Genomic DNA, 96,458 nt, shown 5'->3' on the forward strand with positions numbered 1-96,458 from the left:
ACGTGACCATCCCGCAGATGGGCACCACCATGTTCCGTCCGAACTACACGCCGGTAACGTTCGGCGCCGTGGCCGGCCGTCACTGTGGGCACATCTTCGAGCCGGTGCGTTTCACTGCACTGCATCACTGGCACCTGAAAAACGGTGCCGAGTTCGAAGACGTCGGTCAGTGGAAACGCCCTTGGTACTTCCCGAAATCCGGCGAAGACATGCACGCCGCAGTCAAACGTGAATGCAAAGCCGTGCGCGACAGCGTTGGCCTGCTGGACGCTTCGACCCTGGGCAAAATCGACATTCAAGGCCCGGATGCACGTGAGTTCCTCAACCGCATCTACACCAACGCCTGGACCAAGCTCGACGTGGGCAAGGCTCGCTACGGCCTGATGTGCAAAGAAGACGGCATGGTGTTCGACGATGGCGTGACGGCATGCCTGGCCGACAACCATTTCGTGATGACCACCACCACCGGCGGCGCTGCACGCGTGCTGCAATGGCTGGAAATCTACCAGCAGACCGAATGGCCGGACCTGAAGGTGTACTTCACTTCCGTGACCGATCACTGGGCGACCATGACGTTGTCCGGGCCGAACAGTCGCAAGCTGCTCAGCGAAGTCACTGACATCGATTTGAGCAACGACGCGTTCCCGTTCATGACCTGGAAAGAAGGTCTGGTCGGTGGCGTGCCGGCGCGGGTGTTCCGGATTTCGTTTACCGGTGAGCTGTCGTACGAAGTCAACGTGCAAGCCGACTATGCGATGGGTGTACTGGAAAAAATCGTCGACGCCGGCAAGAAGTACAACCTGACGCCGTACGGCACCGAAACCATGCACGTGCTGCGGGCCGAGAAGGGCTTCATCATCGTCGGTCAGGACACCGACGGCTCGATGACGCCGGACGACTTGAACATGGGCTGGTGTGTCGGTCGCACCAAACCGTTCTCGTGGATCGGCTGGCGCGGGATGAATCGTGAAGACTGTGTGCGTGATCAGCGCAAACAACTGGTTGGCCTCAAGCCGATCGATCCGAACAAATGGCTGCCGGAAGGTGCGCAACTGGTGTTCAACACCAAGCAGGCGATCCCGATGACCATGGTCGGCCACGTGACCTCCAGCTACGCGCACAACTCCCTTGGCTATTCGTTTGCCATGGGCGTGGTCAAGGGCGGCCTGAACCGCATGGGTGAGCGTGTGTTTGCGCCGCTGGCGGACGGCAGCGTGATCGAGGCGGAAATCGTTTCTTCGGTGTTCTTCGATCCGAAAGGCGAACGCCAGAACGTGTAACACCACAGTCGATCGTTCCCACGCTCTGCGTGGGAATGCATCCCGGGACGCTCCGCGTCCCTGAAAAGAGGCGCTCCGCGTCCAAAGAGCGGACGCAGAGCGTCCATGGCGGCATTCCCACGCAGAGCGTGGGAACGATCAACATGCAAGAATTCAGGAAAGGTGCTTTATGACCGCAGCCAATGTTTACCAACAACGCCCAACCACTGGGGCCAAGGCCGAGTCGTCGCTGCATCACGCCGACCTCGCCAGCCTGGTGGGCAAAGGTCGCAAGAATGCCGGCGTGACCGTGCGTGAGAAAAAACTTCTCGGCCACCTGACTATCCGTGGCGATGGCCACGATGCCGCGTTCGCCGCTGGCGTGCACAAAGCGCTGGGCATCGAATTGCCGGGCGCGCTGACCGTCATCGTCAAAGGCGAAACCAGCCTGCAATGGATGGGGCCGGATGAGTGGCTGCTGATCGTGCCGACCGGCGAAGAGTTCGCCGCCGAGCAAAAACTGCGCGAAGCACTGGGCGACCTGCACATCCAGATCGTCAATGTCAGCGGTGGCCAGCAGATCCTCGAACTGAGCGGCCCGAACGTGCGCCAGGTTTTGATGAAATCCACCAGCTACGACGTGCACCCGAACAACTTCCCGGTGGGCAAGGCTGTCGGCACGGTGTTCGCCAAGTCGCAACTGGTGATCCGCCATACCGGCGAAGACACCTGGGAACTGCTGATCCGTCGCAGCTTCTCGGATTACTGGTGGTTGTGGTTGCAGGATGCTTCTGCCGAGTATGGCCTGAGCGTTCAGGCCTGACGCCGCGATCACGACTGCTTTTGTGGCGAGGGAGCTTGCTCCCGCTGCGAAGCAGTCGTGAATCCTGAGCCCGCGTTCCTGCTGAAGGATCGCGGTAGCTGATTTCGGGGTCGCTGCGCGACCCAGCGGGAGCAAGCTCCCTCGCCACAGGGTTCGCTCTGTTTACTGGTTTTTGTAGCAGGAGTCACCGCACTATGAGCCGCGCCCCAGATACATGGATTTTGACCGCCGACTGCCCCAGCGTGCTCGGCACGGTGGACGCGGTGACTCGCTTTCTGTTCGAGCAGGGCTGTTACGTCACCGAACACCATTCCTTCGATGATCGGCTCTCGGGCCGTTTCTTCATTCGCGTGGAATTCCGTCAGCCGGACGGCTTCGACGAACAGTCGTTCCGCGCCGGTTTGCAGGAGCGCGGTGAATCCTTTGGCATGACCTTTGAACTGACGCCGCCGCATTATCGGCCGAAAGTGGTGATCATGGTTTCCAAGGCCGATCACTGCCTTAACGATTTGCTCTACCGCCAGCGCATTGGCCAATTGTCGATGGACGTTGCCGCCGTGATCTCCAACCACCCGGACCTGAAACCGCTGGCCGACTGGCACCAGATTCCCTACTACCACTTCCCGCTCGACCCGAACGACAAACCGTCGCAAGAGCGTCAGGTGTGGCAGGTAATCGAAGAGTCCGGTGCGGAACTGGTGATTCTTGCGCGCTACATGCAGGTGCTGTCGCCGGAGCTGTGCCGCAAACTCGACGGCAAGGCGATCAATATTCACCACTCCCTGCTGCCGGGGTTCAAGGGCGCCAAGCCTTATCACCAGGCCTACAACAAGGGCGTGAAACTGGTCGGCGCCACGGCGCATTACATCAACAACGACCTGGACGAAGGACCGATCATTGCCCAGGGCGTGGAGGTGGTGGATCACAGTCATTACCCCGAAGACTTGATCGCCAAGGGGCGCGATATCGAAGGGCTGACCCTGGCGCGGGCCGTGGGTTATCACATTGAACGGCGGGTGTTTTTGAACGCGAACAGAACGGTCGTTCTTTAGATCGCTATCGCTGGCAAGCCAGCTCCCACAGGGTTTTGTGTCGCTCACAAATCTTGTGGCCGCCCCGGTCCACTGTGGCAGCTGGCTTGCCAGCGATGAGGCCATAACAGACAACACAAGACACACAGGCAACAACCCGAGCAATCAACGCGCCGCCGCTCCATGGCGACGCGACCGCTACATAAAAACAACAGCGAGGTGAAAGCATGTCTGGCAATCGTGGTGTGGTGTATCTCGGCGCTGGCAAGGTCGAAGTACAGAAAATCGACTATCCGAAAATGCAGGACCCGCGCGGCAGGAAGATTGAACATGCCGTCATCCTGCGCGTGGTTTCCACCAATATCTGTGGTTCCGACCAGCACATGGTGCGCGGCCGTACCACCGCACAAACCGGCCTGGTGCTGGGCCATGAGATCACCGGTGAAGTGATCGAGAAGGGCAGCGACGTCGAGAACCTGCAGATCGGCGACCTGGTTTCGGTACCGTTCAACGTGGCTTGCGGGCGCTGCCGTTCCTGCAAGGAAATGCACACCGGCGTGTGCCTGAGCGTCAATCCGGCACGTCCCGGTGGTGCCTACGGTTACGTCGACATGGGCGACTGGACCGGTGGCCAGGCTGAATACGCCATGGTGCCGTACGCCGACTTCAACCTGCTGAAACTGCCGGACCGCGACCGGGCCATGGAAAAAATCCGTGACCTGACCTGCCTCTCCGACATCCTGCCAACCGGTTACCACGGCGCAGTGACTGCTGGCGTTGGCCCGGGCAGCACCGTGTACATCGCTGGCGCAGGCCCGGTCGGCCTGGCCGCTGCCGCTTCGGCGCGCCTGCTGGGCGCGGCGGTGGTGATCGTCGGTGACGTCAACACCATCCGTCTGGCCCACGCCAAGGCCCAGGGTTTTGAAATCGCCGACCTGTCCCTCGACACCCCGCTGCACGAGCAAATCGCTGCGCTGCTGGGCGAACCGGAAGTGGATTGCGCCATCGACGCCGTCGGCTTCGAAGCCCGCGGCCACGGCCACGACGGCGTGAAACACGAAGCCCCGGCCACCGTACTCAACTCGCTGATGGGCGTGGTACGCGTAGCCGGCAAGATCGGTATTCCTGGCCTCTACGTGACTGAAGATCCGGGTGCCGTCGACGCCGCCGCGAAAATGGGCAGCTTGAGCATCCGCTTCGGCCTCGGCTGGGCCAAATCCCACAGCTTCCACACCGGTCAGACCCCGGTGATGAAGTACAACCGCCAACTGATGCAGGCCATCATGTGGGACCGCATCAACATTGCCGAAGTGGTGGGCGTGCAGGTAATCAGCCTGGATCAGGCACCGCAAGGCTATGGCGAGTTCGATGCGGGCGTGCCGAAGAAGTTTGTGATTGATCCGCATAAGATGTTTAGTGCGGCGTAAAATTTTTGAAGTGTGCGGAGGGCGACGTGATGTCGCCCTTTTTTATTTTATTGTTAGCTCAGTTGTCTCTTATTGATGCTCCCTGTTGTTTGGCCGATTCAGATAGTATTTTTTCCAGTTTTTTGTTGAGCTTTTCTTTTTGCTTCGTAAGGGAGTTTATTTCTTTATTTAAGCTTTTCTTTTGTTTTGCGGTTAAAGGGCGAGGGCTGATTTTATCGTTTTTATGTTTGAACCAAAGACCTTGTTCTTGTAAGTTGTTTTTTTGTTTCCATGCGTAGTAGTTTGCTGGCTGATCATACGCTGCCGAAATTTTAAGACCGACGTTTGTGATTCTTTCCCTGTATTGGGAGGCTTTGTCCGGATTTTTAAGTATGTCGAAATCTGACTTTATTCTGTCTGTGATATCGGCATCTGGAGAAGTTGTCCGGTTAGTGGAGGCTATGGGCGCGCTCAAACTGTCCCTTGATGTGCTTAAGCTTTGTGAAGACGTTCCAAGTAGCCTTTGGTCTTCACTTCGACTTGCCGCATTAGTATTTTTCCGGAGAATACTTCTACGAGGCATATGTCCAGTATCATCCCTTTCATTCACTGGATCCCCCAAACAATACCCATACGCATTCAACCCACCCTCCCCAAACGGACTCCAACTTTCCGGGCTGTTAAAACGCATCAACACCGGGTTAAACACCCGATAACCATTGCCCAGCAAATACCACCCCGTCACCGGATCCGGACGTTCGCCGTTGAAGCCGAGCAGGCTGAGCAAACCGTTCTCTTCCGGGCGATGACCATAGGGCGAGTACGCGAGAGGATTGAGACGAGCCGCGTCGAGTACGTTCAACACTGAGCGCTGTTCATCGGTGGCAAGCAATTGCGTGAGCCCACCACATTGCTGAGCCAGTACTTGATCGTCGTGCTGCATGATCGACCGTTGCAGCGTGCCTTGAATCTCGGTAGTCAAGCGATCTTTCTGGTAGAAACGCCGAGTCGTGGCTTGTACCGTCGGCGTGCAATCAACCAGTCGATCCAAGGTCGTAGTGGTAGCGGCAGAGCAGCGTCTCGCATTTGGGCAGCATGGGTGGGCTTACTGAATGAAGGTGCGATCCAGGATTTCACTGTGAAGTAACTGTTCAGGGCTGCCTACTAGCGGTTCTGATAGTGCCGTAGGTGTTTGTGACGAGCGGGCAGGAAATGCATGCCAGCCTTCGGAACATGCCCTCGCTTACCCGGTCAAACCGGCAACTTTGCGCTCGTTAACGGGCGTTATTTGTGACACACGAGGATGCCCGGATGAAGATTTCACGCGGTTTAGCATTGGCTTCGCTGTTGACCCTGGTCGCCAGCCCAGTCTTCGCACAGTTCAGCCTGGGCGATGCGGCCAGTGCGATTGCGGGCATGCAGGACGACAACGCAGCCGTCGAGGCCGCGCCGACGGCTGAAACAGCCGACCTGCTGGGTGCGCTCAGCCAATTGAATGTGACACCGGAGCAAGCCATCGGTGGCGCCGGGGCCATGCTGGGGCTGGCGAAGAATCAGTTGAGTTCAACCGACTATTCGGCGTTGGCCAAAAGTGTCCCGGGCCTTGATCAACTGTCCGGCCTCGGTGAACTGAGTGCTCTCGCCGGTTTACTAGGATCAAGCGGCAAGGCCGCGGGCCTGGACAACGCCCTGGGCAACATCAAGGACACCACCGACCTGAACAACGCCTTCAGCGCGCTGGGCATGGACACCGGCATGATCGGCGTGTTTGCCCCGGTGATCCTGCAGTACTTCGGTCAGCAGGGTGTCGGTGGTTCGCTGTTGCAAAGCCTGGGCGGGATCTGGGGCGCCGGTACCAGCAGTTGATTCAATGGCTTTCGGCGCGCAAGGCGTCGATGCGTTGGTCCTTCTCGGTCCAGAGCTGGTTGACCCAGTTCTGGACCGTTTCACGAAACCGCGGATCGTTTTCGTAATCGCCCTGCCACAGCGTCGGCTCGAGTTCGCGAGTCTTGATGTCGATGATGACCCTGGGCACGTTGCCGCTGATCAAATCCCAGAACCCGGGAATCGTTTGCTGTGGGTAAACCACCGTCACGTCGAGAATCGCATCCAGTTGTTCGCCCATCGCTGCCAGCACAAATGCCACGCCACCGGCCTTGGGTTTAAGCAGGTGGGTGAACGGCGATTGCTGCTGCGCACGTTTTTCGGCGGTAAACCGGGTGCCTTCCAGGTAGTTGACCACCGTCACTGGCTGGCGCTTGAACAGCTCGCAGGCCTGTCGGGTGATTTCCAGATCCTTGCCGGCAAGCTCCGGGTGCTTCGTCAGGAAGGCCTTGGTGTAGCGCTTCATGAAAGGGTAATCCAGCGCCCACCAGGCCAGGCCCAGAAATGGCACCCAGATAAGCTCTTTCTTGAGGAAGAATTTGAAGAACGGCGTGCGTCGGTTCAGCGTCTGGATCAGCGCCGGGATATCGACCCAGGATTGATGGTTGCTGATCACCAGATAAGACGTGTCGCGCCGCAGATCGTCGCCACCGCGAATGTCCCATTGAGTGGGAATGCACACGCGAAAGATCAGCTTGTCGATTTCCGACCAGGTCTCGGCGATCCACATCACCGACCAGGAAGCGTAATCGCGCAGACGACCGGGCAACACCAGTTTGAGCAGGGCAAACACCATCAAAGGCCCAATCAGGACCAGAGTGTTGAGCAGTAATAGCAAGGCAACGAAACAGCCGGTGAGCAGGCGGCGCATAGGCAACTCTTGAAAGCATTTGGGCGCGCCATGATAAGCAGCTTCGGGCGGCAGGCCAAATCGGTGGTGACGAATGTTTCACCATGGAGCCGCTAACCTCGGGGGAACGATCAGGTTAACCACGGTCTAAAATTGCGCTGCTCACTTCTCATGGAAGCCCACTACGTGAAATCTCTCCTTGCCCTGCTTTCCCTCATCGCCCTGCCGGCTCTGGCCGCCGAGCCGACCCTGTACGGGCGCTACGAATACATCGCCTTGCCGGAAATCGGCGGTGAAGTGCTCAAGGCCAAAATGGACACCGGCGCCCTGACCGCATCGCTGTCGGCCAAAGACATCGAAACCTTCACCCGCGACGGCGAAGACTGGGTGCGTTTCCGCCTCGCCACCAAAGATGCGAGCAACAAAGTCTACGAACATAAAGTCGCACGAATCAGCAAAATCAAAACCCGTTCCGAAGAGGACGAAGACGAAGACGTGGCTGCACCGACCAAGCGGCCGGTGGTTGACCTGGAGTTGTGCCTGGGTAACGTCAAACGCACGGTCGAGGTCAACCTGACTGACCGCAGCAGTTTTAATTACCCGTTGTTGATGGGTGCCAAAGCGTTGCGTGAGTTTGGGGCGGCGGTGAATCCGGCGAGACGGTTTACGGCGGACAAGCCGGATTGTTGATAAGAAGAGGGCTCAAGCACGGCAGAACTGCCAGGGTGTGATTTCGGCTGGTATCAAGCCTTCGGCGTTGTCGCATCATCAAAAGTCGCTGACTCACCTCGAAGTACCACGCGCCAGTTGTCAATTGGCTGTGCGCCAGTCCAGTCAGGATGGCGCACGTCTACGTAACTCTACGCATTCTGCTTAAGGAAAAAACTGTCCCGCTTCCTCGGCGTCTTGGTTCCCGTTTCCTTTCTAGAGTTATGAAAGTTTCCTTAATTCTGAATTGATTTCTGAAGGTTGGTTTATTTTAGATTCGGCGAAATAGTTTCTGTATTTTTGTAGTTTATAGGAATACATGACTTTTGAGTGTAAGTCACGTACAGCAATGTCTTTAGGAGTAGAGAGGGCATCGGTTCGAAATTCACCGCTCTCCTCATAAAAGCTTCTGACTACCTTGAACTTTTCGTTGGTGTCTGGTGTTTTCTGAGCGAAGCTTAATATTTGGTCTAATAATTTATTGTTGTCCGTTTCGACTGCTTTGGTGTATGTTTCGATTTCTTTAATGCTTTTTTTGTTCAGGTTCAACATGGTTTCTTCTTTGCCGACTTGATAGCCTAGCGTTTGCCCGTTGTAGCGCATCCCTTGTTTCTCATGCGTTATGTTGAAAACTACATCTTGATGTGTAGTCGGTGTTCTAAGTTTTTTTGGGATTCTGCCCAAAAAAGTATTTTTAAAACCTTTCCAAGCGCTCATGAATATATTTGAGTGCCCTGTGGGGTCTGCCCCAAGAACTGGCTCTCCATCGCAATATGCGTATGCATTGAGTCCTCCCCTCCCAAACGGACTCCAACTGTCCGGACTGTTAAACCGCATCAACACCGGATTGAACTGTCGATAGCCATTACCCAAATGATAATGCCCGGTCACCGAGTCTGGCCGTTCGCCGTTGAAACCGAGCAGGCTGAGCAAACCGTTTTCCGGCGGGCGATGGCCATAGGGTGAGTAGGCAATGGGATAAGGTCGGGTTGCATCGAGGGCGTTCAGCACTGAACGTTGCTGGTCGGTGGCGAGGAGGGTGGTGTCGATCTTGTCGGCGCGAACCTGGCGTTGAGCCAGCAACTGGTCGTCGTGCTGGAACAGGCTGGTCTGTACGCCGCCACCCACTTCGGTGGCCAAACGATTGTTGCAGTAAAAGCGCTGGATGTCGGTCTGAGTGCTCAAGCGATCAAGTGGGTCGTAGCGGTAGCGACTGAGGACGGTTTCGCGAGTTGTAGTAGGCATTGGCTGAGCTCCAGGCGAGGTCGGTAGCGTCGGCCTTTAGCTTCGGCGTTTTATCAATCTTTGCCTACTATCAGAACTGCTAGTGTTTCCTCGTCGCAGACTAAACCTTCGGCATCGTCGCAATCATCGAAGGCCGCTGACTCACCTCGAAATACCATGCGGCCAATTGCGGATTGGCCGTGCGCCAGTCCAGATCAGGATGGCGCACGTTGCCTAAAACATATTGCTATAGTAAATATGTCTGTTCCCGTTTCTACAAGGCATATTGCTACGGGCAAATATGTCTGCCCCGTTTCCCTTGACGATTTCCATTCAGGAAAGTAAAGCAGTCTTCGCTTTCGGTCTTTTTTATCGCTATCGAAATGGAAATAACTCATCGTAGGTCGGTGGCAAACCATTCCCAGCGGAGCGAACACGATTGTGTTCTTGGGTTAGCACGTCTCTATAGTTAGGGGGGGCTCCGTGTGTTTCAATCTGATTGTTCAGTATTCTAACTCTTGATATATACGTGTCTCGTTTCTGTGGTCCTATCTCGACTAGGTGGCTAAGGTCGTCAAAAAAGTCGCGATTGGATTTTAGTGATGTTTCCGCGTTGAAGTGGTCGTAGCTTTGATCATAACTATTGAAGCTTGGGGAAGGTGAAGTGTCAGAGTGGATATTAATATTTTTATTTATATCGGTAAGTGCGGTTTTTTCGGCTTTTTGTATTACGATGCTTACTGGGTTTTCGCCTTTTTGTTTTGCTATTTTATTGATTGTTTTTTCCCCTCCCAAGCTTTTTTTTGCTTCTTTTAATGCGATTTTAGTGTAGGGGTGGGGTCCTGAGCCTTTACCTCTCGCTATGAGACCTGAAATGATTTTTACTATTTCATGTCCTGAAGGATCAACGCTCGAGATCGGCTCTCCAGCACAATACGCATACGCATTCAATCCACCTTTGCCAAACGGACTCCAACTGTCCGGACTGTTAAACCGCATCAACACCGGGTTGAACTGTCTGTACCCATTACCCAAATGATAATGCCCGGTCACCGGGTCTGGCCGTTCGCCGTTGAAACCGAGCAGGCTGAGCAAACCGTTTTCCGGTGGGCGATGGCCGTAGGGTGAGTAGGCAATGGGATGAGGTCGGGTTGCATCGAGGGCGTTCAGTACTGAACGTTGCTGATCGGTGGCGAGGAGGGTGGTGTCGATCTTGTCGGCGCGAACCTGGCGTTGAGCCAGCAACTGGTCGTCGTGCTGGAACAGGCTGGTCTGTACGCCGCCACCCACTTCGGTGGCCAAACGATTGTTGCAGTAAAAGCGCTGGATGTCGGTCTGAGTGCTCAAGCGATCAAGTGGGTCGTAGCGGTAGCGACTGAGGACGGTTTCGCGAGTTGTAGTAGGCATTGGCTGAGCTCCAGGCGAGGTCGGTAGCGTCGGCCTTTAGCTTCGGAGTTTTATCAGTCTTTGCCTACTATCAGAACTGCTAGTGTTTCCTCGTCGCAGGCTAAACCTTCGGCATCGTCGCAATCATCGAAGGCCGCTGGCTCACCTCGAAATACCACGCGGCCAATTGCGGATTGGCCGTGCGCCAGTCCAGATCAGGATGGCGCAAGTCCACGTAACCCAAGGCACATGCCACACTGATTGCCGCCACGTCGAAATGGCTGGTCAGCTCGGCAATCGCGTCTTTTTCCAGCAGCGCCAGAGCACGGCGGATTTTGTCGCGCTGGCCGTCGAGGTAGGCGGCCCAGTGTTTTTCAGCGGGGCGCAGGGCGACTTCGTAGCGCACCAGCACGGCGGCATCCATGATCCCGTCGGCCAGCGACGCGAGGGTCAGGCGCCGCCAGCGGGCGGAACCTTCGCGAGGGATCAGCGGGTTGCCGACGTGCTGGTGGTCGAGGTAGTCGAGGATCACCCGGCTGTCATGGATGACGTTGCCGTCGGCCAAACGCAGGGCGGGGATTTTGCTCAAAGGGTTGTCGTCGATCAGCGCCAGATCCGGGTCGACCGGGGTGAGCACGCAGTTTTGCAGGGCCACTCGATTCTGTTGGCCGGTTTCGTGCAGCAGCACCATGACTTTGCGAACGAAGGGCGAAAGCGGATTGTGGTACAGGGTCATGCTCGGGGCGGACATGGCAGCGTCTCGATCGGGGGCGGTGACGGGCAGCATAGCGTGTTGAGCACATAGCTCAAACGTCATGACTCGAGCCGGGCGGGAGCCGGCTTGCTCGCGATGGCGATCTCCCGGACGCCATCGCCGGCAAGCCGTGCTCCAACGTTTCAGCGGTGTTGCAGCAAGCCCCGCAGACCGAGGACGGCAGGAATGCCGAGCCCCAGCCAGCTCAGCGAATCCCAGACGCCATCCCCCAGCAACGCGGCAAACAATCCCGCCGCGCTGAAAAGCGCAATGACCGTGGGCGTGGCAAATACCTTCCAGAAACTCGACTGCCGAGGCCTCATGCCGCGCTCTCCGCTTTTTCCAGCACAGGGTTGGCAGCCTTGCGCCGCACCACCCACAGGTAAACCCCACTGCCGAGAACAATGATGGTCAGCACATCCAGGGTCGCCCAGAGAATTTGCATCGGCATGCCGCCGTAGTCACCGAAGTGCAACGGCTGCGACATGCCCATGGCGTCCATGTACCACGGACGTTCAGCCACAGCGGTGACTTGCAAAGTGCTGGCGTCGATCAGTACCGGCGTCAGCAAGTGCGAGGTCAAATGCGTGCTGCCCTTCATGAACACGGCGTAATGGTGCTCACTGGAGAACCGTGTGCCGGGAAAGGCGATGAAGTCGGGTTGCATGCCTGGTGCAACTTCCCTGGCGATATCGAGCAATTGAGTGGCCGGTGCCAGTTGCGTCAGCGGTGGCGCGTCGCGGTACGGCGCGACCATCGCACTCAGGCTGTCGTTGCGCCACGCGGCGATCAGCAGGTCGGCACAGGCGCTGATCACGCCGGTTACTCCGACCACCAGTGCCCAGGTCAGCGTCACCACGCCGATCAGGTTGTGCAGATCAAGCCAGCGCAGGCGGGAGGATTTGTCGTGGCGCACGGTGGCGAATTTCAAGCGACGCATGAACGGCAGGTACAGCACGGTGCCCGAAACGATCGCGACAACGAACAGCAACCCCATGAACGCCAGCAACAATTTGCCCGGCAGGCCGGCAAACATGTCCACGTGCAGGCGCAACATGACCATCATGAAGCCGCCATTGGCCGATGGCATCTCCAGCGCTTCGCCGGTACGGGCATCTAGCATGAAGGTATGGGATGAGTTCGGCTCGGTGCCGGCGGTGGCAGCCATGATCGCGATGGCGGCATTGGGCTCGTCATCCTCGAAACCGAAATATTGCATGACCTCGCCGGGGCGATGCTTCTCGGCCGCCTGTACCAACTGCTGCAAATTCAGGTGGGGGGTGTCCTCCGGCATGACCTGCAACTCTGGGGCATCGCCCAGCAGATGGTCGATCTCGTGATGGAAGATCAAGGGCAGGCCGGTCAATGCCAGCATCAGCAGGAACACGGTGCAAATCAGGCTGGACCAGGTGTGGATAAAGGACCAGCGGCGGATTGTTTTGCTTTTCATTTCTTGGCCTTTGAAAAAACCGAAGCCGCCCATTAAGGACGGCCTGGTCATAGGGCATGTCAGATCAACGCTTTACCACTTGTAGGTGGCAGTGGCGACGACGCTGCGCTGGTCGCCGTAGTAGCAGTAGAAACTGTCGCAAGTCGAGATGTAGTCCTTGTCGAACAGGTTGGTCGCGTTCAGCGCCAGCGAGGCGCCTTTCAAGCTGTTGTCCAGACGGCCGAGGTCGTAGTGAACAGCTGCGTCGAACACGGTGTAGGCATCGGCCTTGCCCAGTTCGGTGTTGGCCTGATCGCCGTAGGTGTTGCCGGTGTAGCGAACGCCACCGCCCACGCCGAAACCATCGAGCACGCCGTTGTGCCAGGTGTAATCGGCCCACAGCGAAGCCTGCTGGTTTGGCATCAGTTGCAGGCGATTGCCTTTGAAATCACCTTTTTGCACTTCGGATTTTGCCAGGGTGTACGCGGCGATGACCTTGAGGTTCTCCGTCACATCGGAAACGGCTTCCAGCTCCAGTCCCTTGACCTTTACTTCACCGGTCTGGCTGGTGATCGAAACGTTGTCCGAGTTGGTGGTGGTGACGGACACGTTCTTCTGGGTCAGGTCGTAGATCGCGGCACTGAGCAACGTATCGCTGCCTGGCGGCTGGTACTTGATGCCCAGTTCCCATTGCTCGCCTTCGGTCGGTTTGAACGAATCGGTGGGCGAGGCCGTGGCATTGCTGGTCGGCTGGAACGACTCGGCGTACGACAGATACGGAACAAAACCGTTGTCGAACACGTAGCTGATCGCTGCGTTGCCGCTGAAGTTGGTGTCGCGCTCAGTATTGGTGGCATCGCCCTTGTTGAAGAACTTGGTGCCGGTGTGAACCCAGTCTTCACGACCGCCCAGTGTCAGGCGCCATTGGTCGAGGGCCATCTGGTCCTGGACGTACAGGCCGGTCTGGTAGGTTTTCTGGTCGTAGTCGTAGAACGCGCTGGAGCGTGGCGGACGGACGATTTCCACGCCACGCACAGGGTTGTTCACGTTGGTTGGCGGTGCGCTGCCGAAAATCGAGGTGTAGTTGGTGTTGCTGCGCTGGTGATCGAAACCAATCAACACGGTGTGACTGACATCGCCGGTGGCGAAGTCGGCCTGGAAGTTGTTGTCCACGGCGAACTGGCTGATGTCCTCGTCGACGCTGGTGGTCGAGCGACCGACGTTGCCTTCATTGTCGACCTGAGTGAACGGGTACGCGCCGACGGTGATGCCCTGGAAAGACAAGTCAGATTTTGTGTAGCGCAGGTTCTGACGGAATTGCCAGACATCGTTGAGGCGATGTTCGAAGGCGTAGCCCAGCGCGTAGTAGGTGCGGTCGTAGTATTCCCAATCCGGGTCGCCCAGGTTCTTGTGGTGGGAAACATCGCCGAACGGCATGTTGATTTTGGTGCCCTGGATCGGCAGGAATTGGCTGGTGATGCCGGTATCGTCCCGGGTGAATTGCGTGAGCAGGGTGAACCGGGTGTCTTCGTCGATGTTCCAGGTCAGGCTTGGCGCAATGTTGTAGCGCTTGTTGTCGACGTGGTCGATTTGGGTTCCGCTGTCGCGCACTACGCCGCTCAGACCGTAGAGGAATTGCCCTTCATCGTCGATCTTGCCGGTGCTGGCAAAATTGATCTGGCGATGATTGTCGCTGCCGTATTGCAGCTGGACTTCGCTGCTCGACTCAGCACTGGGACGGCGACTGACCATATCGAGCAGGCCGCCCGGCGGCGTCTGACCATAGATCGACGAGGCTGGGCCGCGCAGCAGGGCTAGGCGGTCGAGGTTCCAGGTTTCCTGTTTCGGGTTGGCATACACGCCTTTTGGCAGCGGCAGGCCATCGAGGAACTGGGTCGGTTCGAAACCGCGCACTCGCAACCAGTCGGCGCGGGTGTCGCTGCCATAGCTGCTGGCGGTGATGCCTGGCATGTAGCGCACGGCGTCGTCGAGACTCTGTACGTTACGGTCGTCCATCTGCTCACGGGTTGCCACGGAAATCGAACGCGGCACCTCGACCAGTGCGGTGTCGGTCTTGGTGCCGGCAGCCGTGCGCTTGGCCAGATAACCCTGCACCGGCCCCCACGCGTTTTCAGGATCAGCTTCGACGCCGATCACGCTGGTGGCCGGCAGCGACATCACACCTTCAGGCACCGCCACCAGTGTGTAGCTGCCGGTGGCGCTTTGTTCCAATTGCAAACCCGTGCCCCGCAGTGCTTCACGCAAAGCGCCGGCAGCATCGAATTGGCCGGTGACCGGAGCCGACGTCTTGCCCGCCGCCAGCGATGGGCTCAGCGACAGGGCGAGGCCCGCCTGGCTGGCGATCTGGTTCAGGGTGTTGGCCAATGGCGCGGCCGGCAGGTTGTAGGCGCGAACGCTGGACGCTTGTTCAGCGGCGACCAGTTGACTGCTGGCCAAAGGGGTGCAAAGGGCGATGGCGACCGCCAGCAAACTGGGGCGCAACAAGGTGTCTAGCGAACGGGACATACAGCGGCTCCTGAAAGGGAATACTTCTCAATTGCCTAGGTGCCGAACGAAAATCAAAAAGTGATAGGGCTGGATGAAAATAATTTCGATTCAATAATCACTGTAAGTCTGACGGCCTCTTCGCGGGCAAGCCTCGCTCCTACAGTTTTGTATTGTTCCCACATTCAATAAACGACTCGACCTGGTAGGAGCGAGGCTTGCCCGCGAAGGCCGTATGCCAGAAACAGCACCTCTCAGGGTTTGGCATCGGCCTTGGCCGCCACCGTCACCCACCATTGCGTGTGCTGTTCAATCTGCACTGGCAACGTCGGTAACAGCGCGTTCAGGGCCAGGTCCGTGTCATGCAGCGGGAAGCTGCCGGTGATCCGCAGGTCCGCTACTTGCGGCGTCACGCCCAAATACCCGCGGCGATAACGGCCGAGTTCATGCACCAGGTCTTCCAATCGCGCGTTATCCACCACCAGCATGCCGCGGGTCCAGGCATCTGCGCCGAGGTTGAGTGCAGCCACCGATCCCAAGCCATCATTACGAATCAGTACTTGCTGGCCTTCGCGCAAAATCTGTTCGTCAGCGCTCGATTGCGGATGAACGGCCACCGCCGACTGCAAGACGCTCAGGCGCGTGCCTGCTTCTTCGCGCTTGACCAGAAACCGTGTGCCCAATGCGCGCATGCTGCCTTCGCGGGTTTCGACGATAAACGGGCGGGCATCACCATGGCCGGTCTCAACGAGGATTTCCCCTTCCTGGAGTACCACCCGGCGCTGCTTCTCATCGAAGCGCACGTCCACGGCACTGTGGGTGTTGAGGTTGATCAGCGTGCCGTCGGCCAGGCGAAGGGTGCGCTGTTCACCGGTCGCGGTGCGTTGGTCGGCCAACCAGTAACCGACCGGCAGATACCGCTCACCGGCAAACAATGCCAGACCGATCACCGCTACGACGCTGGCCAGACCGCTGCCGAGCTTGCGTACCCGTCGGCGAATACCTTCGCGCGATTGCAGCAAGGCAGTGCGGGCCGGGCCGCTGGCGACGCTGAAGCGTTGGTCGAGCATGCCCAATTGGCGCCATGCACGCGCATGTTCTTCGTGGGCGGCGTGCCATTTGCTGAACGCTTCGCGCTCCACCGGATTACCGGAATCCAGCGACAACTGCCAGGCAATGGCGGCATCGAGCACCTGCGCCGACACTGGCTTGGAACTGAGCGGGTTCATGTCGGCTCACCGTACAGCGCGATGTAACACTGACGCAGGCCCTGGGTCAGGTACTGGCGCACACGCGGTACCGACACGCCGAGGCGTTCGGCGATTTGCGCGTGGCTCAAGCCATCGAGACGATTGTAGAGAAACGCCGCCCGAGCCTTGCTCGACAGCTTGCCGAGCAGGCGATCGATGTTTTTCAGGTCTTCAAGGATCATTTGCTGTTCTTCCACCGACGGTTGCTCGGCTTCGGGGATCAGCATCAGTTCGGTGAGGTAGGCCTGTTCCAGCGCGGCGCGGCGGAAATAGTCGAACAGCAGGCCCTTGGCAATCGCCACCAGAAACGCCCGCGGTTCGCGCGGCTCTTTGAGTTCCTCACGGCCGAGCAAACGCACGAAGGTGTCCTGACTCAGGTCTTCGGCTCGTTGCGGGCAAGCGACGTTGCGACGAAGCCAGGCCAATAGCCAACCGCGATGGTCGCGATATAACGCACCGACGAGCTCACTTTGAGGGCTTGGGACTGACGACACGCCGCATCACCGTTTGGGAAGTGTTAACTAACGAGAATTGTTCGCGATTGTGGCAGAGGCGAGAAGGGTGCGCAATTGGCGCTGGTCGGGTGGGATAAATGCTTGTTCGCTGTAAGACCGCGGCTTCGTTCATCGCGGGCAAGCCTCGGTCCTATAGAGATGGTGTCGTTCGTCAACGTCCTGAACGAAACATTTCTGTAGGAGCGAGGCTTGCCCGCGAAGGCGCCAGAGCAGACCAAAAAATCTAGAAAGACGGGGTTTGCTGCCGTCGTTTCCACTGATTCAACCGCTGCTGCAAATTCAACGGACTGTGAATCTGTTGCTGTCGCGCACGGCTGAACAGGATCAACGCCAGTTCCGCCGTGGCCAGCGCATCGGCGCTGGCGTTGTGACGTTCGAACACTTCGAGTTTGAACCAGTCGATCCACTCGTCCAGCCCGGCCTCGCGAATGTGCGCCTGCGGGCAGACCAGCGGGGCGATATCCGCAACATCCATAAACAGGTGCTGCAACTTGTAACCCAGATGTTCTTTCAGTGCGCGGCCGAGCATGTGCTGGTCGAATGGCGCGTGGAAAGCCAGCACCGGACTGTCGCCGACAAACTCCATGAAATCGAGCAGTGCGTGGGCCGGATCGCTGCCGGCAGCAATCGCGCTGGGGCCGATCCCATGAATCAGCACGCTGGGGCCGAGTTTGACTTCGGCGCATTGCAGGGTGCGCTCGAACTGCTGGCTGAAGTCGATCGCGCCGTCTTCGATCACCACCGCACCGATGGACAGCACGCGGTCCTTGTTCAGGTTCAGTCCGGTGGTTTCCAGGTCGAGCACCACCCAGCGTTGTTCGCGCAGGCTGCACTCGCTCAATTCTTTCACCGCCGGCAAACGTTGCAGGCGTTGTTGCAATTCTCCGGACAGGCTCGGGCCGCCCGGGCGCAACCATGAAAACAGACTCATCGCTGATCGCTCATAATTGGTACCGCAAGGCCAGACTGCTTTGCAGGCGTTGCGCCTGACGCAAGGACTCACGCAGGATCCGCCGGTCCAGATGATTCAGACTGTCCGGATCGACGCGGTTGGAGTAAGGCAGGTTCTCCCGGGTCTGTAGCTGATGTTGCTGCATGCGGGTTTGCTGAATGAAGTGATAGGCCTCTTCGTACGCCGCGCCGTCCAGGGGCTCGATGATCTCTTTGTCCACCAGTTGGCGAAAACGCTCCAGGGTGTTGTTGGTTTCGATGCCATGGGCCAGGGCAAGCAGTCGCGCCCCGTCGACGAAGGGCGTCAGGCCCTGAATCTTCAAGTCCAGTGTGGCTTTCTCGCCATTCTTTCGGGCCAGTACAAACTCGCGGAAACGCCCTACAGGCGGGCGATTGCGCAGCGCGTTTTCGGCCAGCATGCGCTGGAACAAGCGGTTGTCGGCGACCTGGTCGAGAATCCCGCGGCGCAACTGCTCACAACCTTGCTCGTTGCCCCAGACCACACGCAGATCGAAATAGATACTCGAACCCAGCAGGTTTTCCGGCGTGGCCTCGCGGATGAACGCGGCGAAGCGACGCGCCCACTCGACACGGGACAAGCACAGCTCGGGGTTACCGGCCATGATGTTGCCCTTGCACAGGGTGAAGCCGCACAACGCCAGGCTTTGGTTGATCTGATGGGCGATGGGCAGCAACTTGCCGCGGATTTCGGCAGCATGGGCTGCGTCGCGGGCTTCGAACAGAATGCCGTTGTCCTGATCGGTGTGCAGCGTTTGCTCGCGACGGCCTTCGCTGCCGAAACACAACCAACTGAACGCGACGCCCGGATCACCTTTCTCGGCGAGGGTCAGTTCAATCACCCGGCACACGGTGTGATCGTTGAGCAGGGTGATGATGTGGGTGATCTGGGTCGAGGACGCACCGTGGGCCAGCATGCGCTCGACCAATTGGCCGATCTCGCCGCGCATGGCCACCAGATTTTCCACCCGCGGAGCGTTGCGGATGGTCCGCGCCAGGTGCACCAGGTCGACCCGCTGCAGTGAAAACAGATCGCGCTCGGACACCACGCCACACAGGCGTTGGTCCTTGACCAGGCAGACATGGGCGATATGCCGCTCGGTCATGGCGATCGCGGCGTCGAACGCGCTGTGGTCCGGTGTGAGGTAAAACGGCGAGGGTGTCATGTGGCGTTCGATGGCTTCGGCAAAATCACAGGCAGCATTGGCCACCACGTGCCGCAGGTCGCGCAGGGTGAAAATCCCCAGCGGCGCTTGCTGTTCATCAACCACCACAATGCTGCCCACCTGCTGCTCGTGCATCAGGGTCACGGCCTCGCGCAGGGGCGTCGCCGGACTGCACATGACCGGATGGCGCATGGCCAATTCACCCAAACGGGTATTGAGCGAATACTGCGTGCCAAGGGTTTCCACGGCTTTCTGCTGGACCTGCTGATTGACCTGATCCAGCAGGCTGCTCACGCCGCGTAGGGCAAAGTCACGGAATGTGCCGGAAATGGCGAAGAGCTTGATAAATGCGAGTTTGTTCAGCTGTAGGCAAAAGGTGTCTTCGGCTGCCAGATGTTCAGTGCGCGTCGCACGCTCTCCCAGCAATGCCGCCAGGGGAAAACACTCGCCGGTGGTGATCTCGAAAGTGGTTTCGGTACCGCCCTTGGCCGAATGGGGGCGCTCGCCTACGACCCGGCCCTGTTTGACGATATAGAAATGTTCAACCGGGCCCTCGGCAGGCTTGATGATGCTTTCGCCGGGGGCATAAAAACGCAGCTGACATTGTTCAACCAGGTACGCCAGGTGGGCGTGTTCCATCTGGTTGAAAGGCGGGAATCGCTGAAGAAATTGCAGAGTGCCCTGGATGTTCTGCAACACCGCGGTTTTCCCTGCCTGTGTGAAGGCGTCCGCTTTACTCATAACCATTACCGCAGTCTTTTTTGGAGTTGTTGTTGTCGGATGACTCACCCATGGTCGACCCCTGCGAGCGGGGTGCCCATTGGACGTAAGTCTAGGTAGGACGTAAACGTGAGGCAGCGTCTGAAAAACCCTACCTAAATGTGAGAAAAACCTTACCTAACCCCTATTGGAAAATATTCCGACGAAGTGCACATTGAAGGTCTGCTTAGCGATGTCTCACCACTGTGCTAGGGAAATGAATTGAACATGTAGAGAACGCCATGTCCGACCACGATATTTTGAGTGACGCCGAGCGTGAAGCGCTGAGTGCAGTCATGCAGGAACCTGACTTGCCGCCGCAACGGGTGTTGATCGTCGATGACGATAAAGATGCCCGGGAGCTGCTGTCAGAGATCCTCGGGTTGGACGGGATTCGTTGCCTGACCGCGGCGAGCGGCGAAACAGCATTGAAAATGCTGGAAGAGAAACCCGCGATTGGTTTGATCATCACCGATTTGCGGATGGGCAATGTCGATGGCCTCGATCTGATCCGCCAGGTCCGTGAATCGGTACGGGCGGCGATGCCGATCATCATTGTGTCCGGTGATGCCGACGTGAAAGACGCCATCGCCGCCATGCATTTGAGCGTGGTGGATTTTTTGCTCAAGCCCATCGATACCGGCAAATTGCTGGGGCTGGTCAAGCATGAGTTGGGGATGGAGCCCTGACCGATGATGGGTTTGGCTTGTTCGATCGTCTTCGCGGGCAAGCCGCGCTTCGTGCAAGACCTGTAGGAGCGAGGCTTGTCCGTGAAGGCAGCGCCCGTGATGCCCAAAAAAAAGCCCTGATCGAGAGATCAGGGCTTTTCTTGTCCGGCGTAAACGTTCGTTACAGGCCGTTGGCAGCCTTGAACTCGCGACGACGACGGTGCAGGACCGGCTCGGTGTAGCCGTTCGGCTGCCTGGTGCCTTCGATCACCAACTCGACCGCCGCCTGGAAGGCGATGTTGCTGTCGAAGTCTGGTGCCAATGGACGGTACAGCGCATCACCAGCGTTCTGACGGTCAACCACCGGCGCCATGCGCTTGAGGCTTTCCATCACTTGCTCTTCGGTGACGATGCCGTGACGCAGCCAGTTGGCGATGTGCTGGCTCGAAATACGCAGCGTGGCACGGTCTTCCATCAGGCCGACATCGTTGATGTCCGGCACTTTCGAACAGCCAACGCCCTGGTCGATCCAGCGCACGACGTAACCGAGAATGCCCTGGCTGTTGTTGTCCAGTTCGTTCTTGATTTGCTCGGCGGTCCACTGCGGATTCACTGCCAGCGGGATGGTCAGAATGTCGTCCACCGACGCGTGAGCACGCTTGGCCAGTTCGGCCTGACGGGCGAACACGTCAACCTTGTGGTAGTGCAGCGCGTGCAGGGCAGCGGCAGTTGGCGACGGGACCCAGGCCGTGTTGGCGCCGGCCAGTGGGTGAGCGATTTTCTGTTCGAGCATCGCTGCCATCAGGTCAGGCATTGCCCACATGCCTTTACCGATCTGTGCGCGACCCTGCAGGCCGGTGCTCAAACCGATATCGACGTTGGAGTTCTCGTAGGCACCGATCCATTTTTCCGCCTTCATGTCGGCCTTGCGCACCATCGGGCCGGCTTCCATGGAGGTGTGGATTTCGTCGCCCGTGCGGTCGAGGAAACCGGTGTTGATGAACACCACGCGCTCGCTGGCAGCCTTGATGCAAGCCTTGAGGTTGACCGTGGTACGGCGTTCCTCGTCCATGATCCCGACCTTGAGGGTATTGCGCGCCAGGCCCAGCACGTCTTCGATGCGGCCGAACAGTTCGTTGGTGAACGCCGCTTCTTCAGGGCCGTGCATCTTCGGCTTCACAATGTAGATGGAGCCGGTGCGGGTGTTCTTGCGCGTGGTGTTGCCGTTCAGGTTGTGCATCGCTGCCAGGCAGGTCACCAGGCCATCGAGAATACCTTCCGGCACTTCATTGCCATCTTTGTCGAGGATCGCATCGATGGTCATCAGGTGACCCACGTTGCGCACGAACAACAACGAGCGACCGTGCAGGTTCACCGCGTTACCGTCGACACCGGTGTAGGTGCGGTCGGGGTTCATGGTGCGGGTAAACGTCTTGCCACCCTTGGCGACTTCTTCCGACAGGTCGCCTTTCATCAAGCCGAGCCAGTTGCGGTAGATCACCACTTTGTCATCGGCATCAACGGCGGCAACCGAGTCTTCGCAGTCCATGATGGTGGTCAGCGCGGCTTCCATCAGGATGTCTTTGACGCCGGCGGCATCGGTCTGGCCAACCGGAGTGCTGGCGTCGACCTGGATTTCGAAATGCAGGCCGTTGTTTTTCAGCAGGATCGCGGTCGGTGCCGAAGCATCGCCCTGGAAACCGATCAGTTGCGCATCGTTGCGCAGGCCACTGTTGCTGCCGCCCTTGAGCGCGACGACCAGTTTGCCGTCGACGATTTTATAGGCGGTGGAATCGACGTGGGAACCGGCTGCCAGTGGCGCCGCTTCGTCGAGGAAGGCGCGGGCGAAGGCGATGACCTTGTCGCCACGAACCTTGTTGTAGCCTTTGCCTTTTTCCGCACCGTCAGCTTCGCTGATGGCGTCGGTGCCGTAGAGCGCGTCGTACAGCGAACCCCAGCGGGCGTTCGAAGCATTGAGAGCGAAGCGGGCGTTCATCACCGGGACCACGAGTTGTGGACCGGCCATGCGGGCGATTTCTTCATCGACGTTTTGCGTCGTTGCCTGGAAATCGGCCGCTTCTGGCAGCAGATAACCGATGTCTTGCAGGAAGGCTTTGTAGGCCACGGCGTCGTGCGCCTGACCGGCGCGTTCCTGGTGCCAGGCGTCGATACGCGCCTGGAAATCATCGCGTTTGGCGAGTAGGGCTTTGTTCTTCGGTGCCAGGTCATGAATGACCTTGTCTGCACCGGCCCAGAACTTATCGGCGGTGAGGCCGGTACCGGGAATGGCTTCGTTGTTCACGAAGTCGAACAGGACTTTGGCGACCTGCAGGCCACCGACTTGAACGTGTTCAGTCATTGCTTGCCTCACTCTGCTCAGCTATTTCGCTTTTCAGCTCTTCAATTTAACAATGAAGCCTCTGGCCATTTAAACCACAAACCCTGCGACCAGTACATGCCATTTCTGACGGCTGGGTGGTGACCGATCAACGGCTTGAGGGCCTTGCTGACGGGGCTTTCAGGGATGTGGCTGCGGCTGTGGCAGACATCGATCCAACGTTATGTAGTGCGCGCTGCGGCATACTACATGATCAATTGCGCTTGTGAAAATTAGACTAATTACGTCGTTCTGCGACCCCATGACGCATTGCAGTCACGTCGGGGATCGGGATGTTCTCAAAAAACCATGAGATTGTTCCAGTTAAATATAAAAAGTTGTACACATAATCTTTGGTTTGCGGCTATGGAGCTATGTTTCCCGTGGCGAGGGAGCTTGCTCCCGCTGGCTTGCGAAGCAAGCCCAAACGTATTTACGACTGCTTCGCAGTCGAGCGGGAGCAAGCTCCCTCGCCACAGCCAAGCCGATTCCAGCCCCTTGCCTATACTTGGTTTTCTATAACAAGAGTCATGACCAGAGGGCTGCGCCATGGACCACCTCGTACTCACCGTTTTTGCACCGGACAAGCCAGGGCAGGTCGAGCGCATTGCCCAATGCATTGCCGAGCAGGGCGGCAACTGGCTGGAAAGCCGCATGTCGCGCATGGCCGGGCAATTCGCCGGGATTCTTCGGGTGGGCGTGCCGGCAGAAGCCTACGACGCATTAGTCGATGCCCTACAGGCATTGTCCGCTCAGGGCATTCGCGTGTTGATCGCCGAAAGCGGCATCGAACAGTCCTGCACCTGGAAGCCGATTGCCATGGAATTGGTGGGCAATGATCGCCCCGGTATCGTGCGAGACATCACCCGGTTGTTGAGCGAGCAGGGGGTGAACCTGGAAAGGTTGGTGACGGAAGTGCGTCCAGCGCCGATGAGCAGCGAGCCGTTGTTCCACGCCGAGGCGATTCTGGCGGTGCCATTGACCCTTTCTCTGGACGTGCTGCAATCACGCCTGGAAACCCTGGCGGATGATCTGATGGTGGAACTGGTGCTGCGCAGTGAACCGTGACCCGGTTATCCAAGTTTAACGTGCACCTGCCTGTGGATAACCTGTAGAGACAGCCCGCCAGGCCACGCCGGCCGGGGCTTTTCAGGATCTGATCAAAAAACCAGCAGTTTCAGTGACTTGCGCACAAACGGCGGGGATCACGCTGTGGATAACCTTGGGAAGGAACGATGCAGGCCACGGAATACGTGGCCTGTGGAGGTTTGTACGTTTTTTGATCAGGCGCGGCGACGCAAACTGAGCCACGCATCGACGCTGTAAACGGCCAGGCCTGCCCAGATAAACATGAAGGCCACCAAGGTGCTGGACGACAAGTGTTCGTCAAACAGCAGTACCGCCTGCAACAACACCAACGTCGGCGCCAGGTACTGGAGGAAGCCCAGTGTGGTGTAGGGCAAATGCCGCGCGGCGGCGTTGAAACACACCAGCGGTACCAGCGTCACCGGACCTGCCGCCACCAACCACCAGGCCTCGGAGGTCGTCCAGAATTCGGCCTGAGCACTGCTGGCGGTCGGATTGAGCAACAACCAGGCAATGGCGATCGGCACCAGCATCCAGGTTTCCACCACCAGCCCGGGCAGGGCCTTCACGGGTGCCTGCTTGCGAATCAGCCCGTAGAAACCGAAGGTCAGAGCCAACACCAGCGACACCCACGGCAGACTGCCGACTTGCCATACCTGTTGCGCTACGCCCACGGCCGCCAGCCCCACCGCAATCCATTGCATGCGGCGCAGCCGCTCGCCGAGGATCAGCATGCCCAGCAGCACGTTCACCAGCGGATTGATGTAGTAACCAAGGCTGGCTTCGAGCATGCGCCCGTTATTCACCGACCAGACATAGGTCAGCCAGTTGGCCGCGATCAATGTGCCGCTCAAGGCGAGGATCGTCAGTCGCTTCGGATTATCACGCAGCTCACGCCACCAGCCCGGGTGCTTCCAGACCATCAGCAGCAAGGCACCAAACAGCGCCGACCAGAGCACGCGGTGGATGATGATCTCCACGGCGGGAACGCTGGCGATGGCTTTGAAGTAAAGCGGGAAAAGTCCCCAGATGATGTAGGCACTCAGGCCCAATATGTACCCGCGACGCGGGTTGGCGGCTTGCATGCAGAGTCCTTGCTTAGGCAGCTAACAAAGAAGGGATTGTATAGATGTATAGAGGATTGTGTAGGAGCGAGGCTTGCCCGCGAAGAACGCTAACGTGGTATGCCTGATGTACCGCGTTTTCGTTCTTCGCGGGCAAGCCTCGCTCCTACAGGGGTTAGAACAACTTCAGGGGTTCTTCGTTGAGCGCCGCCAACTGCTCACGCAACGCCAACACCTGATCGCCCCAATAGCGTTCGCTGCCGAACCACGGAAAACTGCGCGGAAAGGCCGGGTCGTCCCAGCGGCGGGCAAGCCAGGCGCTGTAGTGCATCAGGCGCAGGGCACGCAAGGGTTCGATCAGCGCCAGCTCCCGCGGGTCGAAGTCGTGGAATTCGTTGTAGCCGTCCATCAATTCCGACAGTTGCCCCAGGCAATCCTGCCGATCACCCGCCAGCATCATCCAGATGTCCTGGACCGCCGGACCCATGCGACAGTCGTCGAGATCGACGATATGGAACATTTCGTCGCGGCACATCATGTTGCCGGGGTGACAGTCGCCGTGCATGCGGATGTTCTGGTGCGGTGTGTTGCTGTAGGCATCTTCCACACGCTTGAGCAGATCGCGGGCGACGGACTCGTAGGCCGGGAGCAAACTGCGCGGGATGAAATTGCCTTCGAGCAAGGTTGCCAGTGAGTCATGGCCGAAGTTCTTGACTGCCAGGGCTTCGCGATGCTCGAACGGCTTGGTCGAACCCACTGCATGCAAGCGCCCGAGCAGTTGCCCCAGGCGATACAACTGATCGAGGTTGCCCGGCTCCGGCGCACGACCACCGCGGCGAGGGAACAGGGTGAAGCGAAAGCCTTTGTGTTCGTGCAGCGTTTCACCGTTGTGGATCAGCGGCGCAACCACGGGTACATCAACCCCGGCAAGTTCGAAGGTGAACTGGTGTTCCTCCAGAATCGCTTCGTTGCTCCAGCGCTGCGGACGATAGAACTTGGCGATCAGCGGCTCGCAGTCTTCGATGCCGACTTGATAGACACGATTCTCGTAGCTGTTGAGCGCCAGGATGCGCGCGTCGCTGAGGAAGCCGATGCTCTCGACGGCATCGAGCACGAGGTCTGGGGTGAGGGTTTCAAACGGGTGGGCCATGCTGACTCCTGCGCGCAGCAGGCTGCTGCGTCCGGCCAGGCATGGTAGCGCAGACGGGGCTGCAAGGGGGATCGTTCCCACGCTCTGCGTGGGAATGCAGCCAGGGACGCTCTGCGTCCCAAAAGCCGAACGCGGAGCGTCCGTTGAGCCATTCCCACGCAGAGTGTAGGAACGATCAGTGGCGGACGATCCAAATCAGGCGCCGACAATCCCGCCATCTTCCCGGCTGATCGCTATCACCGAAGACCGCGGCTTGCCATTGGGCAAATGCTCGGGGAAGGTTGAACCGCCGTTTTCACCCGGATGCTGGATTCCGACAAACAGGGTTTTTTGATCGGGTGAGAAACTGATCCCCGTCACTTCACAGCCAATCGGTCCGACCATGAAACGACGAATTTCCCCGCTCACCGGATCGGCGCAGAGCATCTGGTTGTTGCCCATGCCGGCGAAATCTCCGGCGTTGCTGGCATCGCCATCGGTTTGAATCCACAACCGCCCGGCATCATCGAACGCCAGACCGTCGGGGCTGTTGAACATGTTCTGCTGGGTGATGTTCGACGAGCCACCCTTTGGTGTTCCCGCGTGTACTTGCGGGTTGCCGGCCACCACAAAAAGATCCCAGGCAAAGGTTTTCGAACCGTGATCATCACGATCGGTGCGCCAGCGCAGAATTTGCCCGTAGACGTTTTTCTCCCGCGGGTTTGGTCCGCCCACCGGTTGCCCGTCTTCACCGCGTTTGGCGTTGTTGGTCAGCGTGCAGTAGACCTGGCCATCCTTGGGACTGACCACGATCCATTCCGGGCGGTCCATGCGCGTGGCTTTCACGACGCTTGCCGCCAGACGCACATTGATCAACACCTCGGCTTGATCGGCAAAACCACTGTCGGCATCGATGCCGTTCTTGCCGTGGGTCAACTCGATCCATTCACCCTGGCCTTTGGGATGATCGGCATTGCCGTCACCGGCGTCGAACCGTGCCACGTACAAGGTGCCGTGATCGAGCAGGTCGCGGTTGGCCTTGGGATTCTGGAGGTTGATTTTGTCGCGGCTGACGAATTTGTAGATGAATTCGCCGCGCTCATCGTCGCCCATGTAAACCACCGCATGCCCGTCACGGGTTTGTGTGAGGGCGGCGTTTTCGTGTTTGAAGCGCCCCAGCGCGGTGCGCTTGACCGGGGTCGATTGCGGGTCGAACGGATCAATCTCGACCACCCAGCCATGTCGGTTGAGTTCGTTGGGATTTTTCGCCAGGTCGAAACGCGAATCGTGTTGATGCCAGTTGATCTCTTTGCTGGAGACCACCGCGCCATAGCGTTTCTGCGCGGCGTCGAATTTCTGTTCGGCATTGGTGCTGCCGAAGCAATCGGTGAAGTTCTCTTCGCAGGTCAGGTAAGTGCCCCACGGTGTCTGGCCGTTGGCGCAATTCTGGAACGTTCCGAGGACGGTTTTACCCTGCGGATCGGCACTGGTTTTCAGCAAGTCATGTCCGGCGGCAGGGCCGCTCAGCCTGATCGGTGAATTGCCATGGATGCGTCGGTTGTAACGCGAATCCTGAACGAATTGCCAGTGGCCGTCCTTGCGTTGCACTTCAATCACCGACACGCCTTCGCAAGCCAGGGCTTTGCGCACGTCTTGCGCCGATTGCGGCATGCCGCCCTGGGGGTAAAGGTAGCGATAGTTGGTGTATTCGTTGTTGATCGCCATCAGCGCGCGATGCTCGTCCCCGGGAAAGGCGAACAGGCTCATGCCGTCGTTGTTGTCGCCGAACTGGACTTCCTGCTGCTCGGCGCTGCCATTGCCGCTCGGATCGAATGCCGGACCGTTTTTGTGCAGGGGCTGGCCCCAACTGATCAACACCGAAGATTTGTAGCCTGGCGGCAGGCTGATGCTGTCGGCGGTGGCGGCGGGAATGCTCTCGAACCCCAGCAGCTTGCTGTTGCCGGCGCTGACACTGGCGGCCAGCACGCTGCGGCTCAACAAGTTACCACCGAGGAACATGGCGGCGCCGCACAAGGCACCCGCGCTGATGAATCCGCGACGGCTGAGGCCGACCATTTGTTCGAGGTCGGTGGGTTGGTTGTCTTCTAATAGGCTCACATCAGGCTCCCTGCGGTTTTTGCAGTCACCTTAGTGATCAGTGATGAAGGTTTTGTTGCAGCGCGTTTACAAAGGAGTGCCCAGCAGAACCCGGGACGGTGAAAACTCGACGCGCACGGGCTTGCCGCTGCCAAGTCCCTGGGACTGCAAATGCCCGGGTTCGGCCAAGGCACACAGGGTCAAGCCGTTGGGCAGGGAGATACGTACTTCGCTGGGGCCGTCGTCTGCATCCAGGATCTTGTCGATAATGCCGTTCAAGCAATTGTTGCCTGGCGTTTCGCCAGAGTCGATCGCCATCAGATCAAGCCAACCGGCCTTGATCAACGCGACGACTTCGGTACCGATTTGCAGCTCCAGTCGTTCGGTACTGTCGTGGGTGATTTGTGCTTCGATGACCAGGTGTTCAGCCATTGCCAGGCGAATCAGGTCGTTTCGCCCCTGAGGCTCGATTGCGGCGACCGTACCATGCAGTTGGTTGCGCGCACTGGTGCGCAACATCAGGCGACCGAGCAGGTCCAGGTCGCTGGCGTCTTCAGCGGCTTCCAGCACCTGAGCCTGTAACGCCTGCAATTTCTGATACAGGCGCAATACCCGCTCGCCCTCGCTGGACAGTTTGGCGCCGCCACCGCCCTTGCCACCGACACTGCGCTCCACCAACGGTTTTTGCGCGAGGTTGTTCAGCTCATCGATGGCATCCCAGGCTGCCTTGTAGCTCAGCCCCGCGCTTTTTGCGGCACGGGTGATCGAACCCTGTTCAGCGATGTGTTGCAGCAGGGCGATGCGCTGCGGACGGCGGACAATGTGCTGGGACAACAAACTGGGCAAGGACATGGCAGACGCTTTGGGTTGTGACGATGGAAAGGACGTTGGCTGCTAAGGACGTACGAGTCAAGTCAAGGAGCGTCCCCCGGTTTGGGCGTGCGGGCCAGGCAATAGACATCGACCCGTGCGGCACCGGCGTCCATCAGCAGACGAGCCAATGCTTGCGCAGTGGCGCCGGTTGTCAGCACATCGTCCACCAGCGCTAGGTGACGACCCTTCACCGACCCGCCGGGCGTCAGAACGAAAGCGTGGCGCAAGTTCATCTTGCGCGCCACCGCGTTCAAATTCTGTTGGGCACTGGTGTCTTGAGGCCTTGATAGCAGCTGCTCATCGGAAGGCAAGCCGAGGTGAACGCTCAACCAGCGAGCCAGCATTGCCGCCTGATTGAACCCGCGTTGGCGCAAGCGTTTGGGCGCCAGTGGCACCGGAACCAATGCATCGGGAACCGGCAGATCATCGGCGAAACGATGTTGCAGCGCCTGGGTGAGCAGTTCGGCGAGCAAGTGGCCAAACGGCCACTTGGCGCTGTGCTTGAAACGGGTAATCAGGCTGTCTACTGGAAAACTGTAGGTCCAGGGAGCAATGACCTTTTCGAAGGCCGGTGGCTGTTTCAGGCATTGGCCGCACGTCAGGCCGGCCGCGGGCAACGGCAGTGCGCAACTCAGGCAGTGATCGCCGAGCCAAGGTAACTCGGTTTCGCAGGCCATGCAGATGGGCGCGGCCCCATCGGCCAATTCATCACACAACAAACAAATTTGTTTATTTTTTAACCAGATGTAAACCTGTCTTTCGTAGCGTGGTTGACAGCGCATTGCTCTTCCTTAAATATGCCGAACATCCGTGTTACGCCTGTGGGTATTCCGTCCCCAGTCGCTTGCCCAGCATAAAACAAAGGAAACGCCCATGAGCGCCAGCACCACTGCAACCCTGCGTCATGACTGGACTTTGGCCGAAGTCAAAGCACTCTTCGTTCAACCCTTCAATGACCTGCTGTTCCAGGCGCAGACGGTGCACCGCGCGCATTTCGACGCCAATCGCGTCCAGGTGTCGACCCTGTTGTCGATCAAGACCGGTGCCTGCCCAGAAGATTGCAAATATTGTCCACAGTCTGGTCACTACAACACCGGCCTGGAAAAAGAAAAACTGATGGAAGTGCAGAAGGTCCTCGAAGAGGCCGCCCGCGCCAAAGCCATCGGCTCGACCCGCTTCTGCATGGGCGCCGCGTGGAAACATCCATCGGCCAAAGACATGCCTTACGTATTGAAAATGGTGGAAGGCGTGAAAGCGCTGGGTCTGGAAACCTGCATGACCCTGGGTCGCCTCGATCAGGAGCAGACCGAAGCGCTGGCCAAGGCCGGTCTGGATTACTACAACCACAACCTCGATACATCCCCCGAGTTCTACGGCAGCATCATCACCACCCGCACCTACAGCGAGCGCCTGCAAACCCTGGCCTACGTGCGTGATTCAGGGATGAAGATCTGCTCGGGCGGCATCCTCGGCATGGGCGAGTCCCTCGATGATCGCGCCAACCTGCTGATCCAGTTGGCCAACCTGCCGGAGCATCCGGAATCGGTGCCGATCAACATGCTGGTGAAAGTCGCCGGTACACCACTGGAAAACGCCGAGGACATCGACCCGTTCGACTTCATCCGTATGCTCGCGGTTGCGCGGATCCTGATGCCGCAATCCCACGTGCGCCTGTCCGCCGGCCGCGAAGCGATGAACGAGCAGATGCAGGCCCTGGCGTTCTTCGCCGGCGCCAACTCGATTTTCTACGGTGAAAAACTGCTGACCACCGCCAACCCGCAGGCCGACAAAGACATGCAGCTGTTCTCGCGTCTGGGCATCCTGCCGGAAGCCCGCGAAGAGCACGCTGACGAAGTGCATCAGGCGGCGATCGAACAGGCATTGGTGGAGCAGAAGAGCAGCGAGCAGTTCTATAACGCGGCGGTTTAAGCGCTTCGCAATTTTGATTGGCTGGAATGCTGAACCCTGTGGGAGCGGGCTTGCCCGCGATCGCGCAGTCACATTCAAAAAGGATGTCGACTGGAAGATCGCTATCGCGGGCAAGCCCGCTCCCACAGGGTCTGTGTTCACCCTAATATTGGTGCTTTGATTGTCCGAGGCCTGCATGTCTTTCGATCTCGCCGCACGCCTGGCTGCCCGTCGTGCCGAAAACCTCTATCGCCAGCGTCCGCTGCTCGAAAGCCCGCAAGGCCCGCAAGTGGTGGTCGATGGCCAGCCGCTGCTGGCGTTCTGTAACAACGATTACCTGGGTCTGGCCAATCACCCGCAAGTGATCGAAGCCTGGCGCGCCGGCGCCTTGAAATGGGGCGTCGGCGGCGGAGCATCGCACCTGGTCATCGGCCACAGTGGACCGCATCACGCGCTGGAAGAAGCACTCGCCGATCTGACCGGCCGCCCGCGCGCATTGCTGTTCACCACTGGTTACATGGCCAACCTTGGCGCGGTGACCGCGCTGGTGGGGCAGGGGGACACGGTGCTGGAAGACCGACTCAACCATGCTTCATTACTGGACGCGGGACTGTTGTCGGGCGCGCGGTTCAGCCGCTACTTGCATAACGATGCCGCGAGCCTGGCTACTCGGCTTGAGAAAGCCAGCGGCAATACCCTGGTGGTCACCGATGGCGTGTTCAGCATGGACGGCGACATCGCCGACCTGCCCGCGCTGGCCCGGCAAGCCAAGGCCAAGGGCGCATGGTTGATGGTCGATGATGCGCATGGTTTCGGTCCGCTAGGCGCCAATGGCGGCGGCATCGTCGAGCATTTCGGCCTGAGCATGGAAGAAGTGCCGGTACTGGTCGGCACCCTCGGCAAGGCATTCGGCACGGCGGGGGCATTTGTCGCCGGCAGTGAAGAGCTGATCGAAAGCCTGATTCAGTTTGCCCGCCCCTACATTTACACCACCAGCCAGCCGCCCGCACTGGCCTGCGCCACACTCAAAAGTCTTGAACTGTTGCGCAGCGAACATTGGCGCCGTGAGCATCTGCAAGCGCTGATCCGCCAGTTCCGTCAAGGCGCCGAGCAGATTGGCCTGCAGCTGATGGACAGTTTCACACCGATCCAGCCGATCATGATCGGCGACGCCGCCAGGGCGGTGCGTTTGTCGCAGATGTTGCGCGAGCGCGGGCTGATGGTGACCGCCATTCGTCCACCGACCGTGCCCGCCGGCAGCGCCCGTTTGCGTGTGACCCTGAGCGCCGCCCATAGCGAGTCGCAAGTGCAGCTATTGTTAGAAGGACTGGCCGATTGTTTCGAACAACTGGGACCGGAGCCAAGCCATGCGTGATCGACTGATTCTGCTGCCTGGCTGGGGCCTTGGCGTTTCGCCGCTGGAGCCGCTGGCGGCCGCCTTGCAAGGCCTGGATGAACATCTGCGGGTGGAAATCGAGCCACTGCCGGAGCTGGTATCCAGCGACCTTGAAGAATGGCTCGATGAACTCGACTCGATGTTGCCCCAGGATGCCTGGCTTGGCGGCTGGTCCCTGGGAGGCATGCTCGCCTCCGAATTGGCGGCGCGTCGTGGTGATCGTTGTTGTGGTCTGCTGACGCTGGCGAGCAACCCTTGTTTTGTCGCCCATGACCAATGGCCGAGCGCGATGCCCGGTGAAACCTTCGATGCGTTTCTGGCAGGTTGCAGGGCGGACCCGCGCACGACATTGAAACGCTTTTCGCTGCTTTGCGCCCAAGGTGCCGAAGACCCGCGCGGTTTGTCGCGGCTGCTGCTCGGCGGCGCGCCACATACGGCGGCCTCGGTGTTGCTGAGCGGTCTGGACGTGCTTGCGCAGCTCGATACCCGCCACGCCTTGCAGGCCTTTCGCGGCCCGCAGCTGCATCTGTTTGCTGGCCTTGATGGTCTGGTTCCCGCTGAGGCGGCAGGCGAGTTGTTCGCGTTAACCCCGGATATCGAAATCGGTCTGATTGAACAGGCCGGCCACGCGTTTCTTCTGGAAGACCCCCACGGTGTGGCGGGGGCGATCCAGGCCTTTTTGCATGAGTCCGGCGATGACTGATTTATCCCTTCCCAACCTGCCCGGCGGCTTGCCCGACAAACGCCAGGTTGCGGCTTCTTTTTCCCGCGCCGCGGCGAGCTACGACAGCGTGGCCGAGTTGCAGCGAGATGTCGGCAATCAATTGCTGGGCCGGTTACCGGCGTCGTTCACTGCGCAGCGATGGCTGGACCTTGGCTGTGGCACCGGGCATTTCAGTCGTGCATTGGGCGAACGCTTCCCGCTCGGTCACGGGGTGGCGCTGGACATCGCCGAGGGCATGCTCAATCACGCCCGGCCCTTGGGCGGTGCTGCGCATTTCATCGCGGGCGACGCCGAGCGCCTGCCATTGCGCGATGCCACTTGCGATCTGATCTTTTCCAGCCTGGCCGTGCAGTGGTGTGCGGACTTCACCTCGGTACTCAGCGAGGCTTACCGCGTACTGAAGCCGGGCGGTGTTTTCGCATTTGCTAGTCTGTGCGTGGGTACGTTGTACGAGTTACGCGACAGCTGGCGTCAGGTCGATGGCATGGTGCATGTCAACCGCTTCCGCGAATTCGCTGTTTATCAACAGCTGTGTGCGGCCAGCGGCTTGCAGCCGCTCACGCTGGAAACCCGAGCGCATGTATTGCATTACCCGGACGTGCGCAGCCTGACCCATGAACTCAAGGCCCTGGGCGCGCACAACCTCAACCCAGGGCGCCCTGGCGGTTTGACGGGACGGGCGCGGATACTGGGGCTGGTCGAGGCTTATGAGCAGTTTCGTCAGGCCGAGGGCCTGCCGGCGACTTATCAAGTGGTGTACGCCGTTTTGGAGAAACCCTTATGAGCGCAGCCTATTTCATCACCGGTACCGACACCGATGTCGGCAAAACCACGGTGGCCGCAGGTCTGTTGCATGCCGCTCGAACTGCCGGCCTGAGCACCGCAGCCGGTAAACCGGTGGCCTCCGGTTGTACCGTGACGCCCAAGGGGCTGCGTAACGCCGATGCGCTGGCATTGTTGGCAGAATGTTCGCTGCCGTTGACTTATCCCCAGGTCAATCCGGTGGCGCTGGAACCGGCCATTGCCCCGCACCTGGCCGCCCGCGAGGCGGGCATCGCGCTGACCGTGCAATCGCTGGCGACGCCGATGCGGCAGATTCTCGATATGCAGGCCGACTTCACCTTGATCGAAGGCGCCGGCGGCTGGCGCGTGCCATTGGCGGATCAGGACAACCTGTCGGATCTGGCGATGGCATTGGGTCTGCCCGTGATCCTGGTGGTCGGCGTGCGCCTGGGCTGCATCAACCATGCGCTGCTCACGGCCGAAGCGATTGCCCGGGACGGTTTGCAACTGGCGGGCTGGGTGGCCAACATCATCGACCCGAAGACTTCGCGCCTGGAGGAAAACCTCGCGACCCTGGCCGAGCGCATACCGGCGCCTTGCCTGGGACGGGTGCCCAAGCTCAAGCTGGTGACGGCCGAAGCCGTGGCGGAACATCTCCAACTGGACCTGCTGGACTAGAATTTGCCTATGACAAGGCACAGTGCCATTAGGGTTTTTGTCGGGCGTTTTCTGCGCAGGTCTGCTTCAATGTGTGTTGGTAATCCTTTGCAAGGACGAGTTCTCCCATGGAAATCTCAGGTAACAGCGCTTTTTATGCCGGTCTGAGCACTATTCAGACAGGGCAGAACCGTGTCGATCAAGCCGCGGGCCAGATCGCCAACAACACCATCGAACGTGCGGTCACCAGCCAGTCCTCGGATGCCCAGGTCGATCGCCTGCGTTCTGTCGACCGCAGTCAGCAATCGGACCTGGCCAGCAACATGGTCGAGATGTCTCAGGGCAAATTTCAGGTTGAACTGGGCGCCAAGGTCGCCAAGGCATCCGATGAAGTGCTTGGAACGTTGATCGATACGTTCGCCTGATCTCCTGCTGAATCAGCACTGCCAACGCCGCGATATTTCGCGGCGTTTTTCTGCGTAAGTCCTTCTCCCTAAACTAATCTTTCCTTCACTGCGTGCTGCTGTAGCGGCGGCGCTGCGCAGCCTGTATGCCGGCTATTTCCTTAACGGATGACGAACGGCAAAAGATCGACGCTTGACAAGATTTAGGCGTAAACGTATGTTTCAAACAACTGTTTGACCGTCACAACAAATCAACACGGTCGTTCATTCCCGGTTACATCAGCAGAGGTTTATCGCTATGCCTGACTACAAGGCCCCCTTGCGTGATATTCGCTTCGTTCGTGACGAACTGCTCGGCTACGAAGCGCACTATCAGAGCCTTCCGGCTTGCGCGGACGCAACTCCGGACATGGTTGACGCCATTCTCGAAGAAGGCGCCAAGTTTTGTGAGCAGGTACTGGCTCCGCTGAACCGTGTGGGTGATACCGAAGGCTGCACCTGGAGCGAGTCCGGCGTTAAGACCCCGACTGGCTTCAAAGAGGCCTACAAGCAATTTGTCGAAGGCGGCTGGCCAAGCCTGGCCCATGACGTAGAACACGGCGGCCAGGGCCTGCCGGAATCTCTGGGTCTGGCTGTCAGCGAAATGGTTGGCGAGGCCAACTGGTCGTGGGGCATGTACCCGGGCCTGTCGCACGGTGCGATGAACACCATCTCCGAGCACGGCACCCCAGAGCAACAAGATGCCTACCTGACCAAACTGGTTTCCGGCGAGTGGACCGGCACCATGTGCCTGACCGAACCGCACTGCGGCACCGACCTGGGCATGCTGCGCACCAAGGCCGAACCTCAGGCCGACGGTTCCTACAAAGTCTCCGGCACCAAGATCTTCATCTCGGCCGGCGAACACGACATGGCCGACAACATCGTCCACATCGTGCTGGCACGTCTGCCGGATGCACCGGCTGGCACCAAAGGCATCTCGCTGTTCATCGTGCCGAAATTCCTGCCGAACGCAGACGGTTCGATCGGTGCGCGTAACGCCGTGTCCTGTGGTTCCCTGGAACACAAGATGGGCATCCATGGCAACGCCACTTGCGTGATGAACTTCGACGCGGCCACCGGTTACCTGATCGGCCCGGCGAACAAAGGCCTGAACTGCATGTTCACCTTCATGAACACCGCACGCCTGGGCACTGCGCTGCAAGGTCTGGCACACGCCGAGATCGGCTTCCAGGGCGGTCTGAAATATGCTCGCGACCGTCTGCAAATGCGCTCGCTGACTGGCCCGAAAGCGCCGGACAAAGCCGCTGACCCGATCATCGTCCACCCAGACGTACGCCGCATGCTGTTGACCATGAAGGCGTTCGCCGAAGGCAACCGTGCGATGGTTTACTTCACGGCCAAACAGGTCGACATCGTCAAGTATGGCGTGGACGAAGAAGAGAAGAAGAAAGCCGACGCACTGCTGGCCTTCATGACTCCAATCGCCAAGGCCTTCATGACCGAAGTCGGTTTCGAGTCGGCCAACCACGGCGTGCAGATCTACGGCGGCCACGGTTTCATCGCTGAGTGGGGCATGGAGCAGAACGTTCGCGACAGCCGCATTTCGATGCTGTACGAAGGCACCACCGGTATCCAGGCCCTCGACCTGCTGGGTCGTAAAGTGCTGATGACCCAAGGCGAAGCCCTGAAAGGCTTCACCAAGATCGTCCACAAGTTCTGCCAGACCAACGAAGGCAACGAAGCGGTTCAAGAGTTCGTCGCTCCGCTGGCTGCACTGAACAAGGAATGGGGCGAGCTGACCATGAAGGTCGGTATGGCTGCCATGAAAGATCGCGAAGAAGTCGGCGCGGCCTCCGTGGACTACCTGATGTACTCCGGTTACGCCTGCCTGGCCTACTTCTGGGCCGACATGGCGCGCCTGGCTGCGGAAAAACTGGCTGCCGGCACTTCCGAAGAGGCGTTCTACACCGCCAAGCTGCAGACCGCGCGTTTCTACTTCCAGCGCATCCTGCCGCGTACCCGCACTCACGTTGCAACCATGCTCTCGGGTGCCAACAACCTGATGGACATGAAAGAAGAGAACTTCGACCTGGGCTACTAAGGCTTAAGGCAGTTCTGCAAAAACCGCTGCTCCTTCGGGATCAGCGGTTTTTTTTTGCATTGGCGTGCGCCCACGAGACTTCTCCTTGCATCACTGGTGATCGCGATGCCGCCAACTCCATTGAAAATACCTCAGTAAAACGCTCAGCAAATCGGGGTTTCTGCCGTTACAGTAGTGGGCACAATGCCATCTATTGATATGACGGGTCGGAGCTTTACCCTTGCCGCGTTCTTCCGCTGTACGTTTCAGTCATTTCCTACCGTCATTGCTGCTTTTGCTGGCGGGCCTTGCGGCTGCGTACGTCAAGGACCTGAACGTTTTCTTCACCTCACTGTTCAACGTACTGCCAACCCTGGTTCTGCTGCTGGGCGGTGCATATTGCGCGGTCTACCGACGCCAGCGTGAACTGTTTCTGATGGTCACGGTGTACATCGCCTATTTCCTGCTCGACACCCAGACTGATTACTACCGCGACAACGGCAAGGTGCGTGAAGACGCAGCCGTGGTTTTTCATCTGTGTTGTTTGTTGTTGCCGTTGCTGTTCGGCGTGTTTGCGGCGTGGCAAGAACGAACACATTTGTTTCAGGACATGGTCGCGCGTTTTGCCGTGTTGCTGGCGGTCGGCAGCGTGGCATTGGGGCTCGAGCAGAGTTACCCGCAGGCGCTGCTGATCTGGTTGTCGGAGATTCGCTGGCCGGCCTTGCACGGTGCGTGGATGAGCCTGATCCAGCTGTCCTATCCAGTGTTCATCGCATCGTTTGTGCTGCTGGCATACCAATACTGGCGCAACCCGAGGCCGCTTCACGCCGCACAGCTTGTGGGTTTGCTCGGATTATTCTGGATGTTGCCGAAAACCTTCATTCTGCCGTTTACCCTCAACATCATGTGCAGCCAGGTGATGCTGATGATCGCCGCTGCCGTTGCGCACGAAGCCTATCAAATGGCATTCCGCGATGAGCTGACCGGGTTGCCGGGGCGTCGTGCGTTGAATGAACGCATGCAGCGGTTGGGGCGCAACTATGTGTTGGCCATGAGCGACGTCGACCATTTCAAGAAATTCAACGATACCCACGGCCATGATGTCGGCGATCAGGTGCTGCGATTGGTCGCCAGCAAGCTGTCGAAAATCGGTGGCGGCGGTAAGGCGTATCGCTACGGTGGCGAGGAATTCGCCCTGGTGTTTGCAGGCAAAACCCTCGAAGAATGCATGCCGCACCTGGAAGTCATCCGCGAATCCATCGCCACCTACAACATTCACCTGCGCAATCAGGACAGCCGCCCGCAAGATGACAACCAGGGGCGCCAACGCCGTGCAGGATCCGGTGCGTCGAGCGTGTCGGTGACCGTCAGTATCGGAGTCGCCGAGCGGATCGACCAGCGCACCCCGGAAGAGGTGCTCAAATCAGCCGACCAGGCGCTGTACAGCGCCAAGGGCGCGGGGCGCAACTGCGTGATGGCGTTCGGGCAGAACCGTCGTGGCGCCGTGCGCATGGACGCCGCTACGGTTGAGTGATGATGGCGCATTCAGCGTCTGCACTGTGATTGTGGGGCGTGGTCGACGGCAGTAGGTTGGAGAAATCTGCTGACGGAGAAATGACCATGCCTGAGTACAAAGCTCCCCTGCGCGACATGCGCTTTTTGATCGACCATGTCTTCGATTTTCACGGCAGCTACGCCGCATTGGGGGCTACCGATGCCAGCCCGGACATGGTGAGTGCGATCCTGGAAGAGGGCGCGAAGTTTTGTGAAAACGTGCTCTCCCCGCTCAACCGTAGCGGCGACGAAGAAGGCTGCCATTTCGACAATGGCAAGGTCACCACGCCTGCGGGGTTCAAGCAGGCTTTCGCTCAATATGTCGAGGGTGGCTGGCATGGTCTGGCGGCGGATCCGGCTTACGGCGGCCAGGGTTTGCCCAGCTCTCTGGGGCTGGTCATCAGTGAAATGGTCGGTTCGAGCAACACCTCATGGGGCATGTACCCCGGCCTGACCCACGGTGCCATGTCGGCGATCCATGCTCACGGCACCGAAGAACAGAAACAGACTTACTTGAGCAAACTCACCGCCGGCCAATGGACCGGCACCATGTGCCTGACCGAAGCTCATTGCGGCACCGATCTGGGCATCATCAAGACACGCGCCGTACCTCAGGCCGACGGCAGCTACGCAATCTCCGGCAGCAAGATTTTCATCTCCGCCGGCGAGCACGACATGAGCGACAACATCATTCACCTGGTACTGGCGAAACTGCCGGATGCGCCGGCGGGGACCAAAGGCATTTCGCTGTTTATCGTGCCCAAGTTTTTGCCCGATGCAGCGGGTGAAGCGGGCCAGCGCAACGGCGTCTCCTGTGGCTCGATCGAACACAAAATGGGCATCAAGGCCTCGGCCACCTGCGTGCTGAATTTCGATGGCGCCCAGGGTTTTTTGATCGGCGAACCGAACAAGGGTCTGAACTGCATGTTCACCATGATGAACCATGCGCGGCTGGGTACCGGCATGCAAGGCTTGTGTCTGGGCGAGGCAAGTTTCCAGGGCGCGATCAGGTACGCCAACGACCGTTTGCAGATGCGCTCGCTGACGGGACCCAAAGCGCCGGAGAAAGCCGCCGACCCAATTATCGTGCACCCCGATGTACGGCGGATGTTGCTGACCATGAAGGCTTTCAACGAAGGCAACCGCGCGCTGACCTACTTCACCGCACAATTGCTGGATGTCGCGCACCTGAGCGCGGATGAAACAGCGCGCCAGGACGCCGAAGACCTGTTGGCGTTCCTGACGCCTATCTGCAAGGCCTTCATGACCGACACCGGCCTGGAGGTGACCAATCACGGCATGCAGGTATTTGGCGGGCACGGTTTCATCCGTGAGTGGGGTATGGAACAACTGGTGCGTGATTGCCGCATCGCACCGATCTATGAAGGCACTAACGGTATTCAGGCGCTGGACCTGCTCGGGCGTAAGGTCCTCGGCAGCCAGGGCAAGCTACTGCGCGGTTTCACCAAAATCGTCCACAAATTCTGTGCGGCGAATGCCGCGCACCCGCAGTTGGCGGTTTATGTGGCCCAACTCAACGAACTGAACCGGCAGTGGGGCGAATTGACCACTCAGGTCGGCATGGCTGCGATGAAAAATCCGGACGAAGTCGGCGCGGCATCAGTGGATTACCTGATGTACAGCGGTTACATCATCCTCGGATACTTGTGGTTGCGGATGGCGTTGGTGGCGCAGGCACAATTGGAATCGGGCAGTGGCGATGCCGATTTCTGCCGGGGCAAACTGGCGACCAACGAGTTTTACTTCAAGCGACTGTTGCCACGCACTGCCGCGCATCGGGCAGCGATCGAGGCGGGCAGCGATTGCCTGATGAAGCTGCCGGCGGAGTTGTTTGCGCTCTGACGATCAGGATTGAAAAGCTTCGCGGGCAAGCCTCGCTCCTACGGTTCTATGTCGTCCACGTGAAATGCGTGCGACACGGCCTGTAGGAGCGAGGCTTGCCCGCGAATGCGTTCTGGCAGGCGAGTACTGTCTCAGCTGAAATGCTGGTGACCAAAAATAACAAAACAGTCACTGGCTGACCCTATGTGTCGCAAAAGTTGTTGGGTTACACTCGGACCCAACGAAAACACCACACCTACGAATTACCTGTTTAGATCTTGCGAGGTTTGCCATGGCTGACTACAAAGCGCCCCTGCGCGATATGCGCTTCGTCCTCAATGAAGTTTTCGAGGTCGCCAAACTCTGGGCCGAGCTGCCGGCGCTGGCGGATTCCGTCGATGCTGAGACCGTCGAAGCCATTCTCGAAGAAGCCGGCAAGGTCACCAGCAAAAGCATCGCGCCCCTGAGCCGTGCGGCCGACGAAGAAGGTTGCCATTGGGCAGACGGTGCTGTCACCACGCCGGCCGGTTTCCCACAGGCTTATCAGACTTATGCTGAAGGCGGTTGGGTCGGGGTCGGTGGCGATCCTGCCTACGGCGGCATGGGCATGCCCAAAGCCGTGTCGGCCCAGGTCGAAGAGATGGTCAACTCCGCCAGCCTGTCGTTCGGTTTGTACCCGATGCTGACCGCCGGTGCTTGCCTGTCGATCAACGCCCACGCCAGCGAAGAACTGAAAGCCGCGTACCTGCCAAACATGTACGCCGGTGTCTGGGCCGGTTCCATGTGCCTGACCGAGCCGCATGCCGGTACGGACCTGGGCATCATTCGCACCAAGGCCGAGCCACAGGCTGACGGTTCCTACAAAGTCAGCGGCACCAAGATCTTCATCACCGGTGGTGAGCACGACCTCACCGAAAACATCATCCACCTGGTACTCGCCAAGCTGCCGGATGCTCCGGCCGGTCCGAAAGGTATCTCGCTGTTCCTGGTGCCGAAGTTCATGGTCAATGCCGATGGCAGCCTGGGCGCGCGCAACCCGGCCAATTGCGGCTCGATCGAGCACAAGATGGGCATCCAGGCGTCGGCGACCTGCGTGATGAACTTCGATGAGGCTGTGGGTTATCTGGTCGGCGAGCCGAACAAAGGCCTGGCGGCGATGTTCACCATGATGAACTACGAGCGTCTGGGGGTTGGCATCCAGGGCCTGGCTTCTGGCGAGCGCTCCTATCAGAACGCTGTGGAGTACGCCCGCGACCGACTGCAAAGCCGTTCGCCGACCGGCGCGCAGAACAAGGACAAAGTGGCCGATCCGATCATCGTCCACCCGGATGTACGTCGCATGCTGTTGACCATGAAAGCTTCGAACGAAGGCGGTCGTGCGTTCTCGACTTACGTGGCCATGCAACTGGACACCGCCAAGTTCAGCGAAGACGCCGCGACCCGCAAGCGTGCGGAGGATCTGGTGGCGTTGTTGACTCCCGTGGCCAAGGCGTTCCTGACTGATCTCGGCCTGGAAACCACAGTGCACGGCCAGCAGGTTTTCGGAGGTCACGGCTACATCCGCGAGTGGGGTCAGGAACAACTGGTTCGCGATGTTCGCATCACCCAGATCTACGAAGGCACCAACGGCATCCAGGCACTGGACCTGGTCGGGCGCAAGATCGTTGGCAGCGGCGGGGTGTTCTACAACCTGTTCGCTGACGAAATTCGTCACTTCACGGCCACTGCCAGCGCCGATCTTGCCGAGTTCACCAAACCGTTGAACGACGCTGTGACCACGCTCGACGAACTGACCGCGTGGTTGCTTGACCGGGCAAAATCCAACCCGAATGAAATCGGCGCGGCATCGGTCGAGTATCTGCAAGCGTTCGGTTATGTCGCTTACGCCTACATGTGGGCACTGATGGCCAAGGCCGCTCTCGGCAAAGAAGCGCAGGACGATTTCTACGCCAGCAAACTCGGCACGGCGCGGTTCTATTTCGCACGCCTGCTGCCGCGTATCCACTCGTTGAGCGCGTCGGTGAAGGCCGGGAGTGAGTCGCTTTTCCTGCTGGATGCCGCACAGTTCTGACAATGTAACGTCATGTAAGCTTTCTCTTACATGACGTGCTGCCTATCTCCCATAGATGCAGATTGGATCCACGGCTAATCTACTTCACATGGACGTAGCGCAGGAAGCGCAAAGCAACAACACGGACACGTAGGATTCTGCCAGGACGGCGGAGTGAAATGGATGTCAGGGAAACAGTCTGCAAAGCCCCGCTTCGGCGGGGTTTTCTTATGCCTGCGAAAAAGTACTCAGCCAAGTCCGTCCAGTGCTGGCGAGTTATTCAAGCGATCTTCTGGTCGATTTATCACCTCTTCGAGCAGCGTACGTAACAACGCCAGCGAGGCTTGCTGCCGTTGCACATCGCGACACACCAACCCCACTTTCAACGGTACCCGCGGCTCACTGAGCGGTTTCCACAGCAGGTCGTTGTTGCCATGGGTTTTTTGCGAGCGTCCGGGCAATACCGTTGCCAATTGTGTGTGCGGCAGGCTGTCGAGAATCCCCGCCATGTTGTTCAATTCAGCCTGCACCTGCGGACGTCGTCCCAGATTGGCCAATTGCGCCTGCCAAATCTGGCGTATCTGAAACTCCTCACCCAATAGCAACATCGGCAATTGCGCAGCCTGACTCATCGAGACTTTCTTGAATTCCCGCAAGGGGTGCTCCGCGGGGATGACAAGCGTCAGTTCATCCTCATACAGCATCACGCCATGTAGCCCAGGTTGCCGGGGGGGCAGATAGCTGATGCCGATATCCAGCGAGCCATTGAGCAACCGACGTTCGATTTCCAGTCCTGTCAGTTCATAGATCTGCACCACCAGATGTGGCTGGGCTTTGCGCACGCGTTCGAGCATCTGCGGCACAAGGCTGGTGTGCACCGTTTGCAAAACGCCAATGGCCAGCGTACGCAGCGCCTGCCCCTTGAAATTGCCCAATGCTTCGCGCGCCCGCTGCAGACCATCGAGCAAGGGCAGGGCGTGGTTGTACAGCGTATGGGCCGCCAGGGTCGGCAACAGGCGTTTGCTGCTGCGTTCGAACAGGCTCACATCGAGGGTCTGTTCGAGATGGCGGATCTGTTGTGAAAGCGCCGGTTGAGAGATTGAAAGTCGTTCGGCGGCACGCCCGACGTGGCCCTCTTCATACACCGCGACGAAATAACGCAGTTGCTTAAAATCCATAAGTAATTCTTATTGAAAATGCTGGTAAATCGAAATGGTTCAACACTGGGACTGAGCCTAGTCTAACTGCATTCATAAGGCTTGCAGGGCCAGAAAAGGCGATGAAGAGCATTGGCTTCGCTGTTGTTTGCATAGGTAACGCAAAACACCTGAAACGCAGGTTGAACCCATGAATCTGTTCAGCCTGCGGCGCGCTTCGCCATCGATTGATGATCTGGTGGCGGGTGCTTCCTTCCCCTCCAGTTACGAAAACCTCTCCAGTGAGTGCCTGATGCCCAGTGTCGAGCGGCCCCATCAGATTTTTGTCCGCGGCCAAGGTTCGTGGTTGTGGGACAGCGATGATCGCGCGTATCTGGATTTTTCCCAGGGCGGCGGGGCCAACAGCCTGGGCCACAGTCCCAAAGCACTGGTCAATGCCATCACGGCGCAGGCGCAGGCGCTGATCAATCCCGGTTTCAGCCTGCATAACCGCGGCATGCTCAACCTCGCCGAGCGTTTGTGCCTGAGTACCGGCAGCGATCAGGCTTACATGCTCAACACGGGCAGCGAAGCCTGTGAGGCCGCGATCAAATTGGCGCGCAAATGGGGCCAACAGCATCGCGGCGGCGCTTCGCGGATCATCGTCGCCAATAACGGCTGCCATGGTCGTAGCCTGGCGACGATCTCGGCGTCGGACAGTTCGACTTTGGCCAACCGATTTGAACCGCAGCTGCCAGGCTTCAGCCATGTTCCCTACAACGATCTTCCGGCGCTGCACGCGGCTGTTGACGAGCGAACCGTGGCGATCATGCTCGAACCGATTCAGAGCGAAGCCGGAGTGATTGCGGCCACGGCGCATTATCTCAAAGGCGTCGAACGTCTGTGTCGGGAGCTGGGGATCCTGTTGATTCTCGACGAAGTGCAAACCGGATTGGGTCGCTGCGGCACCTTGCTCGCCGAACAGTCCTACGGTGTGCGCGCCGATATCGTCGTCCTCGGCAAAGGGCTGGGCGGTGGGGTGCCCTTGGCCGCATTGCTGGCGCGGGGCAAGGCTTGCTGTTTCGACACTGGCGAACTGGGCGGCACCCATCACGGCAATGCACTGATGACCGCGGCGGGTCTGGCGGTGCTCGACAGTGTGCAGGACAAAGGATTTCTCGAACATGTCGGGGAATCCGCCCTGCACCTGCGCGAAGGTTTGCAGCGTTTGTCCCATCGTTACGGTCACGGCGAACTGCGCGGCCAGGGGCTGCTTTGGGGGCTGACTCTATCCGACGATTCTGCTGATGCCGTCGTCAACGCAGCCTTGTTTGAAGGCTTGCTGCTCAACGCTCCGCAACCGGACTGCCTGCGCTTCACCCCGGCGCTGACCGTCAGCATGGCCAATATCGATGAAATGCTCCTGCGCCTGGCCCGCGCTTTCTCCCGTGTGCGCACCGCGCAATTGCAATGCCGTAAAGGGATTGCCGTCTGATCAGACGCGTCCTGCACACATTCCAGAACCGTCTCGCGGTAATACGCACGCCCTGCGCCTGATTTTTTTTGGCGTGGGGCGTTTTTTTGTGGCGGGGTTTTGCCATGGGGCAAATTCGGCTTGAGACTTGATCGTATAAATGGCTTTTTAAAGGTGCCGACAGGGAATGTCGATACCCGCTCAACCATCACGGTTGGCTTTGAGCTCTATACCACACAGTGGTATGTTTTTGGGGAAGGGATGCCAATGTCACAAAGGCTTTTCAAGACGAAATGCTTTGCAATGGTCGCCGGAAAGGCATGGATTGGAGATGATGAGCTTCGAGAGGCCTTCCTCGAAATGCTCAAAGGGCAGGCGGATAATCTCGGCGGCGGGGTCTGGAAGAAACGCTTGAACTCCAATCGCCATCGCTCGATTGTTTTGGCGAGGGGTGGTGAATACTGGGTTTACCAGTTCATGTATGCCAAAAAGAATCAGAGCAATATCAGTCATACCGAGCTGATCGCGTTTCGGAAAATGGCCAAGACCGACGAGGGACTGACAGAGTTGCAAATCCAGTATTTACTGGATACGAGGGAGTTTACGGAGATTTTTTATGAGTAAGAAATTCAAGAGCGAGGCGTTTGAATCAATCCACGAATCTGCCAGTGCCTTGTATGCCATCGGCGCAATCAGCAAGGCGACCATGCGCGAATTCGATGCGTCGTGCCTGGCGAACGTACCGGACGCGATACCGGCTGAACAGATCAAGGCGCTACGTGAACGCAACAATGTCAGCCAACCGGTGTTCGCGCGTTACCTGAACACCAGCGCTTCTACGGTCAAACAGTGGGAATCAGGGGATAAACATCCCAGCGGCATGGCGCTGAAGCTGCTGAGCATCGTTCAGAAACATGGTCTGGAGATACTGGCCTGAGGAATCCGGCTGAACCCTGACCAACGGCAAGGGTCGATTAGCTGTAGGGCTTGCATGAGCCCCATTCAATCAGGAGCTGCCCATGGACTTCATTCGCATCATCATCGCTATCTTGTTGCCGCCACTGGGCGTGTTTCTGCAAGTAGGATTCGGCGGGGCGTTCTGGCTGAATATTTTGCTGACGCTGTGCGGCTACATTCCGGGGATCGTGCACGCGGTGTACATCATCGCCAAGCGTTGATTTACAGCGGCAGATTCATCACTCGCCGATAAAACGACCACTCCTGCTCCAGCGCATGGGCCTGGTTACCGGCCTTGCGGAAACCGTGACGTTCATCCGCGTAGTAATGCGCTTCGACCAGGAGGCCGTTGTTCTGCAAGGCTTCGACCATATCGCGGGTCTGCTGAGGCACGACCACGGCGTCCAGTTCCCCTTGGAAAAAGATCACCGGCACGCGAATGTTGTCGGCGTGCAATAACGGTGTGCGCGCGGCATAGCGCTGGGCGTCCTGCACTGGATCGCCGATCAGCCAATCGAGGTAGTCGCCTTCGAACTTGTGGGTAGCCCGGCCCAATGCCACCGGATCGCTGACCCCGTAAAGGCTGGCGCCGGCGCGGAACACGTTGTGAAAGGCCAGTGCGCACAGCGTGGTGTAGCCACCTGCGCTGCCGCCGCGGATGAACGCTTTGTCGCCATTGATCAAGCCACGATCGGCGAGATGGCTGACCACCGCGCACGCATCTTCGACATCCACCTCACCCCAACTCAAATGCAAAGCCTGGCGGTAGGCTCGGCCATAGCCACTGCTGCCGCGGTAGTTGAGATCTGCCACGGCGAAACCGCGTTGTGTCCAGTACTGAATTCGCGGGTCGAGCATCGGATAGCACGCCGAAGTCGGGCCACCATGGATGAACACCACCAACGGTGGTTTCGCTTCCCCGGTCATTGCCGGATAGAAGAAACCGTGAGCCTCGCCCGAACCGCTTGGGTAACGCAGGGTCTGCGGGCGACTGATTCTTTCAGCGGGCAGCGGAGTGACACCTCCGGCCAGCACGTTTACCTTTTGCGACTGGCGATCGATCGCGATCACCGCAGCCGAACTGACCGGTGAGGCGGCGATGCAGTAAATGAACTGCGCATCGATGGCGAGGTGGCGGAAGCGGCTGTAATCGCTGGAATAGTCTTGCGTGGAATGACCACACAGGCCCAATCGACCGAAACCGTCTTCTGTCCAGCTCGCCAGATAGTCGCCATCATTCAGGGGTAACCAGGTGCAGCCACCGAGTTGCCAGGGTGCCGGACCATAATCGGCGGCAGCGCTTGGCAGTGGGGTCAGAGCGTTTTCCGCTTCCACCCACGGTTGCCAGTACCCGCCCCGATCCGTCAGGCAAAACAACCGACCGGCGTTATCGAATCTCGGTTGTTGCAGGGATTCTTCAGCATTGTCTCCGGCCACGCAGCGGGCCGGGCCGAAGGTGTTATCGGTCAGGCGCTCGGCAACCATCAAGCGGGTTGCGGTCCACGGCTGATGTGGGCGGCTCCACTCTATCCAGGCCAGTCGATGAGCGTCAGGACTGAGGGTCGGGGCCGCGTAGAAGTCGGCGCCTTCGGCCAGCAGGTGTCGCGTGCCGTCCGCCAGATCGATCGCGACCAAACGGTGCTGGTTGCCGTTTTCCTCAACCGTCAGCACCTGACCATTGGCGAACTGCAAATCACCGTAACGGCAGGTACCGCAGGTCAGCCTTTCTGGCGTCTCGCCCTGGAGCGATTGACGATACAGTTGCTGGTCAGCCTCATTGACGAAGACGATGCCGTCGGCAGTCAGACAAAACGCTCCACCGCCATATTCGTACACCCGACTGCGCACGCTGAACCCGGGCGGTGTCAGGCACGTCGCTGTGCCAGCTTGCCAGTGCCAGACTCGGCACGCGGCGTCCTCCGGACGATATTCATTCCAGAACAAGCCGTGTGGGCCAACCTGTAACTCGGCAAAGTCGATACCGGCCGCTACTGCTTTGGCGGCGCTCAGAGGTTCAGCTTTTGGCGATGAGGCGTGAGTTTCGTTCATTGCGAAAGGCCAGTTGTTCGATGGTCTGGGTGGCGTGCTCGGCTTCTTCGCGGGCCTTGAGGATTACGCCGTGATGGGCGGATTTGCTGCACACCGGATCGGCGTTGCTCGCGTCACCGGTGAGCATGAATGCCTGACAGCGACAGCCGCCGAAGTCTTTTTCTTTCTCGTCGCAGGAACGGCACGGCTCGGGCATCCAGTCATAGCCGCGAAAACGGTTGAAACCGAACGAGTCATACCAGATGTGTTGCATGCTGTGGTCGCGCACATTGGGAAACTGCACCGGCATCTGTCGGGCACCGTGACACGGCAAGGCGGTTCCGTCCGGCGTTACTGTCAGAAAAATACTGCCCCAGCCATTCATACAGGCTTTCGGGCGTTCTTCGTAATAGTCCGGCGTGACGAAAATCAATTTGCACGGATGCCCTTCGGCTTCCAGTTTGGCCCGGTATTCATTGGTGATGCGTTCGGCGCGCAGCAGTTGCTCTTTGGTCGGTAAAAGTCCGACACGATTGAGCTGCGCCCAACCATAGAACTGGCACGTGGCGAGTTCGACGAAGTCCGCTTCAAGGGCGATGCACAGCTCGATGATGCGGTCGATCTTGTCGATGTTGTGCCGATGGGTGACGAAGTTCAGCACCATCGGATAGCCGTGGGCTTTCACCGCACGGGCCATTTCCAGTTTCTGCGCGAAAGCCTTTTTCGAGCCGGCCAGCAAGTTGTTCACCTGCTCGTCGCTGGCCTGGAAACTGATCTGGATGTGATCGAGGCCGGCCTTCTTGAAGTCACTGATTTTCTGTTCGGTGAGGCCGATGCCGGAGGTGATCAGATTGGTGTAGAAACCCAATTTGCGTGCTTCGCCGATCAGCTCGGCGAGGTCCTGACGCACCAGCGGTTCGCCACCGGAAAAACCCAGCTGCGCCGCGCCCATTTCCCGCGCTTCACGAAACACCTTGATCCACTGTTCGGTGCTCAGCTCCTTGCCCTGTTCAGCAAAGTCCAACGGGTTGGAGCAGTACGGGCATTGCAGCGGGCAGCGGTACGTCAGCTCAGCCAACAGCCACAGCGGCAGGCCGATCTCGGGTTTGGGCGGTACTTGCACCGATGACTCAGGCAAGTTCGATCCAGTGCTGCGCACGGGCAACCTCCATGAATTGCTCGATGTCGTCACCGAGCTCGGGCACGCCGGGGAACTGCTGGTCAAGCGCCTCGATGATCGCCGCGACATCCCGCTCGCCATCAATCAAGCCACCGATCAACGCGGCGCTTTCATTGAGTTTAATCATGCCTTCCGGATACAGCAGCACGTGGCCTTTCTGCGCCGGTTCGTACTGGAAACGGTAGCCGGGACGCCAGCTCGGCGTCTTGCTGCGATCAAAGCTCATAAAGTGATTCCTTTGTGCCAGACCCGCTCACGGGTCACGCTGTGATATGGCGGGCGTTGCAGTTCGTAGGCCATGCTCATGGCATCGAGCATGCTCCAAAGAATGTCCAGTTTGAACTGGAGAATTTCCAGCATGCGCTCCTGGCCTTCACGGGTCTTGTAGTGCTCAAGGGTGATCGCCAGACCGTGCTCGACATCACGCCGCGCTTGACCCAGGCGGGTGCGGAAATACTCGTAGCCGGCCGGGTCGATCCATGGGTAATGCTGGGGCCAACTGTCCAGGCGCGACTGGTGGATTTGTGGTGCGAACAGTTCGGTCAGCGAGCTGCTGGCGGCTTCCTGCCAGCTGGCGCGACGGGCGAAGTTGACGTAGGCATCCACCGCGAAACGCACGCCGGGGAGCACCAGCTCTTGCGAACGCAGTTGATCCGGGTCCAGGCCGACGGCTTGACCCAGACGCAGCCAGGCTTCAATGCCGCCGTCTTCCCCCGGTGCGCCATCATGGTCGAGCAGGCGCTGAATCCACTCGCGACGGATCTCGCGGTCCGGGCAGTTGGCCAGAATGGCAGCATCCTTGAGCGGGATGTTCACTTGATAGTAAAAGCGGTTGGCGACCCAACCCTGGATCTGCTCACGGCTAGCGCGACCTTCATACATCGCCACGTGGTAGGGGTGGTGGATGTGGTAGAAGGCGCCTTTGGCGCGCAGGGCCGCTTCGAATTCGGCTGGGGACATTGCAGTGTCAGTCATTGCGGTGCTCCGGAGTACAACCGGTGGATTCTTTGGTGTCTGGTCTGGCGCCATCGCTGGCTAGCCAGCTCCCACAGGTTTTGTGTTGCGCCACAGATTTCGCGTGCACGATCAATCCCAGTGGGAGCTGGCTTGCCAGCGATGGGGCCATCAGCTACAGCACAATGCTCATGCCGTCATACGCCACTTCAACCTGGCGCCGATCCAGCTCTGCACGCTGCGGCGAATCCTCATCAAGAATCGGATTGGTATTGTTGATGTGGATAAGCACCTTGCGCTGTTTGGGCAGTTGCTCAAGCACTTCGAGCATGCCACCAGGGCCGTTTTGCGCCAGGTGCCCCATCTCGCGACCGGTACGGGTGCCGACGCCCCGGCGCTGCATTTCGTCATCGTCCCACAAGGTGCCGTCCACCAGCAGGCAATCACTGCCGGCCATGATCTCCAGCAATGACGCATCAACCTTGCCCAGGCCCGGTGCATAGAACAATTTGCCACCGGTGTTGAGGTCCTCGACGATCAGGCCGATGTTGTCGCCCGGATGCGGATCGAAACGATGCGGGGAGTAGGGCGGCGCGGCGCTACGCAGGGGCAGTGGGGTGAAACGCAGGTTCGGGCAGGCTGGCACGCTGAAACTCTGGTCGAGTTCAATGCGGTTCCAGGTCAGCCCGCCATTCCAGTGGTTGAGCATGTTGAACAGCGGAAAGCCGCTGCTCAGGTCTTCATGGACCATGTCCGTACACCAGACCTGATGCGGGCAACCTTCACGCAGCATGAGCAGGCCGGTGGTGTGGTCGATCTGGCTGTCCATGAGGATGATGGCGCTGATCCCGGTATCGCGCAGGGCACGGCCCGGTTGCATCGGAGCGAAGCTCTGGAGCTGGGCGCGAATGTCCGGGGAGGTGTTGCACAGCACCCAGTTCACGCCGTCATCGGAGATCGCGATGGACGATTGCGTCCGCGCCTTGGCCCGCAGGCTGCCGTCGCGAAAACCTGCGCAGTTCACGCAGTTACAGTTCCACTGGGGGAAACCGCCGCCGGCAGCGGAACCTAGAATCTGGACAAACATGGGCGCTCCATCATTTCAACGCTGAAAATAAAACGCCTCGGATATCCGAGGCGTTGTGCTGCTCAACTGCCAAGGCAGCGATTAGCGGCTTGCGAAGTACATGGTGACTTCAAAGCCGATACGCAGGTCGGTGTAAGCCGGTTTGGTCCAGGCCATAAATTGAACTCCTTCAGGTAGGGTAAGGACAGCGCTATCTATAGGTATAGTCCACCTCAAGTCAGAGATGTTCCAAATAGTTAGGCTGCTATGTTACTCAAAATTTCAGAGGGATTGCCCGTGAAACTTTGAGAAAGCTCGTTGCAGCCCTGGTAATGATCATTATGTCGCTTGCCAAGGTGCGCCCGGTGCGATGCCGTTGGCCAGGCAGTGCCAGCCGCCCTCGGCTTGATTCAATCGCTGTGCGGCAGCCAGCAAAAGGGGGCGGTCGATCAGCAAAATTGCTTCGGGCAACTGTGTCAGATAATCCGACGAGCGGCCCGCCAGTTTGGCTTGCCACAACAACTCGGCTGCCTCGACGACGGGCAATGCGGTGCTTGAAAACTGGCCAGCCAGAATCTGACGCTGGGCGATGAAAGCGCTGTCGTCGATGGCATTGATCCGCTGCGGCAAACTGCCGAGGAACTGCTCAATGTGCTGCAACAGGTCCACTGGTGCCACGCTCGGTGATTGCACACCGAATAGCAGCCCGGTTTGCCCATGAATCTGCCGCAGCGCGCTGAACACGGCATAACCTAGCTGCAACTCCACTCGCAGACGCTGGTAGAACGACGTCTGGCAGATATGTGCCAGCAAACGCCACGCGGCTTCGTCGGCCAGTTCAGTGGTTGAAGTCGGACAGTACAGCAGGATCGCATGCTCGCTCGAATCGGTATCGACAATGCTCCATAGGCGTTGTGATGGGATCGAAAGCGGCGGGGTCTGCTGATTGTCCGGCGTTCCGGGAATGCGGCTCAAAGCGAGGCCCATGGCCGCTTGAGTCTGGGCGGACAGGCCAATCGCCAGACCGTCCCAGCGTGCACTCGCCCAGAGTTGCTGCATGTCGTCCGAGTTAGCGGTGTGGCCAAGACAGTGGTCAGGCAATGCCTTGAGCAATTGTCGAATCGGAATCAGCGCAACGCTTGCAGGTTCTGGCTGTACGACCACGGCATCAGGCGTTGTCAGCGCTTTCAGCGCGTGCTCCAGGATGATGGGCATCGGCTCCTGCAAGCCGGTCATCTTCAGAAGCCACTCATTTCCCGAAACGTTGAAGGAAAAGTCCACACCCGCCTGACGTGCATCTTCGCGTAGCGGACGCAGCGCGCTGTCGAGCCGCGATTGAAGATGGCTGTCGGGCGTCAAGAGCAGACGCCAGCGTAGATAAATCGCACCTTCAATGCCGTTGTCCGGCAACGCCTGGCTGAATTGCATTGGCGAACGTTCGCGACGACTGCGCGAGCGGTCTTGGGCGAAAGTGCGCAGACCACGGTGGGCGCTGGTCTGGCCGCGAATCAGTCCGGCGTTGGTGGCTGGCGGCTCGGTGTTCAGGAATGGATTGGGTGCGGGCAGTTGCCATGAACCGCTGAAGTTATCCACCGCGCCAATCTGTTTGAGGATTTGCTTCAGGGCTTTAACACCGTGCCCGGATAACCCGGCTTCGCGCTGCTCGCTGTCCCGTCGGGCCAGTTGCAACGCACTGCTGACTTGTTGCTGGCGCTGGAGCAGGGCAGCGTACTCTTCACGCAACCGGCTCCAGTCTTGCTGGGCGAAGAAGCTCAGCCAATCCATGAGACGCCTTGGTATGTCGCTCGCCGATACTTCGAAGGGCAATGTGAATTCGATGTGCAGCAAGGCTTGCCCGGCGAATTGATACAGCGGTTCTGCCTTGAGCTTTTCGGCCACGCCTTTCTCGCGTAAATCCGCGAGCAAGCCCCCCGGTTTCTCGGCATTGAGCCAATGGCACAGGAATTCCAGTGCTTCGGTGCAAGAGTCGGGCAGCGATTCAAGGGCAAACAGTAAATCGAGCCGACGTTCGTCAGCCTGTTGATAGCTTCTGTCTGACGTCGTCAGCAGCGGCGTGGGAAGGGGTTGCGGGACTTTTTCACCTTGGGCAACAACCGCACCAAAGGCTTCGGCCATCACCCGCAATTCATCGAGACTCTGCGGGCCGGCAAGGCTCAAAGTCATCTGTCCGGTCTGGTAGAAGCGCTGATGAAAATGTTGCAAAGCGTGCTGAAACTCGGGTTGCCCAAGGGGCAGGCTGTCGCGATTGCCAGCGTGGAAACCCCGCAGCGGATGAGTCTCGGAGAGCCCCTCGAACAAAGCCAGTCGCTGTTGCGCCACTGGATCCTGCGACCACGCGACAAACTCCGCATGCAGCACTTCTCGTTCCCGCTGCTGATCGTCCGGATTCATACGCGGATGCGCGAGCATGTCTGACAAACGTTCCAGACCACCGGCAAACGCCTCGGGCGACAATTCGAAAAAGTAATCCGTGTTGCGTTCACTGGTCCGCGCATTCACTTGGCCGCCATGGCTCTGAACGTACGCCATCAACCCTTGGCCCGCAGGAAAACGCTCGGTACCGAGAAACAGCAAGTGCTCAAGAAAATGCGCCAGGCCAGGCCATGCCAGCGGCACATCGTGGCTCCCCGCAGCAACCCGCAATGCCGCCGCGCAGCGCTTCAAATTCGGGGCATGACGCAGCGTCACCCGCAAGCCGTTGGCCAGGGTTTCAGTATGGGGGCGAGGGTGATTAAACGCGGGCATGGGCACTTCCAGAACAGAGAAGCGCTCATGCTAGCGGATTCGTCAGCGCTTGTTCAGATCGCCGTAAAGCTCGGGGCGACGGTCGAGCAAATAGCGGTTGGCGGAACGCGAGTCGATCATCAGCTGACGATCCAGTTCACCAACGATCAACGCTTCATCAAGACCCGCTTGGGCGATACGGCTGCCATCAGGCGCGGCAATGCTGCTCTGGCCGCAGTAATGGATATCGCCTTCGTGCCCGCAGTAATTGGCGTAGGCCACATAGCACTGGTTTTCGAAAGCGCGGGAACGGACCGTGACATCGGCGACGAAATCAAAGGGAATCATATTCGCCGTTGGCACCAGAATCAGCTCGGCACCCTGGAGCGCCAGGCGCCGTGCGTTTTCCGGGAACTCCAGGTCGTAGCAGATCAGCAAACCAAGTTTCCAGCCGTTGAGTTCAACCACAGGGAAATCGTTGGCTCCGGCGCTGAACATCGAATGGTCGAGATCGCCGAACAGATGCGTTTTGCGGTAATTGCAGACACGCTCGCCGCTGGCGTCGATCAGTTGCACGGCATTGTAGATCTGCCCGTCCTCGGAGCGTTCGGGATAGCCATACAAAATGGCGATCCCTGCCGTTCGGGCAATGCGCGCGACCTGTTGCGCCGACTCACCGTTGTGCACTTCCGCCAGCACGCTGACGGCATCGATGCCGATGTTGTAGCCGGTCAGGAACATCTCCGGCAGCACCAGCAAATCGGCGCCTTTCGCCTCCAGCGCCAGTTGATGCAGGCGTTGCAGGTTGCCGGCGACATCCAGCGGCAACGGTGGACATTGGTAAAGGGCTACGCGCATTTCGGATTCCTCTTACTCGGGCAGGGCGATCGGTCCGATCTCGTTGAACACATCTCCTGGACCCGGATTCTCGGCGTGAGTTGCACCGCCGAAGTGTTTCATGATGCCCCACACTGCGTTGAGCGAGGTCTGCACCGCGCCTTCGACCCAGGCCGGCGTCCACGAAACGTCGTCACCGGCGATGAAAATCCCGCGCTGCTCGGCCGGCATGTCGTCCTGCATGAAGTGCGCGTACATGCGCTGATTGTAGCGGTAGTGGCCGGGCAGTGCGCCTTTGAAGGCACCGAGGAAGTGCGGGTCGGCTTCCCACGACACGGTGATCGGGTCGCCGATGATGCGCGCAGCGATGTCGACTTTCGGGTAGATCTTCTTCAGCGCATCCAGCGCCAGCTTCACGCGTTTTTCCACAGGATGCGGCAGCATTTTCAGCGCGTCGCTCATCCACGAGTACGACAGGCAAATCACCCCCGGCTTGTCGTCGCCGTTATCGAACAGGTAAGTGCCGCGGGTCAGGCGATCGGTGAGGGTCATGCTCATCAGGTCGCGGCCGGTCTCCGGATCCTTGTCCTTCCAGAAGGGGCGGTCGACCATCACGAAGGTCTTCGACGATTGCATGTAGCGGGTGCGGTCCAGGGCCATCCACATCTTTTGCGAGAACAGGGTTTCGTCGCATTCGATCTGGGTGGTCAGCAGCCAGCTCTGGCACGTGGTCAGCACCGCGGCGTATTCGCGGGTGTCGCCATTGTTGTCGGTGACCGCAAATCTGCCCCCCGGCGCGTGGGCGATTTTCTTCACCCCGGAACGTGGTGCACCGCTGTGCAATGACTTGAGGCTGGTGCCTTGCGGCCAGTGCACGCAGCGCTCAGGGACGTGGCGCCAGATGCCCTGCGGTACTTGTTCTACGCCACCGACCACCAGGTGTTGGTGATCGTCGCAGTTGGTCATCACCACGCGGAAGATTTCCAACATCGAGTTCGGGAAGTCCGAGTCCCAGCCACCGGTACCGAAGCCGACCTGGCCAAACACTTCACGGTGATGGAATGACAGCTTGGCGAACGCCTTGGAGGTGGCAACGAAATCGTAGAAGGTGCGGTCGTCCCACAGCGGTACGAGGGTGTTCCACAGCTCTTTGAGGCGCGGCACATCGCGGTCGCGGATGGCTTGCTGGATATCAGAGAACTGCGAGCCCGCTTCCAGGGCATCGGCCCAGGCGTCGGCGACTTCCTGGAAAAGCGCAGGAAGATCCGCCAATTTTTGTGCGTAATGGGTCTTGCCTTCCAGATCGATGACAGTGCTGCCTGAGGCCGGTGTCAGTGGGTTGGGGAAGGGCTTGGTTTCGAGATTCAGCTTGTCGACATAGTGATAGAACGCGGTGGACGACACCGGAAAGCGCATGCCGCCCAACTCGGCGACGATGCCGTCAGTGCCATTGAACGCCTGGGAGCGCAGGCGCCCCCCCAGCTTCGAGGCCTCATAGACCACGGGCTTGAGGCCCAGCTTCATCAATTCGTACGCTGCCACCAGCCCTGCGATCCCAGCGCCGACGATCGCCACTTCGGCACCGTGATTGTGCTCGGGAATGCTGCCAAGACCCGCCGGATGTTCGATCCAGTCGTCGAAGGCGAAAGGAAAGTCCGGGCCGAAAATAGTGACTGGTTTTTTACCGTCTGCAGGATGGCGATTGTTCTTGTTCATGGCTGACCTTGCTGGCGACCCGACGCGGGATGCGCGTCTGAGTATAGGAAAAGATGCCAGCCATTCTAGAGAGCACAGAACACGTTAATAAGACGCAAAGTGTCGTCATTTTGCTATCGGTTTGATCAATATGACGAACTATCAATACACACTGACTACTGTGGGAGCGGGCTTGCCCGCGAAGAGGCCAGTTCTGGCACCAAAAATTATCGGCAAAAACTCAAACCGGCTGCCCCCGATCAATCTTGCTACTCAAGATGATCGACGTCGTGGTTTTCTCCACACCATCCACACTGCCAATCTGGTCCAGCAACTGATCCAGCTGTTCCGGCGAATCAGTGCGCAACCACGCCACATAATCAAATTCGCCACTTACCGCACACAACTGCTGCACCTGCGCCATCGCGCTCAGACGCCGCAACACTTCCTTGCCGGAGCGTGGCTGTACGGTAATCCCGACATACGCCTGCAACCCGCCATCCACTACCCGTTGCCCGAGACGTACGCCATAACCGGTGATGACTTTGGCCTTTTCCAATCGTGCCAGGCGTGATGTGACCGTGGTGCGGGCGATGCCCAGTTGCCGGGCCAGCATGGCGACGCTCTCACGGGCGTTGATCTGCAGGGCCGCGATCAACTGGCGGTCGATTTCATCGAGAACGGGTGGGCGAGTGTCAGGCAAAGGGAGTCTCCAGGGCGTCGATCAATGCGCAAGCATGTTACAGGCAGTTTCTGCACGACGCTCGCGACGGTTCCTTGGGCTAGCCTTAGTACCGTTCAGGACATTTCTGCCTGCGACAAATTGCCATAAGTAACCAGGTAGTACATTATTCCGCCCCTTGTCACAAATGGGGAAAAATCTCGACATGAAAAATTCTGGGGTTGCCGCTGGCAGCAAGTGGTTGCTGGCGGGGTTGGGTGTGTTGATTGCACTGATCGGGCTTGGCCTGATCGGTGGTGGCGGGTACCTGATCGCGCTTGGGGGTAGCTGGTATTTCCTGCTGATGGGCCTGGCGATGCTGGTGTCCGGACTGATGATTGCCCGTCGCAAGCCGCTGGGTGCGTGGTTGTATGGCGTGGCGCTGATCCTCACCGCGATCTGGGCCGTCTGGGATGCTGGCCTTGAATACTGGCCGCTGGTCTCACGCGTGCTGACGTTTGCCGTCATCGGCCTGGTCGTGGCGTTGATCTATCCAACCCTGGTCCGCGCTTCGGGCGCGAACGGCGGGCGTGGCGCCTACGGGTTGGCCGGTATTCTGGGCATTGGCGTCGTTGCGACGATGGCCTACATGTTCGTCCCGACCCACGTGGTGAAGAACGACACCGTCCCTCCGGTAACGCCGGTCACCCCGGGCACCGAGCAGAAAGACTGGGCGCATTGGGGCAACACCACCGCCGGCAATCGCTTTGCCGCGCTGGACCAGATCAACAAAGGCAATATCGACAAATTGCAGGTCGCCTGGACCTTCCGTACCGGCGACATCCCGCAAAGCACCGGCGCTGGCGCTGAAGACCAGAATACCCCGCTGCAAATCGGTGACACGGTCTATACCTGCACCGCCTACGGCAAAGTCTTCGCCCTGGATGCCGACACGGGTGCCCAGCGTTGGAAGTTCGACCCACAAGGCACCGCGCCCAACTGGCAGCGCTGCCGTGGCCTGGGTTATTCCGAAACCCCGGTGTCATCGGACAGTCAGCCGGCCGCCTGTACGAAACGTCTGTTTCTGCCGACCGGCGATGCACGTCTGATCGCAATCAATGCTGAAACCGGCAAGCCTTGCGAAGAATTCGGTAACAAGGGCACCGTCGACCTGACCACCGACATGGGTGAGGTGAAGCCCGGTTACTACCAGCAGACCTCTACTCCATTGGTCGCCGGAGACGTGGTGATCGTCGGTGGCCGCGTGGCTGACAACTACTCCACCGGCGAGCCGCCGGGCGTGGTGCGAGCCTACGACGTGCGCAGCGGTGAACTGGTCTGGGCCTGGGATCCGGGCAACCCGAACACCACCAAACGTCCACCTGCCGGCGAGACCTACACCCGCGGTACGCCGAACGTTTGGTCGGCGATGTCCTACGATGCCAAGCTCGGTCTGGTGTACCTGCCAACCGGCAACGCCACCCCGGACTTCTTCGGCGGTCAACGCACCGAGATGGACAACAAGTGGAACTCGTCTGTCGTCGCCATCGATGTGAAAACCGGTCAGGTGCGCTGGCACTTCCAGACCACCCACAACGATCTGTGGGACTTTGACCTGCCGGCGCAACCGCTGCTGTATGACGTGCCGGACGACAAGGGCGGGACTCAGCCAGCCCTGGCGCAAGTCACCAAGCAGGGTGAGATCTTCCTGCTCAACCGTGAAACCGGCGTACCGATTGCCCGCGTTGAAGAGCGTCCGGTGCCGCAAGGCCATGTGCCCGGCGAACGCTATTCGCCGACGCAGCCGTTCTCCGTCGACATGCCGTCAATCGGCAACAAGACCCTGACCGAGTCAGACATGTGGGGTGCCACACCGTTTGACCAGTTGATGTGCCGCATCCAGTTCAAGGGCATGCGCCACGAAGGCGTCTACACCCCGCCAGGCATGGATCGCGCGCTGCAATTCCCGGGCTCGCTGGGCGGCATGAACTGGGGCAGCGTCTCGGTTGATCCGAACACGAACTACATGTTCGTCAACGACATGCGCCTGGGCCTGGCCAACTACATGATCCCGCGCGACAAGATCAAAGCCGGAGCCAGCGGCATTGAAATGGGCGTTGTCCCTCAGGAAGGCACACCGTTCGGCGCGATGCGCGAGCGCTTCCTCTCCGCGGTCGGCATTCCGTGCCAGAAGCCACCATTCGGCACCATGTCGGCCATCGACCTCAAGACTCACAAGTTGATGTGGCAAGTTCCGGTCGGCACCGTGCAGGACACCGGCCCACTGGGCATCCGTATGCACCTGCCGATCCCGATCGGCATGCCCACCCTCGGCGCGTCACTCGCTACCCAATCCGGTCTGCTGTTCTTCGCCGGCACCCAGGACTTCTACCTGCGCGCCTTCGACACCGGCAACGGCAACGAAATCTGGAAGTCGCGCTTGCCGGTAGGCAGCCAGTCCGGGCCAATGACTTACGTTTCACCGAAGACGGGCAAGCAGTACATCCTGCTGACCGTGGGCGGTGCGCGTCAGTCGCCGGATCGTGGGGATTATGTGATTGCCTACGCTTTGCCCAAATAAGGGCTGAAGCTTGGGTCAAAAAGCCGCGCCATTGCGCGGCTTTTTGTTGGGCGAAAGAGAGGGTGTGGAAATCGGCTAGGATTGAGGCAGTCAAGGGTGCGAGGTGAAGGGCATGACAACAAAGTTACCTACCGCCGTGCGCGACCGTGCATTGCAGATCGCCCACCACGAAATGGGCCACTACGTCGTGGCCCGCGCCTTGGGCTTTGCCACGGGCGGCGTGACCTTGACGGTGACCAAGGATCTGCGGCACCACGGAGGGGCGTCCATTACCCTGGTGCGCCCCATTTCGTCGATGGAAGCCATGAAGGCGTATCTGGAAGCCCGGATGATGGTGCTCCTGGCTGGCGCCATGGCGCAGACACTCCCTTCAAAACCTTCAGCCGCAAAACACGTTGATAAGCCCAAAGCCACCGCGATCCTCAAAGGCGAGCAGGGGGCAGAACAGGATTACGCAAAAATCAGGGAGCTGCAGCACCTGCTTCGCAACATCACCTGCCAGGATAGCGATCCAGCGTCGAGCGAGCGCATAACGGCGCAGCTTAAAGCGATGACTGATCGGCTGTGGGGCCGGACTCAAGCAATCATCGAAGATCAGGCCGGGACGATTTCTGAATTGGCAGTGGCACTGGTGGACGGCATGGCGCTTGTGGAGCAATGGGGGCGGGCTGCGGACACGTATGAGGTTGTATGGACGGGGCAGGTGCTGGAACGGTTGCGAGCCGTGCAGGCCATCCCTTCGTGATGTGTTTGGACTGAAAAACCTGGCTCTTTCAGTCCCAAAAAGGGAACGATCGGTCCCTTTTTGGGAGCTTTCAACTCTGCCGTGATTATTTTTTTTTCGAGGGGGCTGCTTCCTTTCGGGTTTGAGCAGGCCGCCGCGTTAGCACCTTCACCACATCATCAATCACCGCTTTGCTCATCGTCGTCAGGTAATGCGCAGCCCACGCGTGGCGGTCGGAGTCTTGGGCGTAGGCGGCATCGATGGTCAGGGACTTGGCGAGGAACAGCAGGTCGGAGGCTTGGGCCAGGGCGTCGGCGATGGGGACGTCGCGGCAGACGTGGAACAGGGGTTGATCCGAGAGATACATGAAGGGGGTGAAGCCGACGGTTTTTAGTTCTGAAATCGCAGATGTATTTGTTTTAGTCATGGTGAAGCTCCTAATTTGAAGGGCTGCCGCATTCGTTTCCAAGCGAATGGGTGGCAGCTGTGCGCAGGTTGGAAAACCGGGAAATTAGGAAACCGGCACGCCCGAAGACGTCCCGCGCACAGCTGCCATAACTCGTGGTTGAGATAGGCAAACTGCTGCTTTCAATTTCGACGGGTTTCCAAGCCCGATCGCTGAATGCTCAGCGACACCGGAGACTATCCCGTCAAACAAAAGCGCAACAAGGCGGCAAAGTGCCCAACAGCAAGATTCGGAGTTTGCCTACAAGGTCCTAAGGCGTCATCCGATATTTCGACAGCTTAAGTAAACGCAATTAAACATCAGTCTTCGGTGAAGTCATCCGAGTCGATGTGTTTGATCTCGTAGACTGCTTCACGCAGCAGCCCAAATTGTTCTCGGCCATCAAGCGCGTCAGTTCCATGCCATCGATCAGCATCGACGACGCTTTTGCGCCAGACACGAAAAAGCCGCGCACTGCGCGGCTTTCTTGTTTGGTGGGCCCACACGGACTTGAACCGTGGACCAAAGGATTATGAGTCCTCTGCTCTAACCAACTGAGCTATAGGCCCTCAGTAGGTCGCGGATTATAGCGACGGTTTCGCGGCTGTGCTATCCGAAAAATCCAATACGGTTGTACGAAGAAACGTCGCGGCGAATTCGTCGGGGGGTAGGGGCAGGCTGACGATGTAGCCCTGGATTTGTTCGCAGCCTTCGGCGGCGAGGAATTGTTGTTGCGATTGGGTCTCGACACCTTCGGCAATCACGGTGAATTGCATGCTGCGTCCGAGTGCGATGATGGCGCGAACGATCGCCGCATCGTGGGGGTCGTCCGGCAGGCCGCGGACGAATGATTGATCGATCTTGAGGATGTCCAGTGGCAGGCGTTTGAGGTAGCTCAGTGACGAATAGCCAGTGCCGAAGTCGTCGATCGCCAGTTGCACACCCAAGTGCTTGAGTTGATGCAGCACCGCCAGCGCTTCTTCCGCCTGGCTCATGATGAAGTTTTCGGTGATCTCCAATTGCAGCAGATCAGGTTTTAGGCGGTAGTCCTTGAGCAGTTGTTCGATACGCCCCAGCAGGTTCGGTTGGCGCAGTTGCGCGCCGGCGAGGTTGACCGACAGCGGGCCAAGACCTTCGTAGGATTTATTCCATTCATGCATTTGGCGGCAGGCGGTTTCCAGCACCCAATCGCCGATCTGCAGGATCATGCCGTTTTCTTCTGCCAGAGCGATGAAGTGCTCTGGCGGCACGTCGCCAAAAGTTGGATGGTGCCAGCGGATCAATGCTTCGGCACCTACCAGGCGATAGTCGTCGAGGCTGATTTTCGGCTGGTAATACAGGTGCAGTTCGTTGCGTTCGATGGCACGGCGCAGTTCATGTTCGAGGGCGACGCGCTCGCTGGCCTGGGCGGTGAGGTCGCGGGTATAGCTTTCGACCCGGTTACGCCCCTTTGCCTTGGAGCGGTACATCGCCGCGTCGGCGTTCTTGATGAGCGTGGCCACGTCGCAGCCGTCCTGTGGATAAAGGCTGGTGCCGATGCTGGAGCTGATGAAGAACTCATGCTCGCCCGCCTGGAATGGCGCGGTAAAGCAATTGAGCAGCTTGGTGGCTATGTTGTCGGCATCGCTGGGTTGCTGCAGCCCGGGCAGGAGGATGATGAACTCGTCGCCGCCCAGGCGTGCCACGGTGTCGATATCCCGTAACTGCTCCTTGAGGCGAACCGCAATGCCCTTGAGCAGCAGGTCGCCGACCGGGTGGCCAAGGCTGTCGTTGATGTGTTTGAAGCGGTCGAGGTCGAGAAACAGCACTGCGCCCTGGCCACCGTTTTCCTTCTGGGTGTTGAGGGCGGTCAGCAAGCGGCTTTCGAACAACGTCCGGTTGGGCAGGCCGGTCAAAGGGTCGTGGTGGGCCTGGTAGTCAAGCTTGGCCTGGGCGTGTTTAAGGCTGGAGATGTCGGCGAACACCGCCACAAAGTGGGTGATGAATTTGTCGCGGTTGCGCACGGCGCTGATGGTCAGCCAGCTCGGGTAGAGCTCGCCATTTTTGCGCCGATTGGAAATCTCCCCTTGCCAGTGCCCCTCGGCCGTCAATTGGTGCCACATCGCGGCGTAGAACGCACTGTCATGCAAGCCTGAGGCAAGCAAGCGCGGGGTATGGCCCAGCGCTTCGCTTTCGCTGTAGCCGGTGATCTCGGTAAATGCCCGGTTGACCGCGCTGATATGCTGTTGGGTGTCAGTGATCAACACGCCCTCGGCGGTGCTCTCGAATACGGTCGCGGCCTGTTGCAGTTTTTCCTGCATCAAGTGGCGTTCGGTGATGTCGCGGGCGATGGTCAGCATGCAGTCTTCGTCACCGATTGGCAGCGGACGGCTGGAGACTTCACAAAGGCGAATCTGCCCGTCGCTGCGGCGGATATGGCAACTGAAGTCGCGGACGAAACCGTCGCGGTGCAGCAAGTCGAGCATCTGTTTGCGTTCGTTGAGGTTGACCCAGATCCCCAGGTCCAGCGCCGAACGATCCACAGACATCGCGCTGTTGAACCCGGTAATTCTGCTGAACCCTTCATTGACCTCAAGCAGCAGACCGTCGCTCTGACGGGACAACAACAGGCCGTCCGGAGAGGCGTGGAAAGCCTTGGCGAATTTTTCTTCCGAGGTTTGCAGTTGCTGTTGGGTTTCTTTGAGTTGGGTGATGTCGCGCACGACCACCACCAGCGCCGGGGTTGTATCGAGGTCGAACGGTTCGGCGGAGATCAGGCCGGTAAACACCTGGCCATTGCTGCGGCGAAAGGGCATTTCCAGGTTGCGGATGCTGCCAGCCTGCAAGCGCTGCAGCAAACCCGGACCCACGCCGGGAATGCCCCAGATGTTGAGATTGGTGGCGGTCTGGCCGATGACGTCTTCGGCACGCAAGCCGATCTGCTCTTCGAAGGCTTCGTTGACCTCCAGCAGGCAGCCATCGGAAAGCCGCGCGATCACCAATATGTCCGGGCATTGCTGGAACACCGAGGCAAACTTTTGCTCCGACAGCCGCAGTGCCTCTTCGGTACGTTTGGCCTCGCTGATGTCGATCATCAGCCCACGCATGACCGGTTCATGACCGTGTTCGATCAAGCTGACGATGTCACGCACCCACAAGCAGCGGCCATCGGCCGTGATCACTCGGTAATCGAGGCTGTGGTCGCGCCCGGCCAACACTTCGTGATCGCAAAAGCTTTGTGCTCGGATGAGGTCCGCGGGGTGAATGATGTTGCGCCAGAAGCCCGGGATCAGCCAATGGGACAGGGGATAACCCAGCAGATCCTCGGCGTGGGGCGACACATAGCTGTAGGTGAAGTCACTGATCCGCGCTTCCCAGGCGATGGCCGACAGGCTTTCCACCAGGCCGCGGTAGTGATACTCGCTGCTACGCAGTTCCTGTTCCAGATCGACCCGTCGAGCGATTTCCGAGCTCAGTCGCCGATTGACCCGGATCACCGCCACCAGCACGATAAACAGCAGCAGCAACCCCGGCAACCCATAGACCAGCAGGTCGGACCAGAACGTGCGGTGGTCGAGAACGTTGCCGACCCATTGCTCCTGGATGGCACTGATTTCGGCGGGGGTCATGTCGGCCAGGACTTTGTCGAGAATGCCGACCAGCATCTTGTTGTCTCGAGGTACGCCCATGGCCAGTTGATAGCGATAAGGGGTTTCGCCGCTGACGTAGAGCCCGTCGAGCTTCAGCTGGCGCAGGCTCCAGACACTGGAGGCGAGATCGCCCACCACGGCGTCCACCTCATCGGTAGCCAGTGCCTGCAAGGCCGAGCTGACGTTGGGCATGGCTACCAGGTTCAGGTCGGGATGGTGAGTGCGCAGCAGTTCGTGGGGTGCATAGTTTTCCACCACGGCGATTTTCAGACCGTACAGGTCTTCGATCTTGCGTGGTTGAGCACCGCCGACGTGGGCGAGGATAACAATCGGAAAATCCAGGTAAGGGCGGGTAAACGACAGGAAAGCCTGGCGTTCGGGCGTCGACATGATGCCCGGCAACAGATCGAGCTTGCCTTGCTTGGCCTGTTCCAGCACAACGCTCCAGCTGGCCGGTTCGATAGGCGTCAGTTTGACGGCCAATCGCTGGCGAATCACGTTGATATAGTCTGCCGCAAGGCCCTGGTAACGCCCTTCATCGTCGCGAAACTCAAAGGGGGGCCAGGACGCATCGACACCCAGGCGCAAGTCCGGGTGGTCCGCAAGCCAGCTACGTTCTTCGTCGGTAAGAGTCAGCGCGCCAGCCGTTGCGGTCCAGGTCATCAGCGACAGCAAAAAAAGCACGGTCGGCAGTCTGGGCATAACGGTCTCGTTATGGCTCGGGGAATGTTTCGAGTGTAGACGGGCAAATCGGCGGGAGGGGTGCAGCGCGGGGATTTTATCTGCATAAAACAAAACCCCCGGCCTGGGCCGGGGGTTTTTTGATCACTCGTCGAGGAAGGAGCGCAGATGCTCGCTTCTCGTCGGGTGGCGCAGCTTGCGCAGCGCCTTGGCTTCGATCTGACGAATCCGTTCACGGGTCACGTCGAACTGCTTACCAACCTCCTCGAGGGTGTGGTCGGTATTCATGTCGATACCGAAGCGCATGCGCAGTACCTTGGCTTCACGGGCAGTGAGGCCGGACAGCACTTCGCGAGTCGCTTCTTTAAGGCTCTCAACGGTAGCCACATCGATTGGCGACTGCATGGTCGAGTCTTCGATGAAGTCACCCAGATGGGAGTCTTCGTCATCACCGATCGGGGTTTCCATGGAGATCGGCTCTTTAGCGATCTTCAATACCTTGCGGATCTTGTCCTCAGGCATTTCCATGCGTTCGCCCAGCTCTTCCGGGGTCGGTTCGCGACCCATTTCCTGCAACATCTGCCGGGAAATACGGTTGAGCTTGTTGATCGTCTCGATCATGTGCACCGGAATACGGATGGTGCGGGCCTGGTCGGCGATCGAGCGAGTGATCGCCTGACGGATCCACCAGGTGGCATAAGTCGAGAATTTGTAGCCGCGGCGGTATTCGAACTTGTCTACCGCTTTCATCAAGCCAATGTTGCCTTCCTGGATCAGGTCGAGGAATTGCAGGCCACGGTTGGTGTACTTCTTGGCGATCGAGATCACCAGACGCAAGTTCGCTTCAACCATCTCTTTCTTCGCGCGACGGGCCTTGGCCTCGCCGATCGACATGCGACGGTTGATGTCCTTGATCTCTGCGATGGTCAGACCGGTTTCGGTCTCCAGCGCAGTCAGTTTCTGCTGGCAACGAACGATGTCCGGTTGCAGGCGGCCGATGGCTTCAGCGTATTTGCTTTTGCCTTTGGCCAGTGCATCGGTCCAGCTTTCGTCGACTTCGTTGCCCGGGAACTGGCGCAGGAAATCGGCACGGGGCATGCGCGCATCACGAACGCAGAGCTGCATGATTGCACGCTCTTGCTGACGCAGACGATCCAGGGCACTGCGAACACGCTCGACCAGGCCTTCGAATTGCTTCGGCACCAGTTTGATCGGCATGAACAGCTCGGCCAGGGCCAACAGCTCGGCAATCGCTGCCTTGTTGTTGCGACCATGCTTTTTCAGCGCCTTGCGGGTGATTTCCATCTGATCGGCGACAGCGCCAAAGCGCTGTGCAGCGATGACCGGATCCGGACCGCTTTCGGCTTCTTCTTCGTCATCCGAAGCTTCGGCGTCATCGTCGTCGGTATCGTCGTCCGCTTTCACGGCTTTCGGATCGATCGGCGGTGGCACTTCGGCGGCAGGCGGCGCAATGCCGTCGTCCGGGTCGATGTAACCGCTCAGGACGTCGGACAGGCGACCACCTTCGGAGGTGACGCGGGTGTACTCGGAGAGGATATGGTCAACCGTGCCAGGGAAGTGCGCGATTGCGCTCATCACTTCACGGATGCCCTCTTCAATACGCTTGGCGATTTCAATTTCGCCTTCACGCGTGAGGAGCTCTACCGTACCCATTTCGCGCATGTACATGCGCACCGGGTCGGTAGTGCGACCAATGTCGGTCTCGACCGCTGCCAACGCAGCAGCTGCCTCTTCGGCCGCGGCTTCGTCGGTATCGGCGTCGGCCAGCATAAGGGAATCCTTATCTGGCGCAACCTCGAATACGTTGATCCCCATGTCATTGATCATGCGGATGATGTCTTCCACCTGTTCCGGATCTGAAATATCCTCCGGCAGGTGGTCGTTGACCTCCGCGTAAGTCAGGTAGCCCTGCTCACGACCAAGGGTGATCAACTCTTTGATACGAGACTGCTGTTGCGCTTTTCCGGACATAACACCCTATCCACTGAAGGTCTTGGCGGGCAAAAAACAAGCCGAGGATTATACCTGAGCTATGACCTCACGCGCCAGTTGAGGTCGGGTTTGGTACTGCCATATTGCGTTTTAATAGGTCGCGCATCTGATTTGCGATCTGATTTGCTTCCTCGGCAGTCAATCCTGGCTGCTTCGCTTTCCTGATGAGTTCTTCCAGGCTATCGGTGTGCTGACCCGCTGATAACCTAGTAATGGTGTCTAAAAACTGTTGTTCAAGGTTGTCGCCTTGAATCAGCCATTCCTTTTCTGCCAGGGCCTTGAGCAAGCGGCCCTGTTCCGTGCCGTGCCATCGGGCCATCAGCTGAATTGAGTTTAGCTTAGGATTTTTCTGCACTGCCTCGATGAGGGCTACCAGCAATTGTGCATAGGTGTTGCGCTCATTGGCGAAATGGTTGGCGGTTTCGACCTTGCCAGCCAACTGCGGATGATGAATCAGCGTGCGCAGCGCAATCAGCGTAGGGGCTTCGACAGCAATCGGTTTACGTGGAGGTTGGTCGCGATCCCCGCCGCGTTTGCCATTCTTGTCCCACGGTTTTTTGTCCCATTTCTTGCCGCCCGCACCGGGTTTCTTCGGCGTCCATTCCTGTTGCGGCACATACATTTCTTGCGATTGCGGCTGATGATAGTCGCTGAAATCGGGCATCGCGTCGTAATCGAAGCCGGGGTCGTAGGCCGGCGGCGCTTCCGGTGGGGCGCTTTGCGCCAGCTGGCTCACCGCTTCGCCGCTCAGGCCGGTGATTTCGCTGAGGCGCTGACGCATCAGGATGCGCAGGTTGGCGCCAGGCACTTTGTCGATCAGCGGTGCCGCGAGGGTGGCCATGTGGGCCTTGCCTTCCAGCGAGCGCGGGTCTGATTCTTCGGTCAGTTGCTGGAAGAAGTAGTCGGCCAGCGGCTGCGCGTGCTGATTGATTCGCGCGCGGAAGGCATCGGTGCCTTCGGAGCGGATCAGCGTGTCCGGATCTTCCCCTTCGGGCAGGAACAGGAAGCGGGCGCGGCGGCCATCCTGAAGGCTTGGCAAGGTGGCTTCCAGCGCGCGCCAGGCGGCATTGCGACCAGCCTGGTCACCATCGAAGCAAAACAGTACGTTGGGCACCACACGAAACAGTCGCTTCAAGTGTTCTTCGCTGGTGGCGGTACCCAGCGTTGCGACGGCATTGCGCAGGCCTTGCTGGGCCAGGGCAATAACGTCCATGTACCCCTCGACAACAATGATTTCGTCGAGGTTGCGATTGTTTTTGCGCGCCTCATACAGGCCGTAAAGTTCCTGGCCTTTATGGAATACCGGTGTTTCCGGGGAGTTCAGGTATTTCGGCTTGTCATCGCCCAGGACCCGGCCACCAAAGGCAATGATGCGCCCGCGGCTGTCGCGGATCGGGAACATTACCCGGTCGCGGAAACGATCGTAGCGCTTGCCGGTTTCGGCATTTTCGATCAGCAGGCCTGCATCGATCATGGCTTTTTGCTGCAGGGTGTCGCTGCTCAAGTGTTTGAACAGATTGTCCCAGCCCGGCGGAGCGAAGCCGAGACCGAAATCGCGGGCAATTTCGCCGGTCAGGCCGCGGCCTTTCAAATAGTCCACGGCAGCTTTGCGCGCAGGATGGCTTTTGAGGGCCTGACGATAAAAATCGGCGGCGGCGCTGAGCAGCGCATACAGCGGCGAATCGGTCGGCTGCCGAGGCTTGTGCGGGCGGCCGCTTTCTTCGCGAGGGATTTCCATGCCCGCGGCTTTGGCCAGTTCTTCGACAGCCTGGACGAAATCCAGGTTGTCGTGGTCCATGATGAAACCAAGGGCATTGCCGCCAGCGCCGCAACCGAAGCAGTAATAGAACTGCTTGTCAGGGCTGACGCTGAACGAAGGCGTTTTTTCTTTGTGGAACGGGCAGCAGGCCGTGTGGTTCTTGCCGGCTTTTTTCAGTTGCAGGCGCGAGCTGACCACATCGACGATGTCGGTGCGGTTCAGAAGGTCGTCAATGAAGCTCTGGGGAATCAGCCCGGCCATGGCGTTCTCGTCATCTGCGCTCAAGGGTGCCCGAAACGAAGGGCGGCCAAACGCGGGTCATTGTGTGAGGCGCGCAGGGTATGCGGCTCGACCAGTGTCGTCTGCGTAATCGCTATCGGGAAGTGTATCTGCCGAAAATCCACTGACGTTAATACTCATCAGTATTCGACTATCTGAAAGTGTTGCGCTGAATCCGGCTGCGACCCGTAACAGGTCTCGGATAGCTCATCATTTGGCATGCGGGTGATGCCTTGGGCTGATCGTCGTGAGAGGAATCAGTGGGTGTGCTCGTCAGTAGCCTTGAAAGGCTCGTCAGAAAAGACGTGCACCGCTGGCAAAAGAGCCAGGTCTGACGTGATGAAGCAGATTTGTCTTGGTCGCATCTGCGGCTTCGACGGTGAAGCATCAAGCGTTTTACGCAAATGCCATTAGCCCGGCTGAGGGCCGGGCTTGGCAGAAGCTTGCTACGATCGTCTGTGTATTAGTACAGACGAACGGCGCGGCGCTGTTCGCGCTGAACTTTCTTGGCGTGACGCTTAACAGCGGCTGCTGCCTTGCGCTTACGCTCAGAAGTTGGCTTCTCGTAAAATTCGCGGCTACGAACTTCAGCCAGTACACCGGCTTTTTCGCAGGAGCGCTTGAAACGACGCAGAGCTACGTCGAAGGGTTCGTTCTCTTTTACTTTGACGGCTGGCATCCAGAGCTACCTTCATTCATTACCGGGGTCAACATCCTCGCGGCAAAAGAGCACTTGAAGACGTCGGTTTTTAAGGGTTGCGGATGTTAACCCCTCATCGCTCGGAATGCAAAGCCTCTGATCGAAAACCGCTGGTCGGGGCATCACGCGGCGACTATTATGCGCGCCTTCGAATTCAGCCTAAACAAGGCGCAAACCCATGCTAGTACTGGGATTAGAAACCTCTTGCGACGAAACCGGTGTCGCATTGTATGACAGCGAGCGCGGCCTGCTGGCCGACGCGCTGTTCAGTCAGATCGACCTGCACCGCGCCTATGGTGGCGTGGTGCCGGAGCTGGCCTCGCGCGATCACGTCAAACGCATGCTGCCCTTGATCCGTCAGGTGTTGGCAGAAGCCGACTGCGTGCCGACCGAGATCGACGCAATCGCTTATACCGCGGGTCCTGGCTTGGTGGGCGCGTTGCTGGTAGGTGCTTCCTGCGCCCAGGCGCTGGCCTTTGCCTGGGGTATTCCGGCCCTCGGCGTGCACCACATGGAAGGCCACTTGCTGGCACCGATGCTGGAGCCGCAACCGCCGCAATTTCCGTTCGTCGCTTTGTTGGTGTCCGGTGGGCATACACAGCTGGTGCAGGTAGACGGAATCGGTCAGTACTCTCTGTTGGGCGAGACGCTGGACGATGCTGCAGGTGAAGCCTTCGACAAAACAGCGAAGATGATGGGCCTGAATTATCCAGGCGGGCCGGAGATTGCTCGTTTGGCAGAGCAGGGCGTTGCAGGACGTTTCGTTTTCCCGCGTCCGATGTGCGACCGTCCGGGCCTCGACTTTAGCTTCAGCGGTTTGAAAACCTTTGCATTGAATACCTGGCAACAGTGCGTGAGCGCCGGGGACGACGGCGAGCAAGCCCGTTGCGACATCGCGCTGGCGTTCCAGCAGGCCGTGGTGGAGACTTTGACCATCAAGTGCAAGCGTGCGTTGAAAGCGGCAGGCATGAAGCGCCTAGTGATCGCAGGGGGCGTCAGTGCCAACAAGGCACTACGCTCTTCTTTGGAAAAAATGCTCGGGGACATGAAGGGCGATGTTTTTTATGCCCGTCCGGAGTTCTGCACCGACAATGGCGCAATGATCGCGTTTGCCGGTTGCCAGCGCTTGCAGGCAGGCCAGCAGGAAAGCCTGGCGATCAGCGTGCAGGCGCGCTGGCCGATGGAGCAGTTGTCGGCACTGTGATGAGCGGCGCTTGAGTCCGGCCTCTAAAAATGCCGTTCGCGCCCTGCAAACAGGTCGCGTAGATTGCCGCGATGGCGCCAGACGATCAGGCCCGTGAGGGCGCTCATGGGCAGCAGTGCTGCCGGTTCCTGCCAGGCCAGTAGCGGCAGGGTCAGTGGTGTAGCGATCAGGGCGGCCAGCGAGCTGGTTCGGGTCAGGTAGAACGTCAGCAGCCAGGCGCAGACCGCCAGCAACGCGGCCGGTGGATACAAGCCCAGCAACATTCCGGCAGCGGTGGCGACGCCCTTGCCACCGCGAAAGCGGAAGTACAGCGGGAACAGGTGACCGATGACGGCGCAGACGCCGATCCAGGCCTGATCCTGCAGGGAAAGGCCCGCAGCAGCGGCGATCAGTACGGGCAGCAGGCCTTTGAAGAGATCGCCGAGCAAGGTCAGGATGGCGAGTTTTTTGCCCGCCAGGCGCAACATGTTGGTAGCACCGGCATTGCCGGAGCCACTCATTCGCGGATCGGGGTTACCGGTCAGTCGGCTGAGCAAAATGGCGAAGGACAGAGAGCCGAGCAGGTAGGCGAGGATCGCCAGTAACCAAAACATGCTAACTATTCCGGGCGAGGACGCCCTGATTCTAACGGCGCATTGCGCCCTTGTCGTGTAGCGGAGAAAAGTGCTTGGACAGAGTGTTTATCGAGGGCCTGGAAGTCGATACCGTGATTGGTGCCTACGACTGGGAGCGAGGCATCCGGCAATGCTTGCGTCTGGATTTGAGCTTTGCCTGGGACAATCGCCCTGCCGCGGCCGGCGATGACCTGACCCTGGCGCTCGATTACGCGAGCGTTTCGTCGCGCATCCAGGCCTTTGCCGAGCAGGCACAGTTCCAGCTGGTTGAAACATTCGCCGAACGTTTGGTTGAAGTGCTCATGAGCGAATTCAAGATTACCTGGATGCGTCTCAAGTTGACCAAGCCAGGTGCCGTTCCTGCCGCTACCGGTGGCGTGGGTGTGGAGATCGAGCGCGGATGTCGCTAACCCAGGTGTATCTCGGGCTCGGTAGCAACACCGAGCGCGAAGCCCATTTGCAGGCCGGCCTGGAAGCTTTGGCGGGTTTTCTGGTGGATATCCATTGCTCGCCGGTTTTCGAAAGCCAGCCCGTCGGCATCAAGAGCGGGCCATTCTTCAATTTCGTGGTCTCGGCGTATACCGACCTTCCCCTGATGGAACTGGATCGCCGCTTGAAGTTTATTGAGGCGGATAATGGTCGTTATGCACCTGAACGCCGAGGTTTGCCGCTGGATATCGATGTTTTGTTGTTCGGTGATCTGGTGGGTAATTTCGATGGCTTGGTCTTGCCGCGGGCAGAAATCCTGAAAAATGCCTTTGTGCTGTGGCCGTTGTCGTTGATTGCGCCGGATCGCGTGCATCCGGGCGTAGGCAAAAGCTTTGCGATCTTGTGGAGTGAAGCTCAGATTGATCAGGTGTTGGCGCCGGTTGCGTTTGAGTGGCGTGGTGAGCAACTGACGCCCGCAGATTTGCTGTGATCCTGTTGGCGTCATCGCGGGCAAGCTTTATTCCTACAGGATCTGCGCTGCCTCTGAAGGAGCGAGGCTTGCCCGCGAAGCTGTTCAGGCGGACGTCGCCTCTTTGTAGGCCTTCAGTGCCTTCAACCGCTCGCGCTTGATCGCCTCACCCAATTCCGGCCCCTTGAATCCCTTCTCCAGCAATGGCTGAACTGCAACGCTACGAGCCGCTTGCGCGGCACCGCGCAGATAATCCGTCTGTGGATAACTTCTCTGCTCCAAGCCTTTGCGCCCTCGGGCGTCCATCTCGCACGCCGCGATGAATTCCTCGAACCGCTGTGGCCGACGGTAAACGTCGAAGCTTTGGAGCAACTCCAGCAATGTCGATGGCTTCAGCTCAAGGGCGCGATGACCGTGGGTGTGATACTCGCCCACCAGCAGCGCCAGTTCCTGACAATCCCTCGGTGCCTTGAAACGTTCATTGACCGCTTTGATCAGCTTCAATCCCTTGAACTCATGGGCAATGTGTCGTGGCCATTGTTCTTCCGGCGTCAGGCCTTTGCCCAAGTCATGCAGCAGGCAGGCCCAGCGTACGGTGAGTGGTTGTTGGTGCTGCGCCGCCTGTTCCAGCACGCTCAGAGTGTGCACACCGGTATCGATTTCCGGGTGGTGGGCCTCGGGTTGCGGTACGCCGAACAGGGCGTCTATTTCCGGCATCAGCACCTTGAGCGCGCCGCAGGCTCGCAACACTTCGATAAATACCTGAGGTCGATCTTCCATCAGCGCGCGGGAAATTTCTTTCCAGCTGCGCTCCGCCGTCAGTGCTTGCAGTTCACCTGACTCGCTGAGCTGGCGCATGAGCTCCAGTGTCTCGGCGGCAACGGTGAATCCGAGCCCGGCATAACGCGCAGCAAAGCGGGCAACGCGCAGAACCCTGAGCGGATCTTCGGCGAATGCGGGAGATACATGGCGAAGAATGCGCGCTTCGAGGTCACGCTGACCGTGGTAGGGGTCGGTCAGGTTTTGCTGGTCGTCCTCGGCGATGGCATTGATCGTCAGGTCGCGGCGGATCAAATCTTCTTCAAGGGTTACTTCAGGGCTGGCGTGGAACGTGAACCCGCCGTAACCGCGGCCACTTTTGCGTTCAGTGCGGGCGAGGGCGTATTCCTCACCGGTTTTTGGATGTAGGAACACCGGGAAATCCGCACCGACGGGGCGAAAGCCCTTGGCGAGCATCTCTTCGGTAGTGGCGCCGACCACCACACGGTCGATGTCAGTGACAGGAATGCCCAGCAGGCGATCGCGCACCGCGCCGCCGACTTTATAGATCCGCATAAAAAACCTCCGTTAGCTCGACAGGATAACCGTTGCGTCGGGCTTTCGGAGGCACAAACAGAATCAAAGGTGAATGACAGCCAGGTCCAGCCGCCCGTAATCGCCTTCACTGTGTTCACCTTTGGGGGGAACATGGTGAGTTTTCATCACCTGATCCCCTTGCAGGGTTTCCAGGTGAATGTCGAAGCCCCAGAGCCGGTGCAGGTGCTTGAGCACTTCCTCGGTGGACTCTCCCAACGGTTTGCGGTCGTGTTGCTGGTGGCGCAGGGTCAGCGAGCGGTCGCCGCGGCGGTCGATGCTGTAGATCTGCACGTTGGGCTCGCGATTCCCCAGGTTGTACTGGGCGGCGAGGGTTTCACGAATGGTGCGATAGCCGCCCTCGTCGTGAATCGCCGGAACCAGCAGGTCGTCCTTCTGGTCATCATCGAGAATGCTGAACAGCTTCAAGTCGCGAATCACCTTGGGTGACAGATACTGCAGAATGAAACTCTCGTCCTTGAAACTGCTCATGGCGAACTTGATGGCGGCCAGCCAGTCGGTGCCTGCAATGTCGGGGAACCAGCGGTAGTCCTCCTCAGTGGGCTCCTCACACATGCGACGGATGTCACGGTACATGGCAAAGCCCAGTGCGTAGGGGTTGATGCCGCTGTAGTAGGGGCTATCGAAGCCAGGCTGGAAAACCACGCTGGTGTGGGATGTGAGGAACTCCATCATGAAACCGTCGGTCACCAGGCCTTCGTCGTACAGGTCGTTCATCAGGGTGTAGTGCCAGAACGTGGCCCAGCCCTCGTTCATGACCTGGGTTTGGCGCTGTGGATAAAAATACTGGGCAATCTTGCGCACGATGCGCACAATTTCCCGCTGCCATGGCTCCAGCAGCGGCGCATGTTTTTCGATGAAGTACAGAATGTTTTCCTGCGGCTCGGCGGGGAAACGTGCGTTGTCCTTGTCGCTGTATTTGTCCGCGCCTTTGGGAATGGTTCGCCACAGATCATTGATCTGTTTCTGCATATGCTCTTCGCGGTCCTTTTGCCGACGGCGTTCTTCTTCGGCGGAAATCGGATAAGGCCGCTTGTAGCGGTCGACACCGTAGTTCATCAGGGCGTGGCAGGAATCGAGGAGGTCTTCCACCGCGTCGATACCATGACGTTCTTCGCACTGCATGATGTACTGCTTGGCGAACACCAGGTAATCGATAATCGAGCTCGCGTCGGTCCACGTGCGGAACAGGTAATTGCCTTTGAAAAAACTGTTGTGCCCATAACAGGCATGCGCCACAACCAGCGCCTGCATGCAGATGGTGTTTTCTTCCATCAGGTAGGCGATGCACGGGTCGGAGTTGATCACGATTTCGTAGGCCAGCCCCATCTGGCCACGTGTATAGGATTTTTCGGTGCTCAGGAAATGTTTGCCATAGGACCAATGGTGATAACCCAGCGGCATGCCGACGGAGGCGTAGGCGTCCATCATCTGTTCGGCGGTGATCACTTCGATCTGGTTAGGATAGGTGTCGAGGGCGTAGCCCGCCGCAATACGGCTGATTTCGCGGTCGTAGGCCTGGATCAGCTCGAACGTCCATTCAGAGCCGGTGGAAATGGGTTGGCGCTTCTGCTCTTTGGCGGTCATGTCACTAACCTGCGCTGGAAGAGTTCACGAAAGACCGGATAGATATCCCCGGCCGAGACCAGTTGTTGCTGGGCAAAAGTGTCGGAAAAGGCTTCGGCGATGCGCTCGTATTCGAACCACAGGGCCTGGTGTTCGCGTGGGGTTATCTCAACGTAAGTGTAGTACTGCACGAACGGCATGATCTGGTTGATCAGAATGTCGCGGCAGATTGGCGAGTCGTCGTTCCAGTTGTCACCGTCGGAAGCCTGGGCGGCGTAGATGTTCCATTCGTTGCTCGGATAACGCTCGGCCATGATCTCCTGCATCAGTTTCAAGGCGCTGGAGACGATGGTGCCGCCGGTTTCGCGGGAGTAGAAGAACTCTTCCTCATCCACTTCGCGGGCACTGGTGTGGTGGCGGATGAACACGACGTCGATCTTGTCGTAGTTACGCTTGAGAAACAGGTACAGCAGGATAAAGAAGCGCTTGGCGATGTCTTTGGTCGCCTGGGTCATCGAGCCGGAAACGTCCATCAGGCAGAACATCACAGCCTTGGAACTGGGATTGGGTTGTTTGATGAGCAGGTTGTATTTGAGGTCAAAGGTGTCGAGGAACGGCACGCGATGAATGCGCGCGCTGAGTTTTTCGATTTCCGCTTCGAGTTCCTGAATATCGCCGAAGTTGTCTGGTTCTTCCTGCTTCAATCGCAGGAGTTCTTCCTTGGCTTCCCGCAGTTTTGCGCGGCTGCTGCCGGACAGGGCGATCCGCCGGGCATGCGCCGAGCGCAGGGTACGAATGATGTTGATCCGTGAGGGGTTGCCTTCGTTACTGATCCCCGCACGAACGGTCTTGAAGGTGTCGGTACCGGTCAGGTTGCGCTTGACCAGGTTCGGCAGTTCCAGGTCCTCGAACATGAATTCGAGGAATTCTTCCTGGGTAATCTGGAAGACGAATTCATCCATCCCTTCGCCGGAGTTGCCGGCCTTGCCAGGTCCTCTGCCCCCGCCACCTCCCGGCGGGCGGGCAATGTGCTCACCGCTGGTGAATTCCTTGTTGCCCGGGTGCACGACAGTCTGCTTGCCACCGCGACCATGGTGAAGCACCGGCTCGTCGATGTCGCGGCCGGGAATACTGATTTGTTCGCCGTGCTCCATGTCGGTAATGGAGCGCCGGCTGACCGCCTCTTCGACAGCCTTTTTGATGTGATCACGGTAACGCCGCAGGAACCGCTGGCGGTTCACCGTGCTCTTGTTTTTGCCATTGAGACGTCGGTCGATCACATAGCTCATAGGGAGCCCTCCGGGCAGCTACAAGTCACAAGCTTCAAGCTACAAGCACGAAGCTTTCAAAGCAAACAGAGCCACCAACAGCCTCAAGCGCCCCTACGGTGTGCTTGAGGCTGGTAGCTTGCCGCTTGCAGCTGCCTTACTGCGATTTTCTCACCCGCAGATACCACTCGGACAGCAGTCGTACCTGTTTGTCGGTGTAACCCCGCTCGACCATTCGTGTGACGAAGTCGTTGTGTTTCTGCTGATCCTCTTTGCTGGCCTTGGCGTTGAAGCTGATGACCGGCAGCAAGTCCTCGGTGTTGGAGAACATTTTCTTCTCGATGACCACCCGCAGTTTTTCGTAGCTGAGCCAGGTCGGGTTTTTACCGTTGTTGTTGGCCCGGGCACGCAGTACAAAGTTGACGATTTCGTTGCGGAAGTCCTTCGGATTGCTGATACCGGCCGGTTTTTCGATTTTTTCCAGCTCCTCGTTCAAAGCCACGCGGTTGAGGATTTCGCCGGTTTCCGGATCGCGGTATTCCTGGTCCTGAATCCAGAAGTCGGCGTACAGCACGTAGCGGTCGAAGATGTTCTGGCCGTACTCGCTGTAGGATTCCAGGTAAGCGGTCTGGATCTCCTTGCCGATGAATTCGATATAACGCGGCGCCAGATATTCCTTGAGGAAGCGCAGATAGCGTTCGCGGGTCTCGGCCTGGAACTGTTCCTGCTCGATCTGTTGTTCCAGCACGTAAAGCAGATGCACCGGGTTGGCGGCGATTTCGTGCGGGTCGAAGTTGAATACCTTCGACAGGATCTTGAACGCGAAACGGGTCGACAGGCCGTTCATGCCTTCATCGACACCCGCGTTGTCGCGGTATTCCTGGATCGATTTGGCCTTCGGATCGGTATCCTTGAGGTTTTCCCCGTCATACACGCGCATTTTGGAATAGATGTTGGAGTTTTCCGGCTCCTTCAGGCGCGAAAGTACCGTGAACTGGGCCAGCATCTTCAAGGTGTCGGGGGCGCAATGGGCTTTGGCCAGCGAGCTGTTGAACAGCAATTTGTCGTAGATCTTCACTTCGTCGCTGACCCGCAGGCAGTACGGCACTTTGACGATGTAGATCCGGTCGATGAAGGCTTCGTTGTTCTTGTTGTTGCGGAAGGTGTGCCATTCCGATTCGTTGGAGTGAGCGAGCAGGATCCCGGTAAACGGAATCGCGCCAAGACCTTCGGTACTGTTGTAGTTGCCTTCCTGAGTGGCGGTCAGCAATGGGTGCAGCACCTTGATCGGCGCCTTGAACATTTCGACGAATTCCATCAGGCCCTGGTTGGCCCGGCACAGCGCACCCGAGTAGCTGTAGGCGTCGGCATCGTTCTGAGGGAATTCTTCCAGTTTGCGAATATCAACCTTGCCCACCAGTGCGGAGATGTCCTGGTTGTTTTCGTCGCCCGGTTCGGTTTTGGCGACGGCGATCTGGTTAAGGATCGATGGATAGAGTTTCACCACGCGGAACTGGCTTATGTCGCCGCCAAACTCTGCCAGGCGTTTTGTCGCCCATGGCGACATGATGGTGTTGAGGTAGCGCCGTGGAATACCGAAGTCCTCTTCGAGGATTGCCCCATCTTCAGTGGAGTTGAACAGCCCCAGCGGCGATTCGAAAACCGGTGAGCCCTTGATGGCGTAGAAGGGCACTTTTTCCATGAGTTGCTTGAGCTTCTCGGCCAGGGACGATTTACCGCCACCAACGGGACCGAGCAGGTAGAGGATTTGTTTCTTCTCTTCCAGGCCTTGGGCGGCATGGCGGAAATACGACACGATCTGGTCGATGCATTCTTCCATCCCGTGGAAGTCTTCAAAGGCCGGATAGCGGCGGATCACCTTGTTGGAGAAGATTCGCGACAGTCTCGAGTTGGTCGAGGTGTCGAGCAGCTCCGGTTCACCGATGGCCAGGAGCAGACGCTCGGCAGCGGAAACGTAGGCGCTACGGTCCTTCTTGCACAGTTCGAGATACTCTTGCAGCGAGAGTTCTTCCTGGCGTGTGGACTCGAAACGTTGTTGGAAGTGGCTAAAGATACTCATGACGTCACCTCGCTCGATACGTGGAGCCGACGCCGGATCACTCAGTCGATGCTGGCAGCAACCGAACAGGCGGTCGCTGTTTACCCCCCAGAACTCTTTCACAGCTGACGACTGCGAAAGCTACTCCCGATGATCCGCGCGCCGGTGTACCGGCTCTCCCCTGTTTTGGATGGCCTGCGCTTAAGGATAGTTGGGAATTCGGGAGGTAAAGGCGAGATACGTAATTAGTTGTGGCAGACCGTTCGTCTGCCACCGCGCTAGCCCACGGCAGCCGCGGGCTTGCGTGTTACAAAAAAATTATTCGGAGGAGCCTTGCGCCGTTTCCGAAGGATAAGTCGTACGCCACAGCTCAAAACCGCCATCCATGCTGTAAACGTCAGAGAAGCCCTGACTGATCAGGTAGGCGGCTGCGCTTTGGCTGGAATTGCCGTGATAGCAGACCACCACGGTCGGCGCGTCGAGGTCGGCAGCGCGGATGAAGTCCGAGATCGAATGGTTATCCAGGTGTTTGGAGCCACTGATGTGCAAGGCGGCATAGGTGGCCGGGTCGCGGATGTCGACTACGACGGCGCCCTGTTCGCGCAGGGTCTGGGCCTGTTGCGGGGGAATACGTTTGAATTCGCTCATGGCGGGTTCCTGTGGCTCGGCTGTAAGCGCAGTCTAACGCGGGACGCTGACTGACGATGGTTCGCAAATGGATGGGGCGACTGGTGGCGTGGCGGGGTGGCCATGCTCTCCGCATTTGCAGGAGAGGCGTTCAAGGCTGTCGACATTCATCAGTGTCAGGGCGCCGCCCCAGACGCAGCCTGTGTCGAGGGCGAAAATACCCGGGGCGTCGACATTGCCTTCCAGGGCGGCCCAGTGACCGAAGATGATTTTCAGCTCCCTGGTCTTGCGTTCCTTGTGCTGGAACCAGGGCTTGTAGCCTGCCGGTGCGGTACCCAGGCCTTCCTTGCTCTTGAGATCGAGTTTGCCTTCGGCCGTACAGAAGCGCATCCGCGTGAAATAGTTGGTGATCACTCGCAGGCGCGTCACGCCTTTGAGGTCGTTGTCCCATTTCGCCGGATCGTTGCCGTACATGCCGTCAAGGTATGGCGGGAACAGGTTGTCGTCACGCAGCGCGGTTTCGACTTCGGCGGCGCACTTCAGGGCTTTACGCAGCGACCACTGCGGTGGGATGCCGGCATGCACCAGTGCCAGGTTTCGTTGTTCGTCGTAATGCATGAGCTTTTGCTGGCGCAACCAGTCCAGCAATTCGGCGCAGTCCGGGGCCTCGATGATTTCGAGCAGGGTGTCGCCTTTTTTCAGGCGTTCGATGTTCTGCCCGGCGGCCAGCAGATGCAGGTCATGGTTGCCGAGCACGCACACCAGCGATTCACGGATGCTATAGAGGAAGCGCAAGGTTTCGAGCGATTGCGGACCACGATTGACCAGATCACCGACCAGCCAGAGACGATCCCTGGCCGGATCGAATGAAACTTGTTTGAGCAGGCACTGCAGGGCTCCAAGGCAGCCTTGCAGATCGCCGACGGCATACGTTGCCATCAGTGCAACGACCCCGGCACCGCCAGGCGGAACGGTGCGATGACCGCATCGAAGTGTTTACCGTCGTCGGCAATCATCTGATACGTGCCCTGCATGGTCCCGACCCTGGTGGTCATGACCGTGCCACTGCTGTAAGTATGGCTTTTGCCGACGTCGATCAATGGCTGTTGGCCGACCACGCCGGCGCCACGAACCTCTTCCACGTGCCCGTCACCATCGGTGATCACCCAGTGCCGTGACAACAATTTCGCCGGTATCAGGCCATTGTTTTTTACGGTGATGGTGTAGGCGAAGGCAAAGCGGTCGTGTTCGGGTTGCGATTGTTCTGCCAGATAGCGGGTGACGACGCTGACGTCGACCTGATAACGAGGATCGGACATGCAAGAGGCCTTAAAAACGAAGCGGGACGCGGGGCATAGCTGATGAGGTTCAGTCTAGGCCAAGTACCGGGTAGTAAACCAGACATGGGCGCTGGTGTCCTACCCGATCACGCTTGGGCTCTGTCAGACGTCCGCTGGCTTGTGCTGGGATTGTTCGCTGAGTTTGTCAGCCAGGCGCACGAAGGCGGCCAGGTCGAGTTGCTCAGGGCGCAGGCTGCCATCAACGCCGGCGGCCTCGATTTCGGCGTTGCTCAGCAGCAGCTTGAGGGTATTGCGCAGGGTCTTGCGGCGCTGGTTGAAGGCTTCGCGTACAACGCGTTCCAGCAGCTTGTGATCTTTGGCAGGGTGCGGCAACACGGCGTGGGGCACCAGACGCACGATGGCTGAATCGACTTTCGGTGGCGGGTTGAACGCCCCCGGGCCGACGTTGAACAGATGCTCTACCCGACAGTGATACTGAACCATGATCGACAAGCGACCCCAATCACCACCGCCAGGACCTGCCGCGAGTCGCTCGACCACTTCCTTTTGCAGCATGAAGTGCATGTCACGAATCAGGTGAGCGTTATGCAGCAGGTGGAAGATCAGCGGCGTGGAGATGTTGTACGGCAGATTGCCGACCACTCGCAGACTGCCTGGCGCCGCATTCAGGCTGTTGAAGTCGAACTTCAGTGCATCGCCCTGGTGCAGGTTGAAATTGCTCTTGCCGGCAAATTGCTGGTTGAGGATCGGGATCAGGTCCTTGTCCAGTTCAACCACATCGAGTTGAGCGCCGCTGCCGAGCAGGCCCTGGGTGAGTGCGCCCTGGCCCGGACCGATTTCCAGCAGACGGTCCTCGGCTTTGGCATGGATGGAGCGCAGGATGCGGTCGATGACGCCGGCATCATGCAGAAAGTTCTGGCCAAAACGCTTGCGCGCCTTGTGTTGGTATTGCTCGTTCATAAACGGGTCTCGGCCATCTGGTAGGCGGTTTCCAGGGCGACTTGCAGGCTGCCGGTGTCGATCTTGCCGCTGCCGGCCAGGTCCAGGGCGGTGCCGTGGTCGACCGAGGTGCGGATGATCGGCAGGCCGAGCGTCACATTGACGGCTGCGCCGAAGCCTTTGTATTTCAGCACAGGCAGGCCCTGGTCGTGGTACATCGCCAGCACTGCGTCGCAGTGCTCCAGATATTTGGGGGTAAACAGAGTGTCGGCGGGCAGCGGACCACGCAGGTCCATGCCTTCGCCGCGCAGGCGCTCTAATGTGGGTTCGATGATGTCGATTTCTTCATGGCCCAGGTGTCCACCTTCGCCGGCGTGGGGGTTGAGCCCGCACACCAGGATACGCGGCCGGGCGATGCCGAACTTTTCTTGCAGATCGGCATGCAGGATTCGTGTGACCCGTTCCAGACGCTCCGGGGTGATCGCATCGGCGATCTCGCGAAGTGGCAGGTGGGTGGTGACCAAGGCCACGCGCAAGCCGCGGGTGGCGAGCATCATGACCACTTGCGCGGTATGGGTCAGGTCAGCGAGGAATTCGGTGTGCCCGGAGAAAGCGATGCCGGATTCGTTGATCACACCCTTATGCACCGGGGCGGTGATCATGCCGGCAAAATGTCCATCCAGGCAGCCTTGGCCGGCGCGGGTCAGGGTTTGGAGAACGAAAGCGGCGTTGGCCTTGTCCAGTTGCCCGGCGACGACCTTGGCGTTCAACGGTGTATCCCAGACATACAGGCTGTTGGCTGGCGCGGGCAGATCCGGCCAGTTATCCGGCGTAACCGGCAGCAAGTTGACGGCCACACCGAGCAACGCGGCCCGCTCGAGGAGCAGGTCGCGGCTGGTAATGGCAATCAAGGGGTGTGGCTGGGCTTGCGAGGCGAGCAGCAGGCACAGGTCAGGACCTATGCCGGCCGGTTCGCCGGGTGTCAGCGCGAAACGTTTGGGTTTCACTGCGCTGCCTGGTCGGCGCCAGGGAGTTTGATTTCTACGTACGCTTCGTCACGGATCTGACGCAGCCAGGTTTGCAGCTCTTCGTCGTATTTGCGGTTACGCAGTACGGTCATGGCTTGTTGCTCGCGAGCCTGGGTGGTGCTGTCGGTGGCGCGACGGCCAAGGACTTCCAGGACGTGCCAGCCATATTGAGTCTGGAAAGGCTTGGACAGTTGACCTTGCGGGGTCTTGGCCATCACTTCGCGGAACTCCGGGACCAGTGCGTTCGGATCGATCCAGTTCAGGTCACCGCCGTTGAGTGCGGACCCCGGGTCTTCCGAATAGCTTTTTGCCAGTTCGGCAAAGTCTTCACCCGCTTCGATTCGGCTGTAGAGCGACTGAGCCAAGGCCTTGGTTTTTTCTTCGTCACGGATCGGGCTTGGTTTGACCAGAATGTGGCGCACATGCACTTCATCGCGCATCTGGGTTTCGCCGCCACGCTTGTCGAGGATCTTCAAAATAATGAAGCCGCCCGGTGTGCGCATTGGCTGGGTCACGTCGCCAACCGTCATGGAGCTCAGCAGGCGATCGAAGGGCGGTGGCAGCTGGGCAGCTTTGCGCCAGCCCATGTCGCCGCCTTCCAGTGCGGTTTCACTGGCGGATTTGGCGATGGCCAGCTGACCAAAGTCAGCGCCTTGCTTGAGCTGCTGGTAAACCGCGTCAGCCTGTTTGGCAGCATTCTGAATCGCGTCGGAGTTGGCGCTTTCCGGCGTTGGAATCAGGATGTTGGCCAGGCGGAACTCCTCGGACAACTGCATTTTGCCGAGGTCGGACGCCAGGAAGTTCTTCACTTCCTGCTCGGTTACCTGGATACGTTCGGCCACTCGGCGCTGACGTACGCGGCTGATGACCATTTCGCGACGGATCTGGTCACGCGCGTCGTCATAGGACAGACCGTCGCGAGTCAGGGCGGCGCGGAACTGGTCGACCGACATATTGTTGCGCTGGGCAATAGTGCCGACAGCCTGGTTCAGTTCTTCATCGGTAATGCGGATACCGGAGCGCTCGCCGATCTGCAATTGCAGGTTCTCGACGATCAGGCGCTCAAGCACCTGTTGCTCCAGTACGCTGGCCGGTGGCACGGCAGTGCCGCGCTTGGCGATGGTTTGCTGAACTTCATGGACGCGCTGGTCCAGTTGGCTCTGCATGACTACGTCGTTGTCGACGATGGCCACCACCTTGTCGATGGACTGTACCGCGGCGTTGGCCGCGGTACCCAGGAACAGCGCGCCCAGCAGCAGCGGGCGCAGACAATCAGAAAGCTTGGTCTTCACGTTCACGATAACCTTGGATGCCTTTGTCGAGGAAGCTCTCTACTTTGGAGCCTGTGAGGCCGCCGAGTCCCTTCAGAACAATTTGGAGGAAGACGCCATGGTCGCCTTTTTCGTTTTCCGGAGCGTCTTGACTGGTTTCGTCATAATCGACCCAGTAACGGTTGATCAGGCGCAGTTTCCAGCAGCAGTTGTCGTACTCGAAGCCACCAAAGGCTTCCAGGGTACGGTTGCGGTTGTAGTCATACTGCCAGCGGCTGATGACGTTCCATTGCGGCACGACCGGCCAGATCACCGAGAAGTCGTGCTGGACGATCTTGTAGTAGTCCTTCACGTAGCCAGGCTGGCCCGGAGTGCCATAGTCACCGCCGCCGACCTGCCATTTACCGGAGTTCTGGTCGTAACGAACCTGGTCATTGCGATAGCGATAGCCGGCGTTGACGACCTTGTTCGGGTTGTCTTCAGGCTGGTAATGGAACATCGCGCTGCCCGAGCGAGGGCTGCGGCTGTCCGGGTCCCAGTTGTAGTCGGCGGTGGTGCGCCAATCGCGGTTCCAGCGATATTCGTATTCCAGCGCATAGGGGGAGACATCTGACTTGGCGTCTTCGCGATCGTTGAAGTCGATGCCTGGCAGTTGGACTTTACGGTCCTTGAAGTACAGGGCCTGGCCGACGCTGATGCGTTGACGCTCAAAACCATCGTCTTCGATCCAGCGGCTGGTTACACCAAGCGACAGCTTGTTCTCGTCGCCGACACGGTCAGAACCGGAGAAGCGGTTATCCCGGAATAGCGACGCATAATTGAAGGTGTATTCGCTGGTGTCGAACACAGGAATGTCTTCCTGATCCTTCTCTGGAACATAAAGATAGAACAGGCGCGGTTCGAGGGTCTGGCGGTAATTCTTGCCGAACCATTGGGTGTTGCGATCGAAATACAGGCCGCTGTCGATGCTGGCGATCGGTACAGCACGGTTCTGGTTGCTGTCGAACGTGCCGTTGAGGCGGTCCTGTTCTGCAGTCTGCGCGGCAATCTGGCTCTTGCCGATGCTGTCCAGATCCAGTTGATACTGCGTGTACTGGTACTTGAGCTTCGGCGTCAGGTAGCCATAGCTGGCCTCCATCGGGAAGCTGACGGCGGGTGCAAGGTTGAGGCGATCGCCGTTGGCACGGGCCAGGCCTTGTACGTTGGTGTCGAGGCGCGGCTCGACATTACCGTCTTCATCGGTGAAGTTGCCGTTCTTCAAGTCCCGGTCGAACCGCACGAGCTCGGTATCGTAGGTGAAATTGAATCCGCCCGGACGTTCCGGCAGCGCGCCGTTGAAGGTGATTTGCGGCAAGCGGTCATACGGCGTGATGTTGGAAACGGTCGCCAGCTGATACGCCTGAGCATTCACGCGAGCGGTGTAGCTGTCGCCGCGGTAGGTGACCGAACCCTGCTGGTTCACATAGTCAGCGCTCTTCACGCCAATCTGGTCAGTCTGCAGATCCTGGAAGTAATAAGGATCGCTGATCTTGGTGTAGTCGACTTGCGTGAACACGCGCGAGTCGAGACCACCCTTGTGCTGCCAGTTGTACATGTAGCGGGTTTTTTCGTAATCGGTCTGCAGTTTGCGGTCGTCGTTCTCGTCATTGAGGTACGCGGCGCCGAACTGACCTTCGCTGGACTTGGTCAGGTAGCGGAATTCGCCTTCCATCAACAGGCCACGGTCGCTCATGTAACGCGGGTACAACGTGGCATCGTAGTTCGGTGCCAGGTTGAAGTAGTACGGCGTGACCAGCAGGAAGCCGGTGTCGGTGCCGGTGCCGATGGTCGGCGGCAGGAAGCCGGACTGGCGACGGTCGTCGATCGGGAAATAGATGTACGGCGTGTACAGAACCGGAATGTCCTTGACCCGCAGTGTCACGTTGGTCGCAGTACCGAAGCCGGTGGCCGGGTTCAGGGTGATGTTGTTGCCCTTGAGCTGCCAGGCGTTGCTGTTCGGTTCGCACGTGGTGTACGTACCATCCTTGAGGCGGATGATGGCGTTCTCGGCACGTTTGGCGTACAGCGCGTTACCGCGGATACGCGATTTGTGCATCACGTATTCGGCGTTGTCGATTTTGGCTTCACCGGTGTCGAGCTGCACGTCGGCGTGGTCGCCCACGATCAGGGCGCCGTTGTCGCGAACGCGCACGTTGCCGCTCAGTTCACCGCGGCTCTCGGCCTGGTAAAGGTTGGCTTCGTCGGCTTCGACCTGCATGCTGCCCTGGCGCATGACCACGTCACCGGCCAGGGTAGCGACTTGCTCTTCCTGCTTATAACGTGAGGCTTTGGCGCCGATAAAGGTTGGCGCATCGCTTTTATTCGTCTTGTCATTCATGCCAGGACGAATCGGTTCGATATAGGAACCAGAGCAATACGGACCGGTTTCGGCCAATTGCGCTGCGGTGAGCTGTTCACGGGGAACCCAGTCGAGGTGACTGTAGTCTTCGCTACGCGACTTCAGGCCACGGCCTTTGGATTCGGTGACGAGTACGGTCTTGGCGCCAGCGTCCTCGCTGGTACCGCTCTCGGCCGCAGCCTCGTCGGATGCGACTGCGCTGCCGTCATGCACGGGACGCGGAGGCAATGCAGCCGCCGGCGTCTTTGGCGCACAGTCCCAGGCACCCGAAGCAGAGACTGAGCAGTCATACTGTTCCGCGGCGACCACGAAGGAAGTGGCGAGGGGTTGCAAGGCCAGCAGACTGCCGGTTACCAACAACGGAAATTTTTTACGAAACGCGGGGGATTTCAATGCCATCTTATTAGTCCGGGCTTCCTGCGTGCCATCTGCCCGCGGTGTGGGCCGCACGCCTCTCGATGGTCTGAAAAAGATGCTGGATAATAAAGCATGACCCGCTTGACGGCTAGCGCCGTCGGAGACCCTTGCAATGCCTGACCAAGATGTACGTTTGCAACACCTGAAAGTTTGGCTCGATGAGCAATTGGCAATCCTTTTTGCGGATCAGGGTTGGGGTACCGTACCCCCGGCCACGTTGACCGCGGCCAGCAGCGACGCGAGTTTTCGGCGTTATTTCCGATGGGAAGGCGCCGGGAGAAGTTTCGTCGTGATGGACGCGCCACCGCCCCAGGAAAACTGCAAACCCTTCGTGGATATCGCTTTTTTACTGGCGAAATCCGGAATAAATGTGCCGAAAATTTATGCCGAAGACCTCGAACGCGGATTTCTTTTGCTCAATGACCTGGGCAACAAGACCTATCTGGACGTGATCGACAGCGAAAATGCCGATGCTTTGTTCGACGATGCCCTGCAGGCGCTGTTGGCTTTTCAGCAGTTGCCGATGGTCGCACCTCTGCCGAGTTACGACGTGGCATTGTTGCGGCGCGAGCTCGAACTGTTCCCGCAGTGGTACGTAAAACGCGAATTGGGCATCGAGTTCGACGCCGCGCAGCAAGTGCTCTGGCAGCAAGTCAGCGATTTGTTGATCGACAGCGCGCTGGCTCAGCCCAAAGTCCTGGTCCATCGCGATTACATGCCACGCAACCTGATGCTCAGCGAGCCGAACCCCGGCGTGCTGGATTTCCAGGATGCGGTCTACGGACCGGTGACCTACGACGTGACCTGCCTGTTCAAGGATGCGTTCCTCAGCTGGCCTGAAGAGCGCGTGCGCGGTTGGCTGGAAAGCTATTGGCAGCAGGCTTCGGCGCTGGATATTCCGGTACAACCGGATTTCGAAGATTTCCTGCGGGCCAGTGACCTGATGGGCGTGCAGCGTCACCTGAAAGTGATCGGCATCTTCGCCCGCATCTGCCACCGCGACGGCAAACCGCGTTATCTGGCTGACGTGCCGCGTTTCTTTGACTATATAGATGCGGTGCTCGCCCGCCGGCCTGAGTTGGCGGAGCTGGATGTGTTGCTCGCCAGTTTGCGCGCTGGAGTGAAAGCATGAAGGCCATGATTCTCGCCGCAGGTAAAGGTGAGCGCATGCGCCCGCTGACCCTGACCACGCCAAAGCCGCTGGTTCGCGCCGGCGGTGTGCCGCTGATCGAGTACCACTTGCGTGCACTGGCGACTGCCGGTTTTACCGACATCGTGATCAACCATGCATGGCTGGGCCAGCAGATCGAAGATTACCTGGGCGACGGCTCGCGCTATGGCGTCAGGATCCAGTATTCGCCGGAGGGCGAGCCGCTGGAAACCGGCGGCGGGATCTTCCGCGCATTGCCCTTGCTGGGTGATGAGGCCTTTGTCGTGGTCAATGGCGATATCTGGACTGATTATGACTTTGCCTTGTTGCATCAGCCGATTGCCGGGCTTGCTCATTTGGTGCTCGCGAGCAACCCGGCCCATCACCCTGATGGGGATTTCCAATTGATCGACGGGCAGGTCCGTGACGGTCAGTCGGACGCGGCCACCCTGACCTACAGCGGTATCGCGGTGTTGCACCCGCAGCTGTTCGAAGGTTGCTCGGCCGGGGCGTTCAAATTGGCGCCGTTGCTGCGTGCCGCAATGTCCGCCGGGAAAGTGTCCGGCGAGCGCCTGAACGGGCAATGGGTCGACGTCGGCACTCACGAACGCCTGTCTGAAGCCGAAGCCCTGATTGAAGCGAGACGCTGACGTGTTGTGGCCAGGGACTCTGATCGGAGCCGGAGCGGGCTTTGCCATTGCCAGCATTCCGGGGGCCATGCTCGGTGCTTTGTTGGGGCAGGCGCTGGATCGACGCCTGCATCTGCAAAGTTGGGCACATCTGCGGGAAAAGCTCGGCGGTCGTCCGGTTTTGCGCAACGATGAACTGCTGTTCGTGTTGCTCGGCAGGTTGGCCAAGTGCGACGGGCGAGTGGTGGACGGTCATATCCAGCAGGCGCGTCAGGAAATGCGCTCGCTGGAAATGAACGAATCAGCGCAGCGTCGGGCCATTGCCGCCTTCAATCGGGGCAAGTCGGGCAACGACCCGTTGCGCGGATACCTGCGCCGCCTGGGTCATCAGCCCCATGCCGCCGAAGGTGTCCTGCGCGCCTGCTGGCGGATGGTCTGGGCCGATGGTCGCGCGGGGCAACAGGAGCGCGAACTGATCGCGCATTGGGGCAAGTGGCTGGGCTGGTCGACCCGTCAGATCCTGGCGTTGGCCCAAGACTATGAGCCTCAGAAACGTCCAGAGGTTAACCGCGTTACAAGTTATCAGGATGCCTTGCGGCTGCTGGGGGTATCGGCCACCAGTGAGCCGGCGCAGATCAAGCGCGCCTACCGGCGTCTGCTCAGCCGCCATCACCCGGACAAAATTGCCGGCAGCGGGGCGACGGCGTCGCAGGTGCGTGAGGCAACCGAGAAAACCCGGGAGCTGCACAACGCTTACGCGCTGATCCGGCAGCGGCGGGATTTTCGCTAGTCGCCAAGGTGTGTGTCGTCAGTGATTACGCTATCGCGGGCAAGCCTTGCTCCTACTGGATTTGCGTCGTACACGAATTTCGCCATCGACATGAAACCTGTGGGAGCGAGCTTGCTCGCGATAGGGGTCACACGATCTATCAATCCGCCGCATTCTGCGGATTCAACCAGCCCCGCACCCGGCGAACCAGTTGCTCCTGCTGCGCCTTGTCATTGCCCGGCAACGCCTTGAGCGCTACCTGGCTGAAGGCCGAAGTCTTCAAGCGTTTGCTGGCTTGCAAGCGAGCCAGAGCGGCGTTGCGATCCAGCGGTTTGTCCATGTAAAAGATGTCGGCTGTGGGCAATTTCAGGTTCGGTGCGAGGTGGTCCAGGTCGGGTTTCACTTGCGCCGGCGTTTGCGCGGCAACCATGACGAAGCGTTCGATTTGCGATGGTTGCCGCTCGCTCAGATACCGCGCGGCCCAATAAGCGCCGGTGCCATGGCCCAGAACGACGATGCTGCGGGCGCTTTGCTGTTCGGCGAAGGCTATCGCCGCATCGATACGGGCGAAGATTCTTTCGGCGTCGGCCTTGGACTGTTCTTCACTGGTTTCAGCGACAGGTTTGTCAGGCACTTCAGCTTCACCTCCCGCGACCTGCTCGATAGGGGCGGCGGTGGCCGCGTCCTTGCTGCCGGTATCCGGCGTTTTCGGCACCGGTGGCACTTCGACAAAGCGTGGCGCGATGGCATCGCTTTGCAAGTCCGGCAAGGTGATACTCAGGCTGCTCCATTGCGCGTCTGGCAATTGGCGGCGCAACGGACCGATTGCTTGCGGCCAGTCAACGGTTTCGCCTGCGCCCGGGACGATAATCACCGCGCCTTTGGGCTCGGCGGTATTGGCCGGTTTCCACAGGGCCAGGAACGTGTCGCCGCCCGCTTGCAATTGCTGTTGCTCCTGGGACGGGATTTTTCGCTCGAGGGCGGCCGCTTCTTCCTGGCTACGCTCAGGCAACGGCTGGCGTTCAAGCGGTTTTTCTTCCGCCGGTTGCTCCGCGGCGGCAGGTGCTGGGTCGGCGGCCTCGACGGAAAAAGCGCATGGCAGGATCAGCGACAGGCACAATGCTGGCAGTGCCAGGCGGTAGACAGGGGGCATCGGATATTCCAGGCCAGAAGTGATTCCGGCAGCCTAATGGGTTGGTCAGTATTTGTCAGTGTGTGAGAGTTCGATGATGCGTTTTCGCTGCCTGTGGGTTATCGGCTGGTTGTGCTTTCCCTTGATGGGCTGGGCGGCGGCCGCGCCACCGGCGCACGTCGCAGCTTTGTCTGCCGACCAGCAACAATGGCTGGCACAACAGGGCGAGTTGCGTGTCGGGCTGGTGTTGCAGGCTCCCTATGCTCAATACGATCGCCGTTTGCAGCGCTTGTCGGGGGTCAATGTCGAGCTGATGAAATGGCTGGCCAAGTCGCTCAAGGTCGAGCTGAGCTGGCGTAACTTTCCTGATCTTGAGCAACTGGAGGCCGCCGCGCGTGCCGGTGAAATCGATATCGCCCCGGGACTGAGCCAAACGCCCGGCGGTCTGCGCCTCTGGCAGTTTTCCGATCCCTACATGCGGGTGCCGCAACTGGTGGTCAGCGACCAGAAAAGCACCGGTGCAGTGGAACTCGAGAAGCTCGACAGCCAGACCCGCGTGGCCGTACGAATGCCCAGCGCCACCGCCGACTACCTGCGCGGCAACTATCCGCACCTGAACCTTCAGGGCGTGCCGATGGAACGGCAGGCGCTGCAGTTGTTGTTGAGTCAGCAGGCTGGCTATGCCGTGGTCGATGAGGCGCAGTTGGGACGGCTGTCGGTCGAACCGGAATTTTCCGGACTGGTCGTCGTGGGTGATATTGGCCTGCCGCAGCTGCTACGGGTGGCTACGCTGCGCGACAAACCGCAACTGGCCGGCATTGTCGAAAGTGCACTGCGGGCGATCCCGGCCAAGGACCTGGAAACCCTGCACAACCAATGGCTGCAACCCAAGTACCCGCGACTCACCGAATCGCCCGGGTTTTGGCAAAACCTTTGCCTTTTGTTGTTGGTGCTGGCGTTGAGCTGCATGGCCATTGTGCTCTGGCAGCGTCGTCAGCAGCACAGCCTTGAGCAGCGACTGGCGGCCGCGCAGGCCGACATCGCCTTGCGCGCCGCCAGTGAAGAAGCCCTGCGGCTGACCCAGTTTTCCATCGATCAAAGCACTGTCGGCATCCTTTGGGTCAATTGGGACAGTCACGTGCGCTACGCCAACCGTGCCGCCGAAACCATGCTTGGCTATCCATCCGGCGGGATCATCGACCGTCCATTGATCGAGTTCGAACCCGGCCTGCACATGGATCGCTGGTTAAACCTGTGGAAGAGCGCCAGGGCCAGCGACGAAACGCCACAAAGTTTCGAAACCAATTGCTTGCGGGCTGACGGCAGCATCCTGCCGGCCGATGTTTCGCTGAGCTTCCTGCGCTTTCGCGATGGCGAATACCTGGTGGTTTATCTCACCGACGTTACTGAACGTCGCCGCGCCCTGGCAGCGTTGCAGGAAAGCGAGGCGCGGCTGCAGGGGATCGCGGCGAATGTACCCGGACTTGTCTTTCGCCTGGAACGGGCGCCGGTGACAGGTCAGATAGACTTTGCCTACATCAGCGAAGGCAGCGAGAGCCTGGTGGGATACTCGCCGGCGACCCTGGCCCATCGTGACAAAGGCTTGCGCAGCCTGGTGCATCCGGACGACAAGGCCAGTTATCACCAGACCCAGGATCATGCTCTGGATACCGACAGTGACTGGTCCTGGCAAGGGCGGATTCTCACGCGCCAGGGCGAACAGCGCTGGGCGGAAATCAAGGCGATCACCCGGCAACTGGAGGACGGCGCCTATGTCTGGGACGGCATTGTCTGGGACATCAGTGAGAGCAAACGCATCGAATTGGAACTGGCCAGCTCCCGCGAGCAGTTGCGGGAGTTGTCGGCGCACCTTGAGAGCGTGCGCGAAGAAGAAAAGGCGCGGATTGCCCGGGAAGTGCACGACGAGTTGGGGCAGATGCTGACCGTGTTGAAGCTGGAAACGTCCATGTGCGAATTGGCCTACGCGCAGCTCGACCCTGGGCTGAACGAGCGCTTGAACAGCATGAAACGTCTGATCGCCCAGCTGTTCCAGCTGGTCCGCGATGTGGCCACGGCATTACGCCCGCCGATTCTCGATGCCGGGATCGCCTCGGCCATCGAATGGCAGGCCCGGCGCTTCGAGGCGCGCACACAGATTCCGTGTCTGGTGCAGGTGCCGGACAATTTGCCGGTGCTCAGCGATGCCAAGGCGATCGGTCTGTTTCGTATCCTTCAGGAAGCGTTGACCAATGTCATGCGCCACGCCCAAGCGCATACTGTTGAACTGACACTGACCCGAGAAGGCGAAGTGCTGTGTCTGACGGTCAGCGATGATGGCGTAGGATTCGTCGCCGCAGCTGGCAGGCCAACGTCCTTTGGCTTGGTGGGCATGCGCGAGCGGGTGCTGATCATGGGCGGTGAGTTGTCGCTTGAGAGTGAGCCGGGGGAGGGCACGACCCTGAGTGTTCGAGTGCCATTGGATGAGGATAAATAAGTGATCCGTGTACTGGTAGCCGAAGACCACACCATCGTCCGCGAAGGCATCAAGCAGTTGATCGGCCTGGCCAAGGACTTGCTGGTGGTAGGGGAGGCGAGCAACGGCGAACAATTGCTCGAAACGTTGCGGCATGTACCCTGCGAGGTGGTGTTGCTGGATATCTCCATGCCCGGCGTGAATGGTCTGGAAGCGATTCCACGGATTCGTGCGCTGAACAATCCGCCGGTGATCCTGGTGCTGTCGATGCATGACGAAGCGCAAATGGCCGCGCGGGCATTGAAAGTCGGAGCCGCAGGATATGCGACCAAGGACAGTGATCCGGCACTGTTGCTCACGGCTATTCGCCGGGTCGCCGCAGGCGGGCGTTACATCGATCCTGACTTGGCCGATCGCATGGTCTTCGAGGTCGGCCTGACCGATTCGCGACCGTTGCATTCATTGCTTTCGGAACGTGAGTTCTCGGTGTTCGAACGTCTGGCCCAGGGCGCCAACGTCAACGACATCGCCCAGCAACTGGCCCTGAGCAGCAAGACCATCAGCACCCACAAGGCGCGCCTGATGCAGAAGCTCAACATCACGTCGCTGGCCGAGCTGGTGAAGTACGCGATGGAACACAAGCTCCTCTGATGCTGTGCCCAATCCCCCTGTAGGAGCCAGGCTTGCCGGCGAAGGCGTCCTCGAAATCGCCTTCGCCGGCAAGCCTGGCTCCTACAGGGGGACGGCGCCGGCCGTATCCATTCGCGACAGCCCCTGGATACCCGTTTTGCCGTTGCTTGCGGCCTGCAGCTGACAGCTTGTCGCCGCGTTTGCCAAAACGCGCCATCCTTGTAGGGCAATCCCTACCCCCAACCTTCCATTGCGCTTAAGCGATTCTCTCCTGCGCCCCGATTTGCGTGGCCGCCGCCAGCCACTAGGCTTGATGAACAAGCAGTCATCAACAACAAAGGTGTGGGTATGAGCCAGGTCGATACAAGCGCAGGGACCAATGATGTGCTGGTCAGCTTTCGTGGTGTGCAGAAGAGCTACGACGGCGAGAACCTGATCGTCAAAGACCTCAACCTGGACATTCGCAAAGGCGAATTCCTCACCTTGCTCGGGCCGTCCGGCTCCGGCAAGACCACCAGCCTGATGATGCTCGCCGGTTTCGAAACACCGACCGCGGGCGAAATCCTGCTGGCCGGGCGCGCTATCAACAACGTGCCGCCGCACAAGCGCGACATCGGCATGGTGTTCCAGAACTACGCGTTGTTCCCGCACATGACCGTCGCCGAGAACCTGGCGTTCCCGCTGACCGTGCGCGGCCTGAATAAAAGCGACGTCAGTGACAAAGTCAAAAAAGTCCTGAGCATGGTGCAGCTCGATACGTTCGCCCAGCGTTACCCGGCGCAACTGTCCGGCGGTCAGCAGCAGCGTGTGGCACTGGCTCGCGCCTTGGTGTTCGAACCGCAACTGGTCCTGATGGACGAACCCCTCGGCGCCCTCGACAAGCAGCTGCGTGAACACATGCAGATGGAAATCAAACACCTGCACCAGCGTCTGGGCGTGACCGTGGTCTACGTGACCCACGATCAGGGTGAAGCCTTGACCATGTCTGACCGGGTGGCGGTGTTCCATCAAGGCGAAATCCAGCAGATCGCGCCGCCGCGCACCCTCTACGAAGAGCCGAAAAATACCTTCGTCGCCAACTTCATCGGCGAGAACAACCGTCTCAATGGCCGCCTGCACAGCCAGACCGGCGACCGCTGCATCGTCGAGCTGGGACGTGGTGAAAAGGTCGAAGCCCTGGCGGTCAATGTCGGCCGGACTGGCGAACCCGTCACCTTGTCTATCCGCCCGGAACGCGTGAGCCTCAATGGTTCCAGTGAGTCGTGCGTCAACCGCTTCTCCGGAAGGGTGGCGGAATTCATCTATCTGGGCGACCACGTCCGGGTTCGCCTGGAAGTCTGCGGCAAGACCGACTTCTTCGTGAAACAACCGATTGCCGAGCTCGATCCCGCGCTCGCTGTCGGCGATGTGGTACCGCTTGGCTGGCAGGTCGAACACGTTCGTGCGCTCGACCCACTTCTAGAGGCGAACTGATCGCCCTTCTGCTTCACCAACCCTGCACGTGGAGAACAATATCAATGTTGAAATCCCTGAAATTCACAGCTCTGGTCATGGGCATGATCGGCGCCTCGCACGCGATGGCCGCAGGCCCGGACCTGACCGTGGTGTCCTTTGGCGGGGCGAACAAGGCGGCGCAGGTCAAAGCCTTTTACGCACCGTGGGAAGCGGCGGGCAACGGCAAAATCGTGGCGGGCGAGTACAACGGTGAAATGGCCAAGGTCAAGGCCATGGTCGACACCAAAAGCGTGTCCTGGGATCTGGTAGAAGTTGAATCGCCAGAGCTGTCCCGTGGTTGTGACGAAGACATGTTCGAGCAACTGGACCCTGCGCTGTTCGGCAAGACCGAAGATTATGTCAAGGGCGCCATCCAGCCATGCGGCGTGGGCTTCTTCGTGTGGTCGACCGTGTTGGCCTACAACGCCGACAAGCTGAAAACCGCACCGACCAGCTGGGCGGATTTCTGGGACACCAAGCAGTTCCCGGGCAAGCGCGGCCTGCGCAAAGGCGCCAAGTACACCCTGGAATTCGCACTGATGGCCGACGGCGTTGCGCCCAAAGACGTCTACAAAGTGCTGGCCGGCAAGGACGGTCAGGATCGCGCGTTCAAGAAACTCGATGAGCTCAAGCCAAACATCCAGTGGTGGGAAGCCGGCGCACAGCCACCGCAGTACCTCGCTTCCGGTGACGTGGTCATGAGTTCGGCCTACAACGGCCGTATCGCTGCCGTGCAGAAAGAAAGCAACCTGAAAGTGGTGTGGAACGGCGGCATCTACGACTTCGACGCATGGGCCATTCCAAAAGGTCTGGACGCCAAGCGTGCCGAAGCGGCGAAGAAATTCATCGCTTTCTCGGTTCAGCCACAGCAGCAGAAGACCTACTCGGAAAACATCGCCTACGGCCCGGCCAACACTCAAGCCGTACCGTTGCTGGCCAAGGATGTCCTGAAAGACATGCCGACCACCCCGGAAAACATCGCCAACCAGGTGCAGATCGACGTCAGCTTCTGGGCTGACAACGGCGAGCAACTGGAACAGCGCTTCAATTCCTGGGCTGC

80 protein-coding genes, 1 tRNA gene and 1 pseudogene are annotated in these 96,458 nt (G+C 59.0%); 34 read left to right on the forward strand and 48 right to left on the reverse strand.

The window, feature by feature from the left end; translation table 11 throughout:
* From D8U69_RS19750 to fdhA, 4 genes are all read left to right on the forward strand, one after another.
* Positions 1 to 1,280, forward strand: a 1,280-nt coding sequence (locus tag D8U69_RS19750; RefSeq protein WP_277751168.1) for a glycine cleavage T C-terminal barrel domain-containing protein, incomplete at its 5' end; no start/stop codon positions are given.
* Positions 1,281 to 1,449: 169 nt separating this feature from the next.
* Positions 1,450 to 2,082 (forward strand): sarcosine oxidase subunit gamma family protein, encoded by a 633-nt coding sequence (gene soxG / locus D8U69_RS19755; protein WP_130907954.1) that lies wholly within the window; start codon positions 1,450 to 1,452, stop codon positions 2,080 to 2,082.
* A 194-nt stretch (positions 2,083 to 2,276) separates the two neighbouring features.
* A complete protein-coding gene (purU, locus tag D8U69_RS19760) occupies positions 2,277 to 3,134 on the forward strand; it encodes a formyltetrahydrofolate deformylase (RefSeq protein WP_056853879.1) in 858 nt (285 codons plus the stop codon).
* Positions 3,135 to 3,340: 206 nt separating this feature from the next.
* Positions 3,341 to 4,540 (forward strand): formaldehyde dehydrogenase, glutathione-independent, encoded by a 1,200-nt coding sequence (fdhA, locus tag D8U69_RS19765; protein WP_007981376.1) that lies wholly within the window; start codon positions 3,341 to 3,343, stop codon positions 4,538 to 4,540.
* Positions 4,541 to 5,096: 556 nt separating this feature from the next.
* Here the strand turns inward: fdhA and D8U69_RS29810 are convergent.
* Positions 5,097 to 5,616: pseudogene (locus tag D8U69_RS29810) on the reverse strand (RHS repeat-associated core domain-containing protein); the annotation flags it as partial.
* A 214-nt stretch (positions 5,617 to 5,830) separates the two neighbouring features.
* On the opposite strand from D8U69_RS29810, the gene D8U69_RS19775 reads away from it, so the two are divergent.
* On the forward strand, positions 5,831 to 6,385 hold the full coding sequence (locus tag D8U69_RS19775) for a DUF2780 domain-containing protein (protein ID WP_130905995.1): 555 nt from the start codon (positions 5,831 to 5,833) through the stop codon (positions 6,383 to 6,385).
* 1 nt (position 6,386) lies between these two features.
* Here D8U69_RS19775 and D8U69_RS19780 read toward each other — a convergent pair whose 3' ends face one another.
* Positions 6,387 to 7,274, reverse strand: coding sequence for an acyltransferase (locus D8U69_RS19780; RefSeq protein WP_056853875.1), 888 nt, complete (start codon positions 7,272 to 7,274; stop codon positions 6,387 to 6,389).
* A 165-nt stretch (positions 7,275 to 7,439) separates the two neighbouring features.
* Between D8U69_RS19780 and D8U69_RS19785 the strand changes: the two genes are divergently transcribed.
* Positions 7,440 to 7,943 (forward strand): ATP-dependent zinc protease, encoded by a 504-nt coding sequence (locus D8U69_RS19785; RefSeq protein WP_153188977.1) that lies wholly within the window; start codon positions 7,440 to 7,442, stop codon positions 7,941 to 7,943.
* A gap of 240 nt (positions 7,944 to 8,183) precedes the next feature.
* Here the strand turns inward: D8U69_RS19785 and D8U69_RS19790 are convergent, their stop codons facing one another.
* The 10 genes from D8U69_RS19790 to D8U69_RS19835 all read right to left on the reverse strand — a co-directional run bounded on the left by D8U69_RS19790 (position 8,184) and on the right by D8U69_RS19835 (position 19,906).
* The gene (locus D8U69_RS19790; RefSeq protein ID WP_130907955.1) at positions 8,184 to 9,206 is read right to left on the reverse strand and encodes an RHS repeat-associated core domain-containing protein; all 1,023 of its coding nucleotides are present in this window, start codon (positions 9,204 to 9,206) and stop codon (positions 8,184 to 8,186) included.
* Positions 9,207 to 9,560: 354 nt separating this feature from the next.
* Positions 9,561 to 10,592, reverse strand: a complete 1,032-nt coding sequence (locus D8U69_RS19795) for an RHS repeat-associated core domain-containing protein (protein ID WP_130907956.1) — start codon at positions 10,590 to 10,592, stop codon at positions 9,561 to 9,563.
* 100 nt (positions 10,593 to 10,692) lie between these two features.
* Complete coding sequence (locus D8U69_RS19800) at positions 10,693 to 11,322, reverse strand: glutathione S-transferase (RefSeq protein WP_056854369.1); 630 nt, start codon at positions 11,320 to 11,322, stop codon at positions 10,693 to 10,695.
* 146 nt (positions 11,323 to 11,468) lie between these two features.
* Positions 11,469 to 11,648, reverse strand: coding sequence for a hypothetical protein (locus D8U69_RS19805; protein WP_056853874.1), 180 nt, complete (start codon positions 11,646 to 11,648; stop codon positions 11,469 to 11,471).
* Positions 11,645 to 12,775, reverse strand: a complete 1,131-nt coding sequence (locus D8U69_RS19810) for a PepSY-associated TM helix domain-containing protein (RefSeq protein WP_130907957.1) — start codon at positions 12,773 to 12,775, stop codon at positions 11,645 to 11,647. Before D8U69_RS19810 ends, D8U69_RS19805 begins: the two co-directional genes overlap by 4 nt.
* Before the next feature lie 72 nt (positions 12,776 to 12,847).
* Entirely contained in the window at positions 12,848 to 15,280 is a 2,433-nt protein-coding gene (locus tag D8U69_RS19815) for a TonB-dependent siderophore receptor (RefSeq protein ID WP_130907958.1), read from the reverse strand.
* A 233-nt stretch (positions 15,281 to 15,513) separates the two neighbouring features.
* On the reverse strand, positions 15,514 to 16,488 hold the full coding sequence (locus D8U69_RS19820; protein WP_056853872.1) for a FecR family protein: 975 nt from the start codon (positions 16,486 to 16,488) through the stop codon (positions 15,514 to 15,516).
* A complete protein-coding gene (locus tag D8U69_RS19825) occupies positions 16,485 to 17,003 on the reverse strand; it encodes an RNA polymerase sigma factor (RefSeq protein WP_056853871.1) in 519 nt (172 codons plus the stop codon). The genes D8U69_RS19820 and D8U69_RS19825 overlap by 4 nt, the downstream gene beginning before the upstream one ends.
* A 244-nt stretch (positions 17,004 to 17,247) precedes the next feature.
* Positions 17,248 to 17,955 carry a 3'-5' exonuclease gene (locus D8U69_RS19830; RefSeq protein ID WP_056853870.1) on the reverse strand — a complete coding sequence of 236 codons (708 nt, stop codon included), beginning with the start codon at positions 17,953 to 17,955 and terminating at the stop codon, positions 17,248 to 17,250.
* A 10-nt stretch (positions 17,956 to 17,965) separates the two neighbouring features.
* Entirely contained in the window at positions 17,966 to 19,906 is a 1,941-nt protein-coding gene (locus D8U69_RS19835; RefSeq protein WP_177434586.1) for a putative nucleotidyltransferase substrate binding domain-containing protein, read from the reverse strand.
* A gap of 254 nt (positions 19,907 to 20,160) precedes the next feature.
* Between D8U69_RS19835 and D8U69_RS19840 the strand changes: the two genes are divergently transcribed.
* On the forward strand, positions 20,161 to 20,607 hold the full coding sequence (locus D8U69_RS19840) for a response regulator (protein WP_056853869.1): 447 nt from the start codon (positions 20,161 to 20,163) through the stop codon (positions 20,605 to 20,607).
* Between the two features lie 160 nt (positions 20,608 to 20,767).
* Here the strand turns inward: D8U69_RS19840 and D8U69_RS19845 are convergent, their stop codons facing one another.
* Complete coding sequence (locus tag D8U69_RS19845; RefSeq protein ID WP_056853581.1) at positions 20,768 to 22,945, reverse strand: malate synthase G; 2,178 nt, start codon at positions 22,943 to 22,945, stop codon at positions 20,768 to 20,770.
* Positions 22,946 to 23,512: 567 nt separating this feature from the next.
* Here D8U69_RS19845 and D8U69_RS19855 point away from each other — a divergent pair.
* The gene (locus D8U69_RS19855) at positions 23,513 to 24,031 is read left to right on the forward strand and encodes a glycine cleavage system protein R (protein WP_056853580.1); all 519 of its coding nucleotides are present in this window, start codon (positions 23,513 to 23,515) and stop codon (positions 24,029 to 24,031) included.
* A gap of 215 nt (positions 24,032 to 24,246) precedes the next feature.
* Here the strand turns inward: D8U69_RS19855 and rarD are convergent, their stop codons facing one another.
* The 5 genes from rarD to D8U69_RS19880 all read right to left on the reverse strand — a co-directional run bounded on the left by rarD (position 24,247) and on the right by D8U69_RS19880 (position 29,994).
* Positions 24,247 to 25,134, reverse strand: coding sequence for an EamA family transporter RarD (gene rarD, locus D8U69_RS19860; protein ID WP_130905986.1), 888 nt, complete (start codon positions 25,132 to 25,134; stop codon positions 24,247 to 24,249).
* A 154-nt stretch (positions 25,135 to 25,288) separates the two neighbouring features.
* Positions 25,289 to 26,263 (reverse strand): serine/threonine protein kinase, encoded by a 975-nt coding sequence (locus D8U69_RS19865; RefSeq protein ID WP_056853578.1) that lies wholly within the window; start codon positions 26,261 to 26,263, stop codon positions 25,289 to 25,291.
* Positions 26,264 to 26,458: 195 nt separating this feature from the next.
* Positions 26,459 to 28,360, reverse strand: a complete 1,902-nt coding sequence (locus D8U69_RS19870) for a PhoX family phosphatase (protein ID WP_130907959.1) — start codon at positions 28,358 to 28,360, stop codon at positions 26,459 to 26,461.
* A gap of 66 nt (positions 28,361 to 28,426) precedes the next feature.
* Positions 28,427 to 29,191 (reverse strand): TOBE domain-containing protein, encoded by a 765-nt coding sequence (locus D8U69_RS19875; RefSeq protein WP_130907960.1) that lies wholly within the window; start codon positions 29,189 to 29,191, stop codon positions 28,427 to 28,429.
* 62 nt (positions 29,192 to 29,253) lie between these two features.
* The gene (locus D8U69_RS19880; protein WP_130907961.1) at positions 29,254 to 29,994 is read right to left on the reverse strand and encodes a ComF family protein; all 741 of its coding nucleotides are present in this window, start codon (positions 29,992 to 29,994) and stop codon (positions 29,254 to 29,256) included.
* Positions 29,995 to 30,085: 91 nt separating this feature from the next.
* Between D8U69_RS19880 and bioB the strand changes: the two genes are divergently transcribed.
* The 10 genes from bioB to D8U69_RS19935 all read left to right on the forward strand — a co-directional run bounded on the left by bioB (position 30,086) and on the right by D8U69_RS19935 (position 42,634).
* Positions 30,086 to 31,141 (forward strand): biotin synthase BioB, encoded by a 1,056-nt coding sequence (gene bioB / locus D8U69_RS19885; RefSeq protein WP_056853574.1) that lies wholly within the window; start codon positions 30,086 to 30,088, stop codon positions 31,139 to 31,141.
* 175 nt (positions 31,142 to 31,316) lie between these two features.
* Positions 31,317 to 32,495 carry an 8-amino-7-oxononanoate synthase gene (bioF, locus tag D8U69_RS19895; protein WP_130907962.1) on the forward strand — a complete coding sequence of 393 codons (1,179 nt, stop codon included), beginning with the start codon at positions 31,317 to 31,319 and terminating at the stop codon, positions 32,493 to 32,495.
* Positions 32,488 to 33,219, forward strand: a complete 732-nt coding sequence (locus D8U69_RS19900; RefSeq protein WP_130907963.1) for an alpha/beta fold hydrolase — start codon at positions 32,488 to 32,490, stop codon at positions 33,217 to 33,219. Before bioF ends, D8U69_RS19900 begins: the two co-directional genes overlap by 8 nt.
* Positions 33,212 to 34,024 (forward strand): malonyl-ACP O-methyltransferase BioC, encoded by an 813-nt coding sequence (gene bioC, locus D8U69_RS19905; protein ID WP_130907964.1) that lies wholly within the window; start codon positions 33,212 to 33,214, stop codon positions 34,022 to 34,024. Before D8U69_RS19900 ends, bioC begins: the two co-directional genes overlap by 8 nt.
* Positions 34,021 to 34,701, forward strand: coding sequence for a dethiobiotin synthase (gene bioD, locus D8U69_RS19910; RefSeq protein ID WP_130907965.1), 681 nt, complete (start codon positions 34,021 to 34,023; stop codon positions 34,699 to 34,701). The genes bioC and bioD overlap by 4 nt, the downstream gene beginning before the upstream one ends.
* Positions 34,702 to 34,808: 107 nt before the next feature.
* A complete protein-coding gene (locus tag D8U69_RS19915; protein ID WP_056853569.1) occupies positions 34,809 to 35,105 on the forward strand; it encodes a hypothetical protein in 297 nt (98 codons plus the stop codon).
* Between the two features lie 277 nt (positions 35,106 to 35,382).
* The gene (locus D8U69_RS19920; protein ID WP_130907966.1) at positions 35,383 to 37,188 is read left to right on the forward strand and encodes a phenylacyl-CoA dehydrogenase; all 1,806 of its coding nucleotides are present in this window, start codon (positions 35,383 to 35,385) and stop codon (positions 37,186 to 37,188) included.
* 220 nt (positions 37,189 to 37,408) lie between these two features.
* On the forward strand, positions 37,409 to 38,701 hold the full coding sequence (locus tag D8U69_RS19925; protein WP_056853567.1) for a GGDEF domain-containing protein: 1,293 nt from the start codon (positions 37,409 to 37,411) through the stop codon (positions 38,699 to 38,701).
* Positions 38,702 to 38,787: 86 nt separating this feature from the next.
* Positions 38,788 to 40,584 carry an acyl-CoA dehydrogenase C-terminal domain-containing protein gene (locus tag D8U69_RS19930; RefSeq protein ID WP_056853566.1) on the forward strand — a complete coding sequence of 599 codons (1,797 nt, stop codon included), beginning with the start codon at positions 38,788 to 38,790 and terminating at the stop codon, positions 40,582 to 40,584.
* A 271-nt stretch (positions 40,585 to 40,855) separates the two neighbouring features.
* The gene (locus tag D8U69_RS19935; protein WP_130907967.1) at positions 40,856 to 42,634 is read left to right on the forward strand and encodes an acyl-CoA dehydrogenase C-terminal domain-containing protein; all 1,779 of its coding nucleotides are present in this window, start codon (positions 40,856 to 40,858) and stop codon (positions 42,632 to 42,634) included.
* A gap of 227 nt (positions 42,635 to 42,861) precedes the next feature.
* On the opposite strand, the gene D8U69_RS19940 is transcribed toward D8U69_RS19935, so the two are convergent.
* A complete protein-coding gene (locus D8U69_RS19940; protein ID WP_130905977.1) occupies positions 42,862 to 43,791 on the reverse strand; it encodes a LysR family transcriptional regulator in 930 nt (309 codons plus the stop codon).
* Positions 43,792 to 43,960: 169 nt separating this feature from the next.
* On the opposite strand from D8U69_RS19940, the gene D8U69_RS19945 reads away from it, so the two are divergent.
* The 4 genes from D8U69_RS19945 (at position 43,961) to D8U69_RS19960 (ending at position 46,401) form a co-directional block, all read left to right on the forward strand.
* Complete coding sequence (locus D8U69_RS19945; protein WP_130907968.1) at positions 43,961 to 45,244, forward strand: aminotransferase class III-fold pyridoxal phosphate-dependent enzyme; 1,284 nt, start codon at positions 43,961 to 43,963, stop codon at positions 45,242 to 45,244.
* Positions 45,245 to 45,490: 246 nt separating this feature from the next.
* A complete protein-coding gene (locus tag D8U69_RS19950; RefSeq protein WP_130907987.1) occupies positions 45,491 to 45,847 on the forward strand; it encodes a type II toxin-antitoxin system RelE/ParE family toxin in 357 nt (118 codons plus the stop codon).
* Positions 45,840 to 46,160: a DNA-binding transcriptional regulator gene (locus D8U69_RS19955; protein ID WP_056853562.1), complete on the forward strand. Its 321-nt coding sequence runs from the start codon at positions 45,840 to 45,842 to the stop codon at positions 46,158 to 46,160. Before D8U69_RS19950 ends, D8U69_RS19955 begins: the two co-directional genes overlap by 8 nt.
* Positions 46,161 to 46,242: 82 nt before the next feature.
* Entirely contained in the window at positions 46,243 to 46,401 is a 159-nt protein-coding gene (locus D8U69_RS19960) for a YqaE/Pmp3 family membrane protein (RefSeq protein ID WP_003228885.1), read from the forward strand.
* A gap of 1 nt (position 46,402) precedes the next feature.
* On the opposite strand, the gene D8U69_RS19965 is transcribed toward D8U69_RS19960, so the two are convergent.
* The 10 genes from D8U69_RS19965 to D8U69_RS20010 all read right to left on the reverse strand — a co-directional run bounded on the left by D8U69_RS19965 (position 46,403) and on the right by D8U69_RS20010 (position 57,388).
* Entirely contained in the window at positions 46,403 to 48,229 is a 1,827-nt protein-coding gene (locus D8U69_RS19965; protein WP_130907969.1) for a S9 family peptidase, read from the reverse strand.
* Complete coding sequence (gene pqqE, locus D8U69_RS19970; RefSeq protein ID WP_130907970.1) at positions 48,195 to 49,367, reverse strand: pyrroloquinoline quinone biosynthesis protein PqqE; 1,173 nt, start codon at positions 49,365 to 49,367, stop codon at positions 48,195 to 48,197. Before pqqE ends, D8U69_RS19965 begins: the two co-directional genes overlap by 35 nt.
* The gene (pqqD, locus tag D8U69_RS19975; protein WP_056853559.1) at positions 49,339 to 49,614 is read right to left on the reverse strand and encodes a pyrroloquinoline quinone biosynthesis peptide chaperone PqqD; all 276 of its coding nucleotides are present in this window, start codon (positions 49,612 to 49,614) and stop codon (positions 49,339 to 49,341) included. Before pqqD ends, pqqE begins: the two co-directional genes overlap by 29 nt.
* On the reverse strand, positions 49,611 to 50,363 hold the full coding sequence (pqqC, locus tag D8U69_RS19980; protein ID WP_130907971.1) for a pyrroloquinoline-quinone synthase PqqC: 753 nt from the start codon (positions 50,361 to 50,363) through the stop codon (positions 49,611 to 49,613). Before pqqC ends, pqqD begins: the two co-directional genes overlap by 4 nt.
* 154 nt (positions 50,364 to 50,517) lie before the next feature.
* Positions 50,518 to 51,429: a pyrroloquinoline quinone biosynthesis protein PqqB gene (pqqB, locus tag D8U69_RS19985; RefSeq protein WP_056853557.1), complete on the reverse strand. Its 912-nt coding sequence runs from the start codon at positions 51,427 to 51,429 to the stop codon at positions 50,518 to 50,520.
* 81 nt (positions 51,430 to 51,510) lie between these two features.
* Complete coding sequence (gene pqqA, locus D8U69_RS19990; protein WP_003444522.1) at positions 51,511 to 51,585, reverse strand: pyrroloquinoline quinone precursor peptide PqqA; 75 nt, start codon at positions 51,583 to 51,585, stop codon at positions 51,511 to 51,513.
* 162 nt (positions 51,586 to 51,747) lie between these two features.
* A complete protein-coding gene (gene pqqF, locus D8U69_RS19995; protein WP_130907972.1) occupies positions 51,748 to 54,174 on the reverse strand; it encodes a pyrroloquinoline quinone biosynthesis protein PqqF in 2,427 nt (808 codons plus the stop codon).
* Between the two features lie 42 nt (positions 54,175 to 54,216).
* Positions 54,217 to 55,011, reverse strand: coding sequence for a carbon-nitrogen hydrolase family protein (locus D8U69_RS20000; RefSeq protein WP_056853555.1), 795 nt, complete (start codon positions 55,009 to 55,011; stop codon positions 54,217 to 54,219).
* Positions 55,012 to 55,023: 12 nt separating this feature from the next.
* Positions 55,024 to 56,706 carry an NAD(P)/FAD-dependent oxidoreductase gene (locus D8U69_RS20005; RefSeq protein WP_130907973.1) on the reverse strand — a complete coding sequence of 561 codons (1,683 nt, stop codon included), beginning with the start codon at positions 56,704 to 56,706 and terminating at the stop codon, positions 55,024 to 55,026.
* Between the two features lie 220 nt (positions 56,707 to 56,926).
* Complete coding sequence (locus D8U69_RS20010) at positions 56,927 to 57,388, reverse strand: Lrp/AsnC family transcriptional regulator (protein ID WP_007980298.1); 462 nt, start codon at positions 57,386 to 57,388, stop codon at positions 56,927 to 56,929.
* A 184-nt stretch (positions 57,389 to 57,572) separates the two neighbouring features.
* Between D8U69_RS20010 and D8U69_RS20015 the strand changes: the two genes are divergently transcribed.
* Positions 57,573 to 59,927 carry a glucose/quinate/shikimate family membrane-bound PQQ-dependent dehydrogenase gene (locus D8U69_RS20015; RefSeq protein ID WP_130907974.1) on the forward strand — a complete coding sequence of 785 codons (2,355 nt, stop codon included), beginning with the start codon at positions 57,573 to 57,575 and terminating at the stop codon, positions 59,925 to 59,927.
* Positions 59,928 to 60,039: 112 nt separating this feature from the next.
* A complete protein-coding gene (locus tag D8U69_RS20020; protein WP_130907975.1) occupies positions 60,040 to 60,672 on the forward strand; it encodes a peptidase M41 in 633 nt (210 codons plus the stop codon).
* An 85-nt stretch (positions 60,673 to 60,757) separates the two neighbouring features.
* Here the strand turns inward: D8U69_RS20020 and D8U69_RS20025 are convergent, their stop codons facing one another.
* The 6 genes from D8U69_RS20025 to rpsU form a co-directional block, all read right to left on the reverse strand.
* The gene (locus D8U69_RS20025) at positions 60,758 to 61,078 is read right to left on the reverse strand and encodes a DUF3077 domain-containing protein (protein ID WP_130907976.1); all 321 of its coding nucleotides are present in this window, start codon (positions 61,076 to 61,078) and stop codon (positions 60,758 to 60,760) included.
* A 510-nt stretch (positions 61,079 to 61,588) separates the two neighbouring features.
* Positions 61,589 to 61,665: transfer RNA gene (locus tag D8U69_RS20030), tRNA-Ile, on the reverse strand.
* 15 nt (positions 61,666 to 61,680) lie between these two features.
* The gene (locus D8U69_RS20035) at positions 61,681 to 65,427 is read right to left on the reverse strand and encodes an EAL domain-containing protein (RefSeq protein ID WP_130907977.1); all 3,747 of its coding nucleotides are present in this window, start codon (positions 65,425 to 65,427) and stop codon (positions 61,681 to 61,683) included.
* A 123-nt stretch (positions 65,428 to 65,550) separates the two neighbouring features.
* Positions 65,551 to 67,398 (reverse strand): RNA polymerase sigma factor RpoD, encoded by a 1,848-nt coding sequence (gene rpoD, locus D8U69_RS20040; protein ID WP_056853549.1) that lies wholly within the window; start codon positions 67,396 to 67,398, stop codon positions 65,551 to 65,553.
* Between the two features lie 67 nt (positions 67,399 to 67,465).
* Positions 67,466 to 69,439, reverse strand: coding sequence for a DNA primase (gene dnaG, locus D8U69_RS20045; protein ID WP_056853548.1), 1,974 nt, complete (start codon positions 69,437 to 69,439; stop codon positions 67,466 to 67,468).
* 481 nt (positions 69,440 to 69,920) lie between these two features.
* Positions 69,921 to 70,136 (reverse strand): 30S ribosomal protein S21, encoded by a 216-nt coding sequence (gene rpsU / locus D8U69_RS20050; protein WP_002551877.1) that lies wholly within the window; start codon positions 70,134 to 70,136, stop codon positions 69,921 to 69,923.
* Between the two features lie 199 nt (positions 70,137 to 70,335).
* On the opposite strand from rpsU, the gene tsaD reads away from it, so the two are divergent.
* Positions 70,336 to 71,361, forward strand: a complete 1,026-nt coding sequence (gene tsaD, locus D8U69_RS20055) for a tRNA (adenosine(37)-N6)-threonylcarbamoyltransferase complex transferase subunit TsaD (protein WP_056853547.1) — start codon at positions 70,336 to 70,338, stop codon at positions 71,359 to 71,361.
* Between the two features lie 23 nt (positions 71,362 to 71,384).
* Here tsaD and plsY read toward each other — a convergent pair whose 3' ends face one another.
* A complete protein-coding gene (plsY, locus tag D8U69_RS20060; RefSeq protein ID WP_056853546.1) occupies positions 71,385 to 71,954 on the reverse strand; it encodes a glycerol-3-phosphate 1-O-acyltransferase PlsY in 570 nt (189 codons plus the stop codon).
* Positions 71,955 to 72,028: 74 nt separating this feature from the next.
* Here plsY and folB point away from each other — a divergent pair, with 74 nt between their 5' ends.
* Entirely contained in the window at positions 72,029 to 72,385 is a 357-nt protein-coding gene (gene folB / locus D8U69_RS20065) for a dihydroneopterin aldolase (protein ID WP_008051601.1), read from the forward strand.
* Positions 72,376 to 72,894 carry a 2-amino-4-hydroxy-6-hydroxymethyldihydropteridine diphosphokinase gene (gene folK / locus D8U69_RS20070; RefSeq protein ID WP_130907978.1) on the forward strand — a complete coding sequence of 173 codons (519 nt, stop codon included), beginning with the start codon at positions 72,376 to 72,378 and terminating at the stop codon, positions 72,892 to 72,894. The genes folB and folK overlap by 10 nt, the downstream gene beginning before the upstream one ends.
* Before the next feature lie 84 nt (positions 72,895 to 72,978).
* On the opposite strand, the gene D8U69_RS20075 is transcribed toward folK, so the two are convergent.
* The 11 genes from D8U69_RS20075 to D8U69_RS20125 form a co-directional block, all read right to left on the reverse strand.
* Positions 72,979 to 74,208, reverse strand: a complete 1,230-nt coding sequence (locus D8U69_RS20075; RefSeq protein WP_130907979.1) for a multifunctional CCA addition/repair protein — start codon at positions 74,206 to 74,208, stop codon at positions 72,979 to 72,981.
* Between the two features lie 63 nt (positions 74,209 to 74,271).
* Positions 74,272 to 75,834, reverse strand: a complete 1,563-nt coding sequence (locus D8U69_RS20080) for a SpoVR family protein (protein WP_056853543.1) — start codon at positions 75,832 to 75,834, stop codon at positions 74,272 to 74,274.
* Positions 75,831 to 77,102 carry a YeaH/YhbH family protein gene (locus D8U69_RS20085; protein ID WP_056853542.1) on the reverse strand — a complete coding sequence of 424 codons (1,272 nt, stop codon included), beginning with the start codon at positions 77,100 to 77,102 and terminating at the stop codon, positions 75,831 to 75,833. Before D8U69_RS20085 ends, D8U69_RS20080 begins: the two co-directional genes overlap by 4 nt.
* A 136-nt stretch (positions 77,103 to 77,238) precedes the next feature.
* A complete protein-coding gene (locus D8U69_RS20090; protein WP_007980217.1) occupies positions 77,239 to 79,161 on the reverse strand; it encodes a PrkA family serine protein kinase in 1,923 nt (640 codons plus the stop codon).
* A gap of 297 nt (positions 79,162 to 79,458) precedes the next feature.
* The gene (glpE, locus tag D8U69_RS20095) at positions 79,459 to 79,788 is read right to left on the reverse strand and encodes a thiosulfate sulfurtransferase GlpE (protein ID WP_056853541.1); all 330 of its coding nucleotides are present in this window, start codon (positions 79,786 to 79,788) and stop codon (positions 79,459 to 79,461) included.
* A gap of 33 nt (positions 79,789 to 79,821) precedes the next feature.
* A complete protein-coding gene (locus D8U69_RS20100) occupies positions 79,822 to 80,706 on the reverse strand; it encodes a symmetrical bis(5'-nucleosyl)-tetraphosphatase (RefSeq protein WP_056853540.1) in 885 nt (294 codons plus the stop codon).
* Positions 80,706 to 81,086, reverse strand: a complete 381-nt coding sequence (apaG, locus tag D8U69_RS20105) for a Co2+/Mg2+ efflux protein ApaG (RefSeq protein WP_056853539.1) — start codon at positions 81,084 to 81,086, stop codon at positions 80,706 to 80,708. Before apaG ends, D8U69_RS20100 begins: the two co-directional genes overlap by 1 nt.
* Before the next feature lie 123 nt (positions 81,087 to 81,209).
* A complete protein-coding gene (rsmA, locus tag D8U69_RS20110) occupies positions 81,210 to 82,028 on the reverse strand; it encodes a 16S rRNA (adenine(1518)-N(6)/adenine(1519)-N(6))-dimethyltransferase RsmA (protein ID WP_056853538.1) in 819 nt (272 codons plus the stop codon).
* Positions 82,025 to 83,014, reverse strand: coding sequence for a 4-hydroxythreonine-4-phosphate dehydrogenase PdxA (pdxA, locus tag D8U69_RS20115; protein ID WP_130907980.1), 990 nt, complete (start codon positions 83,012 to 83,014; stop codon positions 82,025 to 82,027). The genes rsmA and pdxA overlap by 4 nt, the downstream gene beginning before the upstream one ends.
* On the reverse strand, positions 83,011 to 84,333 hold the full coding sequence (gene surA, locus D8U69_RS20120) for a peptidylprolyl isomerase SurA (protein WP_177336561.1): 1,323 nt from the start codon (positions 84,331 to 84,333) through the stop codon (positions 83,011 to 83,013). The genes pdxA and surA overlap by 4 nt, the downstream gene beginning before the upstream one ends.
* Positions 84,308 to 87,103, reverse strand: coding sequence for an LPS-assembly protein LptD (locus D8U69_RS20125; RefSeq protein WP_130907981.1), 2,796 nt, complete (start codon positions 87,101 to 87,103; stop codon positions 84,308 to 84,310). Before D8U69_RS20125 ends, surA begins: the two co-directional genes overlap by 26 nt.
* Positions 87,104 to 87,233: 130 nt before the next feature.
* Here D8U69_RS20125 and D8U69_RS20130 point away from each other — a divergent pair, with 130 nt between their 5' ends.
* The 3 genes from D8U69_RS20130 to D8U69_RS20140 are packed head-to-tail and all read left to right on the forward strand — an operon-like array spanning position 87,234 to position 89,690.
* Positions 87,234 to 88,253, forward strand: a complete 1,020-nt coding sequence (locus D8U69_RS20130) for a phosphotransferase (RefSeq protein ID WP_056853534.1) — start codon at positions 87,234 to 87,236, stop codon at positions 88,251 to 88,253.
* Positions 88,250 to 88,921, forward strand: coding sequence for an N-acetylmuramate alpha-1-phosphate uridylyltransferase MurU (gene murU / locus D8U69_RS20135; RefSeq protein ID WP_056853533.1), 672 nt, complete (start codon positions 88,250 to 88,252; stop codon positions 88,919 to 88,921). The genes D8U69_RS20130 and murU overlap by 4 nt, the downstream gene beginning before the upstream one ends.
* A 1-nt stretch (position 88,922) precedes the next feature.
* On the forward strand, positions 88,923 to 89,690 hold the full coding sequence (locus D8U69_RS20140; protein ID WP_130907988.1) for a TerB family tellurite resistance protein: 768 nt from the start codon (positions 88,923 to 88,925) through the stop codon (positions 89,688 to 89,690).
* Between the two features lie 139 nt (positions 89,691 to 89,829).
* Here D8U69_RS20140 and D8U69_RS20145 read toward each other — a convergent pair whose 3' ends face one another.
* A complete protein-coding gene (locus tag D8U69_RS20145; protein ID WP_130907982.1) occupies positions 89,830 to 90,822 on the reverse strand; it encodes an alpha/beta hydrolase family protein in 993 nt (330 codons plus the stop codon).
* 73 nt (positions 90,823 to 90,895) lie between these two features.
* Between D8U69_RS20145 and D8U69_RS20150 the strand changes: the two genes are divergently transcribed.
* The 4 genes from D8U69_RS20150 to D8U69_RS20165 form a co-directional block, all read left to right on the forward strand.
* Positions 90,896 to 93,295: a sensor histidine kinase gene (locus D8U69_RS20150; protein ID WP_130907983.1), complete on the forward strand. Its 2,400-nt coding sequence runs from the start codon at positions 90,896 to 90,898 to the stop codon at positions 93,293 to 93,295.
* Positions 93,296 to 93,925, forward strand: a complete 630-nt coding sequence (locus D8U69_RS20155; protein ID WP_020798801.1) for a response regulator transcription factor — start codon at positions 93,296 to 93,298, stop codon at positions 93,923 to 93,925.
* A gap of 327 nt (positions 93,926 to 94,252) precedes the next feature.
* On the forward strand, positions 94,253 to 95,377 hold the full coding sequence (locus D8U69_RS20160; RefSeq protein WP_130907984.1) for an ABC transporter ATP-binding protein: 1,125 nt from the start codon (positions 94,253 to 94,255) through the stop codon (positions 95,375 to 95,377).
* 44 nt (positions 95,378 to 95,421) lie between these two features.
* A partial coding sequence (locus D8U69_RS20165) for an ABC transporter substrate-binding protein (RefSeq protein WP_130907985.1) occupies positions 95,422 to 96,458 on the forward strand: 1,037 nt, incomplete at its 3' end.

It is taken from the genome of Pseudomonas sp. Sample_16 (assembly GCF_004307665.1).
Classification (GTDB): domain Bacteria; phylum Pseudomonadota; class Gammaproteobacteria; order Pseudomonadales; family Pseudomonadaceae; genus Aquipseudomonas.

What these genes read in the sequence shown, in the direction of transcription:
- soxG (WP_130907954.1), top strand. Translation starts at nt 1,450, where the DNA reads ATGACCGCAGCCAATGTTTACCAACAACGCCCAACCACTGGGGCCAAG.
- purU (WP_056853879.1), top strand. Translation starts at nt 2,277, where the DNA reads ATGAGCCGCGCCCCAGATACATGGATTTTGACCGCCGACTGCCCCAGC.
- fdhA (WP_007981376.1), top strand. Translation starts at nt 3,341, where the DNA reads ATGTCTGGCAATCGTGGTGTGGTGTATCTCGGCGCTGGCAAGGTCGAA.
- D8U69_RS19775 (WP_130905995.1), top strand. Translation starts at nt 5,831, where the DNA reads ATGAAGATTTCACGCGGTTTAGCATTGGCTTCGCTGTTGACCCTGGTC.
- D8U69_RS19780 (WP_056853875.1), bottom strand. Translation starts at nt 7,274, where the DNA reads ATGCGCCGCCTGCTCACCGGCTGTTTCGTTGCCTTGCTATTACTGCTC.
- D8U69_RS19790 (WP_130907955.1), bottom strand. Translation starts at nt 9,206, where the DNA reads ATGCCTACTACAACTCGCGAAACCGTCCTCAGTCGCTACCGCTACGAC.
- D8U69_RS19795 (WP_130907956.1), bottom strand. Translation starts at nt 10,592, where the DNA reads ATGCCTACTACAACTCGCGAAACCGTCCTCAGTCGCTACCGCTACGAC.
- D8U69_RS19800 (WP_056854369.1), bottom strand. Translation starts at nt 11,322, where the DNA reads ATGTCCGCCCCGAGCATGACCCTGTACCACAATCCGCTTTCGCCCTTC.
- D8U69_RS19805 (WP_056853874.1), bottom strand. Translation starts at nt 11,648, where the DNA reads ATGAGGCCTCGGCAGTCGAGTTTCTGGAAGGTATTTGCCACGCCCACG.
- D8U69_RS19810 (WP_130907957.1), bottom strand. Translation starts at nt 12,775, where the DNA reads ATGAAAAGCAAAACAATCCGCCGCTGGTCCTTTATCCACACCTGGTCC.
- D8U69_RS19815 (WP_130907958.1), bottom strand. Translation starts at nt 15,280, where the DNA reads ATGTCCCGTTCGCTAGACACCTTGTTGCGCCCCAGTTTGCTGGCGGTC.
- D8U69_RS19820 (WP_056853872.1), bottom strand. Translation starts at nt 16,488, where the DNA reads ATGAACCCGCTCAGTTCCAAGCCAGTGTCGGCGCAGGTGCTCGATGCC.
- D8U69_RS19830 (WP_056853870.1), bottom strand. Translation starts at nt 17,955, where the DNA reads ATGAGTCTGTTTTCATGGTTGCGCCCGGGCGGCCCGAGCCTGTCCGGA.
- D8U69_RS19835 (WP_177434586.1), bottom strand. Translation starts at nt 19,906, where the DNA reads ATGGTTATGAGTAAAGCGGACGCCTTCACACAGGCAGGGAAAACCGCG.
- D8U69_RS19840 (WP_056853869.1), top strand. Translation starts at nt 20,161, where the DNA reads ATGTCCGACCACGATATTTTGAGTGACGCCGAGCGTGAAGCGCTGAGT.
- D8U69_RS19845 (WP_056853581.1), bottom strand. Translation starts at nt 22,945, where the DNA reads ATGACTGAACACGTTCAAGTCGGTGGCCTGCAGGTCGCCAAAGTCCTG.
- D8U69_RS19855 (WP_056853580.1), top strand. Translation starts at nt 23,513, where the DNA reads ATGGACCACCTCGTACTCACCGTTTTTGCACCGGACAAGCCAGGGCAG.
- rarD (WP_130905986.1), bottom strand. Translation starts at nt 25,134, where the DNA reads ATGCAAGCCGCCAACCCGCGTCGCGGGTACATATTGGGCCTGAGTGCC.
- D8U69_RS19865 (WP_056853578.1), bottom strand. Translation starts at nt 26,263, where the DNA reads ATGGCCCACCCGTTTGAAACCCTCACCCCAGACCTCGTGCTCGATGCC.
- D8U69_RS19875 (WP_130907960.1), bottom strand. Translation starts at nt 29,191, where the DNA reads ATGTCCTTGCCCAGTTTGTTGTCCCAGCACATTGTCCGCCGTCCGCAG.
- D8U69_RS19880 (WP_130907961.1), bottom strand. Translation starts at nt 29,994, where the DNA reads ATGCGCTGTCAACCACGCTACGAAAGACAGGTTTACATCTGGTTAAAA.
- bioB (WP_056853574.1), top strand. Translation starts at nt 30,086, where the DNA reads ATGAGCGCCAGCACCACTGCAACCCTGCGTCATGACTGGACTTTGGCC.
- bioF (WP_130907962.1), top strand. Translation starts at nt 31,317, where the DNA reads ATGTCTTTCGATCTCGCCGCACGCCTGGCTGCCCGTCGTGCCGAAAAC.
- D8U69_RS19900 (WP_130907963.1), top strand. Translation starts at nt 32,488, where the DNA reads ATGCGTGATCGACTGATTCTGCTGCCTGGCTGGGGCCTTGGCGTTTCG.
- bioC (WP_130907964.1), top strand. Translation starts at nt 33,212, where the DNA reads ATGACTGATTTATCCCTTCCCAACCTGCCCGGCGGCTTGCCCGACAAA.
- bioD (WP_130907965.1), top strand. Translation starts at nt 34,021, where the DNA reads ATGAGCGCAGCCTATTTCATCACCGGTACCGACACCGATGTCGGCAAA.
- D8U69_RS19915 (WP_056853569.1), top strand. Translation starts at nt 34,809, where the DNA reads ATGGAAATCTCAGGTAACAGCGCTTTTTATGCCGGTCTGAGCACTATT.
- D8U69_RS19920 (WP_130907966.1), top strand. Translation starts at nt 35,383, where the DNA reads ATGCCTGACTACAAGGCCCCCTTGCGTGATATTCGCTTCGTTCGTGAC.
- D8U69_RS19930 (WP_056853566.1), top strand. Translation starts at nt 38,788, where the DNA reads ATGCCTGAGTACAAAGCTCCCCTGCGCGACATGCGCTTTTTGATCGAC.
- D8U69_RS19935 (WP_130907967.1), top strand. Translation starts at nt 40,856, where the DNA reads ATGGCTGACTACAAAGCGCCCCTGCGCGATATGCGCTTCGTCCTCAAT.
- D8U69_RS19940 (WP_130905977.1), bottom strand. Translation starts at nt 43,791, where the DNA reads ATGGATTTTAAGCAACTGCGTTATTTCGTCGCGGTGTATGAAGAGGGC.
- D8U69_RS19945 (WP_130907968.1), top strand. Translation starts at nt 43,961, where the DNA reads ATGAATCTGTTCAGCCTGCGGCGCGCTTCGCCATCGATTGATGATCTG.
- D8U69_RS19950 (WP_130907987.1), top strand. Translation starts at nt 45,491, where the DNA reads ATGTCACAAAGGCTTTTCAAGACGAAATGCTTTGCAATGGTCGCCGGA.
- D8U69_RS19955 (WP_056853562.1), top strand. Translation starts at nt 45,840, where the DNA reads ATGAGTAAGAAATTCAAGAGCGAGGCGTTTGAATCAATCCACGAATCT.
- D8U69_RS19960 (WP_003228885.1), top strand. Translation starts at nt 46,243, where the DNA reads ATGGACTTCATTCGCATCATCATCGCTATCTTGTTGCCGCCACTGGGC.
- D8U69_RS19965 (WP_130907969.1), bottom strand. Translation starts at nt 48,229, where the DNA reads ATGAACGAAACTCACGCCTCATCGCCAAAAGCTGAACCTCTGAGCGCC.
- pqqD (WP_056853559.1), bottom strand. Translation starts at nt 49,614, where the DNA reads ATGAGCTTTGATCGCAGCAAGACGCCGAGCTGGCGTCCCGGCTACCGT.
- pqqC (WP_130907971.1), bottom strand. Translation starts at nt 50,363, where the DNA reads ATGACTGACACTGCAATGTCCCCAGCCGAATTCGAAGCGGCCCTGCGC.
- pqqB (WP_056853557.1), bottom strand. Translation starts at nt 51,429, where the DNA reads ATGTTTGTCCAGATTCTAGGTTCCGCTGCCGGCGGCGGTTTCCCCCAG.
- pqqF (WP_130907972.1), bottom strand. Translation starts at nt 54,174, where the DNA reads ATGCCCGCGTTTAATCACCCTCGCCCCCATACTGAAACCCTGGCCAAC.
- D8U69_RS20000 (WP_056853555.1), bottom strand. Translation starts at nt 55,011, where the DNA reads ATGCGCGTAGCCCTTTACCAATGTCCACCGTTGCCGCTGGATGTCGCC.
- D8U69_RS20005 (WP_130907973.1), bottom strand. Translation starts at nt 56,706, where the DNA reads ATGAACAAGAACAATCGCCATCCTGCAGACGGTAAAAAACCAGTCACT.
- D8U69_RS20015 (WP_130907974.1), top strand. Translation starts at nt 57,573, where the DNA reads ATGAAAAATTCTGGGGTTGCCGCTGGCAGCAAGTGGTTGCTGGCGGGG.
- D8U69_RS20020 (WP_130907975.1), top strand. Translation starts at nt 60,040, where the DNA reads ATGACAACAAAGTTACCTACCGCCGTGCGCGACCGTGCATTGCAGATC.
- D8U69_RS20025 (WP_130907976.1), bottom strand. Translation starts at nt 61,078, where the DNA reads ATGACTAAAACAAATACATCTGCGATTTCAGAACTAAAAACCGTCGGC.
- D8U69_RS20035 (WP_130907977.1), bottom strand. Translation starts at nt 65,427, where the DNA reads ATGCCCAGACTGCCGACCGTGCTTTTTTTGCTGTCGCTGATGACCTGG.
- rpoD (WP_056853549.1), bottom strand. Translation starts at nt 67,398, where the DNA reads ATGTCCGGAAAAGCGCAACAGCAGTCTCGTATCAAAGAGTTGATCACC.
- dnaG (WP_056853548.1), bottom strand. Translation starts at nt 69,439, where the DNA reads ATGGCCGGGCTGATTCCCCAGAGCTTCATTGACGACCTTCTGAACCGC.
- rpsU (WP_002551877.1), bottom strand. Translation starts at nt 70,136, where the DNA reads ATGCCAGCCGTCAAAGTAAAAGAGAACGAACCCTTCGACGTAGCTCTG.
- tsaD (WP_056853547.1), top strand. Translation starts at nt 70,336, where the DNA reads ATGCTAGTACTGGGATTAGAAACCTCTTGCGACGAAACCGGTGTCGCA.
- plsY (WP_056853546.1), bottom strand. Translation starts at nt 71,954, where the DNA reads ATGTTTTGGTTACTGGCGATCCTCGCCTACCTGCTCGGCTCTCTGTCC.
- folK (WP_130907978.1), top strand. Translation starts at nt 72,376, where the DNA reads ATGTCGCTAACCCAGGTGTATCTCGGGCTCGGTAGCAACACCGAGCGC.
- D8U69_RS20075 (WP_130907979.1), bottom strand. Translation starts at nt 74,208, where the DNA reads ATGCGGATCTATAAAGTCGGCGGCGCGGTGCGCGATCGCCTGCTGGGC.
- D8U69_RS20080 (WP_056853543.1), bottom strand. Translation starts at nt 75,834, where the DNA reads ATGACCGCCAAAGAGCAGAAGCGCCAACCCATTTCCACCGGCTCTGAA.
- D8U69_RS20085 (WP_056853542.1), bottom strand. Translation starts at nt 77,102, where the DNA reads ATGAGCTATGTGATCGACCGACGTCTCAATGGCAAAAACAAGAGCACG.
- D8U69_RS20090 (WP_007980217.1), bottom strand. Translation starts at nt 79,161, where the DNA reads ATGAGTATCTTTAGCCACTTCCAACAACGTTTCGAGTCCACACGCCAG.
- glpE (WP_056853541.1), bottom strand. Translation starts at nt 79,788, where the DNA reads ATGAGCGAATTCAAACGTATTCCCCCGCAACAGGCCCAGACCCTGCGC.
- D8U69_RS20100 (WP_056853540.1), bottom strand. Translation starts at nt 80,706, where the DNA reads ATGGCAACGTATGCCGTCGGCGATCTGCAAGGCTGCCTTGGAGCCCTG.
- apaG (WP_056853539.1), bottom strand. Translation starts at nt 81,086, where the DNA reads ATGTCCGATCCTCGTTATCAGGTCGACGTCAGCGTCGTCACCCGCTAT.
- rsmA (WP_056853538.1), bottom strand. Translation starts at nt 82,028, where the DNA reads ATGAACGAGCAATACCAACACAAGGCGCGCAAGCGTTTTGGCCAGAAC.
- D8U69_RS20125 (WP_130907981.1), bottom strand. Translation starts at nt 87,103, where the DNA reads ATGGCATTGAAATCCCCCGCGTTTCGTAAAAAATTTCCGTTGTTGGTA.
- D8U69_RS20130 (WP_056853534.1), top strand. Translation starts at nt 87,234, where the DNA reads ATGCCTGACCAAGATGTACGTTTGCAACACCTGAAAGTTTGGCTCGAT.
- murU (WP_056853533.1), top strand. Translation starts at nt 88,250, where the DNA reads ATGAAGGCCATGATTCTCGCCGCAGGTAAAGGTGAGCGCATGCGCCCG.
- D8U69_RS20145 (WP_130907982.1), bottom strand. Translation starts at nt 90,822, where the DNA reads ATGCCCCCTGTCTACCGCCTGGCACTGCCAGCATTGTGCCTGTCGCTG.
- D8U69_RS20150 (WP_130907983.1), top strand. Translation starts at nt 90,896, where the DNA reads ATGATGCGTTTTCGCTGCCTGTGGGTTATCGGCTGGTTGTGCTTTCCC.
- D8U69_RS20160 (WP_130907984.1), top strand. Translation starts at nt 94,253, where the DNA reads ATGAGCCAGGTCGATACAAGCGCAGGGACCAATGATGTGCTGGTCAGC.